At 72.5% G+C, this 115,343-nt stretch carries 87 protein-coding genes, 2 tRNA genes and 2 pseudogenes (1 of these 91 only partly in view); 49 read left to right on the forward strand and 42 right to left on the reverse strand.

Annotated elements, in window-relative coordinates:
• The first annotated feature begins 89 nt into the window (after positions 1 to 89).
• Genes BSB02_RS07845 through BSB02_RS07890 form a run of 10 tightly spaced genes read left to right on the forward strand, consistent with a single transcriptional unit; the run spans position 90 to position 20,478 of the window.
• On the forward strand, positions 90 to 1,448 hold the full coding sequence (locus BSB02_RS07845; RefSeq protein WP_084958020.1) for an MFS transporter: 1,359 nt from the start codon (positions 90 to 92) through the stop codon (positions 1,446 to 1,448).
• Positions 1,445 to 1,675, forward strand: coding sequence for an MbtH family protein (locus BSB02_RS07850; protein WP_084958021.1), 231 nt, complete (start codon positions 1,445 to 1,447; stop codon positions 1,673 to 1,675). Before BSB02_RS07845 ends, BSB02_RS07850 begins: the two co-directional genes overlap by 4 nt.
• The gene (locus tag BSB02_RS07855) at positions 1,668 to 4,961 is read left to right on the forward strand and encodes a non-ribosomal peptide synthetase (protein ID WP_084958022.1); all 3,294 of its coding nucleotides are present in this window, start codon (positions 1,668 to 1,670) and stop codon (positions 4,959 to 4,961) included. Before BSB02_RS07850 ends, BSB02_RS07855 begins: the two co-directional genes overlap by 8 nt.
• 2 nt (positions 4,962 to 4,963) lie before the next feature.
• Complete coding sequence (locus BSB02_RS07860; protein ID WP_084958023.1) at positions 4,964 to 5,983, forward strand: MupA/Atu3671 family FMN-dependent luciferase-like monooxygenase; 1,020 nt, start codon at positions 4,964 to 4,966, stop codon at positions 5,981 to 5,983.
• Positions 5,980 to 10,476 carry a non-ribosomal peptide synthetase gene (locus tag BSB02_RS07865; RefSeq protein ID WP_084958024.1) on the forward strand — a complete coding sequence of 1,499 codons (4,497 nt, stop codon included), beginning with the start codon at positions 5,980 to 5,982 and terminating at the stop codon, positions 10,474 to 10,476. The genes BSB02_RS07860 and BSB02_RS07865 overlap by 4 nt, the downstream gene beginning before the upstream one ends.
• Positions 10,473 to 14,165, forward strand: coding sequence for a non-ribosomal peptide synthetase (locus BSB02_RS07870; RefSeq protein ID WP_240506262.1), 3,693 nt, complete (start codon positions 10,473 to 10,475; stop codon positions 14,163 to 14,165). Before BSB02_RS07865 ends, BSB02_RS07870 begins: the two co-directional genes overlap by 4 nt.
• On the forward strand, positions 14,140 to 17,322 hold the full coding sequence (locus BSB02_RS07875) for a non-ribosomal peptide synthetase (RefSeq protein ID WP_084958025.1): 3,183 nt from the start codon (positions 14,140 to 14,142) through the stop codon (positions 17,320 to 17,322). The genes BSB02_RS07870 and BSB02_RS07875 overlap by 26 nt, the downstream gene beginning before the upstream one ends.
• Before the next feature lie 51 nt (positions 17,323 to 17,373).
• The gene (locus tag BSB02_RS07880) at positions 17,374 to 19,488 is read left to right on the forward strand and encodes a beta-ketoacyl synthase N-terminal-like domain-containing protein (RefSeq protein WP_084958026.1); all 2,115 of its coding nucleotides are present in this window, start codon (positions 17,374 to 17,376) and stop codon (positions 19,486 to 19,488) included.
• Positions 19,489 to 19,507: 19 nt separating this feature from the next.
• Positions 19,508 to 20,083, forward strand: a complete 576-nt coding sequence (locus BSB02_RS07885) for a hypothetical protein (protein WP_143590366.1) — start codon at positions 19,508 to 19,510, stop codon at positions 20,081 to 20,083.
• 47 nt (positions 20,084 to 20,130) lie between these two features.
• On the forward strand, positions 20,131 to 20,478 hold the full coding sequence (locus BSB02_RS07890; RefSeq protein ID WP_206184563.1) for a DUF5655 domain-containing protein: 348 nt from the start codon (positions 20,131 to 20,133) through the stop codon (positions 20,476 to 20,478).
• On the opposite strand, the gene BSB02_RS07895 is transcribed toward BSB02_RS07890, so the two are convergent.
• Entirely contained in the window at positions 20,475 to 21,437 is a 963-nt protein-coding gene (locus BSB02_RS07895; protein ID WP_084958029.1) for a trypsin-like serine peptidase, read from the reverse strand. The two genes, BSB02_RS07890 and BSB02_RS07895, sit on opposite strands and share 4 nt — an antisense overlap.
• Positions 21,438 to 21,651: 214 nt before the next feature.
• On the opposite strand from BSB02_RS07895, the gene BSB02_RS07900 reads away from it, so the two are divergent.
• Positions 21,652 to 22,608: an SGNH/GDSL hydrolase family protein gene (locus BSB02_RS07900; protein WP_158088583.1), complete on the forward strand. Its 957-nt coding sequence runs from the start codon at positions 21,652 to 21,654 to the stop codon at positions 22,606 to 22,608.
• On the opposite strand, the gene BSB02_RS07905 is transcribed toward BSB02_RS07900, so the two are convergent.
• Both BSB02_RS07905 and BSB02_RS07910 read right to left on the reverse strand, forming a co-directional pair.
• The gene (locus BSB02_RS07905) at positions 22,605 to 23,321 is read right to left on the reverse strand and encodes a sulfite exporter TauE/SafE family protein (protein ID WP_143590368.1); all 717 of its coding nucleotides are present in this window, start codon (positions 23,319 to 23,321) and stop codon (positions 22,605 to 22,607) included. The genes BSB02_RS07900 and BSB02_RS07905 overlap by 4 nt on opposite strands.
• 81 nt (positions 23,322 to 23,402) lie before the next feature.
• A complete protein-coding gene (locus BSB02_RS07910) occupies positions 23,403 to 24,689 on the reverse strand; it encodes an FAD-dependent oxidoreductase (protein ID WP_206184564.1) in 1,287 nt (428 codons plus the stop codon).
• A gap of 102 nt (positions 24,690 to 24,791) precedes the next feature.
• On the opposite strand from BSB02_RS07910, the gene nfi reads away from it, so the two are divergent.
• The gene (gene nfi / locus BSB02_RS07915; RefSeq protein ID WP_084958032.1) at positions 24,792 to 25,439 is read left to right on the forward strand and encodes a deoxyribonuclease V; all 648 of its coding nucleotides are present in this window, start codon (positions 24,792 to 24,794) and stop codon (positions 25,437 to 25,439) included.
• Between the two features lie 16 nt (positions 25,440 to 25,455).
• On the opposite strand, the gene BSB02_RS07920 is transcribed toward nfi, so the two are convergent.
• Both BSB02_RS07920 and BSB02_RS07925 read right to left on the reverse strand, forming a co-directional pair.
• Entirely contained in the window at positions 25,456 to 25,839 is a 384-nt protein-coding gene (locus BSB02_RS07920; RefSeq protein ID WP_143590370.1) for a hypothetical protein, read from the reverse strand.
• 42 nt (positions 25,840 to 25,881) lie between these two features.
• Positions 25,882 to 26,694, reverse strand: coding sequence for an HAD-IIB family hydrolase (locus BSB02_RS07925; protein ID WP_206184565.1), 813 nt, complete (start codon positions 26,692 to 26,694; stop codon positions 25,882 to 25,884).
• 104 nt (positions 26,695 to 26,798) lie between these two features.
• On the opposite strand from BSB02_RS07925, the gene BSB02_RS07930 reads away from it, so the two are divergent.
• From BSB02_RS07930 to BSB02_RS41305, 3 genes are read left to right on the forward strand one after another with little or no spacing between them, the layout of a single operon-like run.
• The gene (locus tag BSB02_RS07930) at positions 26,799 to 27,143 is read left to right on the forward strand and encodes a hypothetical protein (protein WP_084958034.1); all 345 of its coding nucleotides are present in this window, start codon (positions 26,799 to 26,801) and stop codon (positions 27,141 to 27,143) included.
• Positions 27,144 to 27,183: 40 nt separating this feature from the next.
• Positions 27,184 to 27,987, forward strand: coding sequence for an orotidine-5'-phosphate decarboxylase (gene pyrF / locus BSB02_RS07935; RefSeq protein ID WP_084958035.1), 804 nt, complete (start codon positions 27,184 to 27,186; stop codon positions 27,985 to 27,987).
• Positions 27,988 to 28,015: 28 nt separating this feature from the next.
• Positions 28,016 to 28,189 carry a hypothetical protein gene (locus BSB02_RS41305; RefSeq protein ID WP_206184566.1) on the forward strand — a complete coding sequence of 58 codons (174 nt, stop codon included), beginning with the start codon at positions 28,016 to 28,018 and terminating at the stop codon, positions 28,187 to 28,189.
• Here BSB02_RS41305 and rbsK read toward each other — a convergent pair whose 3' ends face one another.
• From rbsK to BSB02_RS07980, 9 genes are all read right to left on the reverse strand, one after another.
• Positions 28,190 to 29,092, reverse strand: coding sequence for a ribokinase (gene rbsK / locus BSB02_RS07940; protein ID WP_084958036.1), 903 nt, complete (start codon positions 29,090 to 29,092; stop codon positions 28,190 to 28,192).
• The gene (locus BSB02_RS07945; RefSeq protein WP_084958037.1) at positions 29,089 to 30,420 is read right to left on the reverse strand and encodes an ADP-ribosylglycohydrolase family protein; all 1,332 of its coding nucleotides are present in this window, start codon (positions 30,418 to 30,420) and stop codon (positions 29,089 to 29,091) included. The genes rbsK and BSB02_RS07945 overlap by 4 nt, the downstream gene beginning before the upstream one ends.
• The gene (locus BSB02_RS07950; protein WP_084958038.1) at positions 30,417 to 31,556 is read right to left on the reverse strand and encodes an ADP-ribosylglycohydrolase family protein; all 1,140 of its coding nucleotides are present in this window, start codon (positions 31,554 to 31,556) and stop codon (positions 30,417 to 30,419) included. The genes BSB02_RS07945 and BSB02_RS07950 overlap by 4 nt, the downstream gene beginning before the upstream one ends.
• Complete coding sequence (locus BSB02_RS07955) at positions 31,553 to 32,539, reverse strand: ADP-ribosylglycohydrolase family protein (protein ID WP_084958039.1); 987 nt, start codon at positions 32,537 to 32,539, stop codon at positions 31,553 to 31,555. The genes BSB02_RS07950 and BSB02_RS07955 overlap by 4 nt, the downstream gene beginning before the upstream one ends.
• Before the next feature lie 110 nt (positions 32,540 to 32,649).
• The gene (locus BSB02_RS07960; protein ID WP_206184567.1) at positions 32,650 to 33,927 is read right to left on the reverse strand and encodes an ADP-ribosylglycohydrolase family protein; all 1,278 of its coding nucleotides are present in this window, start codon (positions 33,925 to 33,927) and stop codon (positions 32,650 to 32,652) included.
• Positions 33,928 to 33,986: 59 nt separating this feature from the next.
• Positions 33,987 to 35,285 (reverse strand): ABC transporter substrate-binding protein, encoded by a 1,299-nt coding sequence (locus BSB02_RS07965; protein ID WP_240506263.1) that lies wholly within the window; start codon positions 35,283 to 35,285, stop codon positions 33,987 to 33,989.
• A gap of 18 nt (positions 35,286 to 35,303) precedes the next feature.
• On the reverse strand, positions 35,304 to 36,122 hold the full coding sequence (locus BSB02_RS07970; protein ID WP_084958042.1) for a carbohydrate ABC transporter permease: 819 nt from the start codon (positions 36,120 to 36,122) through the stop codon (positions 35,304 to 35,306).
• On the reverse strand, positions 36,119 to 37,030 hold the full coding sequence (locus BSB02_RS07975) for a carbohydrate ABC transporter permease (RefSeq protein WP_084958043.1): 912 nt from the start codon (positions 37,028 to 37,030) through the stop codon (positions 36,119 to 36,121). The genes BSB02_RS07970 and BSB02_RS07975 overlap by 4 nt, the downstream gene beginning before the upstream one ends.
• Complete coding sequence (locus BSB02_RS07980) at positions 37,027 to 38,034, reverse strand: LacI family DNA-binding transcriptional regulator (protein WP_084958044.1); 1,008 nt, start codon at positions 38,032 to 38,034, stop codon at positions 37,027 to 37,029. Before BSB02_RS07980 ends, BSB02_RS07975 begins: the two co-directional genes overlap by 4 nt.
• Positions 38,035 to 38,342: 308 nt before the next feature.
• Here BSB02_RS07980 and BSB02_RS07985 point away from each other — a divergent pair, with 308 nt between their 5' ends.
• A complete protein-coding gene (locus tag BSB02_RS07985; RefSeq protein ID WP_084958045.1) occupies positions 38,343 to 38,747 on the forward strand; it encodes a GlcG/HbpS family heme-binding protein in 405 nt (134 codons plus the stop codon).
• A 102-nt stretch (positions 38,748 to 38,849) separates the two neighbouring features.
• Entirely contained in the window at positions 38,850 to 39,155 is a 306-nt protein-coding gene (gene mihF, locus BSB02_RS07990; RefSeq protein ID WP_084958046.1) for an integration host factor, actinobacterial type, read from the forward strand.
• A gap of 88 nt (positions 39,156 to 39,243) precedes the next feature.
• Here mihF and BSB02_RS07995 read toward each other — a convergent pair whose 3' ends face one another.
• Both BSB02_RS07995 and BSB02_RS08000 read right to left on the reverse strand, forming a co-directional pair.
• On the reverse strand, positions 39,244 to 39,891 hold the full coding sequence (locus BSB02_RS07995; protein WP_084958047.1) for a response regulator transcription factor: 648 nt from the start codon (positions 39,889 to 39,891) through the stop codon (positions 39,244 to 39,246).
• Entirely contained in the window at positions 39,882 to 41,129 is a 1,248-nt protein-coding gene (locus BSB02_RS08000; protein ID WP_084958145.1) for a sensor histidine kinase, read from the reverse strand. The genes BSB02_RS07995 and BSB02_RS08000 overlap by 10 nt, the downstream gene beginning before the upstream one ends.
• A 157-nt stretch (positions 41,130 to 41,286) precedes the next feature.
• Between BSB02_RS08000 and BSB02_RS08005 the strand changes: the two genes are divergently transcribed.
• Positions 41,287 to 42,555 (forward strand): acyltransferase family protein, encoded by a 1,269-nt coding sequence (locus tag BSB02_RS08005; protein WP_084958146.1) that lies wholly within the window; start codon positions 41,287 to 41,289, stop codon positions 42,553 to 42,555.
• A 3-nt stretch (positions 42,556 to 42,558) separates the two neighbouring features.
• On the opposite strand, the gene BSB02_RS08010 is transcribed toward BSB02_RS08005, so the two are convergent.
• Positions 42,559 to 43,482 (reverse strand): DUF4344 domain-containing metallopeptidase, encoded by a 924-nt coding sequence (locus BSB02_RS08010; protein ID WP_084958048.1) that lies wholly within the window; start codon positions 43,480 to 43,482, stop codon positions 42,559 to 42,561.
• 71 nt (positions 43,483 to 43,553) lie between these two features.
• Here BSB02_RS08010 and BSB02_RS08015 point away from each other — a divergent pair, with 71 nt between their 5' ends.
• On the forward strand, positions 43,554 to 46,058 hold the full coding sequence (locus BSB02_RS08015; RefSeq protein WP_240506264.1) for a DEAD/DEAH box helicase: 2,505 nt from the start codon (positions 43,554 to 43,556) through the stop codon (positions 46,056 to 46,058).
• 33 nt (positions 46,059 to 46,091) lie between these two features.
• Here the strand turns inward: BSB02_RS08015 and BSB02_RS08020 are convergent, their stop codons facing one another.
• Both BSB02_RS08020 and BSB02_RS08025 read right to left on the reverse strand, forming a co-directional pair.
• Complete coding sequence (locus BSB02_RS08020) at positions 46,092 to 47,921, reverse strand: elongation factor G (protein WP_084958049.1); 1,830 nt, start codon at positions 47,919 to 47,921, stop codon at positions 46,092 to 46,094.
• A 152-nt stretch (positions 47,922 to 48,073) separates the two neighbouring features.
• Positions 48,074 to 48,670, reverse strand: coding sequence for a sensor domain-containing protein (locus tag BSB02_RS08025; RefSeq protein WP_143590372.1), 597 nt, complete (start codon positions 48,668 to 48,670; stop codon positions 48,074 to 48,076).
• 26 nt (positions 48,671 to 48,696) lie between these two features.
• Between BSB02_RS08025 and BSB02_RS08030 the strand changes: the two genes are divergently transcribed.
• Entirely contained in the window at positions 48,697 to 49,188 is a 492-nt protein-coding gene (locus tag BSB02_RS08030; protein WP_084958148.1) for a DUF2087 domain-containing protein, read from the forward strand.
• An 8-nt stretch (positions 49,189 to 49,196) separates the two neighbouring features.
• Here BSB02_RS08030 and dusB read toward each other — a convergent pair whose 3' ends face one another.
• Positions 49,197 to 50,300, reverse strand: a complete 1,104-nt coding sequence (gene dusB, locus BSB02_RS08035) for a tRNA dihydrouridine synthase DusB (protein ID WP_240506265.1) — start codon at positions 50,298 to 50,300, stop codon at positions 49,197 to 49,199.
• A gap of 51 nt (positions 50,301 to 50,351) precedes the next feature.
• Here dusB and BSB02_RS08040 point away from each other — a divergent pair, with 51 nt between their 5' ends.
• The 3 genes from BSB02_RS08040 to BSB02_RS08050 all read left to right on the forward strand — a co-directional run bounded on the left by BSB02_RS08040 (position 50,352) and on the right by BSB02_RS08050 (position 50,874).
• The gene (locus BSB02_RS08040; protein ID WP_084958052.1) at positions 50,352 to 50,687 is read left to right on the forward strand and encodes a hypothetical protein; all 336 of its coding nucleotides are present in this window, start codon (positions 50,352 to 50,354) and stop codon (positions 50,685 to 50,687) included.
• Between the two features lie 36 nt (positions 50,688 to 50,723).
• Positions 50,724 to 50,798, forward strand: a tRNA-Gly gene (locus BSB02_RS08045).
• 1 nt (position 50,799) lies between these two features.
• A tRNA-Val gene (locus BSB02_RS08050) sits at positions 50,800 to 50,874 on the forward strand.
• A gap of 98 nt (positions 50,875 to 50,972) precedes the next feature.
• Here the strand turns inward: BSB02_RS08050 and BSB02_RS08055 are convergent.
• Positions 50,973 to 51,299 carry a branched-chain amino acid transporter permease gene (locus BSB02_RS08055; protein ID WP_084958053.1) on the reverse strand — a complete coding sequence of 109 codons (327 nt, stop codon included), beginning with the start codon at positions 51,297 to 51,299 and terminating at the stop codon, positions 50,973 to 50,975.
• Between the two features lie 144 nt (positions 51,300 to 51,443).
• Between BSB02_RS08055 and BSB02_RS08060 the strand changes: the two genes are divergently transcribed.
• Both BSB02_RS08060 and BSB02_RS08065 read left to right on the forward strand, forming a co-directional pair.
• Positions 51,444 to 51,617: a hypothetical protein gene (locus BSB02_RS08060; protein WP_240506266.1), complete on the forward strand. Its 174-nt coding sequence runs from the start codon at positions 51,444 to 51,446 to the stop codon at positions 51,615 to 51,617.
• 141 nt (positions 51,618 to 51,758) lie between these two features.
• On the forward strand, positions 51,759 to 52,442 hold the full coding sequence (locus BSB02_RS08065) for a Uma2 family endonuclease (protein ID WP_084958054.1): 684 nt from the start codon (positions 51,759 to 51,761) through the stop codon (positions 52,440 to 52,442).
• 1 nt (position 52,443) lies between these two features.
• Here the strand turns inward: BSB02_RS08065 and BSB02_RS08070 are convergent, their stop codons facing one another.
• Together BSB02_RS08070 and BSB02_RS08075 are read right to left on the reverse strand one after the other, a co-directional pair.
• Positions 52,444 to 53,430: a LacI family DNA-binding transcriptional regulator gene (locus tag BSB02_RS08070; protein ID WP_084958055.1), complete on the reverse strand. Its 987-nt coding sequence runs from the start codon at positions 53,428 to 53,430 to the stop codon at positions 52,444 to 52,446.
• Between the two features lie 139 nt (positions 53,431 to 53,569).
• Positions 53,570 to 54,580: a LacI family DNA-binding transcriptional regulator gene (locus tag BSB02_RS08075; protein ID WP_084958056.1), complete on the reverse strand. Its 1,011-nt coding sequence runs from the start codon at positions 54,578 to 54,580 to the stop codon at positions 53,570 to 53,572.
• Positions 54,581 to 54,788: 208 nt separating this feature from the next.
• Between BSB02_RS08075 and BSB02_RS08080 the strand changes: the two genes are divergently transcribed.
• Entirely contained in the window at positions 54,789 to 56,576 is a 1,788-nt protein-coding gene (locus BSB02_RS08080) for a glycoside hydrolase family 127 protein (RefSeq protein ID WP_084958057.1), read from the forward strand.
• A gap of 51 nt (positions 56,577 to 56,627) precedes the next feature.
• Here the strand turns inward: BSB02_RS08080 and BSB02_RS08085 are convergent, their stop codons facing one another.
• From BSB02_RS08085 to BSB02_RS08095, 3 genes are all read right to left on the reverse strand, one after another.
• Positions 56,628 to 57,632: a LacI family DNA-binding transcriptional regulator gene (locus tag BSB02_RS08085; RefSeq protein ID WP_084958058.1), complete on the reverse strand. Its 1,005-nt coding sequence runs from the start codon at positions 57,630 to 57,632 to the stop codon at positions 56,628 to 56,630.
• Positions 57,629 to 60,391, reverse strand: a complete 2,763-nt coding sequence (locus BSB02_RS08090; protein ID WP_084958059.1) for a glycoside hydrolase family 3 protein — start codon at positions 60,389 to 60,391, stop codon at positions 57,629 to 57,631. The genes BSB02_RS08085 and BSB02_RS08090 overlap by 4 nt, the downstream gene beginning before the upstream one ends.
• Positions 60,392 to 60,469: 78 nt before the next feature.
• A complete protein-coding gene (locus BSB02_RS08095) occupies positions 60,470 to 61,669 on the reverse strand; it encodes an ROK family transcriptional regulator (protein ID WP_084958060.1) in 1,200 nt (399 codons plus the stop codon).
• 158 nt (positions 61,670 to 61,827) lie between these two features.
• Between BSB02_RS08095 and BSB02_RS08100 the strand changes: the two genes are divergently transcribed.
• Genes BSB02_RS08100 through BSB02_RS08110 form a run of 3 tightly spaced genes read left to right on the forward strand, consistent with a single transcriptional unit; the run spans position 61,828 to position 65,376 of the window.
• Positions 61,828 to 63,486, forward strand: a complete 1,659-nt coding sequence (locus tag BSB02_RS08100) for an extracellular solute-binding protein (RefSeq protein WP_084958061.1) — start codon at positions 61,828 to 61,830, stop codon at positions 63,484 to 63,486.
• 31 nt (positions 63,487 to 63,517) lie between these two features.
• Positions 63,518 to 64,477 carry an ABC transporter permease gene (locus BSB02_RS08105; protein ID WP_240506277.1) on the forward strand — a complete coding sequence of 320 codons (960 nt, stop codon included), beginning with the start codon at positions 63,518 to 63,520 and terminating at the stop codon, positions 64,475 to 64,477.
• Positions 64,474 to 65,376, forward strand: a complete 903-nt coding sequence (locus BSB02_RS08110) for a carbohydrate ABC transporter permease (protein WP_084958062.1) — start codon at positions 64,474 to 64,476, stop codon at positions 65,374 to 65,376. Before BSB02_RS08105 ends, BSB02_RS08110 begins: the two co-directional genes overlap by 4 nt.
• Here the strand turns inward: BSB02_RS08110 and BSB02_RS08115 are convergent.
• From BSB02_RS08115 to BSB02_RS08125, 3 genes are all read right to left on the reverse strand, one after another.
• On the reverse strand, positions 65,366 to 66,124 hold the full coding sequence (locus BSB02_RS08115; protein ID WP_084958063.1) for an HpcH/HpaI aldolase family protein: 759 nt from the start codon (positions 66,122 to 66,124) through the stop codon (positions 65,366 to 65,368). The two genes, BSB02_RS08110 and BSB02_RS08115, sit on opposite strands and share 11 nt — an antisense overlap.
• Before the next feature lie 21 nt (positions 66,125 to 66,145).
• The gene (locus tag BSB02_RS08120; RefSeq protein ID WP_084958064.1) at positions 66,146 to 66,802 is read right to left on the reverse strand and encodes a phosphatase PAP2 family protein; all 657 of its coding nucleotides are present in this window, start codon (positions 66,800 to 66,802) and stop codon (positions 66,146 to 66,148) included.
• A 248-nt stretch (positions 66,803 to 67,050) separates the two neighbouring features.
• Positions 67,051 to 69,756, reverse strand: a complete 2,706-nt coding sequence (locus BSB02_RS08125) for a cellulose binding domain-containing protein (protein WP_084958065.1) — start codon at positions 69,754 to 69,756, stop codon at positions 67,051 to 67,053.
• A gap of 218 nt (positions 69,757 to 69,974) precedes the next feature.
• Here BSB02_RS08125 and BSB02_RS08130 point away from each other — a divergent pair, with 218 nt between their 5' ends.
• The 6 genes from BSB02_RS08130 to BSB02_RS08155 all read left to right on the forward strand — a co-directional run bounded on the left by BSB02_RS08130 (position 69,975) and on the right by BSB02_RS08155 (position 81,231).
• Positions 69,975 to 70,961, forward strand: a complete 987-nt coding sequence (locus tag BSB02_RS08130) for a LacI family DNA-binding transcriptional regulator (protein ID WP_084958066.1) — start codon at positions 69,975 to 69,977, stop codon at positions 70,959 to 70,961.
• Entirely contained in the window at positions 70,948 to 72,294 is a 1,347-nt protein-coding gene (locus BSB02_RS08135) for a serine/threonine-protein kinase (RefSeq protein ID WP_143590374.1), read from the forward strand. Before BSB02_RS08130 ends, BSB02_RS08135 begins: the two co-directional genes overlap by 14 nt.
• Positions 72,295 to 72,437: 143 nt before the next feature.
• On the forward strand, positions 72,438 to 75,350 hold the full coding sequence (locus tag BSB02_RS08140; protein ID WP_084958067.1) for a glycoside hydrolase family 48 protein: 2,913 nt from the start codon (positions 72,438 to 72,440) through the stop codon (positions 75,348 to 75,350).
• Positions 75,351 to 75,409: 59 nt separating this feature from the next.
• Positions 75,410 to 77,890: a glycoside hydrolase family 9 protein gene (locus tag BSB02_RS08145; protein ID WP_084958068.1), complete on the forward strand. Its 2,481-nt coding sequence runs from the start codon at positions 75,410 to 75,412 to the stop codon at positions 77,888 to 77,890.
• Between the two features lie 72 nt (positions 77,891 to 77,962).
• The gene (locus BSB02_RS08150; RefSeq protein WP_084958069.1) at positions 77,963 to 79,519 is read left to right on the forward strand and encodes a cellulase family glycosylhydrolase; all 1,557 of its coding nucleotides are present in this window, start codon (positions 77,963 to 77,965) and stop codon (positions 79,517 to 79,519) included.
• A 95-nt stretch (positions 79,520 to 79,614) separates the two neighbouring features.
• A complete protein-coding gene (locus BSB02_RS08155; protein WP_240506267.1) occupies positions 79,615 to 81,231 on the forward strand; it encodes an endo-1,4-beta-xylanase in 1,617 nt (538 codons plus the stop codon).
• 66 nt (positions 81,232 to 81,297) lie between these two features.
• Here BSB02_RS08155 and BSB02_RS08160 read toward each other — a convergent pair whose 3' ends face one another.
• From BSB02_RS08160 to BSB02_RS08185, 6 genes are all read right to left on the reverse strand, one after another.
• The gene (locus BSB02_RS08160) at positions 81,298 to 84,153 is read right to left on the reverse strand and encodes a glycoside hydrolase family 3 protein (protein ID WP_084958071.1); all 2,856 of its coding nucleotides are present in this window, start codon (positions 84,151 to 84,153) and stop codon (positions 81,298 to 81,300) included.
• The gene (locus BSB02_RS08165) at positions 84,150 to 84,962 is read right to left on the reverse strand and encodes a carbohydrate ABC transporter permease (RefSeq protein WP_240506268.1); all 813 of its coding nucleotides are present in this window, start codon (positions 84,960 to 84,962) and stop codon (positions 84,150 to 84,152) included. The genes BSB02_RS08160 and BSB02_RS08165 overlap by 4 nt, the downstream gene beginning before the upstream one ends.
• Positions 84,959 to 85,807 (reverse strand): carbohydrate ABC transporter permease, encoded by an 849-nt coding sequence (locus BSB02_RS08170; protein ID WP_206184568.1) that lies wholly within the window; start codon positions 85,805 to 85,807, stop codon positions 84,959 to 84,961. Before BSB02_RS08170 ends, BSB02_RS08165 begins: the two co-directional genes overlap by 4 nt.
• Positions 85,797 to 87,092, reverse strand: a complete 1,296-nt coding sequence (locus BSB02_RS08175) for an ABC transporter substrate-binding protein (RefSeq protein WP_084958073.1) — start codon at positions 87,090 to 87,092, stop codon at positions 85,797 to 85,799. The genes BSB02_RS08170 and BSB02_RS08175 overlap by 11 nt, the downstream gene beginning before the upstream one ends.
• Positions 87,093 to 87,333: 241 nt before the next feature.
• Entirely contained in the window at positions 87,334 to 89,493 is a 2,160-nt protein-coding gene (locus BSB02_RS08180; protein ID WP_084958074.1) for a TIM-barrel domain-containing protein, read from the reverse strand.
• Between the two features lie 66 nt (positions 89,494 to 89,559).
• Complete coding sequence (locus tag BSB02_RS08185; protein ID WP_084958075.1) at positions 89,560 to 91,692, reverse strand: glycosyl hydrolase family 95 catalytic domain-containing protein; 2,133 nt, start codon at positions 91,690 to 91,692, stop codon at positions 89,560 to 89,562.
• 42 nt (positions 91,693 to 91,734) lie between these two features.
• On the opposite strand from BSB02_RS08185, the gene BSB02_RS08190 reads away from it, so the two are divergent.
• Positions 91,735 to 93,579, forward strand: coding sequence for a beta-galactosidase (locus BSB02_RS08190; protein ID WP_084958076.1), 1,845 nt, complete (start codon positions 91,735 to 91,737; stop codon positions 93,577 to 93,579).
• Between the two features lie 28 nt (positions 93,580 to 93,607).
• On the opposite strand, the gene BSB02_RS08195 is transcribed toward BSB02_RS08190, so the two are convergent.
• On the reverse strand, positions 93,608 to 94,618 hold the full coding sequence (locus tag BSB02_RS08195; RefSeq protein ID WP_084958077.1) for a LacI family DNA-binding transcriptional regulator: 1,011 nt from the start codon (positions 94,616 to 94,618) through the stop codon (positions 93,608 to 93,610).
• A 52-nt stretch (positions 94,619 to 94,670) separates the two neighbouring features.
• On the reverse strand, positions 94,671 to 95,639 hold the full coding sequence (locus tag BSB02_RS08200) for an acetylxylan esterase (protein WP_084958078.1): 969 nt from the start codon (positions 95,637 to 95,639) through the stop codon (positions 94,671 to 94,673).
• A 218-nt stretch (positions 95,640 to 95,857) separates the two neighbouring features.
• On the opposite strand from BSB02_RS08200, the gene BSB02_RS08205 reads away from it, so the two are divergent.
• From BSB02_RS08205 to BSB02_RS08250, 11 genes are all read left to right on the forward strand, one after another.
• Entirely contained in the window at positions 95,858 to 97,807 is a 1,950-nt protein-coding gene (locus BSB02_RS08205; RefSeq protein ID WP_240506269.1) for a beta-galactosidase, read from the forward strand.
• Positions 97,808 to 97,923: 116 nt separating this feature from the next.
• On the forward strand, positions 97,924 to 98,943 hold the full coding sequence (locus BSB02_RS08210) for a LacI family DNA-binding transcriptional regulator (protein WP_084958080.1): 1,020 nt from the start codon (positions 97,924 to 97,926) through the stop codon (positions 98,941 to 98,943).
• A gap of 44 nt (positions 98,944 to 98,987) precedes the next feature.
• Entirely contained in the window at positions 98,988 to 99,617 is a 630-nt protein-coding gene (locus BSB02_RS08215) for a DUF1961 family protein (protein ID WP_084958081.1), read from the forward strand.
• 124 nt (positions 99,618 to 99,741) lie between these two features.
• Complete coding sequence (locus tag BSB02_RS08220) at positions 99,742 to 100,362, forward strand: YesL family protein (RefSeq protein ID WP_169729371.1); 621 nt, start codon at positions 99,742 to 99,744, stop codon at positions 100,360 to 100,362.
• Between the two features lie 32 nt (positions 100,363 to 100,394).
• Entirely contained in the window at positions 100,395 to 101,912 is a 1,518-nt protein-coding gene (locus BSB02_RS08225; RefSeq protein WP_240506270.1) for an extracellular solute-binding protein, read from the forward strand.
• Positions 101,913 to 101,983: 71 nt separating this feature from the next.
• Positions 101,984 to 102,955, forward strand: coding sequence for an ABC transporter permease (locus BSB02_RS08230; protein WP_084958083.1), 972 nt, complete (start codon positions 101,984 to 101,986; stop codon positions 102,953 to 102,955).
• Positions 102,956 to 102,965: 10 nt separating this feature from the next.
• Positions 102,966 to 103,883: a carbohydrate ABC transporter permease gene (locus BSB02_RS08235; protein WP_240506271.1), complete on the forward strand. Its 918-nt coding sequence runs from the start codon at positions 102,966 to 102,968 to the stop codon at positions 103,881 to 103,883.
• Complete coding sequence (locus BSB02_RS08240) at positions 103,880 to 106,402, forward strand: exo-rhamnogalacturonan lyase family protein (RefSeq protein WP_084958084.1); 2,523 nt, start codon at positions 103,880 to 103,882, stop codon at positions 106,400 to 106,402. The genes BSB02_RS08235 and BSB02_RS08240 overlap by 4 nt, the downstream gene beginning before the upstream one ends.
• Before the next feature lie 39 nt (positions 106,403 to 106,441).
• The gene (locus BSB02_RS08245) at positions 106,442 to 109,096 is read left to right on the forward strand and encodes an exo-rhamnogalacturonan lyase family protein (RefSeq protein ID WP_084958085.1); all 2,655 of its coding nucleotides are present in this window, start codon (positions 106,442 to 106,444) and stop codon (positions 109,094 to 109,096) included.
• 237 nt (positions 109,097 to 109,333) lie between these two features.
• The gene (locus BSB02_RS41310) at positions 109,334 to 109,474 is read left to right on the forward strand and encodes a hypothetical protein (RefSeq protein ID WP_206184569.1); all 141 of its coding nucleotides are present in this window, start codon (positions 109,334 to 109,336) and stop codon (positions 109,472 to 109,474) included.
• Between the two features lie 117 nt (positions 109,475 to 109,591).
• Complete coding sequence (locus BSB02_RS08250) at positions 109,592 to 111,832, forward strand: rhamnogalacturonan lyase family protein (protein WP_084958086.1); 2,241 nt, start codon at positions 109,592 to 109,594, stop codon at positions 111,830 to 111,832.
• Positions 111,833 to 111,929: 97 nt separating this feature from the next.
• On the opposite strand, the gene BSB02_RS08255 is transcribed toward BSB02_RS08250, so the two are convergent.
• The 5 genes and pseudogenes from BSB02_RS08255 to BSB02_RS08270 all read right to left on the reverse strand — a co-directional run bounded on the left by BSB02_RS08255 (position 111,930) and on the right by BSB02_RS08270 (position 113,709).
• Positions 111,930 to 112,226: a coiled-coil domain-containing protein gene (locus BSB02_RS08255; RefSeq protein WP_143590377.1), complete on the reverse strand. Its 297-nt coding sequence runs from the start codon at positions 112,224 to 112,226 to the stop codon at positions 111,930 to 111,932.
• Between the two features lie 157 nt (positions 112,227 to 112,383).
• On the reverse strand, positions 112,384 to 112,683 hold the full coding sequence (locus tag BSB02_RS43280) for a rhamnogalacturonan lyase family protein (RefSeq protein WP_420855836.1): 300 nt from the start codon (positions 112,681 to 112,683) through the stop codon (positions 112,384 to 112,386).
• Positions 112,620 to 112,844, reverse strand: a pseudogene (locus tag BSB02_RS43420) (rhamnogalacturonan lyase family protein); the annotation flags it as partial. The pseudogene BSB02_RS43420 and the gene BSB02_RS43280, both read right to left, overlap by 64 nt.
• A 131-nt stretch (positions 112,845 to 112,975) precedes the next feature.
• Positions 112,976 to 113,260: pseudogene (locus tag BSB02_RS43425) on the reverse strand (rhamnogalacturonan lyase family protein); the annotation flags it as partial.
• The gene (locus tag BSB02_RS08270; protein WP_084958090.1) at positions 113,257 to 113,709 is read right to left on the reverse strand and encodes a hypothetical protein; all 453 of its coding nucleotides are present in this window, start codon (positions 113,707 to 113,709) and stop codon (positions 113,257 to 113,259) included. The gene BSB02_RS08270 and the pseudogene BSB02_RS43425, both read right to left, overlap by 4 nt.
• A 186-nt stretch (positions 113,710 to 113,895) precedes the next feature.
• Here BSB02_RS08270 and BSB02_RS08275 point away from each other — a divergent pair, with 186 nt between their 5' ends.
• Positions 113,896 to 114,213, forward strand: coding sequence for an L-rhamnose mutarotase (locus BSB02_RS08275; protein WP_084958091.1), 318 nt, complete (start codon positions 113,896 to 113,898; stop codon positions 114,211 to 114,213).
• A 17-nt stretch (positions 114,214 to 114,230) separates the two neighbouring features.
• Positions 114,231 to 115,343, forward strand: the 5' portion of a protein-coding gene (gene rhaI, locus BSB02_RS08280; protein ID WP_084958092.1) for an L-rhamnose isomerase. It continues 33 nt past the right edge of the window; only the first 1,113 of its 1,146 coding nucleotides appear in the window; the start codon lies at positions 114,231 to 114,233; its stop codon lies beyond the right edge, outside the window.

Raw genomic sequence — 115,343 nt, forward strand, 5'->3', positions numbered from 1 at the left:
AAGCGATCTTGAGCGTTCCATATCTCCCGTGTGACTGTGGTCCCGCACCCGCCCGAACTCGACACCCCTGGAGTGAGGGACCGTCACCGTTGGCCGAACCCCAGCCTCCCGCCAGCCGTAAACGCTTCCTCCCCGACCTGCTGGGGATGGGCAGCTTCGCGGTCATCTGGACAGGTCAGGTCGTCACCCTGATCGGCAACTCCGTCCTGCGCTTCGCCCTGGTCGTCCAGGCCTGGACGGAGGACCACCAGGCCACCCACGTGGTGGCGCTCTCGCTGTGCACCGTCCTGCCGCAGCTGCTGCTCAGCCCCACGGCGGGCGCGCTGGTGGACCGGGTGGCCAAGCGGACCGCGCTCCAGCTGGCCGACCTCGGCGGGCTGGTCGCCGTGGGCGCCATGACCGCCCTGTACTTCACCGGCGGCCTGCAGCTGTGGCAGATCTACCTCGTGGTGGTCGTGCTGGGGGCCTCGGCCGCCTTCCAGTTCCCCGCGCTGTCCTCGGCCGTCCCGCTGCTGGTGCGCAAGGAGCAGCTGCAGCGCGCCAACGGCCTGCTGGCCACCGCGAAGAGCACCGCGGACGTCGGCGGCCCCGCCCTGGCCGGGCTGCTGATCGTCACCGCGGGGCTGGGCGCCATCTTGTGGATCGACCTGGTCAGCTTCGTGGTCGCCCTGGTCACCGTACGGCTGGCGCGGCTGGAGGAGGGCCCGGCCACCGCGCCCAGGGGGCGCAAGAGGCTGGCCGCCGACTCCGTCGAGGGCCTGCGGTACCTGTTCGCCCAGCCCAGCCTGCGCGGCCTGGTGCTGGTGTTCTTCACCGTCAACCTGGTGATGGTCTTCGGCTTCGCCGTGGTCCAGCCCATGATCCTGGCCAGGACCGGCGGCGACGTCTCGGCCCTGGCGAGCGTGAACACCTGCATCGGCCTGGGCGGGATCGCGGGCGGGCTGCTGCTGGCGGCCTGGGGCGGCCCGAAGGACCGGGTGCGCGGCATGATGCTCGGCATCGTCGGCATGTGCCTGTCCGCCGAGATCGTCATGGCCATGGTCCACGGGGTGGTGGCCTGGTCGGCGGCCATGCTCGCGGGCGCGCTGCTCATGCCGGTCGTCAACGGGTCCTCGCAGTCGATCATCCAGACCAAGGTGCCGAAGGACCGCCAGGGCAGGGTCTTCGGCGCGCTCATGTTCGTCGCCCAGATCTCCCAGCCGCTGGCCATGGCGGTCGCCGGCCCGCTCGCCGACCACGTCTTCGAGCCGCAGGCGGCCTCCGGCACCGGCCTGGCCGGCCTGCTGCGCCCCCTGGCCGGCATGGGCCCCGGCAGCGGGATGGCGGCGATGCTGCTGATCGCGGGAGTGTGCGGCGTCGGGGTCGCGGTGTGGGGCCTGGCCCGCCGCCGCGTGCGCGACATCGACCTCCTCGTGCCCGACATCGACACCCAGGAGGAGAAGGTATGACGGCCACCGACCACGGTCCCGACCGGACCACCAACCCGTTCGAGGACGACGAGGCGGCCTACCTGGTGCTGGTCAACGACGAGAACCAGCACTCGCTGTGGCCGGCGGACCTGGAGGTCCCGGCCGGGTGGCGGGTGGCGCTGGAGCGCGGCAGCCGCGCCGACTGCCTGGCCTACGTCGAGGCCAACTGGACCGACATGCGCCCGTCGAGCATCGCCCGTGACTGACCCGGGCACGGTCCACGGCCTGGTGGAGCTCCAGGCCGCCCGCCATCCCGGCCGGCTCGCGCTGGTCGCCGGCGACGAGCGGGTCACCTACGCCGAGCTGGACGCACGCGCCGGCCGCCTGGCGCGGACACTGGTGGAGCGGGGAGTACGGCGGGGCGACATCGTCGGGATCCGCATGGAGCGCGGGACCGGCCTGGTCGCCGCGGCGCTGGCCACGCTCAAGGCCGGGGCGGCGTACCTGATGCTGGACCCCGGGCACCCCCGCGAGCGGACCGACGCCCTGGCCGCCGACGCCGGAGTCCGGCTGGTGCTCTCCGGCGGGGAGCCGGGCGCCGCGCGGCCGCTCCCCCACGGCGCCGCCGCCGCCAGGCCCGGCGACCTGGCCTGCGTCATGTACACCTCGGGCTCCACCGGCGTCCCCAAGGGCGTGGCCGCCTCCCACCACGCGATCGCCGGCACGCTGACCGGCCAGGACTACGCCCCCTTCGGCCCCGGGACGGTGTGGCTGCAGTGCTCGCCGGTCTCCTGGGACGCCTTCGCCCTGGAGCTGTGGGGGCCGCTGCTGTCGGGCGGCACGTGCGTGCTGCACCCCGGCCAGCGGCCCGACCCGCTGGTGATCGAGCGGCTGGCCGCCGAGCACGGCGTGACCACGATGTACCTGTCGAGCAGCCTGTTCAACGTGCTGGTCGACGAGTGCCCGCAGGCGCTGCGCGGCCTCACCCGGGTGCTGGTCGGCGGCGAGGCGCTCTCGCCCGTCCACGTCGGGCGCGCCCTGGCCCGCCATCCCGGGCTGCGCATCGTCAACGGGTACGGCCCGGTCGAGAGCATGATCTTCGTGACGACCCATCCCGTCACGGCCGGCGACGTGGCCATCGGCCGCCCGCTGCGGGGCAAGCGCGTCCACGTCCTGGACGAGCGGCTGCGGCCGGTGGGCGACGGCGAGGTCGGCGAGCTGTACGCCGGGGGCGTCGGCCTGGCGCACGGCTACCTCGGCCGCCCCGGACTGACGGCCGAGCGGTTCGTGGCCGACCCGTTCGTGCCCGGCGAGCGGATGTACCGCACCGGCGACCTGGTGCGCCGGCGCGCCGACGGCGCGCTGGAGTTCGTCGGGCGGGCCGACGACCAGGTGAAGATCCGCGGTTTCCGCGTCGAGCCCGGCGAGGTCGCGGCCGTGCTGTCGCGCCACCCCGCGGTCGAGCGGGCCGCGGTGGCGGTCCGCGGGGACCGGCTGGTGGCCTACGTCGTCGGCGGCGAGGTGCCGCCCGAGGAACTGCGCGCCCACGTGGCGGCCGTCCTGCCCGACTTCATGGTGCCCTCCGCCGTCGTGGCGCTGGAGGCGCTGCCGCTGACCGCGACGGGGAAGCTGGACCGCGCCGCCCTCCCCGCGCCCGAGGAGGTCCGCCCGAGCGCCGCCCGGCCGCGCACCGAGCGTGAGCGTCGGCTGTGCGCCATCGTCTGCGACCTGCTGGGCCGCGACGAGGTCGGCGTGGACGACGAGCTGTTCGCGCTGGGCGGCAACTCGCTGACCGTGATGCGGCTGCTGAGCCGGATCCGCTCGGCGTTCGGCGTGGAGGTGAGCCTGCGGGAGGCCTTCGCCGCCCCGACGGTGGCCGGGCTGGCCCGGCTCGTCGACCGCGCGCCGCGCGGCCGTACCCTGCCGGCCCCGGCCGCCGAGGGCGACACGCTGCCGCTGTCGTCCGCCCAGCTGCGCCTGTGGCTCATGGACCAGGCCGACGCGGGCGTCGCCTACAGCATCCCCCTGCTGGTACGGCTGCGCGGCCCGCTCGACGTGCCCGCCCTGGGCGCGGCGCTCCGCGCCCTGGTCGCCAGGCACGAGCCGCTGCGGACGCTGTTCGCCGTGCGCGACGGCGAGCCGGTGCAGCGCGTCCTGCCGCCCGAGCAGGCCAAGGTCGAACTGGCCGAGGTCCGGCTGGCCCCGCACGAGCTGGAGGACGCCGTCGCGCGGGCCGCCCGGCGCCGCTTCGACCTGGCCGCCGAGCCGCCGATCCACGCGACGCTCTTCACGACCGGCCCACGCGAGCACGCGCTGCTGCTGGCCGTGCACCACATCGCCGCCGACGGCTGGTCGCTGCGCCCGCTCATGCGCGACCTGTCGCACGCCTACGCCGGGCTGGACCTGCCCCCGCTGCCCATGCGGTACGCCGACCACGCGCGCCACGAGGACGCGGCGGACCTGCCGTACTGGCGCGACCGGCTCGCGGGCCTGCCCGCCCGCACCCGCCTGCCGCGCCGCCCGGGACGGCCCGCCGTCCCGGGGCAGCAGGCCCGCGAGGCCGTCCGCCGCGTGGACGCCGGCCTGCACCGCAGGCTGCTGGAGCGGGCCACGCGGCAGGGGGCGACGCTGTTCATGGCGCTGCACGCGGCGCTGGCGGCGGTGCTGGCCAGGGCCGGCGCGGGCGAGGACGTGGCGGTCGGGACGCCGGTGGCCGGGCGGAGCCAGGAGGCGGCCGAGGACCTGGTGGGGTTCTTCGTCAACATGCTGGTGCTGCGCACCGACGTGTCCGGCGATCCCCGCCTCGGGGAGCTGCTGGCCCGGGTGCGGGAGAGCACGCTGGAGGACCTCTCCCGCCAGCGGGCCCCGTTCGACCGGGTGGTCGGGGAGCTCAACCCGCCGCGCTCCCCCGGCGGCCCGCCGTGGCTGGACGTGGTGCTCGTCCTGCAGAACAACCTGCGCGCGCAGGTCCGGCTGCCCGGCGTGGCCGCGTCGGTGGAGGTGCCGCGGACCGGCGCCGCACGCTTCGAGCTGCTGGTGGAGGCGACCGACGACCACGCCGGCGACGGCTCGCCCGCGGGGATCGACCTGGTGCTGGAGTGCCGGGCCGACTCCCTCGACCAGCGGGTGCTGGACTGGCTGGCCGACGCGCTGGTGGAGGCGCTGCGGACGCTCGCCGACGCCCCGGACATCCGCGCGGGCGCGCTCGCGCGCCTGCCGTACGCCGATGTGGACACCTCGCGGCCGGACACGGCGCCGGACGCCGGAAACTACGAGCCGCCTGCGAGCGACCTGGAACGCCGGGTGGCCGAGGTGTTCGCGGAGGTGCTGGAGACCGAGCGGGTGGGCCGCCACGACGACTTCTTCGCCCTGGGCGGCAACTCCCTGCGCGCAGTGCGGGCCGCCGCCCGCCTGGCCGCCCGGGACGGGCTGCCCGCCACCGCCGCCCAGCTGTTCGCCGCGCCCACCCCGGCCGAGCTGGCCGAGGCCCTGTCCCGCACGCGGGCGCGCCCCGCCGGACCGATCTCCCGCCTGCCCCGAGTGCCGAGGTGACCATGGATTTGAGCATCATGTTCTTCGGCGCCGACGACGCCGACGGCGTGGGCCACGCGGCCAAGTACGACGACATCCTCGCCATCGCCCGCGAGGCCGACCGGCTGGGCTTCACCGCCGTGTGGACGCCCGAGCGCCACTTCCAGCAGGTCGGCCAGGTCTTCCCCAACCCGGCCGTGCTCGGCGCCGCCCTGGCCGTGGCCACCGAGCGCATCGCCATCCGCGCCGGCAGCCTGGTGCTGCCGCTCCACCACCCGCTGCGGGTGGTGGAGGACTGGGCGGTGGTCGACAACCTCTCCGGCGGCCGGATCGGCCTGTCGATCGCCACCGGCTGGCACTCGCGGGACTTCGTGCTGGCCCCCGACGCCTTCGCCGACCGGCGCGAGCGCGCCCTGGCCGGCATCGCGCTGCTGCGCCGCCTGTGGGCGGGCGAGGCCGTGGAGTTCGCCGACGGCACCGGCACGCCGGTGGCGGTACGGCCCCAGCCGCGCCCGCTGTCCCCCGAGCTGCCGCTGTGGACGACCACCTCCGGCAACCCCGAGACCTGGAAGGCGGCCGGGAACCTGCGCACCAACATCCTGGGCGCGACCATCGGCCAGACCCGCGAGGAGCTGGCCGGCAAGATCCGCCTCTACCGCGACGTCCACGAGAAAGGCACCGTCACGCTGATGGCCCACACCTACGTGGGAACCTCCGACGAGCAGGCCCGCGACCTGGTGGCCGGGCCGCTCAAGGCCTACCTGAAGTCCTACGTCGCCCAGACGGCGGCCAACCGCGCAGCCGGCGACGGGGCGCGCCCGCTGTCGCAGGCCGAGCTCGACACGCTGACCGAGTTCGCCTTCCGCCGCTACCTGACCTGGGGCAGCCTGCTCGGCTCGGCGGACACCTGCCGGGCCAGCCTGGCCGACCTGGCCGAGCTGGGCTGCGACGAGGTGGCCTGCTTCGTCGACTTCGGCCTGGGCCGCGAGGAGGTGCTGGCCGGGCTGCACCGCCTGGCGGAGCTGCGCGAGGAGGTCTCATGAGCACCGCCGACCGGTTCGCGGCGCTGCCCCGCGACCAGCGCGTCACGCTGCTGCGCCGCCTCGTGGAGGCGGGGCGGATCGGCGCGATCCCCGACGTGGTGCCGCCCCGTGACGGCGACGGCCCGGTACGGCTCAGCCCCGCCCAGGAGGACCTGTGGATCTACGAGTCGCTGTATCCGGACACCGCCGCGCTCAACCTGTGCTGCGCCTACCACTTCGACCGCCCGGTGGACCCGGCCGACCTGGAGACGGCGCTGACGATCGTGCAGGAACAGCACGACATCCTGCGCATGCGGATCACCGGCCCGGTCGGCGACCTGCGCGTGGACTTCCCCGGCCGCGGCCGGTTCGAGCTGGAGCGGGCCGAGCTGGGCGGGCGCCCGCTCGCCGAGGAGCTGGCCGCCTTCAGCCGCCGCACCTTCGACCTGGCGCGCGACCGGCTCATCCGCGGCCGGTTCATCAGGGTCGACGACACGCGCTCGACGCTGGTGCTCGCCCTGCACCACATCGTGACCGACTGGTTCTCCTTCGACATCCTGCACAAGGAGTTCGTCTGGGCCTACCAGGCCGTCCGCGAGGGCCGCCCGCCCCGACTGGGCCGCCCCCGCATCCAGTACGCCGACTTCGCCTCCTGGCAGCGCGAGCTGGAGGCCGCCGGGGTCTTCGACGCCCAGCTGGAGTTCTGGCGCGGCTACCTGGCCGGCCCGCCCCCGCCGCTGACCGTCGGCCCCGCCCTCCCGAGCGGCGGCTTCGGCATCGCCCAGATCCCCTTCCATGTCGACGCCGGGACCGAGGCCGCGGTGCGCGGGCTCGCCAGGGAGCGCGGCGCGACCGTCTACGGCGTGCTGATGACGGCGTTCGCCGTCCTGGCCCACCGGCTGTCGGGCCGCGACGACGTGGTCATCGGCACGCCGGTCGCCAACCGGTCGGCCAAGGGCCTGGAGCGTGTCATCGGCTACGTCATGAACGCGGTGCCGACCCGCTGGCGCATGGCTCCGGGCACGACGTTCGCCGATCTGCTGGGCCGCTTCACCGCCGACTTCCCGGCCATCCTCGACAACGCCGACGTCCCGGTGGGCAGGATCGTCGGCGCGGTCCACCCGGAGCGGACGGCCGGGCGCTCGCCGCTGTTCCAGTGGGTGTTCATGCACCTGCCCCGCCAGGAGAGCGTGCGGGTGCTGCAGGAGATCGCCGAACCCGAGCGCGTGCACACCGGCGGCGAGCACGACCTGACCGGCATCATGCGCGACACCGGCGACGGCATCGCGGGCACGCTGGAGATCCGCACCGACGTCTACGACCCGCAGGTGGTGCGGGCCTGGGCCGAGTCGTTCACCGTGCTGCTGGCCGAGCTGGTGGCCTGTCCCGACGCGCCGCTCGCCGACGCGGCCCTGCTGCCGCCCGCCGGGCGCGAGCGGCTGCTGGCGTGGGGCCGCGGCCCGGCCGTCGACCTGCCGCCCGCCTCCCTGGCCGATCTGGTGGTACGGCAGGCGGCCGCCCGGCCCGGCGCGGTGGCGGTGGAGTCCGGCGAGCCGGGAGGGGTCAGCCTCACCTACGCCGAGCTGCTGGAGCGCGTGGACCGCCTGGCGGGCGTGCTGCGCGGGCGCGGCGCGGGGCCGGAGCGGACCGTCGCCCTGGCCCTGGACCGCTCGGTGGCCATGGTCGTCGCGATGCTGGCCGTCCAGCGGGCGGGCGCGGCGTTCCTCCCGATCGACCCCGGCCATCCGCCCGAGCGGATCGCCGGCGTCCTCGCCGACGCCGGCCCCGTGCTCGTCCTCGCCGACCGGCCCCTGGACGTGCCGGCGCCCGTGCTGAGGCTCGACGCGGCAGGCACGGCGCACACAGCAGACGTAGCAGACACAGCGGGCGCGGCGGATACGGCGGGCGCGGCAGCTCCGGTCACGGGCGGCGGCCCGCTCCCGGAGGCGGCAGACCCGCGGCGGGCCGCGCACGTCTACACCACCTCCGGCTCCACCGGCCGCCCCAAGGGCGTCGTGGTCTCCCACCTGGGCATCGCGAGCCTCGCCCACACCTTCGTGACGCGCTTCGGCCTGGATGAGGCCGCCCGCGTCCTCCAGATCGGCGCGCCGGCGTTCGACATCACGGTCGGCGAGCTGGCCATGGCCTTCGGCGCGGGCGCCACCCTCCTCGTGGCCCCGCCCGGCCCGGTGATCGGCGAGGACCTGGCCCGGCTCCTGCGGGAGCGGCGCGTCACCTTCGCGCTCATCCCGCCGACCGTGCTGGCCACCGTGCCGCCCGGCGACTACCCCGACCTGCGCGCGATCGCCGCCGGCGCCGAGGTCTGCCCGCCGGAGCTGGTGCGGGCCTGGGCGCGGCCAGGCCGGAGGTTCTTCAACGCCTACGGCCCGACCGAGACCACGGTCGCGGCCACGGTCAGCGACCCGCTCACCGGCGGGCGGCCGCCCATCGGCCGTCCCCTCGCCAACGCCCGCGCCTACGTGCTGGACGCCCGCCTGCGGCCGGTGCCGGTCGGCGTGCCCGGCGAGCTGTACGTGGCGGGCGACCTGCTGGCGCGCGGCTACCTGGGCCGGCCGGGCCTGACCGCCGAGCGGTTCGTCGCCTGCCCGTTCGAGCCCGGCGCGCGCATGTACCGCACCGGCGACCTGGTCCGCTGGTGCCCCGACGGGCAGCTGGACTTCCTGGGCCGGGCCGACGCGCAGGTCAAGCTCAACGGGCTGCGCGTCGAGCCCGCCGAGATCGAGGCCGTGCTGGAGGCCCACGAGTCGGTGGCCAGGTCCGTCGTCGTCCTGCGCGAGCGGCGGCTGGTCGCCTACGTCGTGCCCGCGTCCGGGACGGTCGACCACGACGCGCTGCTGGCCCACGCCTCGGCGCGGCTGCCCGCCCCGATGCTGCCCGCCGCGTTCGTCACCCTCGACCGGCTCCCCGTGTCGGCCAACGGCAAGCTCGACAGGGCCGCCCTCCCCGAGCCGGTCGCGGCACCCTCGCGCGCCGCCACGACCGAGCGCGAGGCCCGGCTGTGCCGCCTGATCGCCGACCTGCTGGAGCTGCCGGAGGTCGGGGCCGGCGACAGCCTGTTCGCCCTCGGCGGCGACAGCATCACCGCCATCCAGCTGGCCGCCCGGGCGCGCGAGGAGGGCATCGTCTTCACCCCGCGCGAGGTCTTCCTGGCCCGCACCCCGGCGGGCCTGGCCGCGCTGGCCAGGAGCGCCACGCCGGTGGCGGCCGACTCGCCGGTGGGACGGCTGCCGCTGACGCCCGTCATGCGCTGGTGGCGGGAGCTGGGCGGCCCGGTGGAGACCTTCACCCAGTCGGTGCTGGTGCCCGTGCCGGCCGGCGCGACGCGGGAGCGGATCGCCGCCGCGCTGCGGGCCCTGGTGGACCGGCACGGCGCGCTGCGGATGCGGCTCGACGGCGAGGAGCTGGAGGTGCCGCCGCCCGGACAGGCCCAGGTGGAGCTGGAGCGCGGGACGGGAGACCCCCGGCAGGTCGCCCACGGCACGCGGCTGTTCCCGCACGAGGGGCGCATGCTGCGCGCCGTGTGGTTCGAGGACTCCGCCAGGCTGCTGCTGACCGCGCACCACCTGGCCGTCGACACGGTCTCCTGGCGCGTGCTGGTGCCCGAGCTGGCGGCGCTGCTCAGGGGCGAGGAGCCGGCCGCGCCGTACGGGACGTCGCTGGTGCGGTGGGCGCGGACGCTGGCGCGGGAGGCGGTCAGGCCCGAGCGGGTGGCGGCGGAGCTGCCGTTCTGGGAGGGCGTGGCCGCCGGAGAGGAGGCCCGCCTGGCGCCCGGCCGGGCACGCGGCTCCCGGCGCAGCACGGTCAGCCAGCCGGTCGAGATCGGGCCGCTGCTGACGGCCGTGCCCGAGGCGTTCCGGTGCGGCCCCGACGACGTGCTGCTCACCGCGCTGACCGCGGCCGCCGCCCGGTGGCGCGGCCACGGCTCGGCGCTGCTGGTGGAGCTGGAGGGCCACGGCCGCGACTGGCCCGGCGACGACCTGGACGTCTCGACCACGGTGGGCTGGTTCACCCTCCAGTACCCGGTGCGGCTGGACGCCGGGTCCTTCTGGCGGGACCCCGGCGGCGCGCTCAAGCAGGTCAAGGAGCAGCTGCGGGCCGTGCCGGGCGGCGGGCTGGGGTACGGCCTGCTGCGCCACCTCAACCCCGCCACCGCGCCCCGGCTGGCCGCCCTGCCCCGGCCCGACCTGCGCTTCAACTACCTGGGCCGGCTGGCCGCGAGCGAGATCGAGCTCATCGGCATGGCCGAGGAGGCCGCGCCCATGGCCTACGCGGTCGAGCTCGACGTCCTGGCCGACGGGCCGCGCCTGCGCGCCACCTGGTCCTACTCGGCCGAGGCGCTGCGGGAACGGGAGGTGCGGGAGCTGGCGGGCCTGTGGGCCGAGGCGCTGGCCGCCCTGGCGCGGCTGGAGGACGCGGGCGGCTCGACCGCCTCCGACTTCCCGCTGGTGGATCTCAGCCAGGAGCAGATCGACGCGCTGGAGGCGGAGTGGTGAGGCGCGGGCTGGCCGACATCCTGCCGCTGTCGCCCGCCCAGGAGGGCCTGCTCTACCACGCCCTGCGCGACGAGCGGGACGTGTACGTGGTCCAGGCCCGCTTCGCCGTCGACGAGCCCGTGGACCGCGACCGGCTGCGGGCCGCGCTCGACGCCCTGCCGGCCCGCCACCCCAACCTGCGCGCCTGCTTCCGCCACAAGGGCCTGGACCGGCCGGTCCAGCTCATCCCGCACCAGGTGAGCGTGCCGTGGACGGAGCAGCCCGCGCGCCGCTTCGACGTGACGCGCCCGCCGCTGCTGAGCGCCTCGCTCCAGGGAGCGGACCTGGTGCTGTCGGTGCACCACATCCTGGTGGACGGCTGGTCCATGCCGATCCTCGCCCGGGAGCTCGGCGCGCTGTACGCGGGCGAGCCGCTGCCGCCCGCGCCCGCCTTCCGCGACTATCTGGCCTGGCTGCGCGACCAGGACGGCGCGGAGGCGGCCGCGGCCTGGCGAGCGGCCCTGGCCGGGCTGGACGGCCCCACCCGCGTGGCCGTCGCGCCGCGGGGGCTCACCGAACCGGACACGGTGGAGCTGGAGCTGCCCGCCGGCCTCGGCGAGGCGTTGCGCGAGCGCGCCCGCGAGGCCGGGGTGACGCTCAACGTGCTGGTCCAGGCGGCGTGGGGGCTGGTGCTGTCGCGGATGACCGGCCGGGACGAGGTGGTCTTCGGCGCGGTGGTCTCCGGCCGGCCGCACGAGGTGCCCGGCGTGGAGGCGATGGTGGGGCTGTTCCTCAACACCCTGCCCGTGCGGGTCTCCACGAAGGGGGGCGGCCTGCTGGCTCGGCTGCACGAGCAGCAGGGGCGGCTGGCGGCCTACCAGCACGTGCGGCTGGCGGACGTGCAGCGCGCGGCGGGCGTGCGGGAGCTGTTCGACACGGTCGTGGCGTTCGAGAACTACCCGCGCGCCGGGCTGGAGGCGGGGCCGGTGCGGCTGGTGGAGGTGCGGGACGCGACCCACTATCCGCTGACCGTGACCGTGGTGGCCGAGGAGCGGCTGTGGGCGCGGCTGGGGTACCGGCCGGACTGCTTCACCGGGCCGCAGGCGCGGGCCGTGGCCGCGCGGCTGACGCGGGCGCTGGAGCAGCTGGCCGAGGGCGTGCCCGAGGAGCGCGTCGACGTGCTGCCCGCCGAGGAGCGCCGCCGGGTGCTGGTGGAGTGGAACCCGCCCGTGCGCGAGCGTGCGGCCGGGACCGTGCCAGCGCGGTTCGCGGCCCAGGTGGCGCGGTCGCCCGGCGCGGTGGCCGTGGAGGACGGCGGGCGCAGGCTCACCTACGCCGAGCTGGACGCCCTGTCCGACGCGGTGGCGGCCCGCCTGGCGGCCGAGGGGGTGGGGCCGGAGACGCCGGTGGCGCTGGTGCTGCCGCGCTCGGCCGACCTGGTGGTGGCGCAGCTGGGGGTGCTCAAGGCGGGCGGCTGCTACGTGCCCGTGGATCCGGCGCAGCCGGTCGCGCGGACGAGGTGGCTGCTGGAGAACTGCGGGGCCCGGGCGGTGCTCGCCGACGCCGGCGGCGCCCCCGGCGAGAGGCCGCAGGTCCAGATCTATCCGGATTCGGCGGCGTATGTGATGTACACGTCGGGGTCCACCGGGACGCCCAAGGGCGTGACGGTGACCCATGCCAACATCGCCGACCTGGCCGCCGACCGGCGCCTGCGCGGGCACGCCAGGGTGCTGCTGCACAGCCCGCACACCTTCGACGCGGCGACCTACGAGATCTGGGTCCCGCTGCTCAACGGCGGCACCGTGGTCGTCGCGCCGCCGGGACCGCTGGAGCCGGGCAGCCTGGCGCGCGTGCTGAAGGAGGGCGGGGTCACCGCGCTGTGGCTGACCGCCGAGCTGTTCCGCGCCGTGGCCGAGCTCGCGCCCGACGCGCTCGCCGGGCTGGAGGAGGTGTGGGCCGGGGGTGACGTGCTCTCGCCCGAGGCGGTACGGCGGGTGCGCGCGCTGGGGGTCACCGTGGTCAACGGGTACGGCCCGACCGAGACCACGACGTTCGCCACGTGCCACCGGATGGCCGGCGGCGACGCCGTACCGGACGGGCCGATTCCCATCGGGCGGCCGCTGGACGGCATGCGCGCCTACGTGCTGGACGCGCGGCTGCGGCCCGTCCCCGTGGACGCGGTCGGCGAGCTGTACCTGGCCGGCGGCGGGGTGGCCCGCGGCTATCTCGGCCGGCCCGCGATGACCGCCGAGCGGTTCGTGGCCTGTCCCTTCGAGCCGGGGGCGCGCATGTACCGCACCGGCGACCTGGTCCGGTGGCGGGACGGCGGCGTCCTGGACTTCGCCGGCCGGGCCGACGACCAGGTGAAGATCCGCGGCTACCGGGTCGAGCCGGGCGAGGTGGAGGCCGTCCTGGAGGCCTGCGCGGACGTCGGGCGGGCCGCGGTCGCCGTGCGGGGCGGGCGGCTCGTCGCCTACGTGGTGCCCGCGCCGGGCGGGCGGCTGGAGCGCGTGCGCCGCCACGCGGCCGACCGCCTGCCCGCGCACCTGCTGCCGTCTCACTACGTCGAGCTCGGCGAGCTGCCGCTCTCCCCGCACGGCAAGCTGGACAGGGCCGCGCTCCCCGAGCCCGCCCCCGCGGACGAGCCCGCCGGGGCGATCCCGCGCACCCCGCAGGAGCAGGCGATCTGCGAGCTGTTCGCCGAGGTGCTGGGCCGCCCCGCGGGTCCCGGCACCGACTTCTTCGCGGCGGGCGGCGACTCACTGCTGGCCATGCGGCTGGCCGCGGCGGTGGAGGCCCGGCTGGGCGAGCCGCTGTCCATCGCGGCGGTCTTCGAGGCGCCCACGCCGGAGGGCCTGGCGGCCCGGCTCGGGCGGGCGGGCCAGGACTTCGGCCTGGCGCCCGTGCTCACCCTGCGCGCCGGGGCCGGGCGGACGCCGCTGTTCTGCGTCCACCCCGGCCGGGGCATCGGCTGGTCCTACGTCGCGCTGCTGCCGCGGCTGCATCCCGGCCGCCCGGTCCACGCCCTGCAGTCCCCCGCGCTCAGCCGGGACTACACGCCGCCCGCCACGATGGGCGAGCTGGCCGAGGAGTACCTGGCCCGCGTGCGCGCCATCCAGCCGGAGGGCCCCTACCTGCTGCTGGGCTGGTCCTTCGGCGGGCTGCTGGCCTACGAGATGGCCGCCCGGCTGCGGCGGTCCGGCCAGCAGGTGGGCCTGGTCGCCTCGGTGGACGCCGTGCCGTGGCCGCCCGAGGTGGCCGCGGGCCCGCCGCCGGACCCCCATGAGGTCGAGCAGGAGGCGCTGACGATCCTGGCCCGCACCCGCACCCACCATCCCCTCGCCCCGCCCGGACCGCTGGACCGCGCCACGGTCTTCCGGTCGGTCCGCGAGGAGGAGGGCCCGCTGCGGGGGCAGGACGACGAGCGCCTGGCCACCGTGCTCGGCATGATCGCCAACAACATCCGGCTGGCCGTGACCTACCGGCCGCCGCCCTTCGACGGGACCGTGCTGCTGGTGTCGGCCACCGCCCAGCCGGGCGGGCCGCCCACGGCCGTCAAGCGCGACAGGTGGCTGCGCACCGCCGCCCACGTGGCGGTCCGCGAGGTGGCGTGCGGCCACAGCGACCTGATGAAGCCCGGGCCCGCCGCCCGGATCGCCGCCGAGATCGAGGAGCACCTGAGCCATGCCGCCGACCGAGCCGCCCGCTGAATACCTCTTCCCGGTCTCGCCCGCGCAGGCCAGGCTGCTGGTGCTGGACCGCATGCACCCGGGGTCGGCGCAGTACAACGTGCCGGTCGGCTTCGCCGTCCACGGGCCGCTCGACCTCGCCGCCTTCCGCCGCGCGCTGGACGAGGTGGTCGCCAGGCACGAGTCGCTGCGCACGGTCTTCCGCCCGCACGAGGGCGAGTACCTGCAGGTGGTCGCGGCCTCCTCGGCCGCCTGCGTGGAGGTCGCCGCTCCCGTCCCGGCCGCCGAGGCGGCCGCGCTCATGGCCGAGGAGGCGGCCCGGCCGTTCGACGTGGAGAAGGGGCCGCTGCTGCGCTGCACCGTCTACCCCGTCGACGAGGGCGGCCACAGGATCCTGCTGGTGGCGCACCACCTGGTGTGCGACGGCTGGTCGCTGCAGGTGCTGCTGCGGGAGCTGGGGGCGGCCTACCGGGGCGAGCCCCTGGCGCCCCTGCCGATCCAGTACGCCGACTACGCGGCCTGGCAGCGGGAGCGGCCGACCGGCGAGGCGGTGCGGTACTGGGTGGAGACCCTGCGCGGCGCGCCCTCCACGCTGGCGCTGCCGACCAGCGGGCCCCGGCCGGCCGTGCAGTCCACGGCGGGAGCCGCGGAGCGGTTCCCGATCCCCGCCGCCACCCGGGAACGGCTGGCCCGCGTCGCCCGGCAGTCGCGGGCGACGCCGTTCATGGCGATGCTGGCGGCCTTCGCCGTGTTCCTCGGCCGCGTGTGCGGGCAGCGCGACCTCGTGCTCGGCGTGCCGGTGTCGGGCCGCGACCACCCGGACGCGCAGGGCCTGATCGGGCTGCTGACGAACACGCTCGCCGTCCGCGTGGACCTGTCGGGGGAGCCGACCTTCCGCACGCTCCTGGAGCGGGTGCGCGACCGCCTGCTGGAGTCCCACCCCTACCACGACGCGCCCTTCGAGGCGGTCGTGGAGGCCGTGGCCCCGGGCCGCGAGCTCAGCCACGACCCGCTGGTGCAGGTGATGGTCGGCTACGACGACGACACCGTGCTCGATCTGGACCTGGCCGGGGCGCGCGTGGAGCGGGTGGAGGTGCCGCTGGCCGCCGCGAAGTTCGACCTGCTGCTCTACGTGGAGCGCTGGGGCGAGGAGCTGGTCGCCCAGCTCATCCACCGCACCGACCTGCTGGCCCCCGCCACCGTGCGGCACTGGGCGCGGGCGTTCCGCACGCTGCTGGACGGCCTGCTGGACGCGCCGGACGTCCCGGCCGAGCACGTGGACCTGCTCCCGGCGCGGGACCGGGAGCTCATCGTGCGCACCTGGAACAGCGGCGGGTTCGGGACAGGCGGCGGGTACGGCGAGCTGGTGCCCGACCTGGTCGCCCGGCGGGCGGCCGAGCGGCCGGACGCCGTGGCGGTCGTCTTCGGCGAGACGGTCCTGACCTACCGGGAGTTGATGGAGCGGGCCGACGGGCTGGCCGAGCGGCTGCGCCGAGCCGGCGTGGGCCCGGAGACGCCCGTGGGGCTGCTGCTGCCCCGCTCGGCCGACATGGCGGTCTGCGCGCTGGCGGTGCTGCGGGCGGGCGGCGCCTACGTGCCGCTCGACCCCGGCCATCCCGTCGCGCGGCTCGCCTCCATGGTGAGGGACGCCGAGGTCCCGCTCCTGCTCGCCAACGCCGGCAGCCGGGAGGTGGCCGCCCGGCTCGGCGTCCCCGTCGCGCTCGCCGACGCCGCTTCGGCCGGAACGCGGGAGGTGCCGCGCATCGGCGATCCCGTCGAGTCCCGCCCCGGCCCGGCCAACCTCGCCTACATCCTCTACACCTCCGGCTCCACCGGCGCCCCCAAGGGCGTGGCGGTCGAGCACCGGGCCCTGCTCAACCTCGCCACCGCCGTACGCCGCCAGTTCCCCGTCACCGCCAAGGATCGGGTGCTGCAGTTCGTGTCCTTCGGCTTCGACGTGGCCGTCTCCGACCTGTTCTTCTCCTGGGTGGCCGGGGCCGAGCTGCACATCGCCGCCGAGTGCGAACGGCTGGGCGAGGAGCTGCTGGCCAAGTTCCGCGACTCGCGCATCACGTATGCGTTCCTGCCGCCCTCGGCCGCGATGTCGATGCCGGTCGGGGAGCTGCCGGAGCTGCGGACGCTCGCGATCGGCGGCGAGCCGTGCCCGGCGGAGCTGGTGGAGCGGTGGTGGCGGCCCGGCCGCAGGATCGTGGACGCCTACGGGCCCAGCGAGGCGACGGTGTACTCCACGATCGCCCTGCTGGAGCCGGGCAGGCCCGTGGTGATCGGCAGGCCGGTGGCGGGCGCCCGCGCGTACGTGCTCGACGAACGGCTGCGGCCGGTGCCGGTGGGCGTGGCCGGCGAGATCTACATGGCCGGGGCCGGGCTGGCGCGCGGCTACGCCGGCCAGCCGGGGCTGACCGCCGAGCGGTTCGTCGCCGACCCGTACGGCCCGCCCGGGTCGCGCATGTACCGGACCGGCGACCTGGGCAGCTACGACGCCGACGGCGTCATCTCCTACCTCGGGCGGATCGACACCCAGGTCAAGATCAGGGGCTTCCGCGTGGAGCTCGGCGAGATCGAGACCGTGCTGGCGGCGCACCCGGCGGTGGCGGTCGCGGCGGCCAAAGTGGCGGGCGCCGGGGACGACCGGCGGCTGCTCGCCTACGCGGTGCCCGCCCGGGGGGAGCGTGCCGAACCGCGCGAGCTGCGGGCGTGGCTGGCGGACAGGCTGCCCGGGTACATGGTGCCCGACGTCGTCGTCCCGCTGGAGGAGCTGCCCGTCAACCGGTCGGGCAAGGTCGACCGGGCCAGGCTGCCGGAGCCGGGCGTGGGGCGGCCCGACCTGGCCGAGCCGTACCGCGCCCCGGACAGCCCGGCCCAGCGGCGGCTGGCCGAGGTGTGGGGCGAGGTGCTGGGCCTGGAGCGGGTCGGCGTGGACGACAACTTCTTCGACCTGGGCGGCACGTCGATCCGGCTGCTCGCGGTGCTGGCCCGGCTGCGGGAGCTGGGGTACGCGGACGTCGGCCTGGTGGACCTGTTCCGCCACCCCACCGTCGCGGCGCTGGCCGACCGGCTGGAGGGGAAGGCGGCGGAGCCGGACCACGGCGAGTCGCGGCGGCGGGGCGAGCTGCGGCGCGACCGGCTGGCGGCCCGCCGTCACCGGTCCTCACACTGACCCGCCGAACGGACGGATCGGGCCGGGTGGACAGATCGAAAGGACAAGCACATGACCGATGACTCCGCCGTGGCCGTCGTGGGGATGAGCGGCCGCTTCCCCGGCGCCCGCGACCTCGCCGAGTTCTGGCGCAACCTGCGCGACGGGGTCTGCTCGATCGCCGACTTCACCGAGGAGGAGCTGCTGGAGGCGGGGGTGCCCGCCGAGCAGCTGCGCGATCCGCGGTACGTCAGGTCCAAGGGGCACCTGGACGACGCCGACCGCTTCGAGGTGGAGCTGTTCGGCTTCACCCGGGCGGAGGCCACGGCCCTGGACCCGCAGCACCGGCTGCTGCTGGAGACGGCGTGGAGCGCGCTGGAGGACGCCGGCCACGACCCGCGGCGGGTCCCGGACCGGACGGGCGTGTACGTCGGCGGCGGCTTCTCCGAGCACATGATCGCCGCCCACGCCGATCCGGGGCTGTCGGCGCAGTTCGGCGGGCTGCACCTGCGCACGCTCACCGACCGGGAGTTCCTGGCCGGGTGGCTGGCCTACCGGCTGGGGCTCAACGGGCCCGCCCTCACCGTCCAGACCAGCTGCTCAACCTCGCTGTCCGCGGTGCACCTGGCCGTGCAGGGGCTGCTGGTCGGCGAGTGCGACACCGCGCTGGCCGGAGGGGTGTGCGTGGACTCGGTGCGCAAGAGGGGGTACCTGTACCAGCCCGGCGGCATCCTGTCCCCCGACGGCCGCTGCCGTCCCTTCGACGAGCGGTCCTCCGGGACGGCGCCCGGCAACGGGGTGGGGCTGGTGGTCCTGCGGCGGCTGGAGGACGCCCTCGCCGACGGGGACCCGGTCTGGGCGGTGATCAGGGGCACGGCGCTGACCAACGACGGGTCGGCCAAGGTCGGGTTCACCGCGCCCAGCGTCGACCGGCAGGCCGCGGCCATCGTGGAGGCGTGGGCGGCGGCCGGGCTCGACCCCGCGCGTGCCCAGTTCCTGGAGGCGCACGGCACGGCCACGGAGCTGGGCGACCGCATCGAGCTGGCCGCGGCGGCGAGCGCGTTCCGCGGTGCGTCGCGGTGCGTCATCGGGTCGGTCAAGTCCAACGTCGGGCACCTGGACGCCGCCGCGGGGGTGGCGGGGCTCATCAAGGTGGTGCTGATGCTGGCGCACCGGACCATGGCCCCCACGGCGAACGTGACCCGGCCGCATCCGGACCTGGGCCTGGACACCACGCCGTTCCGCCTGCTGACGAGCGCGGCGCCGTGGGAGGCCGACGGGCCGCGCCTGGCGGGGGTGACGTCGGTGGGCATCGGCGGCACGAACGTCCACGTCGTGGTGGAGGAGGCGCCGCCGGTGGAGGCGGTCCCGCGCGGGCCCGCGCCGGCCGTCGTGCTGCCGATCTCGGCCCGCACGCGGGAGCAGGTGGCCACGGCGGCCCGCCGGCTCGCCGCCGTGCTCCGCTCGCCGGACGCGCCCGACGTGCGGGACGTCGCGCACACGCTGGCCACCGGGCGGGCCCGGCTGGAGGAGCGGGCCTACGTGGTGGCCGACGACCCGCTGGAGGCGGCGGCCGCTCTGGAGGCGCTGGCCCGGTCAGCCGGTACGGCGGGCGGTACGGCAGGCGAGGCGGCAACCGGGACAGCGGGCCGGACGGCGGCCGGGATGGCGGGCGCCGGATCCGGGGACGCCCCGCGAGCGGGCGACGTGGCCCGTGCGGCGCTGCGGGAGCTCGGTGAGGCGTGGGTGCACGGCGAGGACGTGGACTGGCCGGACCTCGGCGGGCGGCGCGTGCGCCTGCCGACCTACCCGTTCGCGGGCGAGCCGTTCGGCGCCTTCTCGCTCGCCGCCCCCGCCCAGGCCGTCCCGCCCCAGGCGCCGGCCGGCCACCTCCTGGAGGCCGTCACCTCCCTGCTGTCGGCCACGCTCGGGCTCACCACGGCGGAGGAGCTGGACAAGTCCTACCTCGCCGTGGGCGGCGACTCGCTGACCGCGGTGTTCCTGGTCGGGCGGCTGCGCGAGGAGTTCGACCTGGACGTGCCGGTCACGCTGTTCCTGGAGGAGCTGCCGCTGCGGGAGCTGGCGCGGCGCGTCGCCGTACCGGAGGAGGACGCCGACAGCGACGCGGCCCTGCTGGAATCCCTGCTGGAGGAGATCGAGGAGCGGCCTTCTCCCCCCGCCTCGTGAGCGGGTAGCGTGAGGACGCATGGGGAACGGTGCGCGGCATGGGCTGGGAGTGGTCGCCGGGCTCGTGCTGGCCCCCGTGACGTACGCCGGGCTGTGTTTCGGCGTCGCCCGCGTGGCTCGAGGCCTGGCCGAGGGGTACCTGCCGTGGATCGGCCTGAGCGCCCTCGTCGCGACGGGCGTGGCGCTGGGGCTCATGGCCGGATCCAGGCTGTCGCCCCTGGCCTCGCTCCTGCCGGGCCTGGCGTTCCTCGGGGCCGGCGCGTTGCCCCACGTCTCGGTCGTCACCGGCACGCCGTACCCCGGAGTGGAGAGGTTCCTGGCGGGGGACCTGCGGGCCGGGCACGACACGCTGGCCGGGTCCGGCGCCCTGCTCGTCATCGGGATCCTGCTCCTGGCGGCCTCCCTGCCGCCCTCACGCTGGCGGGGCAGGGCCAAGGCGGCCTACGGCGGGCCGCCGCCGCACTCCGGGCAGGGCGGCGGAGACTGGCAGCGCGGTGACTGGCAGGCCGGCGAGTGGCAGGGCGGCGGGCAGCAGCCGCACCAGCCCTACCAGCCCGAGCCCGAGGACACGACGCGGCCCATGCGGCGGGAATGACCAGGTGGCGCTGCCCCCGGTGCGACCGCGAGTTCACCAGGGCTCGCGTGGCTCACACGTGCGTGCCCGGCTGCACGCTCGACGAGCTGTTCGCCAGGCACCCGCCGGCCTACCGCGAGATCTACGACAGGCTGGTCGAGGGGCTCGGGCCGGTGCACGAGGACGCGGTGACCGTGGGGGTTTTCCTGAAGTCCGCGCGGAAGTTCGCCGAGATCCGCCCCAAGGCGCGCAGCCTGGAGGTCGCGATCAGCCTGGCCCGGCCGGTCACGCACCCGCTGCTCGCCAGGAGCCTGGCGGGCAGCGGGGGCATGGTCTGGCACGTCTTCAAGCTCACCGACCCCGGGCAGGTCGACGAGCGCCTGCGCGAGTGGCTGGCGGAGTCGTGCGACGCCTAGCCGCCCTGGGCGGCGGTGTAGACGTTCTGCGCGTCGTTGCCGAAGTAGGGGCCGAACATGTAGGTCGGCAGGAAGTTGTACTTGAAGCTGTTGACCGAGTTCTGGATGCCCGTGCCGGTGGACTCGTTGAAGCTCAGGAACCACGGCCCGCCGCTGGAGCCGCCGGTCATGTTGCAGCGCAGGCCGATGCCGGTGCTGAGCAGGAAGTCGTTGATCGTCCGGCCGCTGCAGTAGATGAGCCGGGTCCCGTCGTACGGCGCGGCGGCCGGGTGGCCGAAGGCGTACATGAGCTGGCCGCGCGCCTGGTTGAAGGCGATGCCCTGGCCGCCCACGACGTCGGTGAGTAACCGGCCGCCCAGCGGGGCGACGACGGCGGCTGCCACGTCGTAGCTGATGTCCTCGCTGGCGTGCCACTGCGGGGTGGTGAGCAGGCGGGTGGCCGCCCAGGTGCCGTAGGGCGCGTTGCCGTTGTCGTAGCCGGGGACGAAGACCCAGTTGGTGTGGTAGGCGCCGCCCAGCTTGACGCAGTGCCCGGCCGTCATGACCACGCTCTTGTTGGCGCTGGTGACCGCGTTGCCGGAGCAGGAGGCGGTGCGGCCCTGGTAGGTGAAGAACACCCGGCCCTCGGTCCTGGCCACCGCGCCGCCACCGGTCCACGGCTCGCCGGGGCTGTCGGCCCGGGTGGGTTCGACGACCGTGGGCGTGCCGGTCTCGGGGACGACACGCCGGGGCTTGGCCGTCTTGACGATCTCGAGCGGCTGCGCCTGCCGCATGCGTTCCGGCGTCCAGAAGGCGCGGACGTTCTCCTGGGCCGAGGGGCTGGTGGCCGCGTCCCGGATCGGCACCGAGGTCTGGCTGGGGACGGGGTCCTGGCTCGGGACGGGGTCCGCCCAGGCGGGCGCGGTGGTGCCGGCGACCAGGAGCGGGACGGCCAGGACAGACAGCAGGGAAGCGCGCATGTCCACCTCCGGGAGGGTTCGGTGAACGCGGACGATAAACCTTCCGGCCCCTGCCGCCTATATCCGAAACAACAAATATTCCGGACATCTCACTCATAAAAGTGAAATTTCATGACAGAGCGGTAAATGTAACTCGGCGGTGTCTATTCACGGCGGCCGGAAAGGCGTACGGAAACAGTCGACATCACTGTGTGTAATCGGAAAGAATTCCTCCGTGATCGTCTCTGTGATCGTCGCCGCCGGCCTCCTCGCCGCCCCGCTCACTCCGGCCGTCCCGGACGCCCGGGCTTCGGCGGCTCCCGCCCCGCGGTACCGCGAGTACGTCGCCCTGGGCGACTCCTGGAGCGCCGCCGTCACCCTCACCCACATCTCCACCGGCCACGCGCCCGCCGGATGCCTGCAGGCCACCTACAACTATCCCCGCCAGGTCGCCAAGGCCCTGGGCGTGAGTGTGTTCCGCGACGCCACCTGCGGCGGCGCCACGACCGCCCACCTGACCGCGCCGCAGCGCGTCACCCGGTTGCCCAAGATCCTCGACGGCGTCAACCCGCCGCAGTTCTCCCGCCTGACGCCGACGACCGACCTGGTGACGCTGGGCATGGGCGGCAACGACGCCGGGCTGGCCGCGGCGGCCATGAGCTGCGTGAACCTGCTGCCCACCATCACCGTCGCGCCGGGCGTGGTGCCGCCCCGGCCGCTGGGCGCGCCGTGCAAGGCCAAGTGGGTGACCGCCGCGGGCGACCGCATGTCGCGCAACATCCTGGAGACCGCCCCGAAGGTGGCCGCCGCGATCGACGGCATCAGGCGGCGCTCGCCCCACGCCACGATCCTGCTGGTGGACTACCTCGCCGCGCTGCCTCCGGTGGGCGGCTGCTACCCCTACGTCCAGGTCACCGACCTCGACATGGACTGGCTGGGCGACAAGCTGGAGGAGCTCAACGCCATGCTCGCCGGCGTGGCCAAGGCCAAGGGCGTCAGGCTCGTCGACACCTACCGCACCAGCTTCGGCCACGACGTGTGCCGCCCGCGCGGGGTCCGGTGGGTGGAGGGGCTGGTGCCGGTGACCACCGACCCGATCGGCCTGATCGTCCCCTTCCACCCCAACCGGCTTGGCGCCGACCACCAGGCCAGGAGCGTGCTGCGGGTCCTGAACGAGCAGAGTCAGCTCTAAGACAGGGCCAGCTTGAGCGCCACCGCCATGCCGCATCCGGCGATGGCGTAGCGCAGCACGTCGCCGCGCAGGCGCCGGGCGATCGCCGGGCCGAGCCAGCCGCCCGCGAGAAAGCCCAGCGCCAGCGGCGGCACCGCCGTCCAGTCGACCGGGCCGAAAACCGCGAACAGGGCGGCCGCCACCAGGTTGGCGCAGACCGACAGCGCGTTCTTCAGCGCGTTGATCCTCGCGGGCGCCGCCTCGACCATCGCGGCCAGGACCGCGAAGACCAGCACGCCCCCGGCCGCGCCGAAGTAGCCGACGTACACGGCCACGGCGAACAGGCCCGCCTTCATGATCGGGCCGTGCTCGTACCGGGGGCGCGGCGGCCGGAGGATCACCAGCGACGCGCCGAAGATCAGCCAGGGGGCGATCCGCTCGAAGGCGGCAGCCGGGGTGAGCAGCAGCAGGACGGCGCCGGCCGCGCCGCCGAGGGCGGTCAGCCAGCTCAGCCGCAGCAGCCGCCGCCCCTGGCCGGCCAGCTCGGGGCGGGAGCCGATGACCGCGCCCACGCCGCTGAAGACGAGCGAGACCGTGTTGGTGACGTTCGCGGTGACCGGCGGGAGCCCGAAGGCCAGCAGCGCCGGGTAGGACACGATCGAGGCCAGGCTCACCACCGATCCGACCAGCCCGGCGAGGATTCCGGCTGCCAGCAGCCCCAGCGCTTCCACCACACGGGCAGACTACTGAGCGGGCCGCGGCGCGCCCGAACCCGGGACCCTCCGGCGGCCGATCCCCCGCCGGGGGAGGGGGTCCTAGCGCCGCCGCCTCGCCGCCAGCAGCGCGGCGACGGCCGCGGCCGCCCCTCCCCCGGCCAGCAGGGCGGCACGGCGCTGCCGGGCGACGCGCCGCTCCACCTCGGCGTAGGGCGTGGTGCTGAAGGACACCAGCTCGTACTGCGAGACGTACCAGCCCGGCAGCAGCCGTTCGAGGGCGTGCTCGATCCGCTTGCGCGCCAGGAACGCCCGGGAGCCGACCTTGTCCCGCATCTCGACGAAGTTCTCCAGCGCCAGCCGGGCGATGACGTCGGTGTCGGCCTTGCGCCGCTCGAAGAGCCGGAAGGCGGCGGCGAAGTCGTCGCCCGTGGCCTCCAGGCACCTGTCGAGCTCCACGCAGTCCTCGAAACCGCAGTTGGCGCCCTGGCCGTAGAAGGGGACGATCGCGTGGGCCGCGTCGCCGATCACCGCCAGCGTCATCCGCTCCCCCGCCCTGTGCCAGGGCGAGCACCGCATGGTGACCAGGTGGCCGACCGGGTTGCGGGCGTAGTCGTCCTCCAGGTACGGCATGAGCGCCACGGCGTCGGGATAGTCGCGGCGGACGTGGTCGACGGCGTCGGGGGCGGCCAGCGCCGCGTGCGGCCAGAAAAGCGTGCACGTGAACGAGCGGTCCGGGTTCGGCAGGGCGATCATCATTTCGGCGCCGCGCGGCCAGATGTGCAGCGCCGCCGGATTCATTGCGAAATTTCCATCTTTAGCCGGAATCGTCAGCTCTTTGTAGCCGTAATTCAGGTATTCCTGACTGAAGTCGACGCCGGGCAGGGACTGCAACCGCGCCCGGACCGCGCTGTAGGCCCCGTCCGCCCCGATGACGATCTGCGCCTTCTCCACCGCCCCGGTGGAGAAGGTGAGCAGCCCGGCGTTCTCGTCGACGGCCGTGAGCCGGTGCTCGAAGTGCACGCTCACGCCCGGCAGCCTGGTCGCGGCGTCCAGCAGCACGGCGTTGAGCGCCCCGCGGCTGATGGAGTTGATCGCGTGCCGGCCGTCGGCGCTGTAGGGCTGGAAGGTCAGCGTCCCGTCCAGGGCGTGCATCATCCGACCCGGCATCGGCAGCGCGGCCTCCAGCACCTCCTGGTCCAGCCCCACGCGCCGCAGGGCGTCGATGCCGCGCTCGGAGAGGGCCAGGTTGATCGACCTGCCGCGCTCGGGGCCCCGCTCGCGCGGATCGGGCCTGCGCTCGTACAGCGTGACCCGGTGACCCCTGCGGGCCAGGAAGCAGGCGAGCAGGCAGCCCACCAGGCCCGCTCCGACGATGGTGACCTCCATCCTTCCTTGGTACGGCCCGCCGCCCCAGAAGTCCATCACCCCAGGGCATCGGCGGCCGCGCCGCCGGTCGTGGCGCGGTCCGCGGCGGTCTACGATCGCCTGGTGCACCCTTGGCCCACGACCGTCGAAGAGGCGGAGGAGCTCCAGCGCCGCCTGCGCCCGCTGGTGCGGCTGGACGGGCCCGACTCCTTCGCCACGGTGGCCGGGCTGGACGTCCACTACCGCGGCGACGACGAGCTGTCCGCCGCGGTGGTGGTGCTCGACTCCCGGTCGCTGAAGGTCGTCGACCAGGCGCTGGTCCACGGCGAGGCGGCTTTCCCGTACGTGCCGGGCCTGTTCGCCTTCCGCGAGGTCCCGGCGCTGCTGGAGGCGCTGGAGCGGCTGTCGCGCCCGCCGGAGCTGCTGGTCTGCGACGGGCACGGGCTGGCCCACCCGCGGCGGTTCGGCCTGGCCTGCCACCTGGGGGTCGTCACGGGTCTGCCGGCCATCGGGGTCGGCAAGACGGCGTTCGTGGGCGAGTACGAGGACCCCGCCCCCGCTCGGGGGTCGTGGACGCCCATCCGCCTGGAGGGCGAGGTGGTCGGCCGGGTGCTGCGCACCCAGTGGTCGGTGCGCCCGGTGTTCGTCTCGCCGGGGCACCGCGTCAGCCTGGACGTGGCCTGCGACCAGGTGCTGCGGCTGGCGCCGAACTACCGGCTGCCCGAGCCGATCCGGCTGGCCGACCACCTGGCCCGGTACGGCCCGGCCTGACCGGGCGTGACCGGGCTCAGCGTGGGCCGGTCCAGCTCCACAGGGCGAGCCACAGGTTGAGCCCGAAGATCGCCATGCCGAGCGGGACGTGCAGCGCGACGGCGCCCGACCCGCCCGTCATGGACTGCGCGAAGCCCAGCAGCAGGATCGCCGCGCTGACCAGCGCCGGCCAGGCGGGCCCGCGCCCGGGCCGCCACAGCAGCAGCGCGGCGACCAGCTGCGCGAGCCCGACGAGGTGCACCGCGCCGGCCCCGATCCCGTGCATGCCGGCCGACCCGTCGCCGAGCAGCTGCCCGGCGGTGACGGCCTGCACGAGGACGGCGACGGCGCCGAGCGTGGCCACGTAGGAGAAGGCGCTGTGCAGGCCGCGTCCCTTGGCGGCCTGTGTCTGGATGCTCATGCCCGCCATGGTCGTCATCGCGCCGGAGTGGGACATCGGCCCCTAGTCGTCGATCGGGCTACACCCGAGGATGTACTCCAGCGCCGCGGCGACGCCGTCCTCGTCGTTGGAGGCGGTGCGGCACCGGGCGGCGGCCAGCACGAGCGGGTGGGCGTTGGCCATCGCGTAGCCGCGCCCGGCGAAGGCGAGGACCGCCAGGTCGTTGGGCATGTCGCCGAAGGCCACGACCTCCTGCGGGTCCACGCCGCGCTCGCGGCACAGGGCGGCCAGCGTGGCGGCCTTGGTGACGCCGGGGGCGCTGATCTCCAGCAGGCCGCCCGCTCCGGAGTGGGTGATCTCGGCCAGGCCGCCGGCCACCGCGGTCGCCGCCTCGATCATCTCGTCCGCGTGGTGCCGGGCCGACCAGACCAGCAGCTTGGCGATGGGGCCGTCGTGGGCCCACAGGTCCGCCACCTGGCGCCGGTAGGGCTCGTCGCCGGGCACCTGCCGGCCGTACCCGGGCTCCGCGAGCACGCCGCGGCCGGTCTCGATGGCGAACGCCAGCCCCGGCAGCGCCTCCCGCAGGACCTCGGCCACCTGGCGGGCGACGGCCAGGGCCAGGCCCGCGCACTCGACGATCTCGCGGGTGGCCAGGTCGTAGACGATGGCGCCGTTGCTGCACACGGCCGTGCCCGTGACGCCCGCCCGCTCGGCGACGGCGTCGACGCCGCGGGGCGCGCGGGCGGTGACGAAGACGATCTCGGCGCCCGCGTCGCGGGCCAGCCGCAGCGCCCGCCGGGTCCTGGCCGTGACGGTACCGGAGGAGGTCAGGAGCGTGCCGTCCAGGTCGGTGGCGACGATGCGCGGAAGAGTCACCCGATGATCATAAGATTCCGGGTATGTCCATCAATGTGCCATCGCAGCCGACATCGTCGGAATCGTCGTCGGAATCGTCGCCGGAATCGTCGTCGGAACCGGAGGTGACGGCCGGGTCCACGCTGCGCTTCCTGACCGAGATCTGCGCGTGGGTGGCGACGCTGTGGGCGCTGTGGCCGCATTCGGTCGCGCTGGCGCTGCTGTCGGTGGTCGTCCTGATCGGCCTGCCGGCGGTCTTCGCCACGCCGGGCGACAAGCGGCACGTCATCGTGGCCGTGCCGGGCGGGGTGACCGTCGGGCTGACGATCCTGCAGATCGCCGCCGCCGTCGTCGCGGCGTGGATCGCGTGGATCCCGCTGGCCGCCGCGGCCGTCACGCTGGTCGCGGCCGTGACCGTGTCCTACGAGCTGCCGCGCTGGCGGCGGCTGCTGTCACAGCCGCATCCGTGAGAGCAGGGCGTGGCCGGGCCAGGCGGGATAGCCTGGCGTGATGCACGAGTCATTCGGGACGAGGCTGCGTGCCGCCCTCGACAAGCGCGGCCCGCTGTGCGTGGGCATCGACCCCCATCCGGCTCTGCTCGACGCCTGGGGACTGGAGGACTCCCCGGCCGGGCTGGAACGCTTCAGCCGTACCGTGGCCGAGGCCGCGGGCGACGTCGCGGCGGCGGTCAAGCCGCAGTCGGCCTTCTTCGAGCGGTGGGGCAGCCGCGGCGTCGCGGTCCTGGAGCGCGTGCTCGGCGACCTGCGCGAGGCCGGGACGCTGGTCGTGCTCGACGTCAAGCGCGGCGACATCGGCAGCACCATGGCCGCCTACGCCGAGGCGTACCTCGACCACGGCAGCCCGCTGGCCGCCGACGCCATCACCGTCAGCCCCTACCTCGGCTTCGGCTCGCTGGCGGGCGCGATCGCCTCCGCGCGGGCCAACGACGCCGGGCTGTTCGTGCTGGCCCGCACCTCCAACCCGGAGGCCGCCGAGCTGCAGGAGGCGGTCGCGGGCCGGATCCTGGAGGCGGTCGCCGAGGCCAACGCGGGCGAGGTCCCGTTCGGCCCGGTGGGAGTGGTGATCGGCGCGACGCTGCCGTCCGTGGAGCACGACCTGACCCGGCTGGGCGGCCCCATCCTCGCGCCCGGGCTGGGCGCGCAGGAGGCCACTCCCGCCGACCTCGCCCGCCTGTTCGGTCCGGTACGGCACGCGGTCCTGCCCTCGGTGTCGCGGGCGGTCTGCGGCGACCCGGGCAGGATCCGCGAGCTCGTCACGCGCTACCGCGACGAGTGCGCCGACGCGCTGCGGTGAGGCCGTTTGCGGGCTGAGCTGCAAGCGCTTGCAGTATGCCCGGAAAATCGTCGCGCGCGGCAACGTCAACGTCAACACCGAGGACCCGATCGTCACACGCGGCGCCGTGGAGGAGGCGCGCAACCACTACGCCTACACCCTCGGCCCGGCCGCCGACGTGCCCGCGAAGGTCAGGGCCGGAGCGGGCGTCGGCAAGATCTGATCAGCCCGTCTCGTCGGCGTCCCTGAGCGCGGCGTCGATCTCCTGCCGGGTGGGCATCGAGGTGCTGGCGCCCTCCCGCCGCACGGAGATCGACGCCGCCACGGTCGCGAACCGCAGCGCCTCGGCGGGCGGGCGGCCCTCGGCGCGGGCCACGGCCAGCGCGCCGGCGAAGGTGTCGCCCGCCGCCGTGGTGTCCACGGCCCGCACGGGGACGGCGGGCACCTCCAGCCGCTCGCCCTCGCGCGAGCCGTACAGCGCCCCGCGGGAGCCGAGCGTGATCACCGCCTCCGGCACCAGGTCCAGCAGCCGGTCCAGGGCCGCGGCGGGATCGGCCACGCCGGTCAGGTCGGCGGCCTCGTGCTCGTTGGGCACCAGCAGCGTGACGGCCTTGACCAGCTCCTCGGGCAGCGGGCGGCTGGGCGCGGGGGTCAGCACGACCGGCACCCCGGCCTCCCTGGCCGCTGCCGCCGCCGCGGTGACCGCCTCCAGCGGCAGCTCCAGCTGCAGCAGCAACGCCCGGGAGGCGGCGATGAGCGCGCTCTCCCCCGGGGTGGGCCCGTCCACGGCGCCGTTGGCGCCCGGCACGACGATGATGGAGTTCGCGCCCGAGCCGTCGACGACGATGTGCGCGATGCCGCTGGAGCCCGGCACCTGCCGCAGCGCCGAGACGTCCACGCCCGCGTCGACCAGGGTGGTGCGGAGCATCACCCCGAAGCCGTCGTCGCCGACCGCCCCCAGGAAGGACACCTCGGCCCCGGCCCGGGCCGCGGCGATGGCCTGGTTGGCGCCCTTGCCGCCGGGGACGGTGCGGAAGGCGCGGCCGGTGACGGTCTCCCCGAGCCTGGGGGCCCGGTCGACGTAGGCCACGAGGTCCATGTTGGCGCTGCCGAAGACGGTGATCATAGGCTCATTGTCCTTGCCGCGAGCTCTTCCAGGGACACGCCGTCGAACCCGGTCAGGCTGCTGGCCAGCCCGCCGTCGATGCGCCAGGACTCGGGGACGCCGTAGAGGGCGCCCGCGACCGAGCCGGCCGTGGCCCCGGCCGAGTCGGTGTCCCATCCGGCGGCGACCGCGCCGGCGATCGAGGCGGTGAAGTCGCCCTCGCCGTGGACCAGCGTGGCGGCCACGACGGCGGCGTTGTGGATCGTGTGCACCCAGTGCAGCTCGCCGTGCCGCTCGTGCAGCCGGTCGACGACGCGCTCGAAGTCGTCCTCGGCCCTGGCGTCGTCGATGGCCTGCCGTACCGCGGCCCACAGCCGCGACGACGGCGGCACGACGCTCAGGCCCGCCTCCAGCACCTCGTCGACGCGGTGCGCGACCACGGCCTGGGCGCACATCGCCGCGGCGAACATGGCGCCGTACAGGCCGTTGGCGGTGTGCGTGAGCCGCGCGTCGCGCCAGGCCAGCTCAGCCGCCGCGCCGGGGTCGCCCGGGTTGGCCCAGCCGTACACGTCGGCCCTGATCAGCGCGCCGATCCACTCGCGGAACGGGTTGCGGTAGACGGCCGTGTGCGGCGGCTCCAGGCCGCTGAGCAGGTTGCGGTAGGCGACCCGCTCGGCGGTGAACGTCCGCCCGGCGGGCAGCTCCTCCAGCCACAGCACGGCCACGTCGTCGGTGGTGAACGCCCTGCCGTGCCGCTCCAGGACGCTCAGCGCCAGCAGCGGGTAGTTGAGGTCGTCGTCCTCCGGGATGCCTCGCAGGTTCTCCGCCAGCGAGGTGCCCGCGCTGCGCCGGTTCCACGGCCACAGCGCGGCCAGCTCCTCGGGCAGGCCGCGGGCGGTGAACCAGGTGCGGATCGGCCAGTTGCCGGTGGCCTCGGCGATGGCCCTGATGCCCTCGCGCGGGATCTTCTCCACCGGCTTGCCGAGCACGCACCCGGCCGCCCGGCCGCGCCAGGCGGCCAGGATCCGCTCCGGGTCCGGCTTCGCGCGGCCGCCGCGCGGCCAGCCGGGGCAGGCGGCGACGATGTCGGCCAGCTCCGAGGGCTCCTCCAGCGGCGAGGGCAGCGTGGCCAGCTCGTCCAGCAGTTCCTCCGCCAGCCCGCGCAGCCCGGCCGTCCCGGGGCCGGAGGCCCCCGCGCGGGGCGGCGCGTCGTGGCCTCCCGCGGCGTGCCAGCGGGCGGCGATGCTCCTGATCCGTTCGGGGTGAGCGGTGGCGCGGCCGTCCTCGCGCGCCTGGCGCAGCTCGTGGCCGACCAGGTCCTCCGGCTGCACCCACGTCAGCCTGATCATTCCGCCACCAGCCGGGCGAAGGCCTGCTCGTGCGCGCGCCGCCGTCGCAGGTCCCGCTCGTGCACCTCCCGCGCCACGGCGGCGACGGCCAGCCCGGGGCTCACGATGTCGGTACGGCTGGCCGCGGCGACCTGCTCGACCCACTCGGCCGGCACGCACGACAGGCCGCCCAGCGCCCCGGCGATCGCCCCGCCCATGGAGGCGATCGAGTCGGCGTCGCGGCCGTAGTTCACCCCGCCCAGCACGGTGTCGCGGTAGCCGCCCTTGGCGATCACCAGGAACGCCAGCGCGAGGGGCAGCTCCTCGATGCTGTGCAGGCGGCTCGGCCGCCGCGCGCCCAGCCCCTGGTCGCGGTAAGTGTCGGCCACGGTGTCGTAGGGCCGCACCGCCTCGCGCAGCGCCGCGAACGACCCCTCCCAGTGGCCCAGCTCCCTGGCCCGCTCGCAGACCGCCTCGATGGCGGCCCTCGTGCCGTCCTTGGCCAGGCGCAGGCAGACGCCGACGACGGAGTCGGCGGTCGCGCCCGGGCGCATCGCCTCGGCCACGGCGGCGGCCATCACCCCGGCCGCCTCCCGGCCGTAGCTGGACTGGTGCGCCCCGGCGAAGTCGACGGCCTCGGCGTAGGCGCCGTCGGGGTCGCCCGCGTTCACGATGCCGACGGGCGCCATGTACATCGCGGCCCCGCAGTTGACGATGTTGCCCACGCCTGCCTCGCGCGGGTCGGCGTGGCCGTAATGCAGGCGCGCCACGAGCCACTTCTCCGCCAGGAAAATGCGCTGCAGCGGCAGCGCCTCGGCCTCCAGCTCGGGGATCCACACCCGCTCGCCCATCAGCTCGGGGACCAGGTGGTCGGCAGCGGCGTAGGCGTCGAGGTGGTCGCGCACCTTCCGGTACACCCTGATCAGGGCGTGCGTCATGAGCGTGTCGTCGGTGATGTGGCCGTCGCCCTTGTGGTAGGGCGCGATCGGCCGCGCGTTGCGCCAGTCGGCGTGGTACGGCGGGACGATCCCCTCCACCGGCCCGCCGTATCGCGCCACGATCTGCTCCGGCGTCCACCCCTCGGTCGCGCCGCCCAGCGCGTCTCCCACCGCCGCTCCCGCCACGCAGCCGGCGGCCTTGTCCTCAAGCGGCGTCATGCGATCCCTTCCACTGTCGTCACGATGTCCACGATGTCCACGAGATCCCTGCCGCCCAGCTCGGGCAGGCAGCAGCCGGCCAGCCGGCGGGCGGCCAGCGTCCATGAGGCGGGTATCCCCGCCAGGCCGGTGCACGCCCCTGTGATCGCACCGGTGAGCGCGGGCGCCGAGTCGGCCAGGGCCGCCAGGCACGCGGCGGCCGGGATCGCGCTCATCGCGCCGCCCGACGCCTCGGCCAGCGCCAGGGCCACCGGCACCGTGACCGCGGCGGCCACGCCGTAGCTGTAGACGTGGTCCAGCAGGGCGGCGTCGAGGTCGGGGAGCGCGGCGAACGGATCGCCCGCCTTGCGCGCGATCTCCACGGCATGGCGGGCGTTGTGGCCGATGGGGGTGTCGGCCGGGAGCAGGTCGATGGCCGCGGCCACCGCCCTGGTCGCCTCGCCGCCGCCGACCGCCTCCGCGACGGCCGCGGCCATCGCCCGGGCCGCCAGCACGCCGTCGCCCGCGTTGGTCACCTCGGCGTCTGCGGTCGGGTCCAGGCCCAGCACGCCGAACGCCACCGCGCGCACGGCCGCGGCGTCGTCGAAGTGGTGCGGGGTGTCGTGGCCGCTCGCGGGCGGCTCCAGGCCGCGGGCGAGGTTGTCCAGCGCGTCGCGCACCGAGATGCGGGCCCGGATGTCCTCGCGCCCGGCGAGGGCGCGGAACGCCTCGGCCCTGCTGCCGGCCTGGATCGACAGCAGCGTCCAGGCCACCCACTCGGCGTCGTCCGAGGGCCCCAGGGCGAGGGGGGCGGTGGGCTGGTTGAGCGCGAACGGCACCGGCAGGGTGGTGACCTCGTGCTCCTCGGCGAAGGCGTCGAGCTCCCGGTACAGCCTCCTGCTCCACGGCGCGTGCAGCAGGGAGCGGTGCCGCGCCGCGGGCCAGCCGGCCGCGTCGCCCACCGCGAGCCCGATCACGGCTCCGGCGATCCTGTCCCCCGACATGTGGCTCCTACAGTCCTCTCCCGATCAGGTCTCTCCCGACCGGGTCTGTCCCGACCGGACCTCTCCTGCCCAGGCCTCTCGCGACCGGGCGTCCTCCGACCGGGCCCGTCTCAGCTCGCACCGGCGGCCTCCGCCGCGCTCGCCAGCTCGTCGGCCACCCCCAGCACGTGCCTGCCCGCCACGACGCGCAGGCTCTTGCCCGCCACGGGACCGATCCTCTCGGCCCACCTGGCGGGGACGCCGCCTTCCCCCTGCCCGGCTCCCGCCAGCGCACCGGCTATCGCGCCGATGGTGTCGGCGTCGCGACCCAGGCTCACGCCGAAGGTCACGGCCCGCTCCACGTCGCCGTCCCCGGCCAGGTAGGCGGCGAAGGCCAGCGCCACGGCCTCGGGGGCGAGGTCGGTCCAGGGGTAGTGCCTGACGACGACAGCGTCGTGCAGGGCTTCCACGAGCCGGGCGTCACCCGCCGTACCAGTGGCGCCGGGCTCCGCCGTACCCCCTCCCGCCGCACCGGCGCCTGCAGGAGCAGGGCCTCCAGCAGCGGGTGAGGCCGACGGAGACGGCGGCGGGGAGACTAAGGTCGGCGGCACGGCGGCCACAGGATTGGGCGAGGGGGCCGCGTCGGATGCCGGAAGGCACGAGGCCGACGAGGAAGAGGCCGCGGAATGCCCGGCAGGCGAAGGCGAAGAGACTGCAGAACGCCCAGCCTGCGACGGCGAAGAGACCGTGGAACGCCCGCTTTGGGCGGGCGGTTCCGAGGGGAGGTCGACGCCGAGGAGGTCGCAGACGCGCACCAGGTTGCGCGCGGTCCACGAGTCGGCCGGGATGGCGGCCAGGGCCGCGGCGGCCACGGCGGCTGGCGGGGCGCCGGTCATCGCAACCGCGACCCCGGCCGCCACCGCACGGCCGCCCAGGATGCCCTCCCCCGCGTGGCTGACCCGCCCGTCCTCCTCCGCCAGGCGCGCCGCCTCGGCCGGGTCGCCGGGGCAGAAGACCCCGTACGGCGCGGCCCGCATGGCCAGGCCGTCCGACCAGCCGTGCAGATGGACGGCCCCCGTGAGGGGCGGTTCGAGACCGCGGCGCAGCGCCTCGACCGTGCCCAGCTCCGAGAAGCCAGCGCCCTTCATCGGCCCCTCGAGGGACGGCAGGACGAGTGTGCGGTAGGCCTGCGCGACGTCCGCCGAGGTGAGCGCGTGGCCGTGCCGTACCAGCAAGGACGCCGCGAAGAGCGCGTACTCCGTGTCGTCGGTGCCGCCGCCCGTGATCTCGGTGAGGCGGCCCCAGCGCGCGGCGATCTGGGCCGGGGTGAGGTTCTCGGCGGGTGCCCCGAGGGCGTCTCCGGCGGCCAGGCCGAGGAGGCACCCCCGGGCGCGATCCCGATAAGTCACAATCCGATCCTGACTGATCCCGATAACCGGCTAATCCTGATATTTCGGCAGATGGCGGGCTAGTACCGTTCGAGGACCTTGTTCCCCTCCTCGACCAGCCGCTTGGCCACCTCGTCGAGGGAGATCTTGCCCGCGAAGTACTCCTGCAGCGCGGGCGTCGCCACCTTGCTCTTCCATTCGTCGTAACCGTTTACTTTGAGGAACGGCGCGACGACCAGGTTCTTCGCCGAGGCGGTGGCCACGTCCCAGCCGTTGTCCTCGGTCGTCAGCGACGGGTCGGAGGCGGCCTTGGTCGAGGTCGGCAGCAGCCAGTCGCCCTTGGCGAGCTTGGCCTGGTTCGCCGGGTTGAGGAAGAACGAGATGAACTTCATGGCCTCGTCCGGGTGCTTGCTGTCCTGGGCGATGGACAGCGTCTGCGACACCGCGCCCTGGTTGGAGCTCGTGCCCTTCAGCGGCGGCAGCGCCACCCACTCGAAGTCCTCCGGCGCCTGCTCGGCCACCTGCTGGCGCAGGTAGACGCCGACCGGCAGCATGGCGTACTCGCCCTTGTAGAAGCCGGGCAGCGGGTCGGCGGTGCCCATGCCGAGCGCCTTGGGGTCGGCCGACTTGTCCTTGTGGATCTGGTCGTGGATGCGCTGGAGCACCTCGCGCTCCTCGGGGCCGACCTTGACGGTGGTCTTGCCGTCGGGGCCGGTCTGGAAGAAGGTGCCGCCGAAGTTCAGCGCCAGGTTGAGCGTCTTGTTGACCGGCGACTTCATCGGCCAGGCCACGCCGTACGTGCCGTCCTTGGTGAGCTTCCTAGCGATCTCGGCGAACTCGTCCCACGTCCAGGGGTTGTCGGGCGTGGGGATGCGGACCTTCGCGGCGTCCAGCAGCTTCTTGTTGGCGATGATGACCTGCGACTCCTGCAGGAACGGCACGCCGTACACGCCGCCCTCCTGCCCGAAGGTCACGGTGTCCCAGGCGGTCTGCGGGATGTCGCTCTTCAGCTCGGCGGGCAGCTTGTCCTTCAGGTCCAGCAGGTAGCCGCGCGAGGCGAAGCCGGCCAGCGCCGGGGAGTCGTTGTGGATGACGTCCGGCGGGTCGCCGCCCTCGAACTGGGTGACCAGCTGGTCGTTGACGTTGTCCCAGCTGCCCTGGACGTAGGTGACCTGGATGCCGGGGTTGGCCTTGTTCCACTCCTCCACGATCTGCTTGTTGGCCGCGACCGACTCCTTCTGCCAGGCCAGGCTCAGGAAGTTGAGCTTGACCGGCTCGCCGCCGGACGTGGCGGAGCCCTGGGCGTCGCCGCCGCTTCCGCCTCCGCCGCACGCGGCGGTCAGCGCGATGATCGCCGCTGCCGCCAACGCCGATGTCATCCGCATATGACAGACCTCCTAGCCCTTGACGGCCCCGGCCATGAGGCCGGACTTGAGCCGTCGCTGGATGATTGCGAAGAAGATCAGGCTGGGGATCGTCGCCATCAGTGACGCGGCGGCGAGCGGGCCGAGCCTGGCCACCCCCTCCGGCCCGGTGAACCGGGCCAGCATGAGGGGCAGCGTCATCACGTCGGGGCTCTTGAGCACCACGAGCGCGAAGAGGAACTCGTTCCAGGACGAGATGAACGAGAACAGCAGGGTGGCCACCACTCCGGGGGCCAGCAGGGGCGCCACGACGCTGACGATGGCCCGCACCCGCCCGGCGCCGTCGACGGAGGCGGCCTCCTCCAGCTCTCGCGGTACGGCACGCACGTAGCCCTGGAGCATCCACAGCGCGAACGGCAGCGTGAAGGTGATGTGCACGACGACCAGACCGGCCAGCGTGTTGGTCAGCTCCAGGTTCCGCAGCACCATGAAGAGCGGGATGATGATCAGGATGAACGGGAAGACCTGGCTGACCAGCACCCAGCCCGTCGCCATGCGGCTCATCAGGCCGCGGTGGCGTGCCATGGCGTAGGCGGCGGGCAGCGCCAGGACCACGGTCAGCACCGCGCTGGCGACCGCCACGCCGAGGCTGCGCAGCCCCGCGCCGACCAGGTCCTGCTCGGCGAAGGCGTCGGCGAAGTTGGCCAGCGTGGGGTCGTGCGGGATCCACGAGGGATCGGTGGAGGCCATCTCGCGCGGGGTCTTCAGCGAGGTCGACAGCAGCCACACCAGAGGGAAGGCGAGGAAGACGACGTAGACGGCGAGTGCCGCGTACTGCAGGGGCCGTTTCACGACGACGCCTCCCTCATCTGCCGCCACAGGTAGACGCCGAGCAGCCCCAGCACCACGATCATGATGGCCACGCCGAGCGATGCCGCGTAGCCGAAGAAGCCGTACCTGAAGGCCTGCTCGTAGGCGAAGAGCATCGGGAGCCTGGTGCGCCCGCCGGGCCCGCCGTTGGTGAGCACGTAGACCAGGCTGAACTGGTTGAAGTTCCACACGAAGTCGAGCGAGGTGATCGCCACGATGACGGGCTTGAGCTGGGGCAGGGTGATGTTCCTGAAGCGCTGCCAGGTGGCCGCGCCGTCGATCTTCCCCGCCTCGTAGAGCTCGGCCGGGATGTTCTGCAGGCCCGCCAGCAGCACGACCGTGGTCTGCGGCATGCCCGCCCAGACGCCCATGACGATGATCGCCGGGAGGACGAACGTGAAGTCGGCCAGCCAGTCGATGTCGGTGCCGAGGATGCCGTTGAGGATGCCGGCGTCGGCGTGGTAGACCAGCCGCCACATCAGGCCGATCACCACCGGCGGCATCGCCCAGGGCACCACCGCCAGCACCCTGGCCAGGCCGCGCAGGCGCAGCTTCTCGTTGAGCAGCAGCGCGAGCCCGAGCCCGAGGAGGAAGGTCAGCACCGTGACGGAGACGGCCCAGATGAGCCCCACGACGATGGAGGACCAGAAGTCGGGGTCCTGGAAGAGGTTCGCGAAGTTCTCCAGGCCGACGAAGCTGTAGGTGACCTTGCGGCCGGCGCGGGCGTCGGTGAAGGCCAGCGCCATGCCGTACACCAGCGGGCCCACGCTGAACAGCAGGACCGGCACCAGCGCCGGCAGCATCAGCACGAGCGTCTCGCGGCCCTGCCGCGAACGCGGCCGGGAGCGGGCATGGGCCGCCTTCGGCGGGCGGGTGGCCGTGACGGTCACGCGGCACCCCCGGTGGACTCGCGCACGACGAGCCTCGGCGGGACGGTGACGACGCTGTGCTCGCGCTCGGGGTCGGCCAGCCGGGCGAGCATCAGCTCGGCGGCGACCCGGCCGCGCTCGGCGGAGCCGAGGTCGACGCTGGTGAGCGAGGGCCAGGCGGCGGCGGCCAGCTCGGTGTCGTCCATGCCGACCACGGCCACGTCCTCGGGCACCCGGCGGCCGGCGGAGCGCAGCACGTCCAGCGCGCCCAGGGCGATCAGGTCGTTGGCGCACATGAGGGAGTCGACGTCGGGCCGCCTGGCCAGCAGCTCGCGCGCCGCCTTGGCGCCGGCCTCGCGGTAGAAGTCGCCGACCTCCACCAGCTGCGGGTCGTACGGCAGGCCGCACGCCTCCAGCGCCTCCCGGTAGCCGGCGTGGCGGGCGGCGCCGGGGACGGTGTCGAGGGGGCCGTTGAGGAAGCCGATGCGGCGGCGGCCCCGGCCGTGGAGGTGGTCGACGGCGAGCCGGACGCCCGCGTGGGAGTCGGCGCGGACGTTGTCGACCGGCGTGCCGTCGGGCACCAGGCCGATGACGACGACCGGCGCGCGGGCCGTGGCGATCATCCGCAGGTGGTCCTCGGTGACGCGGATCGGGCTCATGATGAGGCCGTCGACGTACCGCTCTCCCAGGCTGTGCAGCACGTCGATCTCGTCGGCCACGACCGCGTCGGTGGAGTGCAGGACCAGGCGGTATCCGGCGGCCTTGAGCACGGGCTGGATCTGCCGGACCATCGCCAGGTAGACCGGGTTGCCGACGTCGGCCATCGCGAAGGCGATCTGGTGGGTGCGGCGGGACTTGAGCGACCTGGCCACGGCGTTGCGGACGTAGCCGAGCTCCTGGGCGGCCTTCATGACCTTGGCCACGGTGTCCTGCCGCGTGGGCAGGCCGTTCAGCACCCGGGAGACGGACGCGATCGAGACGCCCGCGCGCTCGGCGATCGTGTTGATCGTGGGTCCGTCGGCCACGTGTGCCCCTTTCGGCTGATCACGGCGCTGTAAACGTTTACGGCGCACGTCACATGAAACTCCCACGCAACGTGGCGGTCAAGTCACAGTCACATAACACCACATATCCGCATAAGCCAGAAAAGCATGCTTGACCTGGCACGCGACACGCCCGGGATCACAGTGTGACGCACGCCACTCACGCGACGCGGGCGCCCAGCCGTACAGGACGACAAAACCGCAGGTCAGGCGCCAAAAATCCGCGATCTTGCATGCCGGTGATCAGCGGGGTACTGATGGAGGCGTCATGACGCTCTCTTGGGGGTCGCGTGGACCTGGAACTGGCACTTCGCATGTGCGAGGCGGCGCTCAAACAGGCGGCTCGGGAGGGGACCCTGATCTCGGTCGCGGTGGTGGACGGAGGGGGTCATCTCGTGGCGTTCCAGCGCATGGACGGCGCCGAGCTGGCGGGGGGTGTCCTGGCCCCCGGCAAGGCCTACACGTCGGTGGCCAAGCGCAGGTCAACGGCCGAATTGGCGGAGCTGGCGCGGCCGGGAGGCGAGCTCTACGGCTTGGCGGGAGACCGGTTCGTGTGCTTCGGTGGAGGTGTCCCGCTGTGGTCCGACCATGGTGAGGGCCGACATGTGGTGGGCGGCGTCGGCGTCAGCGGCGGCACCCCCGCGCAGGACGCCGCGTGCGCCGAAGCCGCCGCTCTGGTATGGCGCACACGCTGAGCGGCGCATTCGCCCACACGAGCCGCTGGTATCCGCCATGATTAGCCGTTGCAATACGGGTAACTACAGTCCCGGACGAGAACTCCCGAGGAGAGATACACGATGGCACTTCCCACGCTGACCCCGGAGCAGCGCAAGGCGGCTCTGGAGAAGGCCGCGCAGGCTCGCGCCGAGCGCACCGCCCTGCTCGCCAAGGTCAAGTCGGGCGAGCTGACCTTCGCCCAGCTCCTTGAGCGCAACGACGACATCGCCAAGAAGATCAAGGTTTCCCAGGCGCTGCGCGCCGTGAAGGGCATCGGCCCGGCCAAGGCCAACGCCCTCATGGAGGAGGCCGGCGTCGACGAGAAGCGCCGTCTGGGCGGTCTGGGCGCCCAGCAGCGCAAGAAACTGGTCGAGGCGCTCGGCTGAGACCCGGCGGCTGGACGGGGGAGCCACGCTCCCCCGTGCCCAAGCCGTGCGCTCGGGCGGCCCGACAAGTTCAACAAGCTCAGCAAGCTCAGGAGCGCAGGTAGGCCAGCACCGCGAGCACCCTGCGGTGGTGGTCGGTGTCCTCGGCGTGCAGGTCGAGCTTGGCGAAGATGCTGCGGATGTGCTTTTCGACAGCGCCGTCGCTGATGACGAGCTGCCTGCCGATGGCGGGGTTCGACTTGCCCTCGGCCATCAGCCCGAGCACCTCGCGCTCGCGCGGGGTCAGCTGGGCCAGCGGATCGTTCTTGCGCCGTCGGACCATCAACTGGGACACCACCTGCGGGTCGAAGACCGTGCCGCCGGAGGCCACGCGCCGCAGCCCCTCCAGGAACTCCTCCACGTCGACCACCCTGTCCTTCAGCAGGTAGCCGACCGCGCCGCGGGCGTCGGCGAGCAGGTCGTCGGCGTAGGAGACCTCGACGTACTGCGACAGGATCAGCACGGGCGCCCCGGGCACGCGCCTGCGCGCCTCCACGGCCGCGCGCAGCCCCTCGTCGGTGAACGACGGCGGCATCCGCACGTCCACCACCGAGACGTCCGGCCGGTGCCGGTCGACGGCCTCGATGAGGCCGTCGCCGTCGCCCACCGTCGCCACCACCTCGTTGCCGAACTCCTCCAGGAGCCTGACCAGGCCCTCCCTGATGAGCACGGCGTCATCGGCCACGACTACCCGCACGGCACCTCCGCGACGATCATCGTCGGCCCGCCGTCGGGCGAGGTGACCGTCAGCTCGCCGTCGACGGCGCGCAGCCGGTCGGCCAGTCCGGCCAGGCCGTGTCCCTTGGCGACGTGCGCGCCGCCGACCCCATCATCCCCGATGGTGAGCAGCAGCGAGTCTCCGGTACGGCTGAGCGTGACCGAGCACATGGTGGCGCGGCTGTGCTTGGCCACGTTGGTGAGCGCCTCGGCGACCACGAAGTAGATCGTGTTCTCGACGGCCGCCTGGTAGCGCTCGGCGGTCTGGACGTCCAGCTCGACGGGCACCGTGCAGCGCCCGGCCAGCGCCGCCAGGGCCGGGGCCAGGCCCCGGTCGGTGAGGATGGGCGGGGCGATGCCGCGCGAGAGGGCGCGCAGCTCGTCCAGCGTCTCCCGGGTGGCCGCGATGGCCTCCTTGAGCGTGGCCTGCGCCGCCTCGGGGTCCTTGGCCAGCTGCCGCTGGACCCGGGACAGGTCCATCGCCAGCGAGACCAGCCGCTGCTGCGGGCCGTCGTGGATGTCGCGCTCCAGCTTGCGCAGCGCGGCGGCCTCGGCCGACACGGCGGCGGCCCGCCCCTGGGCCAGGTCGTCGATGCGCTCCTGCATCTCGGCGACGCGGGTCAGCAGCACCCGGCCGAACCCGGCGCGCAGCACGGCCGCCCCGCGCACGAGGTGCGGCATGACCATCAGCGAGATCAGGCCGAGCACGACGTAGAAGACCGAGTTCACCAGGTAGCCCTCGCCGATGCCCAGCAGCTCGGGCAGCTCGACGTAGTGCGGGATGCGTGAGAGGACGATGCCGTAGATCGGGTACGTCAGCGTCCCCAGGGTGATCGCCCACGCCACCAGGGTGAGCACGAAGGAGATCAGCGCCAGCGGGAACACCACGATGCCGTGCAGCAGGTCCAGCCAGGACTGGCCGCTGGTCAGGGGGTTGGCCAGGCGCCGCAGCCAGCCCGCGCCCGCCGGCAGGGCTCGGTAGCGGGGACGCACGGCCGGGCGGCCGAGAACCTCCGACAGCCATCCCCGCTCGGCGTCGGCGAACCCGCGCGCCATGAGCAGGGTGCCGCCCAGCAGCGGCACGCCGATCCAGACCACGACCGTGCCCACGCCTGCGCTGAAGCCGGCCAGCAGCAGGACGAAGCTCAGCAGGGCCGTCGGGAAGCCGACGATCAGGTAGCGCGTGTCAAGCAGGAGTTGTCTCATCCGGGGGTGCATGGCCTCCACGCTAAGCGCCGCTCCGCGTCCTGATCGACCCGGTGCGCAGGTGTACGGGGGTAGGGCTGCCCCTACCCCCGCGGGTGGGGGACCCGCGAGGTGAAGACGGGTGTCCGCGTCACTGTGGCGCGGCGGCCCGGTCGGCAGCCTGGAACCCATGACTCACGCCCCCGCCCTCCACCGCGTCTCCGGCAGCGCGCCCGGTCGCGCCCCCGCCGCCGGGACGCGCCGCGACCCCTTCGTCGACCTGCTGAGGGTCTTCGGCATGGCCCTGGTGGTGCTGCAGCACTGGTCGATCCCGGTGCTGAGCTACGACGGGGCCCGCCTGGCGACCGGCAACGCCCTGGCCATGCCCGGCGTGTGGGTGGTGACCTGGGTGAGCCAGGTCATGCCGCTGGTCTTCTTCGCCGGCGGCGCCGCCAACCTCATCAGCCTGCGGCGGGCGCCCGGCACGGCCCCGATGTGGCTGGCCTCGCGCCTGCGCCGGCTGACCTGGCCGCTGCTGCCGCTGGCGGCGGTGTGGATCCCGCTCCCCCAGCTGCTGGCCGAGCTCGGCGTGCCCGCGCAGCCGCTGGAGACCGGCTCGCGGCTGACCGGCCAGCTGCTGTGGTTCCTGGCCGTCTACCTCGTCGCCGTCACGGCCACGCCGTACCTGGCCGGGCTGCACGAGCGGTACGGCTGGCGGGTCCCGGCCGTCCTGGGCGCGGGCGCGGTGGCCGTGGATGTGGCGCGCTTCGCCACGGGCGCGGAGGCGCTGGGTTACGCCAACATCGTCTTCGTCTGGCTGGCGGTGCACCAGCTGGGCTTCCTGTACGCCGACGGGCGCCTGCGCCGCCCGGGGCTGACGGCCCTGCTGGGGTACGGCTCCGCCGCGCTGCTGGTGGCGTTCGGCCCCTACCCGGGCAGCATGATCGGCCTGCCGGGGGCGGAGATCTCCAACATGGCGCCGCCCACGCTGGCGATGCTGGCCGTCGCCTTCGGCCAGGTCGGGCTGGCCACGCTGCTGCGGCCGTGGCTGCTGCGCCTGCCCACGGGGCGCGTGGTGGCCTGGGCGGGGCCCCGGATGATGACGGTCTACCTGTGGCACATGCCCGCGCTGTTCGCCGTCACCGGGGTGGTCGTGGTGGTGCTGGGGGTGGACACCCCGGCGCCGGGCGGCCCGCTGTGGCTGCTGGGCTGGCCGCTGTGGCTGGGCCTGCTGGGCCTGGTCATGTGGCCGCTGCTGCGTGCCTTCTCGCGCTTTGAGGAGCCGCCGGCGCTGCCGTACGGGCGGATGGGCCGGCGCGGCGCGCTCGCGGCGGCGGGGCTGGCGGGCGGCGGGCTGCTCACGCTGACCGTGGCCGGCTTCGCTCCGGGGGCGGCGCCCATCCTCGGGACGCTGGCCGTGCTGGGCGGGCTGCTGCTGACCGTCCCCCGGGCGGCCTGAGCGTCAGCGCGTCGGCGCCCCTGAGTGACCGGGCACAGACGGGCCGGGCACAGAGGCGCCGGAAACCGACGGGCCGGGCGTGGGCGGCCCGTCCTTCATGACCGGCTGCAGCAGCCTGGCCCAGGCCCCGGCCATCCGCTCGTACTCCGCCTCGCACCCCTGCGCCCGGTCCACCGGCAGCAGCCGGTCGGAGACGAGCGGCAGAAAGGCGTTGTGGTCGGAGCCGTACAGGTAGCACATGACGTTGTAGTAGCGCTGGGAGCTCAGCGAGTGGCTGTCGGCGAAGGCGGAGCGGTCCAGCCGGCCCTTCTCCTCCATGCGCGCCAGCCGCCCCCAGACGTCCATCATGGCGATGACGCCGGTGTAGTTCCCGCTCTCCTCGGCCTGGGCGATGAGCACCAGGGCCGACAGCTGGTCGACGGCGTCCTCCTCCCGACCGGTGACCGGCAGGTCGTACAGGTCGATCAGGGCGTGGCCGAACTCGTGGTAGAAGATGCCGTTGAGGGTGCCGACCACGGCCTCCTCGGCGTCCCGCGCGCCGGACCGCCCGCCCAGCAGCTCCTCCAGGAACGGCACCATTTCGTAGCACATGGTGATCGACTTGTCGTCGGAGTTGTAGAAGGCGTTGACCGTGCCGCACTGCTCGGCGACGATCCGCACGTCCCGCGGCGGGACGAAGGCGTCGTTGGCGACCCTCGCCCAGCCCTGGAGCAGCTCGTGGTCCTTCATGAGCCACTCCGCGGGGCGCAGCCTCCTGTCCTTGGCCTTGACGTAGGCGGCGGTGAAGCGGAAGGCCCCCGTGGACAGGCTCGGGGCGGACGGGCCCGGGGCGGGGCTCGCGCCCGGCGCCGTCACCAGGCGCAGCCCCGCCGTACCGCACGCGGACGCGAGGGCGAGCACGACAACCACCGAGAGTATCGACTTCATGACTCTATGGAACCAAAGGCCGGTCGCGGCGCACTGACCGGGGGCTGTGGAGTCGGTGAGATTATGGAAAGGTGAGTCAGCTCCTCATCGACCGACTGCCGGATGACGTCGACGCCTCCCCCGACGAGATCTTCGAAGCCTTCTCCCAGTGGAACTCCGAGCGGGGGCTGACGCTGTATCCGGCCCAGGAGGAGGCGCTCATCGAGGTGGTGTCGGGCAGCAACCTGATCCTGGCCACCCCCACCGGGTCGGGCAAGTCGCTGGTCGCCGCCGGGGCGCACTTCACGGCGCTGACCCGCGACCAGCGCACCTTCTACACCGCGCCGATCAAGGCGCTGGTGTCGGAGAAGTTCTTCGACCTGTGCGCGATGTTCGGCACCGAGAACGTCGGCATGATGACCGGCGACGCGAGCGTCAACGCCGGGGCGCCCGTGATCTGCTGCACCGCCGAGATCCTGGCCAACCTGGCGCTGCGCGACGGCGAGCGGGCCGACGTGCACCAGGTCGTGATGGACGAGTTCCACTTCTACGCCGAGCCCGACCGGGGCTGGGCCTGGCAGGTGCCGCTGCTGGAGCTGCCGCAGGCGCAGTTCGTCCTCATGTCGGCCACGCTCGGCGACGTCGGCATGTTCGAGCGGGACCTCACCCGGCGCACCGGGCGGCCGACCGCCGTCGTCAAGCACGCCGAGCGGCCGGTGCCGCTGGTGTACTCCTACCGCATGACGCCCCTGCACGAGACGCTGGAGGAGATGCTCAGCACCGGGCAGGCGCCGGTCTACGTCGTGCACTTCACGCAGGCGGCCGCGATGGAGCGCGCGCAGGCGCTGATGAGCCTCAACATGTGCACCAAGGCCGAGAAGGAGGCCATCGCCGCCCTCATCGGCAACTTCCGGTTCACCACGCGGTTCGGCCAGGCCCTGTCGCGTCTGGTACGGCACGGCATCGGCGTCCACCACGCCGGGATGCTGCCCAAGTACCGCCGGCTGGTGGAACGGCTGGCGCAGGCCGGGCTGCTCAAGGTCATCTGCGGCACCGACACCCTCGGCGTGGGCGTCAACGTGCCCATCAGGACGGTGCTGTTCACGGCGCTGTCGAAGTTCGACGGCAGCAAGGTGCGCCGCCTGCGGGCCCGCGAGTTCCACCAGATCGCCGGCCGCGCGGGACGGGCCGGCTTCGACACGATCGGCTACGTGGCCTGCCAGGCGCCCGAGCACGAGATCGAGAACGCCCGCGCGCTGGCCAAGATCGGCGACGACCCGAAGCGGCGGCGCGGCTACGCGCGCAAGAAGCCGCCGGAGGGCTTCGTCGGCTGGAACGAGGAGACCTTCCGCAAGCTCCAGGAGGCCGAGCCCGAGCCGCTGAACTCGCGGTTCAAGGTCAGCAACGCGATGCTGCTGGCCGTCATCAACCGGCCGGGCGACTGCTTCCAGGCGATGAAGAAGCTGCTGACCGACAACCACGAGGACCGCAGGTGGCAGCGGCGGCACATCAGCCAGGCCATCGCCATCTACCGCTCGCTGCTCGCGGGCGGCATCGTCGAGCAGCTGAAGGAGCCCGACGAGCACGGCCGCCGCGCCCGGCTGACGATCCAGCTGCAGGAGGACTTCGCGCTCAACCAGGCGCTGTCGACCTTCGCGCTGGCCGCCATGGAGCTGCTCGACCGCGACTCGCCGACCTACGCGCTGGACATGGTCTCGATCGTGGAGTCCATCCTGGAGGACCCGCGCCCGATCCTGTCGGCCCAGCTGAAGAAGGCCCGCGCCGAGGCCGTGGCGCAGATGAAGGCCGACGGCATCGAGTACGAGGAGCGCATGGAGCTGCTGACCGAGGTCATGTATCCCATGCCGCTGGAGGACCTGCTGCTGGGGGCCTACGAGACCTACCGGCGCGGCCACCCGTGGGTGGCCGACTACACCGTCAGCCCCAAGTCGGTCATCCGCGACATGTACGAGCGGTCGATGACCTTCACCGAGTACATCGCCTTCTACGAGCTGCAGCGCTCGGAGGGCACGGTGCTGCGCTACCTGGCCGACGGCTACCGGACGCTCAGCCGTACCATCCCCGAGCACCTGAAGACCGAGGACCTCGTCGACCTCATCGAGTGGCTCGGCGAGCTGGTCCGCCAGGTCGACTCCTCGCTCATCGACGAGTGGGAGAAGCTGGCCAACCCGGCCGCGGCGCTGGAGCGGGCCGAGGAGGAGCTGGAGACCAAGGTCCGGCCCGTCACCGGCAACCCGCGGGCGTTCCGGGTGCTGGTGCGCAACGCCATGTTCCGCCTGGTGGAGCTGTGCGCGCTGGAGAAGGAGGAGGAGCTGGCCGAGCTCGCCCCCGACGTCGACTGGCCGGCCGCGCTCGACGCCTACTACGAGGAGCACGAGGAGATCGGCACCGGGCCGGACGCCCGCGGGCCCGCCCTGCTGCGGATCACGGAGGAGGACGGGATCTGGCGGGTGCGCCAGGTGATCCTCGACCCGGCGGGCGACGGCGACTGGGGCATCGACGCGGAGGTCGACCTGGCCGCCTCGGACGAGGAGGGCCGGGCCGTGCTGCGGGTGCTCGGCCTCAACCGGCTCTGACCCGCCGACCCGGCCCCGACGCACCGGCACGGCTCAGCCGTTCCTGAGGCGGTCGCCGGACGGCTCGGACCACCACACGCCCCGGCCGTGCGTCAGGCCGGGGAGCGCCCGCTGGACCTCGTGGACGCGGCGGGCCGGGATCTCCCCGCGCACCAGCCAGCCGTCCGGCCGCGCCTCGGTCTCGGCGAGGTCGGCCCGCAGGGCGGCCAGGCGCGTGGCGACCTGGCTGAGCACATCGCGCGGGATCTCCAGCTCGAAGCGGTGGAACGGCTCGTACACCCGCGTACCGGCCGCCTGCAGCGCCCACCGCAGCACCCGCCGCGTGCGGGTGCGGAAGTGGCCGGCCGTGCTCACCGGCGCGGCGAACCCGCACCGGGTGAGCGTCACCACGACGTCCGTCACCGGCCAGCCGCGCAGCCCCGAGCGCAGCTCCGGCTCCACGGACTCCTCGATCGCCCGGTGAAAGGCGAGCGGCAGCGCGCCGAGCTCGACCTCCAGCCGGTAGGTCAGCCCGCTTCCCCGCTCGCCGGGCTCGACCCGCAGCCCGACGGTGGCCCACTCGTCGTTGCGGCCGTGCCTGACGATCTCCTGGACCGCCTCGCCCACCCCCGCGGGGCGCTCCAGGAAGACCGGGCTGCTGGGCCGGAAGTCGGCTTCGACGCCGAAGTCCCTGGCCAGGGTCTCGGCGATGACCTCCTTTTGCACCTCGCCGTACAGCAGGACGGAGGTGCGGCCGTCGGCCAGCGTCCGGGTGCCGATGAACGGGTCCTGCTCGGCCAGCGCGGCCAGCGCGGCGTGCAGGGCGCCCTCCTGCCCCGGCCGGCGCGGGGTGACGACCGTCTCCAGGACGGGCGGCGGGAAGTGCGCGCGCTCCCCCGGCTCCGGCGGGCTGCCGACCCGGTCGCCGACGCGGACCCGGGGCACGCCCCACACCTTGGCGATGTCGCCGGCCGTGGCCGTCGTCGCCCGCGAGCCGACGACCTGGACGGCCGTGGGGCGCGCGCCGTACTCCTCGCCGCCGCGGAAGAACGCCGCCGGGCGGCGCGGGCGCAGCGTGCCGGAGTGCAGGCGCACGTAGGCGACCTTCTCCCCGGAGGGCGTCCGCTCGATCGCGAAGACCGTGCCGCCCTTGCGCGAGCCGCCGCCGGCCGGCAGAAGCGGGATGGCCTCCAGCAGGTGCTCCACGCCCGCCCCGGTGAGCGCGGAGCCGAACAGCACGGGATGGAGGACGGCGTCGCGGCACTGGGCGGCCAGCGCCCGCCGTACCCGCTCCGGATCGGGGGCGCGGCCCTCCACGAGGGCCTGGAGCAGGTCGTCGTCGTGCTCGGCGAGCAGCTCGGGGTCCGGCGGGACGGGCCTGGCGCGCGCCCGCGGCGTGCCGAGCCCGTCCACCGTCGTCAGGGGCATGGCGTACGGCGTCAGCCACCGGCGGATGTCCGCCAGCAGGCCGGCCTCGCGGGCCCCGGTGCGGTCGGCCTTGTTGACGAAGATCAGCGTGGGCAGCCGCAGCCGCTTGAGGATCCGCATCAGGACGCGGGTGTGCGGCTGGACGCCCTCGACGGCCGACAGCACGAGGATCGCGCCGTCGAGCACGCCGAGGGCGCGCTCCACCTCGGCCACGAAGTCGGTGTGGCCGGGCGTGTCGATCAGGTTGACCTGGAGGCCGCCCAGCGTGAAGGCGGCCACCGCGGTGCGGATGGTGATGCCCCGGCGGCGTTCGATCGCGCCGGAGTCGGTCTGGGTGCTGCCGTCGTCGACGCTGCCCAGGCGGGTAATCGCGCCGGTGTCGAACAGCAGCCGCTCAGTGAGGCTGGTCTTGCCCGCGTCGACGTGCGCGAGGATGCCGATGTTCAGGGTCTGCATGCGTGGGGAAGCCCTCGAGAACTCTCGTGCCGGTGAGGTGCTGGGAGTTGCCGAGAACCCGCCGCATCGCGTGCTCCCCTCTCGTCGACGGTCGGTGCGCGCGCCATCCTGCCACCGGGGATCGGGCGCGGGCCAGCGAATTTACCGGATGCTCAACCGCAGGCGGCGATGTCGCAGATCTTGGCGAGCATCGTGCGCGCGTCCCTGGTCTGCCGGGCGAAGTCCCGCTGGGAGGGTTTGCCCCACTCGCCGCCCTGGGTGTAGAGGACGAGCGCGTTGCCCTTGCGGGCGACGACGGCGCGCTCGCCGCCGACGCCGGGCTTCTTGCCCCAGTACGCCTGGCCGGTGACGGCCAGCGCCTCGTCGCCGAGGGGCAGGCGCCTGCCGGAGTACCGGTAGGTGTGGCTGCCGGAGTCCTTCTGGACGGCGCACCTGCGCAGGTCCGCGCGCAGGGCGGCGAGGGCATCGCGGGCGGCGGCGGCCGAGCCGTACAGGACGACCTGCTCGGCCTTGGAGAAGTCGGGCACGGCGGTGTAGACGACGGTCTTGGCGGCCGTCCTGCCCCGCTGGGCCAGGCGCCCGGTGTCGCAGGGGTTGACCACGAGCCGGGCGCCGGTCTTGGCGCTGACGCTCCAGCTGGTCTCGGGGTTGTCGTCCTTGGTGGCCGCGGCCTTCTCGTACAGGAGGAAGCCCTGGGGGATGCCGCCCGTCAGCGACGCGGCGAGGGTGACGAAAAGGAATATCTTCACCTTGATCATGTTGCCAAAATGGAGTGGTGAACGACGAAGACATCCGCAGAGTGCTCGGCTTGCTCTACCAGCAGGACACCTTGACCGCGTTTGCCGCCCTCGTGCTGGGGGGCGAGGTGGCCGACGGCGAGGCGCTGGAACGGCTGCGCAGGGGCGGCCTGGCCGTACGGGAGGAGGACGGCACCTGGCGGGCGCGGCCGGAGCGCTTCCGCGAGCTGTTGCAGGCCACGGCGGTGCCCGAGCCCAAGCTGGACCCGGAGGAGAAGGTGCTGCGGACCTTCCTCGTCGACGGGCGGCTGCGGGAGATCCCGATGAAGCACGACAAGCGGATGGTGGTCCTCCGCTACATCGCGCAGGTCTTCGAGCCGGGCGTGCGCTACCCCGAGAAGGACGTCGACGTCGCGCTGCGCGCCTTCCACGACGACTATCCCGCGCTGCGCCGCTACCTCGTCGACGCGGGCCTGCTGGCGCGCGAGGACAACGTCTACTGGCGCAGCGGCGGCCCGGTCGCCGTCTGAAGCGGGGTCTAGCCGCCGGAGACCAGCGGCTCGTCGGCCACCACGCCGTCCTCGGGGTCGTCCAGCCAGCCCTCCGGCAGCAGCACCCTGTCCCGCTCCCCCGACTTGCCGCGCGGGGTGTCGGTGTCCGGCGGCCACGGCTGGCCGCGGTCCAGCCCGGCCAGCGCCTCGCGGAAGGCGTCGAGCGACTCGGCCGCCGTCAGCGCGCGGCGCGTCTCGGCGCCCACGGTGAAGCCCTTGAGGTACCAGCCCACGTGCTTGCGGAAGTCCACCACCGCCGAGCGCTCGCCGCCCAGGCATTCCACCAGGGCCTCCACGTGCCGCACCATGACGTCGGCCACCTCGCCGAGCATGGGCCTGGCCCGCTCGGCGCCGCCGTCGAAGGCCACGGCCAGGTCGCGGAACAGCCACGGACGGCCCAGGCAGCCCCTGCCGATGACGACGCCGTCGCATCCGGTCTGGGCGACCATGCGCATCGCGTCGTCGGCGCTCCAGATGTCGCCGTTGCCCAGCACCGGGATGTCCCGCACGGCCTCCTTCAGGCGGGCGACGGCGCTCCAGTCGGCCGTCCCGCCGTAGAACTGCCGGGCCGTGCGCGCGTGCAGGGCCACCGCGGCCACGCCCTCCTCCTGCGCGATGCGGCCCGCGTCGAGGTAGGTCAGGTGGTCCTCGTCGATGCCCGTGCGCATCTTCACGGTCACCGGCAGAGCCCCCGCGTTGCCGACCGCCTCCCGCAGGATGCGGCGCAGCAGGCCCCTCTTGTACGGCAGGGCCGCCCCGCCGCCACGCCTGGTCACCTTGGGCACCGGGCAGCCGAAGTTGAGGTCGATGTGGTCGGCGAGGTCCTCCTCCACGATCATCCGGACCGCGCGGCCGACGGTCTGCGGGTCGACGCCGTAGAGCTGGATGCTCCTGGGCGACTCCTCCGGCGCGAACCTGATCATCCGCATGGTCTTGTCGTGCCGCTCGACCAGCGCCCGCGTGGTGATCATCTCGCAGACGTACAGCCCGGCGCCCTGCTCACGGCAGATCGTCCGGAACGCGGCGTTGGTGATGCCCGCCATCGGCGCCAGCACCACCGGCGGCCACACCTCAATCGGCCCAATCTTCACCCCGACAGTTGTAGCGCAGGCCGGACCGTGAGCGTTATTCGTGACTGCGCTGTGATCCGATGCTTCTCCGGATCCGCCTCACCCTTCCCGGCCGGCCGGGCTCGCTCGGCCGGGCCGCCCGCGCGCCGGGCGAGTCCGGCGCGGACATCACCCGGGTCACGGTCCTGGAGCGGGGCGACGGCACCGGCCGGCAGCCTGCGGAGCGTCCCGGGCGTCACGGTCAAGGGGATCTGTGCCACGCGGGAGGCGCCCGGCACCTATCCGGAACTGGAGATCCTCAAGTACGTCGCCGTCGCGGGCGGCCGGGCCCTGACGAGGCTCGTCGACTCCCTGCCGGTGCTGTTCGGCGCCGACCGAGCCGCCGTCGCCGCCGCGCGGACGCGGTAGTGCCCGCCATCGGGTAAAGTACTCTTGCGGCAACGCGCGGGAGTGGCTCAGGGGTAGAGCATCACCTTGCCAAGGTGAGGGTCGCGGGTTCGAATCCCGTCTCCCGCTCCACGGACGATTAGCTCAGCGGGAGAGCGCTTCCCTGACACGGAAGAGGTCACTGGTTCAAATCCAGTATCGTCCACCACGGGCCGGTCCCGGGACCGGCCTCCGCACACGTGAGGAATCCCGCCGATCGTCTGGATCGGGCGGGATTTCGCCGTTTTCGGGGCCCGGACGGGGTCTTCAGGCGGGCCAGAGGGTCGACAGCGCCACGTGCAGGACGGTGGCGCCCAGGATGCTGACCACGGCGTTGCGGGTCTTCAGGTGCAGCCCGATCGCCGCGGCCAGGGCCACGGCGGTGGGCACGACGGCCGGCCAGGCGAGGCGGACCTCGCGCAGGGTGTAGAGGGCGAGGATCAGCATGATGCCGGTGGGCATCTGGCGGGCGAGGTAGCCCACGACGGCGGAGCGGCGCAGCGGAGCCAGGACGGCGAAGGGCAGGGCGCGCAGGCCCCAGGTGACGGCGGCGCTGACGGCCACGGTGGCGGCCACGTGGAGCGGGTGGGGCATGGGTCTTACCCTTTCCTGGCCGGCGCCTCGGCGGGCGCGGGACGGCCGTGATCGTCGGGCGCGGGCGGGGCGGTACGGCGGCGCAGGGCGTAGCGTGATCGGACTGTACCGGCCATTGCTGGAAAGGACGAGCGCGCTCTGTGCGTGACCCTCACCCCCGCCGGCCGGGCGCTGAGAGCCGAAGCGGAGAAGATCCCCCCGGCCATCGTGGCCCGCCTGGGCATGGAGCTCGACGAGCTGCAGGATCTGCACCAGGCGCTGACGCGGGTGATCGCAGCGGCGCGCGGCGCCGACGGCTCCAAGCCGCAGGACGGCTGACGGCGGCCGGAAGGAGCCGCCGGACGACCTCCACCGGCCGCGACGTCCGGCATACGGCCTGAGCTGCGCGAAGTGCCCAGGACAAATCGGCATTCCGAGTACGCTGGGCACACCGGATCCCTACGATGTCGGGAGCTGATCGTGAGGGAGGAGAAACGCAAGGTGACGATCGCCGAGGGTCCTCTGCTGCGCGTCCTGCTGCCCGAGTCGCCCTACCAGATGTGGGTGGACGGGGAGTTGCACGACTATCTCCACGTCCCGCACGACGGCACCCGAGTCGAAATCATCGATGGGGAGATCGTCGTGTCGCCAGCCCCCCGGCCCATGCACAACCTCATTGCACAGCAGATCGCCGATGCAATAGCGTTCCGGCGGTTCAATGAACCGTCTTACCGGTGGCGATGCGTCCAGAACAGCGCACTCAACTTCATCGCCGAGGAGAACGGCTACATCCCCGATCTCCTCATCGTGGACGTGGACGTCGCGGACACCGTCTGGCAGTTCAATCCCGCGAACCTGGTCACCGACCAGGCTGAGCTGGTCTTGGAAGTCACCTCCCCCGCCACCGCGCGGCGTGACCGTCCTCCGGCCAAAGCGGCGACTGCGGGCAAGGGCAAGTGGTGCGGCTACGCCCGCGCCGAGATCCCCTACTACCTGCTGGTCGACCTGGACCCCAAGGTCGCCCAGGCCACCCTGTACTCCATCCCCGACCCGGCGACGGGCTCCTACCTGCACGCCGACAGCTGGGCCTTCGGCGAGACGATCGTGCTCCCCGACCCGATCGCCCTGGAGATCCCCACCGACAGGTGGAAGCCCTGGGAGTGACCTAGCGCGGCGCCATCGCGCTGGCGCGGCGCACGAACCGCGGCGGCACGACCACGTGCTCGTGCTCGGCCCGCTCCTCCGAGTCGATCTGCCGCAGCAGCACCGCGATGCTGCTGCGGCCCACCGCGTCGAAGTCCTGCCGCACCGTGGTGAGCGGGGGCGAGAAGAACTCCGACTCCGGGATGTCGTCGAACCCCACCAGGCTGACCTGCTCCGGCACCCGGACGCCCGCCTCCGTGAAGGCCCGCAGCACGCCGAGCGCCATCTGGTCGTTGGCCACGAACACCGCGGTGACGTCCTTCATCCCCGCCAGGCTCTTGCCCGCCTCGTAGCCCGAGCGCGGGCTCCAGTCCCCGGTCAGCGGTTCCGGTACGGCACGGCCCGCATCCAGCAGCGCCTGCCGCCAGCCCTGGACGCGGCCCTCGGCCTCCAGCCAGTCCAGCGGGCCGGACACGTGCCACACCGTCTCGTGCCCGAGCTCCAGCAGGTGCTCGGTGGCCATCCTGGCGCCCGCCACCTGGTCGACGGCGACCACCGACAGCCCTCTGGCCTGGCCGCCCTCGACGGCCACGACGGGCCGGTCCAGCCGTACGTCGTCCAGGGCGCGGACGGCGGTGCGCTGCGGGGCGACCACGACGATGCCGTCCACGCCCTGCTCGGTCAGGTAGTTGATCGCGTCGCGGACGCCCGGCTTGTCGATGGACTTGAGGCTGACGATGCTGACGAAGTATCCGGCGGCGCGGGCCGCCTGCTCGATGCCGTAGACCGTGCTGGCCGGGCCGTACAGGGTGGTGTCGAAGCTGACCACGCCCAGCGTGCGGGAGTGGCGGGTGACCAGGGCCCGGGCCACCATGTTGCGGCGGTAGCCGAGGCGGTCGATCGCCTCCAGCACCCGGGTGCGGGTCTCACTGCGCACGTTGGGGTGGTCGTTGAGCACGCGCGAGACCGTCTGGTGCGACACCCCGGCCAGCTTGGCGACGTCCGCCATCACAGGCGGGCGGCGCTCGGAGATCGATGCCACTGTTGCGGCCCCCCTCTTCAGGCTTCGGCAAGGCTGTGAGCGCTAACATACAGTCTCGTCAAGCATACGAAGATTACGGTCGAGCCATGCGGCCGGTCCACCGTTGTCACCGGCTCACCGGCCCGGTCGAGTCGCGGATCACCAGGCGGCACGGCATGCGGTGCACGCCGGGCGTGGCCTTGCCGCCGATCGCGGCGAACAGGTGCTGCGCGGCGGTGCGGCCCAGGCTCTCCAGGTTCATGTCGACCGTGGTCAGCGCCGGGCGGGTCTCGGTGGACAGCACCTCCCAGTTGTCGTAGCCGACCACCGCGATGTCGTCGGGGACGCGCCGGCCCCGCTCGCGTGCGGTCTCGACGAACCCCGCCGCGATCTGGTCGCTGCCGCAGAAGACCGCGTCCACCTCGGGCTCGGCCATGAGCAGCATCTCGGCCGCGTGCCGCCCCCACCGCTGGGACCACTCCCCCGACAGCGTCGTGCCCGCCTGCGCCAGCCCGGCCTCCTCCAGCGCCAGCCGCAGCCCCTCGGCCCTGTCCCGCGTGGCGGTGTAGTGGGCGGGCCCGGTGACGTGCGCGATCCTGCGCCGTCCCAGCGCCACCAGATGCTCGACCGCCATCCTGGCGCCGCCCACGTCGTCGGGCACGAAGGACACGTCGCCGGGGTCCTCGGAGGGGGCGTAGGCGTACACGACGGGAACCGGCAGGTCGCGGCTGACCGAGGGGCGCGGGTTGGTGCTCTCCCCCACGACGATGAGCCCGTCGATCTGCCGCGACAGCAGGGCGCGCAGGTGGTGCTGCTCGCGGATGGCGTCGCCGCGCGCGTCGCACAGCAGCACGGCCATCTCGCCCGCGCCGAAGGCGTCCTCGGCGCCCAGCAGCACCGGCATGCCGAAGCGGCCGACGCTGTCGGAGGTCAGCAGCCCGACGGCGCGGGACCGGCCGGACAGCAGGCCCCTGGCCAGGGCGCTGGGCCGGAAGGCGAGCTCCTCGGCGGCGGCCAGCACGCGCGCCCGGGTGGAGGCCCGCACGTCCTGGCGGCCGTTGAGCGCCTTGGACGCCGTGGCGACGGAGACGCCCGCCAGCGCCGCCACGTCGTTGATGGTCGCGCGCCTGCTCACCATGCCCCGAAAACCCTTTCGCTCACCGGGAGGACCAGAGAAACCCTAACACCCGTTGACACTCACTCCGTGTGTCATCTACGTTTCCGAAAACCTTTAAGTCCATCGGGGGACGGGTCGAAGGAGCCGACGATGAGGAAGCTGGCCGGCATCGCCGTCGCAGGCGTGTTGCAGCGCCACTACGTGCGCGGATTCATGTCAGGAGCTCTGCGTGGCTAACCCTGTGGTGCCCTCCTCGGGCGTGCTGTCCCCTCTCGGCCTGGACGCCGTACGGCTCTCGCCCGGCTTCTGGGGCGACCGCGTGCGGCTCAACCACGAGGTCACGATCGCCCACTGCCAGGACTGGATGGAGCGGGAGGGCTGGATCGGCAACTTCCGCGACCCGGCGCGGCGCCGGGGCAGGGAGTTCAGCGACTCGGAGATCTACAAGCTGCTGGAGGCCATGGCCTGGGCGGACCACCCGGCGCTGCCCGAGCTGGCCGAGACGGTCGCCCGGGCGCAGGAGGGCGACGGCTACCTCAACACCCGCTGGAGCGGCAACCGCTACGCCGACCTGGAGTGGGGCCACGAGCTGTACTGTTACGGCCACCTCATCCAGGCCGGGGTGGCCAGGCTGCGCATGCACGGCGAGGACACCCTGACCGAGGTGGCGCGCAAGGCCGCCGACCACGTGTGCCGCCGGTTCATGGACACGGCAGAGACGTGCGGCCATCCCGAGGTCGAGATGGCGCTGGTCGAGCTCTACCGGGCCACGGGGGCCGAGCGCTACCTGGAGATGGCCCGCCGCTTCGTCGAGCGGCGCGGCCTGCCCTCGCTCGGCGAGATCCCCTTCGGGCGCGGCTACTTCCAGGACGACGTCCCGGTACGGCAGGCGCAGGTCTTCCGCGGCCACGCCGTACGGGCCCTGTATCTGGCGTGCGGCGCGGTGGACGTGGCCGTGGAGACCGGCGACGAGCCGCTGCTGAAGGCGATCGAGCAGCAGTGGGAGCGCACGGTGGCACGCCGCACCCACCTGACCGGCGGGATGGGCTCGCGGCACCACGGCGAGTCCTTCGGCGAGGACTTCGAGCTGCCGCCGGACCGGGCCTACTCCGAGACGTGCGCCGGGATCGCCTCCATCATGCTGGCGCACCGCCTGCTGCTGGCCACCGGCGAGGCCCGCTACGCCGACCTGGCCGAGCGGACCATGTTCAACGTCCTGGCCACGGGCGTGGCGCTGGACGGGCGGTCGTTCTTCTACGCCAACCCCCTGCAGGTGCGGGTGCCCGCCGAGCCGCGCGAGGGGGTCAACCAGGCGGCCGAGGGCGGGCTGCGCTCCCCGTGGTTCGCGGTGTCGTGCTGCCCGAGCAACATCGCCAGGACCTTCGCCTCGCTGCCGGCCTACTTCGCCGCCGCCGACGCCGGCGGGCTGCGCCTGCACCACTACTCCCCCGGCCAGGTGCGGGGCGGCGGGATGGCGGTCGAGGTGGAGACCGGCTACCCGTGGTCGGGCGGGGTGCGCGTGCGGGTGCTGGAGGGCGGCGGGCGGCTGTCGCTGCGGGTGCCCGCCTGGGCCGAGGGCGCCACGCTGGCGGACGCCGAGGTCAGCGGCGGGTACGCGAGCCTCGCGGTGCGGGCGGGCCAGGAGGTGCGGCTGGAGCTGCCGGTCCGCTCCCGGTGGACCTTCCCCGACCGGCGGGCCGACGCGCTGCGCGGCACCGTGGCCGTCGAGCGGGGGCCGCTGGTGTACTGCGCCGAGTCGGTGGCCGACGAGCCTCCCCTGGCCGACGTGGCGGTACGGCTGTCGCCGCCCGCCGAGGTGGTGAGCGCTCACCACGACGGCGTCGTCGAGCTGGAGGCCGACGCGGTGCTCGCCCAGCCCGGCCCGGACGGCTGGCCGTACACCCGCGAGCCGGTCACGCCCGCAGCGGCGCGGGCCCGGGTGCGGCTGGTGCCGTACCACCGGTGGGGCAACCGCGGCCCCGCCACCATGCGCGTCTGGCTTCCCCTCGCCGACTGACACGCGCGAAGGAGCAGCCGGCCGGGGCGCCCGCTCCCAAAGGCGCCCCGGTCAGCTGCTGGCCCTGACGGTCAGCCGCGGCTCCAGCAGCGTGGCCTCCGGTACGGCGCGGCCGTCGAGCTTGTCCATGAGCAGCCGCACGGCCTCCCGGCCCACCTCCTCGGCGGGGACCAGCACGGAGGTCAGCGGCGGCCCGGCGCGCTCGGCGACGTCGTCGGGGCAGATGGCCACCACCGCGACGTCCTCGGGCACCCGCCGGCCGAGCTGGCGCAGCGTCTCCAGCACGTGGTTGACGGCCGCCTCGTTGTGCACCACCAGCCCGGTCAGGCCGGGCCTGGCCGCCAGCAGCTCCCGCACGGTGGCCTGGACCTGGGCGAACGCCTCCTCGCACGGCAGCGCCACGCCGCGCAGGCCGTGCTCGGCGATGGCGGCCTCGAAGCCCTCGCGGGTGCGCCGGGCGAAGCCGGTGCCGCGCTCGTAGACCACCGCGGGGGCGCCCAGCAGCGCGACCTCGCGGTGGCCGCGCTCGGCCAGGTGCGCCACGCAGCGCCGCCCGGCGGCGGCGAAGTCGAGGTCGACGCAGGTCAGCCCGGCCGAGTCGGCCGGGAAGCCGATCAGCACGCTGGGCTCGGCCAGCTCGCGCAGCAGCGGCACGCGGGGGTCGTTCAGCTCGACGTCCATCAGGACCAGCCCGTCGACCAGCGCGCTGCCCACTGCCCGGCGCAGCCCGCCGGGCCCCTCGTCGGCGGTCAGCAGCAGCACGTCGTGGTCGAAGCCGCGGGCCGCGGTCACCACCGAGCTGGCGAACTGCATCAGCACCGGCACGTGCATGCCGGCGCGCAGCGGCAGCACCAGCGCGATCACGTTGGCCCGGCGGCTGGCCAGCGCCCGCGCCCCGGCGTTGGGGTGGTAGCCGAGCGCCCGCACGCTGTCGAGGACCCGCCGCCGGGTGTCGGCCGAGATGACGCGCTTGCCGCTCAGCACGTAGGAGACGGTGCTGACGGCCACGCCGGCGTGCTTGGCGACCTCGGCGATGGTCACGGTCCGCTTGGTCATGCGAAGCTCAACCCGCTCAGCGCGATGCCCTCGTTCTCGAACACCAGGTATACATCGTGGACGCCGTCGACGGGGGCGAAGCGGGCGCCGACGGGGGCGTAGGCGTAGCGGCCGGCGCGCGGCACGGCGAAGGCGGCGAGGATGCGGCCGTCCAGCGGGTCGCCCAGCCGCAGCGTGACCACGCCGCCCTCGTCGCTGGTGGCCTCGACCGTGCAGGAGGCGGCCCCGGCCAGGTCGACGTCGCGGAAGAGGATCCAGGCGCCCTCGGCCTGCGACCGGACCGCCTCACCCGCCACCCGGTCGGCGTCGACCAGGGCGACGGCGTCGTACCCGTCGTGGTCGACGGCCCGCATGGCGCCCCGGCGCGGCGGGATGTCCTCCCCCTCGACGTGGATGGTGGCGCTGAGCCTGAGGTCGGTGGCGCTGCGGCCGACCATGATCCGGTGGGGCGCGTTCTCCAGCGCGAACCGGCCGCGCGTGACGTCCCAGAACGCCAGCTCGGCCACCGGGAAGCGCAACGTGACGGTACGGCTCTCGCCGGGCGCGAGCCGTACCTTCGCGAAGGCCCGCAGGCGGCGCAGCGGCTGCTTGACCCGGGACCTGGTCTGGTGGGTGTAGAGCTGGACCACCTCCACGCCCGCCCGGTCGCCGGCGTTGCGCACGGTCACCTCGGCGGTGACCTCCTGGCCGTCCAGGCCGACCGTCAGGCCGGTGTAGTCGAAGGCGGTGTAGCTCAGGCCGTGGCCGAAGGGGAACAGGGGCGTGCCGCGGAAGTACTGGTAGGTGGCGTCGTTGGCGATGATGTCGTAGTCGAGCGGGTCGGGCAGCTCGCTGGCGTGGCGGTACCAGGTCTGGGTGAGCCGCCCTTCCGGGTCGGCCTCGCCGAAGAGCACCTCGGCCAGCGCGTGGCCGTACTCCTGGCCGCCGTGCGCCGACCACAGCACGGCCGGGACCTCGGCGTTCCAGGTGACCGGGTAGCCGCTGGCGACGACCAGCACGGTGCGGGGGTTGGCCGCCAGGACGGCGCGCAGCACCTCCTGCTGGGCGGCGGGCAGGTCCAGCTCGGCGCGGTCCTCGGTCTCGCGGCCGTTGACGAGCGGGTGGTTGCCGGCCACGACCACCGCCACGTCGGCCGTGCGCGCCAGCTCGGCCGCCTGCCGCGCGCCGGCGGCGACGACCTCCATGGTGAACCAGGCGGCCTCGTCGTCGGTGAGGCACAGCCGGCCGCCGGCGTCGAGGCCGACGTAGCAGCCGGTCGAGATGTGCCGCAGGGCGAGCGTGCCGCGGGGCCGCTCCTCCAGGCGGAAGGTCTGGCGCACCTCCCAGCCGTTGGGGCCGGGCTGGTCGTTGACCACGACGCCGTCCTCGCCCACCGACACGTAGCGGCCGGTGACCACCGCGCGCAGGGCGTAGGCGCCGCCGCCCCAGTCGAACAGGTCGAACTGCCCCGCCTCGGGTCCCGCGCCGGCGGGCCCGACGCCGAGCGGCCCGCCGTGGGGGTCGGCGACCACCGGGCCGGTCTCGGTGGCCAGGGCGACGCGGTCGACGCCCTCGCAGTACACGGTCTCGCAGCGTTCGGCCAGGCCCTCGCGGGCGGTGACCGCGTAGGGCAGGGTGCCGCTGTACCAGTCCTCCATCAGCGTGTCGGCCAGCTGGCCGATCACGGCGATCCTCGTGACGGGGCCGAGGGGCAGCAGGCCGCCGTCGTTGGCCAGCAGCACGAAGGACCGGCGGGCCGCCTCCAGGGCCAGCGCCTGGTGCTCGGGGCAGTTGACGACCGCCTCGCTGACCTCGTCGTACGGCGTGGCCGGGTCGAACTCCCCCAGCCGGAAGCGGATCGACAGCACGTGCCGGGCGGCGGCGTCGACGTCGGCCTCCTCCAGCAGGCCGCGCTCCAGGGCGGTCCTGATGTGCCCGATCGTCGCCTCGGCACGGTCGTCGTCCTGGGTGAAGCTGTCGAGCCCCGCCTTGATCGCGTGGGCGTACGCCTCGGGCAGCTCCTCGTAGTAGGCCTGCAGCCCGGCGAGGTTGCCGGGCGCGTAGGCGTCGCTCACCACCAGCAGGTCGTCGGGCGCCCAGCGGCGCAGCATCTGGCCGATCAGCGGGCTCAGGTGCGCGGGGCGGCCGTTGACCAGGTTGTAGGACGGCATGACGGCGACCGCCAGGCCCTCCTCCAGGGGCTTGCGGTAGGCGGGCAGCTCGTACTCGTGCAGGACGCGCGGCGGCAGGTTGCTGGAGGTGACGCAGCGGTCGGTCTCGTTGTTGTAGCCCAGGAAGTGCTTGAGCGTGGGGGCGGTCTTGAGCACTGCGGGATCGCTCCCACGCAGGCCGGAGGCGTAGGCGGCGGCCATGACGCCGGTCAGCCACGGATCCTCGGAGTACCCCTCCTCGTTGCGTCCCCACCGCGGGTCGCGCAGCGGGTTGACCACCGGGGCCCAGACGTTCCGCCCCGCGCCCGCCGGATCCTTGTGGTGGAAGGCCAGCACCTCCTCGCCCGTCGCCTCGCCCACCCGCCGGACCAGCTCCGGATCCCACGTGCTGGCCAGCCCGACCGCCTGTGGGAAGACCGTGGCCGGGCCGAGCCAGGCCAGCCCGTGCAGCGCCTCGGTGCCGGTGCGGAAGGGGCCGACGCCGAGCCGCTCGACCGGCGCCTGGTACTGGTGCAGCAGGCCGAGCTTCTCCTCCAGGGTGAGCCTGGCCAGCAGGTCGGCGATCCGGGCCGGGACAGGGAGCTCCGGGTCGCGGAACGGTTCGTTCATGGCCATCCCTTGGCTGGATTGTCGAAGCGCTTCGATTAAGGGCGTGTTACAGAAAAGTGCACCCTCACGGGGCGAGGGTCAAGACACTCGGGGCAATCTTCCGGAATCAACCGAGTCGAGGACGCGGGCCGCGCCACCCAGCGCGGCGGCGTCGTGACCGAGCGTGGAGGCCACGACCTGGCAGCCTCCCGCGTCGGGGGCGATGGTCAGCGAACGCATGGCGGCCTGGACCGCGGGCAGCAGCCAGCGGGCGAGCGGCACGTAGTAGCCGCCCAGGACGACGACCTCGGGGTTGAGCAGGTTGGCCAGCATCGCCACGCCGCGGCCGAGGTGGGTGCCCACGCGCTCCAGGGTGGCCAGCGCGGCCTCCTCCCCCGCCCGGGCGGCGCCGACGATCGCCTCCACCACCATCTCCAGCTCGGTGGAGGAGCCGACCGGGTCGGGCAGGGCCCCGATGCCGGCCATCGCCTCCAGGCACCCGCGGCGGCCGCAGCGGCACGGCGGCCCGGCCGGGTCGAGCTGGACGTGGCCGATCTCGCCGCCGAAACCCAGATGACCCCGGCGCACCTGGCCGTCGAGGATGATCCCGGCGCCCACGCCGATCTCACCGGTGAGGTAGACGAGGTTGGCGGCCCCGGCGTGGCGGCCGAAGCGCTGCTCGGCCAGCGCGGCGAGGTTGGCGTCGTTGTCGACGTGGATGGGGAAGCCGGGGTCGCGCAGCGCCTTGGCCAGGTCGCCGCTGAGGTCGGCGTCGCGCCAGCCGAGGTTGGGCGCCAGGCGGACGATGCCGTCGACGCCGACGAGCCCGGGCACGGCCACGGTCAGGCCGAGGACCTGGCGGCCCTCCTTGGTCATGCGCCCGACGACCCGGCGGGCGATGGCCGCCACGGCGGCCACGCCCTGGCTGAGCGAGGCGCCCGGGGAGAAGGCGCGGCGCCAGGCCAGCAGCCGGGTGCCCGCCAGGTCGACCGCCACGGCGGTGACGTAGTCGACGTTGATCTCCATGCCCACGGCGGCGTACGGCGAGCCGTCGAGGACCAGCATGGTGGCGGGCCGCCCGATGCGGTTCTCCGTCAGCCCGGTCTCCTTGATCAGGTGGCGCTCGATGAGGTCGGCGACCAGGCTGGAGACGGTCGCCTTGTTCAGCCCCGTCGAGGCCGCGATGTCGGCGCGGGAGCAGGGCGCGTTGTCCCTGACGAACCTCAGGACCACGGCCAGGTTCGTGGCCCGGACATCGGCGAAGTCGGCGGGCTGCGGACCCGTGGTGGAAGTGATCAAGATCGCCCCGTTCCGATCGGCCAGGCAGGCCTATCATGCCGCAACTACGGCCGTTCACCAATCCGTGATCGAGCCGCCTTGTCGTTACGCCCGCACTCTACTACTTTGTTTGGTCATAAGACCAACTAACTAGAGCCGCTCTTCGAAGGGAGCGAGCCGTGCACCCCCAGACGTCTCGCCGTGGATTCCTCGGCCTGGCCGGACTCGCCGCCCTGGCCACCGCCTGCTCCACCCCGTCCGGCCCCCGGCCGGGCACGGGCGGCGCCACCGCCGCCGCCAAGGAGAAGCTCACCAGCCTGGCGCCCAGCTACATCCCGTTCCAGGGCGTCCAGCCGGACCTGCCCGGCACCAAGTCCACGATTCCCGGCGTCCCCGACGTCAGCGGCGGCTTCACCTCCTACCCCGCCAACCCGGCCCAGGCGCTCACCCAGAAGGCCGGCAAAGGCGGCGGCTACAAGGCGATGACCCCGCTGTGGGGCCCGCCGCCGCCCGGCCTGGCCGCCAACTCCTACTTCCAGGCGGTCAACGCCGACATCGGCGCGACCGTGGAGTTCCAGATCGCCGACGGCAACACCTACGTCGACAAGGCCATCGCCCGGCTCGCCGCCGGCGACGTCCCGGACATCATGGTCATCCCGAGCTGGGAGATCGACAAGATGGCCGACTTCAACCGCGCCGTCGACCAGGCCTTCGAGGACCTCACCCCCTACCTGCAGGGCGACAAGGTCAAGCCGTACCCGCTGCTGGCCAACCTACCCACCGCCTCCTGGGAGTGGTCGGTGTGGAACGGCAAGCTCATGGCCGTGCCGTTCCCCACCGAGCCCTACCCCTACGCGCTGCTGTACCGCAAGGACCTGTTCGACAAGAACGGCTGGAACGACAGCCCCAAGACCGCCGAGGAGCTCTACCAGCTCGGCAAGGAGATCACCGACCCCAAGGCCAAGCGGTGGGCGTTCGGCGCCATCCACGAGATGGCCTGGCCGATCTTCAAGGTGCCGCAGGAGTGGCGCTACGAGGGCGGCAAGCTCGTGCACAAGTACGAGACGCCCGAGTTCGAGCAGATGCTGGCCTGGATGCGCAAGCTCTACGAGGAGGAGCTCATCCACCCGAACGTGGTCTCCAGCAAGAGCGCCAACGAGAAGGAACTGATCGGATCAGGGCAGATCCTGATATATCGCGATGGACTGGGCGGGTGGAAGGAGCTCCTCATCCAGCACCGGCCGCGCAACCCCGACTTCGCGCTCAACGCCTTCCCCGTCTTCGCCCACGACGGCAGCCGCCCGATCATGTACCACAACAACGCCGCCGGGATCTTCACCTTCGTCAAGAAGGGCCTGCCCAAGGAGAAGGTCGAGGAGATCCTGTCCATCCTGAACTGGTGCGCCGCGCCGTTCGGCACCAAGGAGTACGAGCTGTCCAACTACGGCGTGAAGGACAAGCACTTCACCCTCGGCTCCGACGGCTTCCCCAAGCCCACCGAGCTCGGCACCAAGGAGGTCGCCTACACCTACGGCTTCCTGGGCGGCCGCCCGCTGTACGTCGACTGGCCCTTCCCCGATGCCGCCAAGCTCAACCTGGAATGGCAGAACAACACCTTCCAGTACATCGAGCGCAACCCCTTCGCGGGCATCCGCATCCAGCGGCCGTCGAAGTACTCCGGCCTGCAGGTGCCCACCGAGGACAAGTTCACCGACATCATGCGCGGACGGCGGCCCCTCGGCGACGCCAAGCAGATCGTCAGCGAGTGGCGGCGCGACGGCGGCGACGAGGCGCGCGAGTTCTACATGAAGGTTCTGCGGGACAACGGTCGTGCTTGAGCAGACCTCCAGGCCCGGCCCGGCGGGTGGCCTGACCTCATCCGCCGGGCCGACGGATCGCGGCGCCCACCGGCAGGCCGGCACCCGGTGGGCCAGGCTCCGCCGCGACTGGCCGCTGTTGCTGATGTGCCTGCCCGCCGTCGGGCTGCTGCTGCTGTTCCACTACGTGCCGCTGCTCGGCAGCGTCATCGCCTTCCAGGACTACTCGCCCTACGTCGGGATCAAGGACAGCCCCTGGGTCGGCCTGTCCAACTTCCAGTGGCTGCTCCTCGACGAGAGCTTCTGGCACGCCACCCTCAACACCCTCACCATCACGGCGTTCCAGCTCGTCTTCTACTTCCCGGTCCCGATCGTCCTGGCGATCCTGCTCGACAGCGTGATCAGGCCCCGGCTGCGGCTGTTCATCCAGAGCATCGTCTACATGCCGCACTTCTTCTCCTGGGTGCTGGTCGTCACGATCTTCCAGCAGATGTTCGGCGGCGCGGGACTGCTGTCGCAGCTGCTGCGCGAGAACGGCTACGAGGGCGTCGACCTGATGACCAACCCCGACACCTTCATCCTCCTCGTGACCGCCGAGTCGGTGTGGAAGGACGCGGGCTGGGGGGCGATCATCTTCCTGGCCGCGCTGGCCGCCATCGACCAGAACCTGTACGAGGCGGCCGCGGTCGACGGGGCCGGCCGCTGGCGGCGGCTGTGGCACATCACGCTGCCCGGCCTGCGGCCCGTCGTGATCCTGCTGCTCATCCTGCGGCTGGGCGACGCGCTCAACGTCGGCTTCGAGCAGTTCTTCCTCCAGCGGGACGCGGTGGGGCGCGAGGCGGCGGAGGTGCTGGACACCTTCATCTACTGGCGCACCCTCCTGACCGGCGAGTGGAGCTACGGTGCGGCGGCCGGCCTGGTCAAGGGCGTCGTCGGGCTCATCCTCATCCTGGTGGCCAACAAGGTCGCCCACAGGTTCGGCGAGCAGGGAATCTACAAGCGGGCATCATGAAGACAGCCAATCCCTCCTGGGCGGAACGCCCCACGCTGATCGGCCGCTTCGGCAAGGGCACGGTGCTGACCGGCATCGTGGTCTGCGTCCTGTTCCCCCTCTACATGGTCGTGCTGACGAGCCTGTCCACCCAGGAGGCCGTCACCCGCGCGGGCGGCCTGGTGCTCATCCCCGGCGAGTTGTCGCTGGCCGCCTACGAGCAGCTGTTCGCCGGCGGCGTGGTGACCAGGGCCGTGCTGGTGAGCCTCGGCGTCACCACGGTGGGCACGCTCATCAGCCTCACCGTGACCGTCCTGGCCGCCTACGGGCTGTCGCGGCCCGGCTCGCTGCTGCACCGGCCGCTGCTGTTCCTCGTGTTGCTGACCTTCCTGTTCGGCCCGGGGATGATCCCCAAGTACCTGGTGGTCAGCGGGCTCGGCCTGGTCGACTCGTACTGGTCGCTGATCCTGCCCGTGGCCGTCACGGCGTTCAACCTCGTGGTGATGCGGGCGTTCTTCATGAACATCCCCAAGGAGGTCACCGACAGCGCCCGCATCGACGGGGCCGGCGAGTTCACCATCCTGGCGCGGATCGTGCTGCCCATGTCCAAGGGCGTCACCGCCGTCATCGGCCTGCTGTACGCCGTGGGGTACTGGAACTCCTTCTTCGACGCCGTCCTCTACCTCAACGACAGCAGCAAGTGGCCGCTCCAGCTGGTGCTGCGGCAGTACGTCTACCAGGGGCAGTCGCTGTTCGCCGGGCAGAGCGCCGACACCGCGCTGGCCGGGCACGCCATGCCGCCCAACCTCGCGATCCAGATGTCGATCGTGGTCATCGCCCTGCTGCCGGTGCTGTTCGTCTACCCGTTCGTGCAGCGCCACTTCACCAAGGGCGTGATCATCGGCGCGGTCAAGGGCTGATCCCCCTGGCCGCCTTGAGGTGGGCGGCGGCCGCCTGCTCCAGGTGCGACAGGTCGCCCGACACGGTGGCGAAGGTGAACCCCTCCGCCAGCCGCCGGGCGGCCACCTCGCCGCGCGGCGTGTGGATGCCCGCCGCGATCCCGGCCTTGGCCGCCGCCTGCCGTACCCGCTCCAGCGCCTCCTCGAAGTCGCGCTCGATGGCCGGGTCGCCCGGGTAGGCCCCGCCCAGCGCCATCGACAGGTCCGACGGGCCGATGTAGACGCCGTCCAGGCCGGGCGTCGCGCAGATCTCGGCGACGTTGGCCAGGCCCTCGGGCGTCTCGATCATCGCGATGACCAGCGTGCGCTCGTTCACCTCGGCCGGGCGGGCCGCGCCCCGCATGGGGCCGTAGGACCGGCGGCCCTGCGGCGGGAAGCGGCCGGCCGCCACGGCGACGGCCGCGTCGCCGGCCGTGTCCACGAGGGGGACGATGACGCCGCCCGCTCCGGCGTCCAGCGCCCGCCCGATGGGCGTGGGGTGACACGCCTCGACCCTCACCAGGCCCACGGCGCCCCTCGCGCCCTCGATCGCGGTCAGCCCGGCGAGGATGCCCTCGTAGCCGATGAAGCCGTGCTGGCCGTCGAGCACCACGTAGTCGTACCCGAGTGCCGCGATGCGCTCGGCGGCCACCGGGGCGTCGAGCATCACCCAGTAGCCCACGCACTTGTCCCCGCCCCTGATCTTCCCGGCGAGCTCGGCGGCGTCCATCAAATCTCCCCTCCTGTACGGCTATCGCTGGATTCGTGCCCGGTGGGCGGCGGCCGTACGCACGATCAGCAGAAGGGCCGCGACGACGACGGCGCCGAGGATCGCCCCGGCGAGCACGTCGTGCGGGTAGTGGGCGCCGCCCGCCACGCGCAGCGCGGCGACGGCGACCAGCAGCGGCACGGCGAGCCACGCCAGCACGGGCCGGAGGAGGACCAGGCCGGCGGCCAGCCCGGCGGCCAGGGTGGCGTGGTTGCTGGGGAAGGACCAGTCGCCCACGGGCGGGCAGCCGGCGATCACGCGCACCACCCGGCACGGCCGCTCCTCGTCCACGACGAGCTTGAGCCCCTCGCTGACGGCGTAGGCGGCCGCGGTGCCCAGGGCGACGACCACGGCCTGGAGGAGCCGGGTCCGGTCGCCGGCGCGCCAGGCCTTCCAGGCGAGGTGCGCTAGGAGCAGACCGAGGGCGGCGAGCGCGGCCTGGGCGCCTCGTTCGGTCAGGACCTCGGGGAGGGTGTGGCCGGTGGCCTGGCGGTACAGGTCGGCGGAGGCGCCTGCGGCCACCTTGACCGGATCGGGGTCGCCGAGCCCTCCCGGGGCGAGCCAGGCCAGGGCGCCCGCTCCGGCGGCGACCAGGAGGAGGGACGTGGCGAGTGAGCGTCCGATGTCGCGTTTGTGCATGACGGCTGACCGTAGGATCGGATTGGTGGCGGCCGCCTCGGCCGAATGACGGGTTTCCGTCTTGATCGCTTCGGCTGAACGGCCGGTTCGCGCCCTGATCTCGCCAGCGTACGCCTCCCCGACGGCCTCAGCTTGGGGCGGCGGAAAAGGGGGTCGGCGAGAGCCCACGGCAGAGGGCGCCCCACCGCGGAGGGCGCCCTCTTCCCGTCCCCGCTCATCCGGACGTCAGCGGGATGGGCGGCGGGACGTCACGCCGGGGTGCAGGTCACCGAGGCAGGCGGAGTGTTGGCGCCGCTCCAGCTGCCGTTGAAGCCGAACGAGGTGTTCCTGCCCGCTTGAAGGGTCCCGTTGTACCCCGCGTTCGTCACCGTCACGTTCGCCCCCGACTGGGTGTGGGAGCCGCTCCAGAGCTGGGTGATGGTCTGGTCGCCGGGGAAGGTCCACCGCACCGTCCAGCCCGAGATCGTGACCGAACCGGTGTTGGTCACCGTGACCGACGCCTGGAAGCCGCCGGGCCACTGGTTGCCGGGCGTGTAGACGGCCGAGCACGCCTTGCCGGTCGTGGGCGTCACCGTCGGCGAGGCCGTGGGAGAGGACGTGGGCGAGGAGGTCGGAGAAGAGGTCGGGGAGGACGTCGGGGAGGAGGTGGGAGACGCCGACGGGGAGGGCTCGGGGCCCGTACGGTCGCCGTAGATGATGCCGCGGCCGTTCGTCCCCAGGTAGACCCGCCCGTACACCCGCGGGTCGCCGGTGAGCGCCTCGCCCATGTTGCCCCACTGGTGCTTGTCGTCGTTGATGCGCACCCAGGAGGCGCCCGCGTCGTCGGACCGGAACAGCCCGGTCACCCCGTCGATGGTGGCCACCGCGAACAGGGCCATGTAGGCGCGCCCGGGGGCGGCCTTGCCGAAGCCGATGTTCACGGCGCTGGTCGCGGCGGGCAGCTTGGTGAAGCTGTCGCCGGAGTCGGTGGAGTGGAAGATGCCCGTCTCCCCCGCCAGCCAGATGTCGCCCTCCTTGCCGGGCATGGCCTTGAAGTGCAGGTTGCCCTCGGCGGGCAGGCCGGTGGCGGCGGTGGCGGTGAAGGACGCGCCGCCGTTGACGGAGCGGTAGAACCGCCCGCCGCTGTAGGCGTAGAACTTCATCGGGTTGACGCGGTCGGACTCGACGATCGCCCCGGTGGGCACGCCGCTGGACTGGGTCCAGGAGTTCCCGTAGCCGACCGAGTAGTGGACCGCGACGCCCTTGGGCGCCCACACGAAGCGGGAGCCGTCGGCCGCGGCGGCCACGGTGCCGCCCTCGTTGACGCCGCCGGGCTCGCCGCCCTGGAACCAGTTCGCGCCGCCGTCGGTGGAGAAGGCGACATGGCTGTCGCCCGGCCGGTCGGCGTCGGTGAAGTTCCCGGCCCGCACCATGACCGAGGGGTTCTTCTCGGCGTAGTCGAGGCTGGTGGTGGAGGTGAAGGTGGGCTGGGTGAACATCATCGGCGGCACGGCGTCGAGGTTGGCGTGGCGGAAGCCGCCGATGTCGCCCAGGCCGCTGACGAGGGGCGCGCCGGCGGGCGGGCTGATCAGGTCGAGCACCGCGGTCTCCTCCAGGCCCTTGACCATCGGCTTGATGGTGAACTGGGCGCCGGAGTCCCACTTGGTGAGGTCCTCGGTGCCGTAGATCGTGGCGCCGGTGCCGTACATCATCCGGTTGGAGTCGTGCGGGTCGATCTCCATCGACTCGGTCATCCAGCCGAGCTTGGGCGTCACCTCGGGCGGCTGCGGGTTGCCGCCGAAGGTCAGCCAGGGCACCTCGGAGATGTCCATCTTGTAGCGGAAGCTGCGGTTGGGGTAACTCGTCCAGTCCCAGACGCGGGTCCAGGTGGCGCCCGAGTCGGTGGAGCGGAAGAAGATCACGTCGGGCCACCAGGAGATCTGGGTGGCGACCATGAGCGTGCCGGGCCTCTGCCGGTCCAGGGTGAGGCCGCTGTAGCCGAAGTAGGCGTCGGAGCTGCTGGAGGGGATCGGGCTGACCTGGGTCCAGGCGTCGGTGGCGGTGTCGTGGCGCCACACGTCGCCCTTGCCGCCGCTGTACGGCCCGGCCGTGTCGCTGGTCGCGACGAACAGGTGGCCGTTGACCGTGTCGAGGACGCCCTTGTGCGGGATGTAGCCGGTGGGCTGCCCGGCGACGCGCTCCCAGGTGACGCCCGCGTCGGTCGACCGGTAGAGGATGTTCTGCTTGTCGGCCACCCCGACGTAGATGGTCTTGGTGGCGGTGCCCTTGGCCGAGGAGCGCGGGTCGAAGGTCACCCACACGACGCCGGGCCGGTGGCTGTTGTAGCCGCCCGGGTCGTTCGGGTCGTCGGCGTAGTCGCCCGGGTTGGGGAAGGAGGCGACCTTCGACCAGGTGGCGCCGTAGTCGGTGCTGCGCCACAGGCCGTTGCCGTTGGGCGCGCCGAGGTACAGGACGCTGCTTCTGTTGGGGTCGACGGCCAGCGCCTCGCCCATGCCGCGGCCGGGCATGTTGCCGCCGAGCTTGAAGGGCAGCGGGCTGGCCTGCCAGCTGTCGCCCTTGTTCGTGGAGCGCAGGACCGCCCCGTTGCCGGGGTCCCAGCTGTTGGTGTACATGCCGACGGCGGCGTAGACGCGGTTGGTCTCGACCGGGTCGGTGGCCAGGCTGACCACGCCGTTCCAGCCCCACTTGTCCCAGCCGACGTGGTCCAGCAGCGGGGTCCAGGAGCGGGTGGCCTGGTTCCACCGGTAGGCGCCGCCGATGTCGGTGCGGGCGTAGACGAGGTTCCTCTCGGTGGGGTTGAAGACGATGCCGGGGACGAAGCCGCCCCCGTCGATCCGGACGTTCTTGAACGAGTAGGGGTCGGAGGCGACCGCCGAGACGGGCGCCAGCCGCGCCATCGACACCGTGAGTAAGACGGCGGCGACGGCGAGCACGCTGAGCAGTCTGCTGCGCATGCGCGGCTCCTTCTTGACATGCCAAGGGTGGACCGCCATGCACGTTCGGGACCCTGACCGTCGCCGCGCGCATGAGCCTGGCCATGAGGCTCACACATCCGGATATGTCCGTCAATAGTTTACTGACTAAACAAAGTCACTTCTTTCAAGTTAAATCGGGGTAAAGTCTGTTAGTCTGGACGCCGCCGGGAGCGCTCCCACAAGCTGGTGGAGACCAAGTGACCGACTTGCCACCCCCCACACTCGCCCACGTCGCCGCCGCCGCAGGAGTCTCACCCGCCACCGTGTCCCGTGTGCTGACGGGATCCGCACGGGTGACCACCTCCACGCGCAGGCAGGTGCACGAAGCCCTCACCCGCCTGGGCTACACCAGGCAGCGCGCCCCCCACGGGCAGCGCCGGGACGGGACCCTCGTCGCCGCGGTGGTGTGCGAGCAGCCCCAGAGACTGTTCACCGAGCCCTTCTACGCCAGGCTCCTGCCCGCCGCCGAGGCCGCCCTGGCCGCCGAGGGCGTACCGCTGGCGATCATGTCCGCCGCCACCCGCCAGTCCCTCCTGACCGGACCCGCCCTGATCACCGGGCGCATGACCGGGGTCCTGCTCGTCGGGGCCCCCGACGGCCATCCCGTGGCCGCCATGCTCAGCGCGTCCGGGCTGCCGGTCCGCTGCGTGGGCAGGCCGCCGGACGGGCTGGCCCTGCCGTACGTGGACATGGACAACCGCGACGGCGGGCGGCAGGCCGCCGAGCGGCTGCTGCTGACCGACCGCCGGTCCATCGCGGCGATCGCCGGGCCCGCCGCCCTGCCCGGCTCGCGCGACCGGATCGAGGGGTTCCTGCAGACGCTGGCCCAGGCCGGGATCACGGACGTGCCGGTGGCCTACGGGGACTTCAGCCACCGCTCCGGCGCGCAGGCCATGCACGGGCTGCTGCGGCGGCGCCCGATGCTGGACGCCGTCTTCGCCGTGTCCGACGCGATGGCCGTCGCCGCGCAGCACGTCCTGCACCGGGCGGGGCGGCGGGTGCCCGACGACGTCGCCGTGATCGGCTTCGACGACTCGCCCCTGGCCCTGCACGCCTCCCCCCGCCTGACCAGCGTCAGGCAGCCGGTGGAGGAGCTGGGCGCCAGGGCGGCGCGGCTGCTGCTCCACCAGACGCCGGACAACCCGGTGCTGCCGACGGAGCTGGTGGTCCGTGAATCAGGGTGACCTGCTCGCGCGCAGATACCAGATCCTCACGCCCATCGCCTCGGGCGGGATGAGCCAGGTGTGGCGGGCCTTCGACCTGTCGTTACACCGGTTCGTGGCCGTCAAGGTGCTGGCCGGAGCCTGCCGGTCCGACCGCGACCCGATCAGGCGGGAGGCCCAGACGGTCGCCCGCCTGGTCCATCCGGACGTGATCGAGGTCTACGACTACGGCGAGACGGTGGCGCCCGACGGCCGCCTGGCCGCCTACGTGGTGATGCGGCTGCTGGAGGGCGAGTCGCTGGCCGACCGCATCGACCGCGGGCCGCTGCCGTGGCGGGAGGCGGCCGTCGTCGGCGTACGGCTGGCGCGCGTCCTGGCCGCCGCGCACGCCGGGGGGATCGTGCACCGGGATCTGACGCCGGGCAACGTGATGCTGACCTCCGAGGGCGCCAAGGTGCTGGACTTCGGCATCGCCGCGCAGATCGGCGAGCCCCAGGAGGAGGTGGCGGGCACCCCGCCCTACGTGGCGCCCGAGTGCCTGACCGGGGTCCCGGCCGATCCCGCGGCCGACGTCTACGCGCTGGGCGTGGTGCTGTACGAGATGCTCACCGGGCGCCTGCCGTACCCGGAGCGGACCTGGGACGAGCTCGAACGGGTCCGTGAGCGGCCGGTGCCCCGGCTGCCGTGGACCCTGCCGCGGCGGCTGGCCCGGATCTGCCGCGCCTGCCTGGCCGGGGACCCCGCCGCGCGGCCCGCGGCCCGGCAGGTGGCCGACGTGCTGGCGGCCTGCCTGGAGCGGCGGCACCGGCCACTGCCCCTGACGGCCGTGGCCGCCGCCGCTGCCATGGCCGCGACCGTCTCGGCGCTGCTCCCGCCGGCCGAGGGGCCGCCGCCCGCCTCCCACGAGGCGGGCCGGCGCACCGCGGCGGCGACGCCTCCGGCCTCTCCCACGACCCCGGCCTCCACGACCCCGGACGCCCCGGCCCGGGGCACCGCCACGACCTCGCCCGAGCCGATCATGGCTCCGCTCGGCACCCCGGTCACCCGGCGGGGCGTCGCGTCGGAGCCCGCGTACGCGGCGGCGTCGCTGGAGGAGGCGGCCGGCGCGTTCGAGGCCGTGCTCGCCGAGGCCGAGGCGCAGGGGCGGGTCCGCCAGGACGTCGCGCTCGACCTGCGCCAGGTGCTGCGCAACCTGATCGCCTCCGGCGAGCGGGACCTGTCGCCGCTGCGCGCCAAGCTGCGCGACCGGCGGCGGGAGGGCGCGATCGGCCCGGAGGCGGCGGCGGCCCTGGACCGGCTCGTCGCCGCCATGCAGGTGCTCGCAGCTGATGAAAGTTTCAACACCGGCCCCTAGCCCGCCCAAGCACTGACCTGGGAGCGGCCGAAACCTCGGCGTAACGCGATCGCCCCCGCGTTGACATCACCCCCGGCGGCTCCAGAATGACGCATGGGAGCGCTCCCACTCTGCCCATCCCCTGGCATTGGAGCACTTTGGCCATGTCCCCACCGAGGCGCTTGTCCCTCCTGGCCGCGCTCGTCTTAGCGACGGGCTCGGCCACCCTCCTGCCCGCCGCCCCCGCCCACGCCGCCCTCGCCTGCCAGGTCGACTACTCGACCAACGACTGGGGCACCGGCTTCACCGCCAACGTGAAGATCACCAACCTGGGCGACCGGATCGACGGCTGGCGGCTCGGCTTCGCCTTCCCCGGCAACCAGAAGATCAGCCACGGCTGGAGCGCCACCTGGAACCAGGTGGGGCAGCAGGTCACCGCCGACAGCCTCGACTGGAACAAGGTGCTGGCCACCGGCCAGTCCACCACGATCGGCTTCAACGCGACCTACTCCGGCACCAACGCCAAGCCGAGCAGCTTCACGATCACCACCGCGGGCACCACGGTGACCTGCGGCGGCGCCAACCAGGCCCCGACGGTCCAGCTGACCAAGCCGGCCCCGGGCGCCACGTTCACCGCGCCCGCCACCGTCGAGCTGGCCGCGGACGCCGCCGACGCCGACGGCACGATCGCCAAGGTCGAGTTCTTCAACGGGACCACCAAGCTGGGCGAGGACACCACCTCGCCCTACACCTACACCTGGAGCAACGTCCCGGCGGGCGACTACTCGCTGACCGCCAAGGCCACCGACGACAAGGGCGCGAGCGCCACCTCCAGCCCGGCCGGCATCAGCGTCAAGGCCGACACCGGCCCCGCCGTCCTGGTCAGCCCGACGACGATCACCGTGCCCGAGGGCGGCGAGGCCACGTTCGAGGTGAAGCTGTCCAAGCAGCCCTCCTCGGCCGTCACCGTCACCACCGCCCGCGCCGCCGGCGACACGGACCTGACCGTCAAGTCCGGCGCGACGCTCACCTTCTCCACCAGCGACTGGAACACCGGCAAGGCCGTCACGATCGCCGCCGCCGAGGACGCCGACACCACCAGCAGCAGCGCCGAGTTCACCTCCTCGGCCACCGGCCACACCGCCTCGAAGGTCACCGCGAGCGAGGCCGACAACGACCTGGGCGGCGACAACGAGTACATCAAGCGGTTCGTCGAGCTCTACAACGACCTGAAGGACCCGGCCAACGGCTACTTCTCGCCGCAGGGCGTGCCGTACCACTCGGTGGAGACCCTGATGGTGGAGGCGCCCGACCACGGGCACGAGACCACCAGCGAGGCCTACAGCTACTACCTGTGGCTGGAGGCGGTCTACGGCCAGGTCACCGGCAACTGGGCGCCGTTCAACGCGGCCTGGGCGTCGATGGAGAAGTACATCATCCCCGCCACGGCCGACCAGCCCACCAACTCCTTCTACAACCCCAGCAAGCCCGCCACCTACGCCGCCGAGTGGAACGAGATCGACCGCTACCCGACGCAGATCGACTCCTCGGTCTCCGTCGGCGTCGACCCGATCGCCAACGAACTGAAGTCCGCCTACGGCACCAGCGACATCTACGGCATGCACTGGCTGCTCGACGTGGACAACACCTACGGCTTCGGCCGCTGCGGCGACGGCACCACCAAGCCCGCCTACATCAACACCTACCAGCGCGGCCCCGAGGAGTCGGTGTTCGAGACCATCCCGCACCCCTCCTGCGAGACCTTCACGTTCGGCGGGCCGAACGGCTACCTGGACCTGTTCATCAAGGACTCCTCCTACGCCAAGCAGTGGCGCTACACCAACGCCCCCGACGCCGACGCCCGCGCCGTCCAGGTCGCCTACTGGGCGCTGACCTGGGCCAAGGCGCAGGGCAAGGAGTCGCAGATCGCCGCCACCGTGGGCAAGGCCGCCAAGATGGGCGACTACCTGCGCTACGCGATGTACGACAAGTACTTCAAGAAGCCCGGCTGCACCAGCACGAGCTGCCCGGCGGGCACCGGCAAGGACAGCGCGCACTACCTGATGTCGTGGTACTACGCCTGGGGCGGCGCCACCGACACCAGCGCGGGCTGGGCCTGGCGGATCGGCTCCAGCCACAACCACATGGGCTACCAGAACCCGCTGGCCGCCTGGGCGCTGTCCACCGTGCCCGAGCTGAAGCCCAAGAGCGCCACCGGCAGCCAGGACTGGGCGACCAGCCTCACCCGCCAGCTGCAGTTCTACAAGTGGCTGCAGTCGGCCGACGGCGCCATCGCCGGCGGCGCGACCAACAGCTGGGAGGGCCACTACGCCGCCCCGCCGGCCGGGTTGCCGAAGTTCTTCGGCATGGCCTACGACTGGCAGCCGGTCTACCACGACCCGCCGTCCAACCAGTGGTTCGGCTTCCAGGCCTGGTCGATGGAGCGGGTGGCGGCGCTGTACTACGCGACCGGCAACGCCGACGCCAAGGCCCTGCTGGACAAGTGGGTCTCCTGGGCGATGGCCAACACCACGATCAACGCCGACGGCACCTACAAGATCCCCTCGACGCTGCGGTGGACCGGCCAGCCCGCCGGTGACTGGAACTCCACCACCGGCATGCCGCCCGCCAACCCGAACCTGCGGGTCACCGTCGTGGACCACACCTCCGACGTCGGCGTGACGGGCTCCTACGCCAAGGTGCTGATGTACTACGCGGCCAAGGCCGGCCACACCGGCGCCCGCGACATGGCCAAGGCGCTGCTGGACGGCATGTGGAACAACCACCGCGACGCCAAGGGCGTGTCGGTGCCGGAGACCAAGGCGGACTACAACCGCCTGGACGACCCGGTCTACGTGCCGGCCGGCTACAGCGGCAAGATGCCCAACGGCGACGCGATCAACTCCAGCTCGACGTTCCTGTCGATCCGGTCCTTCTACAAGAGCGACCCCGACTGGCCCAAGGTCGACGCCTACCTCAAGGGCACCGGCCCGGCCCCGACCTTCACCTACCACCGCTTCTGGGCGCAGGTCGACGTGGCCACCGCCCTGGCGGAGTACGGCCGCCTGTTCGGCTGACGCAAGCAGGCGCGGCGGTGCCTGACCCACCGCCGCGCCTTTCGTCAAGGAGACCCTTCATGCGGAGAGCTCTGGTGGCGGCGTCCTCGCTGCTGCTTCCCTTCCTCGTGTTATCCGCGCCCGCGCGGGCGGCCGACTTCGCCTACGGCGAGGCGCTGCAGAAGTCGATCTGGTTCTACGAGGCCCAGCAGTCGGGCAGGCTGCCCAGCTGGAACCGCGTCTCCTGGCGCGGCGACTCGGCCCTCGACGACGGCAAGGACGTGGGCCTGGACCTCACCGGCGGCTGGTACGACGCGGGCGACCACGTCAAGTTCGGCCTGCCGATGGCCTTCACCACGACGATGCTGGCCTGGGGCGCGGTGGAGTACCGCGACGCCTACGCCGGCTCCGGCCAGCTGACCCACCTGCTCAACAACCTCAAGTGGGTCAACGACTACTTCATCAAGGCCCATCCCTCGCCCAACGTGCTGTACGGGCAGGTCGGCAACGGCGGCCGGGACCACGCCTGGTGGGGCCCGGCCGAGGTGATGCCGATGGAGCGGCCCGCCTACAAGATCGACGCCTCCTGCGGCGGGTCGGAGCTGGCCGGTGAGACGGCCGCGGCGATGGCCGCCTCGTCGATCGTCTTCCGTCCGACGAACCCGGCCTATGCCGACACGCTGGTGACGCACGCCAGGCAGCTGTACACCTTCGCCGACACCGTGCGGAAGAAGTACAGCGAGTGCATCACCGACGCCCAGGGCTACTACAACTCCTGGAGCGGCTACAACGACGAGCTGGTGTGGGGCGCGATCTGGCTCTACCGGGCCACGAACGAGGCCGCCTACCTGGCCAAGGCCGAGCAGTACTACGACGCCCTCGGCACCGAGCCGCAGTCCACGACCAAGTCGTACAAGTGGACCATCGCCTGGGACGACAAGTCCTACGGCGCCTACGTGCTGCTGCACAAGCTCACCGGCAAGCAGCGCTACCTGGACGACGCCAACCGATGGCTGGACTACTGGACCGTCGGCGTCAACGGGCAGCGCGTGCCGTACTCGCCGGGCGGCCAGGCCGTGCTGGACCGGTGGGGCTCGCTGCGGTACGCGGCCAACACCGCCTTCGCGGCGCTGGTGCACAGCGACTCCATCGGCGACGCCACGCGCAAGGCCCGCTACCACGACTTCGCCAAGCGGCAGATCGACTACGCGCTCGGCGACAACCCGCGGGGCAGCTCCTACGTGATCGGCTTCGGCACCAATCCGCCCAAGAACCCGCACCACCGCACGGCGCACGGCTCGTGGAGCGACCAGATCACCAACCCCGAGCACACCCGGCACACGCTGTACGGCGCGCTGGTCGGCGGCCCGCCCGCCCCGGACGACCAGTACACCGACAAGCGCGACGACTACGTGATGAACGAGGTCGCCACCGACTACAACGCGGGCTTCACCAGCGCGCTGGCCCGGCTCTACGCCGAGTACGGCGGCGCCCCGGCGGCGAACTTCCCGCCCAAGGAGACGCCCGACGGCCCGGAGATCTTCGTCGAGGCCGCGGTCAACGCCTCCGGCCAGAACTTCACCGAGATCAAGGCGATCGTGCGCAACCGCTCGGCCTGGCCGGCGCGGGCGCTGACGAACGGCTCCTTCCGCTACTACTTCACGCTCGACGGGGACACCACGCCCTCGCAGATCACCGTGTCGTCGGCCTACACCCAGTGCAAGGCGCCCACCGGCCCGACCCCGGCCTCGGGCAGGACGTACTACGTCACGATCGACTGCTCGGGCACGACGATCGCGCCCGCGGGGCAGTCGCAGCACCGCGCGGAGGTGCAGTTCCGCATCGCCTCCTCCGGCACGTGGGACCCGGCCAACGACTGGTCCTACACCGGCGTCGCGACGACCCCTGGCGCCACCCCCGTGCTGGTGCAGAACATCCCGCTCTACAGCGGCACGACGAAGATCTGGGGCAACACGCCGGGCGACGAGGGCCCGCCGGACACCGAGAAGCCCACCAAGCCCGGCAAGCCCGCCGTCAGCGACATCACCGGCTCGACCGCCCGCGTGACCTGGACCGCCTCGACCGACAACGTCGGTGTCTCCGGCTACGACGTCTACAGCGGCGCCACCAAGCTGGCCGGCGCGACCACCAACGCCGTCACGCTCACCGGCCTGACGCCGAAGACCGCCTACACCGTCCACGTGGTCGCCCGCGACCTGGCGGGCAACGCCTCCGACCCCTCCGACAGCACGTCGTTCACCACGGCCGACACCCCCACCGGCGACTGCACCGCCACCTACAAGGTGATCAACTCCTGGCAGGGCGGCTTCCAGGCCGAGGTGTCCGTGACCTCCACCAGGGCGATCACCGGCTGGACGGTCGGCTGGACCTTCCCCGGCGACCAGAAGATCACCCAGCTGTGGAACGGCAGCCACACCCAGACCGGCGCCACGGTGTCGGTGAAGAACGCCTCCTGGAACGGCAGGCCGCCGGCCACCTTCGGCTTCACCGCCTCCGGCCAGGCGGCCACCCCCTCCCCCATCACCTGCACCGCTTCCTGACCGTTCCCGGCCTCCGCGGGCCGGGGGCTCGCCCGCCGTCCCCCGGCCCGCGGATCCCATCCGAGGAGTCTCATGAACCTCCGCAGGACCCTCGCGGCGGCCACCGGGGCCGCCGCGCTCGCGGTCTCGCTCGCCGCCGTCTCTCCCGCGGCTCCGGCACTGGCCGCCACGGGGCTGCGCGTCAGCGGCACGAAGATCCTGGAGTCCAACGGCAACGAGTTCGTCATGCGCGGCACCAGCCACGCCCACACCTGGTACCCGTCGCAGACCTCCTCCTTCGCCAACATCAAGGCGCTGGGCGCCAACACCGTCCGCGTGGTGCTCAGCGGCGGCCGGTGGACCAGGAACGACGCCGCCGACGTGGCCAATGTGGTCTCGCTGTGCAAGACCAACCGGCTCATCTGCGTGCTGGAGAACCACGACACCACCGGGTACGGCGAGCAGTCCGGCGCCTACACCCTGGACCAGGCCGTCGACTACTGGGTGAGCGTCAAGAGCGCCCTGGCCGGCCAGGAGGACTACATCGTCGTCAACATCGGCAACGAGCCGATCGGCAACAACCCGACCACGCCGGACTGGGCCACCGCCACGAAGAACGCCATCCAGCGCATGCGCGCCGAGGGCTTCGACCACCTGCTCATGGTCGACGCGCCCAACTGGGGCCAGGACTGGCGCGGCGTGATGCGTGACAACGCCGCCTCGGTGGCCGCCGCCGACCCGGACAAGAACACCGTGTTCTCGGTGCACATGTACGGGGTCTACGACACGGCCGCCGAGATCGTCGCCTACCTCGACGCCTTCAAGGCCGCGAACCTGCCGCTGGTGATCGGCGAGTTCGGCTTCAACCACTCCGACGGCGACCCCGACGAGGACACCATCATGGCCGAGGCCGTCAAGCGCGGCGTCGGCTACCTCGGCTGGTCCTGGAGCGGCAACGGCGGCGGCGTGGAGTACCTGGACCAGGTCACCAACTTCGACCCGGCCCGGCTGACCAGCTGGGGCCAGCGGCTGTTCAACGGGGCCAACGGCATCGCGCAGACCGCCAAGGAAGCCACGATCTACGGCGGCTCCACGCCCGACACCGAGAAGCCGACGCGGCCCGGCACGCCCGCCGCCTCCGACGTCACCGCCACCACCGCCCGGCTGACGTGGGCCGCCTCCACCGACAACCGGGGCGTCGTGGGCTACGACGTCTACCGGGGCGCCGCCAGGCTGGCCAGCTCGACCACCAACGCCGTCACGCTGACCGGTCTGAGCCCGGAGACCGCCTACACCGTCCACGTCGTCGCCCGCGACGCGGCCGGCAACGTCTCCGACCCCTCCCCCACCGCGACCTTCGCCACGCCCAAGGGCTCGACCTGCACGGCCGTCTACCGGACGGTGGGCCACTGGCCGGGCGGCTTCCAGGGCGAGGTCACCGTCACCTGCCCGCCGGGCACCAGCGGCTGGCGGGTCAGCCTGGCCTGGTCCGACGCGAGCGTCAAGGTCACCCAGGCGTGGAACGCCACCGTGACCGGCACCGGTCCCTACACCTTCGCCAACGCCTCGTGGAACGCCGGCGGCGGCACCTTCGGCTTCCTGGCCTCCTGGCCGGGCAGCGGGGCCCCGCCGAGCCCGAGCGTCGGCTGATCTGACGAGGGGTGCGGCTCCCCAGGCCGCACCCCTTCGCCAGGCCCGTCCCCGAAAGTTTCTGACCATATAGGAAAGTATCGAAGGGAGACATCGTGAAACCCGCACGAGTGGCGATCGCGACCGCGATCGGCCTGCTGTCCGTGGCACTGTCGACGGCGCTGCCGGCGGCGCCCGCCGGCGCCTCGGCCCCGCTGCGCGAGCACGCGGCCGCCAAGGGCAAGTTCATCGGCACCGCGCTGGCCACCGGACCGCTGGCGAGCGAGAGCGCCTACCGCACGATCGCCGCGACCGAGTTCGACCAGGTCACGGCCGAGAACGCGATGAAGTGGGACGCGACCCAGCCCAGCCAGGGCCAGTTCACCTTCTCCGGCGCCGACCAGATCGTCGCCTTCGCCGCCCAGAACAACCAGCAGGTCCACGGCCACACGCTGGTCTGGCACAGCCAGACGCCGGGCTGGGTGCAGAACCTGTCCGCCGCCCAGCTGCGCACGGCCATGCAGAACCACATCAGCACCGTGGTCGGCCGCTACGCCGACAACCCCGTCGTGCGCTCCTGGGACGTCGTCAACGAGGCGTTCGAGGAGAACGGCAGCTACCGCAACTCCTTCTGGTACCAGAAGCTCGGCGAGGGCTACATCGCCGACGCCTTCCGCTTCGCCAGGGCCGCCGACCCCGACGCCAAGCTGTGCATCAACGACTACAACGTCGAGGGGATCAACGCCAAGAGCACGGCCATGTACAACCTGGTCCGCACGCTGCGCCAGCAGGGCGTGCCCATCGACTGCGTCGGCTTCCAGGCGCACCTGGCGATCCAGTACGGCTTCCCCGGCGACGTCCAGCAGAACATGCAGCGCTTCGCCGACCTCGGCGTCGACGTCCGGCTCACCGAGATCGACGTGCGCATGCAGATGCCTCGCGACGCCACCAAGGACGCCACCCAGGCGACCTACTACCGCAACCTCGTCAACGCCTGCCTCGCCGTGACCCGGTGCGTGGGCATGACGATCTGGGGCTTCACCGACAAGCACTCGTGGGTGCCCGACACCTTCCAGGGCCAGGGCGCGGCGCTGATCTACGACGAGAACTACGGCAAGAAGCCGTCCTACAACGCCGTGCACGACGCGCTCGCGGGCGGCACGAGCAACGACACGCAGAAGCCCACCAGGCCCGGCAAGCCCGCGGTCTCCGACGTCACCGGCTCCAGCGCCCGCGTGACCTGGACCGCCTCGACCGACAACGTCGGCGTGACGGGCTACGACGTCTACAGCGGCACCACCAAGCTGGCCGGCGCGACGACCAACGCCGTCACGCTGACCGGCCTGTCCCCCAACACCTCCTACACCGTCCACGTCGTGGCGCGTGACGCGGCGGGCAACACCTCCGACCCCTCCGACACCACGTCGTTCACCACGACGGGCACGCCGGCCGGCGACTGCACCGCGACCTACCGCCTGGTCAACTCCTGGCCCGGCGGCTTCCAGGCCGAGGTGTCCGTCACCTCCACCAGGGCGATCACCGGCTGGACGGTCGGCTGGACCTTCCCCGGCGACCAGAAGATCACCCAGCTGTGGAACGGCACGCACACCCAGACCGGCGCCACGGTGTCGGTGAAGAACGCCTCCTGGAACGGCAGGCCGCCGGCCACCTTCGGCTTCACCGCCTCGGGTGCCGGCGCGACGCCGTCCGGCGTGACCTGCACCGCCCAGTAGCGTCGCGGGGCCCTGCCGGCGGCTCCCAGCGCCGGCAGGGCCGGTCCGGCGACCCAAGGGTGCGGGTCAGGAGAACGCCAGGTCCCTGACCCGCACCTCGCCCTTCAGCACCAGGTAGACGTCGCCGTGCCCGGGGGTCATGGACGCGGAGGCGGTGGCCCACCGGTAGACGTCGCCGGTGGCGGGCACCCGGGCCGTGCCGAGCAGCGTGCCGGTGGGCGAGCCGAGGCGCACCTCGATCGAGCCGCCGCCCGCCGACGCCACGCCCGCGGTGAAGGCTCCGCCGTACCGGGCGTCCTTGAAGAGGATCCATCCGGGCCCGGCGACGGCGTCGCCGGCGGCCTTGGTCTCGTCGGCGAACCGCACGCCGGAGTAGTCGTCGAAGTCCATCGCCCGCGTCGCCCGCGTCAGGTCGCGCGGCGGGATCGTCTCGCCCGCCACCTGGAGGGTGGTGCGCTGCCTGATCCGGTCGGAGGAGGAGCCGGCCATCACCTCGTGGACGGCCTGCTCGACGACCCACTTGTTCCTGGTCACGTCCCACACCGCCAGGTCCTCGCGCTTGAGCGGGAAGGTGACGGTGCGGCTCTGGCCGGGGTTCAGGGTGATCCGCTGGAAGCCGCGCAGCCGCTTGACCGGCTGCTGGAAGCGGGAGTCGCGCTGGCGGGTGTAGAGCTGGACGACCTCGTCGCCGGCGACCCTGCCGGTGTTGGTGACCTTGACGCTGACCTGGCCGCCGCGCACTTTCAGGCCCTCGTAGGCGAAGGTGGTGTAGGACAGGCCGTGGCCGAAGGCGAACAGCGGCCTGCCGCGGTGGTAGAGGTAGGTCAGCCCGGCCTTGGCGATGTCGTAGTCGAGCAGGCCGGGCACCTCCTCGGTGGCGTACCAGGTCTGGGTGAGCCGCCCGGCCGGGTTGACGTCGCCGAACAGCACGTCGGCGATGGCGTGGCCGGTCTCGGCGCCCGCGTGGGTGGTCCACAGCAGGGTGGGGGCGTCGACCACGACCGGGTAGCTCGTCTCCAGCACCACGACCGTGTTGGGGTTGGCCTTGCGCACGGCCTCGACGAGCCGCCGCTGGCCCTCGCCGAGCCGCAGGTCGTCGCGGTCGTGGAACTCGCGGCCGTGCACGAACGGGTGGCTGCCGACCACGACCACCGCGACCTCGGCCTCGGCCGCCTGCTCGGCCGCCTGGGCGATGCCGTCGGCGACGACCTCCTTGGCGAAGCGGGCGGCCTGGTCCTTGGTGCCCATGCCGAGCACGCCGTCGGCGCCCACGGTGACGTAGGGCTCGTCGATCCAGAACCAGCCCTCGTCGATCTCGTAGCCCTCGTACTTGATCAGGTAGCTGCCGTCGTCCTGCCTGTCCAGGGCGAACTGCTGCTGGACGTACCAGCCGTCCGGTTCGGCCGCGGTGGTGGTGAACGGCCCCCAGTTGCCGCCCAGCAGCCTGCCGTTGCCGACGTTGCGCAGGGTGGAGACCGGGCCGGTCCAGTCGGTGAGGTCCCACTGGGAGGCGGGCGTGGGCGCGGCGTCCACGACGGCGGCGTCGCCGCCGGTGGCGGTGACGTACTTGCCGGTGTCGAGGTGCTTGAGCGCGATGCGCTCGACGCCCGTGGCCGTGGTCACCCGGGAGACCCGTTCCTTGATCCCGTCGGCCGGGGTGACCTGGTAGGGCAGCTCGCCGCCGTACCAGTCGCGGTAGAGCACGTCCGACAGCGGGCCGACGACGGCGGCCGACTTGGGGCTCTTCAGCGGCAGCAGGCCCGAGTTGCGCAGCAGCACGGCGGCCTTGCCCGCGGCCTGGCGGTTGAGCCTGCGGTGCGCGGGGCTGTCGACCACGTCCTTGGTGATCTTCCCGTACGGCCCGCCGCCGGGGTCGAAGTGGCCCAGCCGGAAGCGGATCGTCAGCGCGTTGCGCACGGCCCGGTCCACGTCGGCCTCGGTGATCAGGTTCTTGGCCAGTGCCTCCTTGAGGATGCCGATCATGGGCTGGGCGTCGGCGCCGTCGACGGTGTAGCTGTCCAGGCCCGCCTTGAGCACGGCGGCGAACGCCTCGGGTTTGGTGGCGAAGTACTTCTCCAGCTCGGTGAGCGCGTGGGGGCCCCAGGCGTCGCTGACGTTGTAGAGCGTCTGGTCGGTCCACGACCGCACGAGCGTGCCGAGGTCGGGGTTGACGTGGTTGGGGCGGCCGTTGACCAGGTTGTAGGAGGCCATCACGCCGGTGGCCGCGCCCTGCTGGACGGGCGTCTTGAAGGCGGGCTCGTAGTACTCCTTCCTCAGCCTGGGGGTGAGGCCGGAGGAGGTGAGGCTGCGGTCGGTCTCGTTGTTGTAGGCGAGGTAGTGCTTGAGCACCGGCGCGGTCTTGAGGTGCCGGGGGTCCTCGCCCTGCAGGCCCTTGCCGTACGCGGTGGCCATGGCGCCGGTGAGCAGCGGATCCTCCGAGTAGCCCTCCTCGTTGCGCCCGGCCCGCGGGTGGCGCAGCAGGTCGACCACGGGCGCCCAGACCTGCAGGCCCCACAGCACCGGGTCCTCGCTGTGGTAGCCGCGCACTTCGTCGCCGACGGCCGAGCCGACGCGCCTGACCAGCTCGGGGTCCCACGTGCTGGCCAGGCCGACGGCCTGCGGGAAGACCGTGCCCTTGGCGAACTTCTGGTTCCAGTTGTCGCCGAGGTGGTTGGACCAGCCGACGCCGTGCAGGGCCTCGGTGCCGTTCTTGTGGTACGGCACGCCCAGGCGCGGGATGGCGGCCTGCGACTGGTGGAGCAGGGACAGCTTCTCCTCCAGGGTGAGGCGGCCGAGCAGGTCGTCGACCCGCTGGGCGAGCGGCAGGGAGGGGTCGCGGAAGGGGAGGTCCCCGGCGGCCTGGGCGGGCGCGGCGGCCAAGCCCGCGACCAGGACCGCGGCGAGGACGGCACGTTTGATCACTTGATGGCTCCTACGGTGATGCCCCGGGTGAGCGTGCGCTGGAAGAGCAGGAAGAACACGACCGCCGGGAGCAGGCCGAGCAGCGCCGAGGCGCTGGAGGCGGTGGCGTCCATGAACTTCTCGCCCTGCAGCACGCCCAGGGCGACCGGCGCGGTCTGGGTGTCGTTGGAGATGAGGAAGATCAGCGGGAGGAAGAACTCGTTCCAGGTCCAGATGAAGAAGAAGATCAGCAGCACGCTGAGCGTCGGCCTGCTGACCGGGACCACGATCGTGGCCAGCGTGCGCAGCCGCCCGGCCCCGTCCATGGAGGCGGCCTCGAGGATCTCCCGGGGGAACTGGCCGAGGACGGCGCTGAGCAGGTAGGTGCCGAAGGCGGCCTGGATCGCCGTGAACACGATGATCATGGCGAGCCGGGTGTCGTAGAGGCCCGCCGCCTTGGCCAGGTAGTACAGCGGGTAGGCCAGCGCCTCCTGCGGCAGGGTGTTGGCCAGCAGGAACAGCGCCAGGATCCACACCCGGCCGCGCACCCGCCCGATGCCGAGCGCGTAGGCGTTCAGCACCGACAGCACCACCGCCAGCACCGCCACCGAGCCGCTGATGACGAAGCTGTTCCAGAGCTTCTCGCCGAAGTCGACGCGGTTCCAGAAGTCGACGATGCCCTGCAGGTACAGGCCCTCGGGCAGGCTGAGGGGGCCGTGGGCGCCGTAGTCCTGCGGCGACTTGACGGCGTTGAGCGCGACGATCACGAACGGGAACACCATGACGATCGCCAGGACCGCCAGCGCGATCCGCACCGCGTGCCTGGTCACGTCGCACGCTCCTGGACGCGCAGGAACAGGAACGTCACCGCGACGATGACGAGCGCGAGGACGGTGGCGATGGCCGAGCCGTACCCCACGTTGCTCTTCTGGAAGAAGTTCAGGTAGGAGAAGTAGGAGGGGACCATGGTGGCGTCGCCGGGGCCGCCGCGGGTGAGCACGAAGATCGGGCCGAACACCTTCAGCGCCGCGATCGTGCAGGTGAGCAGTACCACGAAGATCTCCGGCCTGATCTGCGGGACGGTGATGTGCCAGAAGCGCCGCCACCAGGAGGCGCCGTCGATCTGCGCGGCCTCATGCAGCGCCGGGTCCACCCGCTGGAGGCCCGCCATGAAGACCACGACCGGGTAGCCGAGCTGGAACCACACCATCACCGCCATGACGGTGGCCAGGGCCAGGTCGGGGTCGCCGAGCCAGTCCACATCCAGGCCGAGGATCTGGTTGACCGCGCCGTAGGAGGGGTGGAGCATCCACCCCCACACCACGCCCGCGACGGCGACCGGCAGCACCTGCGGCAGGTAGTACAGGGCGCGCAGCACCACGGCCGTGCGTCCCTTGAGGTGGAACAGCGTGGCGGCCAGCACCAGGCCGATCGCGGCAGGCACGACGGCCATGGCCACGATGAGCCCGGCGTTGTGCTGGAAGGACGCCCAGAACCGCTCGTCGCGCAGCAGCCGGGCGTAGTTCTCCAGCCCGATCCACCTCGGCGTGCCGACGCCCGACCACCTGGTGAAGCTCGCACCGAGGTTCATCAGGAACGGCACGGCGATCACGCCGAGGAACAGGATCGAGCTCGGCACCAGGTAGAGCCAGTAGCCCCGGGCGTTAGAAGCCAAGGTCCGCGAGGTTGTCTTGGTACGGCTTGGCGATCTCATCGAGGACCTGCGACGGGGACTTCGAGCCGTTGATCAGGTTCTGCACCCCGGCGACGAGCACGTCGTAGTAGCCGGGCGCGGGCCAGTCGGGGTAGAAGGCCAGGCCGTCCTGCGCGGTGAGCTTGTTGAAGGTCTCGATGAGCTCCTTGCTCTTGGCGTCGGTGATGGCGGCCGGGTCGGCGGCCACCGGCACGCCGCCGGAGTTGCCGAGCAGGTTCTGGATCTCCCTGCTCATCGTGATGTCGATGAAGTCGTAGGCCAGGTCCTTGTTCTTGGACTTCTCCGGCACCACCCACAGGTTGCCGCCGGAGCCTGGGGCGAGCCGGTTGCCGGGGAACAGGAAGGTGCCCCACTCGAAGTCCTTGACGGTGCTCTGCACGCGGCCGTACCACCAGCTGCCGGAGATCATCATGGGGAACTTGCCGTTCATGAACGCCACGCCCATGTCCTCGGCCTTGAGGGCGGCGGAGTTCTTGGGGATGTAGCCCTTGCCGACCCAGTCGGCCATGGTCTGGGCGGCGTAGGTGAGCTGCGGGCCGTGGAAGTCGACCTTGCCCTGGTAGGACTGGTAGGCGTTGACCCAGGCGCGGTCGGCCTTGCTCAGGGCCAGCTCGTAGAAGATCTGCTGAGCCGGGTACTCGGCGCCCGCGACGCTCAGCGGGGTGAGGCCCGCCTGGACGAACTTGTCCATGGCGGCGGTGAACTCCTCGAACGTGGCGGGCACGGAGACGCCGTGCTCGTCGAAGAGATCCTTGTTGTAGTAGACCATCACGAACTCGCCGTAGTTCGTGACGCCGTACCACTTGCCCGAGCCCATGACGCCGCGGTCGTCGTACTTGGAGGTGGTCTGCAGGCCGCCGGGCAACAGCCTGTCCCAGCCGCGCTTGGCGGCCTCCTCGGTGAGGTCGGTGAGCAGCCCCTGCTTGGACAGCAGCCCGGCGGTGGCGTTGCCCTTGTTGTACTCCATGACGTCCGGGGCCTCGTCGGAGTTGAGGACCATGCCGGCGGTCTTCTGGATCTGCTCGAAGCCCTTCTCCTCGAACTGGACCTTCACGTTCGGGTGGGTGGCCTCGAACTTCTTGACGGCCTCGGCCCAGGCCTTGCCCATCGCGCTGTCGGGGGTCTCGTAGTGCCAGAGCTTGAGCGTGCGCGGTCCGCTGGGCTGGGCGGACGGCGCGTCCTGGCCGGAGCCGCAGGCCGCCAGCGCGAGGACCGCCGCGGCCAGCAGGCAGGTGAGCTTGTTCATCGGACTTTTGGGGCGGAGACCCCCGCCTTCAGGCGGGGAGGAAGCCCCTTTCCTTCCTCGGTTGTCGGTGGACTGGTGTATTGTCGGCGTGTTCCGCGATAGCCAAGCGGGACTGCTGGACGGCCGCTGGACGGGCGGTCGCTGCGCGGGAAGGGCCCGGGTTGCCGAGCCGGTGCACCGCGAACCACCAGACCCGGCATAGCCGGGAGCTGGAATCCCTCTCGTTCGCGAGGGGAGGACGTCAACGCATCTCCAGGTAGGTGATCTCCGCACCGTCGGCCACGGTGTCGCCCGGCTCGGTGACCGGGATGCGCGCGCCGTGCCGTACGAAGAGGGGGATCTGGTCCAGCGGCTTGGCCACCTCCACGTAGCGGCCGCCGGCCAGGGTCTCGCCGGTCCAGTAGTCGACCCAGTCGCCGTGCGGCAGGTAGACCTTCCGCACGCCGTCCGGCGAGATCATGGGGGCCACGAGCAGGTCGCGGCCGAGCAGGTACTGCAGGTCCGCCTGCCAGGCCACCGGGTCGCCGGGGTAGTCGGCGCACAGCGCCCGCATCATCGGCGCGCCCGTGCGCGCCGACTCCTCGGCGGCGGCCAGGATGTACGGCATGAGCCGGTAGCGCAGCCGCAGGGCCGCCACCGCCTCGGCCTCCACGGCCGGGAACTCCCACGGCTCCCTGCTGGTGGTGCCGTGCAGGCGCACCAGCGGGGACAGCGCGCCGAACTGCACCCAGCGCACGTACAGGTCGTCGGTGGGGGTGCCGGTGAAGCCGCCCGCGTCGTGGCTCCAGAACGGGACGCCGGACAGGCCGTGCGCCAGGCCGCCGCGGATGGTGCTGCCCATCGCGGCGTAGCTGGTGTAGATGTCGCCGCTCCACTGGGCGCTGTGCCGCTGGCCGCCCAGGAAGCTGGAGCGCGCCCACACCAGCGTGTGGCCGTGCACCTCGTGGGTGACCTCGGCGACCACGTCGTTGAACAGCAGCGTGTAGACGTTGTGCAGCTCGGTGCCCGTCATGCCGTTGAAGGCGACGGCGTCGTGGGGGACGGCCTCGGCGAAGTCGGTCTTGAAGCACTGCACGCCCTGCTCCAGCAGCGGGCGCAGCAGGCCCTTGAACCAGGCGGTGGCCTCGGGGTTGGTGAAGTCGACGATGGCGCAGGGCGGGTAGGAGCCGTGCCAGCAGTCGGCGACGTACGGCTCGCCGTCCGGCTTCTTCAGGAAATATCCGGCTGCGGCGGCTTCCGGGAAGACGGGGCTCAGGTGGGAGACGTAGGGGTTCATCCACAGGCAGACCTTGAAGCCCATGCGGTCCAGCTCGGCCAGCATGGCGCCGGGGTCGGGGAAGCGCTCGGCGTCCCAGCGCAGGTCCGACCAGTGGCCCTCGGTCTGCCAGTAGGTGTCCAGGTGGAGCACGTCGCAGGGGATGCCGCGCCGCCTGATCTTCCTGGCCCGTTCCAGGACGCGCTGCTGGGTGTCGACGAAGAAGCCCGAGGAGATCCACGTGCCGAACGCCCAGGCCGGCGGCAGGGAGGGGCGGCAGGTGAGCCGGTCGAAGCGCTCCAGGATCTGCGGCGGCGTCGGCCCGGCGATCACGTAGTAGTCGATGAGGTCGTCCGGCACGACGATCTGCACCACGCTGTGGGTGGACTGGCACACGTCGAACTCGGCCGGCAGGCCGCTGTCGACCATGACGCCGTAGCCCCGGCTGGACAGGTAGAAGGGGACGTTCTTGTAGGCGCGCTGGGACTCGGCGCCGAAGGCGTCGAAGTTCCACATCAGCGGGCGCTGGCCGCGCTTGTCCAGCGGGGTGAAGGACTCGCCGAAGCCGGTGAAGCACTCGTCGGGCGCGGCGGCGAAGGTCTCGTGGTAGGCGGCCACCCCGCCGTCGGCCCGGGACCGGCCGAAGGGCAGCGTGCGCAGCCGCCCGCTGATGTCGCGGTGGCCGGGGTCCTCCTCCACAAGCGTGTGGCCCTCGGCGTCGGCGAAGCGCAGGTGCCACGGGGCGAGGGTGATCTCGGCGCGCAGCGCGCCCGCGTCGACGACGATCGTCTCGCCGCCCGCCTCGGGATCGCCGGTCCCGTCAGGCTCGGCGGGGCGGCGGTCCACCCGGGCCCCCGCGTAGGTGCCGGGTGTCACCATCGAGATCGCCCGGGCCGAGCGGGTCCTGGCGTCCACGTCCTCGCTGAGCCGTACCCGGATCACGCCCTCGCCCGCGACGCTCACCCGCACCACCAGCGTCTCCTCCGCCGAGGTGGAGCCCTTGAGCGTCACCCCGGCGGTGTCGGCGTCCACCAGCTCGGCGGACGTCACCGCCGACAGCCCGGCCTCGCCGGGTTGCCTGACGGGCAGCTCGGGCGGATCGGCGACGAAGTACTCGTGCGCGACCAGAGGGGGGCGGTAGGGCATGGAGGCTCCTTCGGCGTGCTGAGGTTCTGGATTAGTTTGCTGTCCATACCAACAAACGTCAACGGGTTACCAGGTGATCGTCACGCCGCCGGCCAGATCCACCGGGCGGCCGTTGACGTGCAGGGTGCGCGGCGCCAGGCTGGTCAGCCGGGCCTCGCCGCCGCCCGGCCACCACGCCAGGCACTCGACCGTCACCCCGCCCCTGGCGCGCAGGCCGCGGGCCTCCCCCCGCGGCCACGGGCAGGCCGGGAGCAGGTCCAGGCTCTCCTCGGACGAGCGCACGAGCATGGCCGCGACCAGCGCGGGGACGCCGCCGCAGACGTCCACGTTGAAGATCGCGTCGCGGTTGTGGGTGGAGACCATGTTGGCGCGCCAGTAGCGCGTCACCAGCAGCGTCAGCGCCTCGTGCGCCTCGGCCGCCATGCCCAGGCGGGCGGCGGCCAGGCCGAGCTGGACCAGGCCGAAGGCCATCTCGTCGGACTCGCTGCCGCGCCACCACGCCAGGCGCCTGCGCACCGCCTCCTCGCCGCCCCGCGCCGCCTCGTCGCCCTCGTACCAGAACGGGTACAGGTGGGAGGCGTGCCGGTGGGCGTGGTTGTCCTCCAGGTCCCAGGCCCACTCGGCCAGCTCGCCGCCCGGGGCCACGCGGTAGCCGGGCAGGCGCGCGGCCAGGCGGTCCCAGCGGGGCCGCGGGTCCACCCGGCGCAGGTTGCGCACCAGATCGCGCACGGCGGCGATGTCCATCGTGGCGTTGACGCACGCCTGCGCGCGGCTGCCGGGCGGGGCGTTCTCCGGCGAGTAGGACGGGACGAAGTTGCCGTGCTCGTCCAGGAAGTCCTCGTAGAACTCGGCCGCCTCGACCATGAACGGCAGCGCCCGATCCCGCAGGAAGGCGGCGTCCTGGGTGTAGCTGTAGTGGTCGTAGTAGAGCCGGGCGAGCCAGGCGGCTCCGGCCGTCCAGAACGTCTGGCACCAGATCGGGCCGAAGTGGTTGTGGCGGCCGTGCGTCGAGACGTGGGCGGGGGTGAGGATGCCGCGGCAGCCGTACAGGGCGCGGGCGTTGTCCCTGAAGTCCGGCACCAGCCGGTCGAACAGGTCGAAGACCGGCAGCATGAGCTCCGGCGCGCCGGTGGGGTGCAGTCCGGCGACGGCGGTCTGGAGGTTGCCGTCGATGGTGTAGCCCGACTGCCAGGCGGGGGTGAAGGTGCCGCTCCACACGCCCTGGAGCGTGGGCGGCAGCTCCCCGCAGCTGGAGACGATCGCGTACCGCGCGGCGTCGAAGACGGCCTCGACCAGCTCTGGACCGCCTCCGGCCAGCAGGTCCTCGCTGCAGGCCTCGCGACGCTTGCCGCCGTGGCCGAGCCGTACGGCCGAGCGGTCCATCAGTTCCGCGTGCTGGCGCGCGTGCCCGGCCAGGAGGGCGTCGAAGTCGGCGGGGAGGTCCTCCAGCGGCGGGTACGGCTCCCGCCCCGGGATGACCACCCTGGCCAGCACGAGCGCGTCGCCAGGCAGCCGCAGCCCGCCGGGCACGGGCGTGGCCGGGCCGGTGACGCGGCACTCAACCTGGTACCCGGTGAGGGCGCCCGGCCAGTGCTCGGGAAAGCTCGCGTGGAGGACAAGCCCGGCGTCCCGGGCCGGCTCGCCGTGGGGAGCGGGCGGCGCGGGCCAGGCCGACAGCCGGTAGCCGATCGGGATCGGCGGCTCGCCCTCGACGGGCGCCAGCCGGAGCACGCCCGCCAGCCCGGTGCAGCGGATCACGACCGCGTCGGCCGCCCGCGAGACGAACACCTCCTGCCGCCCGCCGTCGCACTCCTGGGTCACCACGCCGGTCCGCAGGTCGCAGGAGCGCCGGTAGGCGGTCACGGGGGCGGGCGGCTCCAGCGCGAGGGTCGCCGCGCCGATCAGGGGGTCGATCCAGCGGGTTTCCGCGTAGCCGGGGTCCTGCCGGACGGCGAGCTCCACCACCCGGTCGGCCGCCTCCTGGCGCCGCCCGGCGTACAGCAGCCCGCGCAGCTCCGGCAGGATCCGCGCCGTGGCGGGCGGGTCGAGCGGGCGCGTGACGGGCAGGAACAGCCGCTCGTGCGAGAGCGTCACCCGCAGGTCGCGGTGCCCGCCGTACACCAGGGCGCCCTGGCGGCCGTTGCCGGTCACCAGCGCGCGCTCCCAGTCGCCGGTCCGCGTCCGTGAGAAGAACCGCATGTGCTATTAGTTTAGACAATAGCCAAACGAAGGAGAATCCCTTTGTACTACGGCGGCGACTACAACCCCGAGCAGTGGCCCGAGGAGGTCTGGCACGAGGACGTGGCGCTCATGCGGCGGGCCGGGGTCACCCTGGTCACGGTCGGCGTGTTCTCCTGGTCCCGGCTGGAGCCCGCCCCGGGCCACTACGACTTCGGCTGGCTGGACAGGGTGCTCGACCTGCTCCACGAGGGCGGGGTGGCGGTCGACCTGGCCACCCCGACCGCCTCGCCGCCGCCGTGGTTCCCGGCCGAGGCGCGCAACGTCACCGCCGACGGGGTACGGCTCACGCACGGCAGCCGCGACACCTACTGCGTCAGCTCGCCCTTCTACCGGGACAAGTCCCGCGAGATCACCGCCAGGCTGGCCGAGCGCTACGGCGGCCATCCGGCGCTGGCGATGTGGCACGTCCACAACGAGTACGGCAGCTGGTGCCACTGCGACCACACCGCCGCCGCCTTCCGCGCCTGGCTCCGCGACCGCCACGGCTCCCTCGACGCGCTGAACGACGCCTGGACGACGTCGTTCTGGAGCCAGCACTACGCCGACTGGGAGCACATCCAGCCGCCGCGGGCCACGCAGTACCTGCCCAACCCCGGCCAGGTCCTCGACTTCCGCCGCTTCCTGTCCGACGAGCTGCTGGCGCACTTCCGTGAGGCCAAGGCCATCCTGCGGCCCACCGGCAAGCCGGTCACCACCAACTTCGTCTTCGGCGACTGGGTGCCCGTCGACCAGCGGCGCTGGGCCGAAGAGGTCGACCTCGTCGCCATCGACCACTACCCGGCCGAGGACCCGCCCGCCGAGACCGCCTTCGCCGCCGACCTGGCCCGCTGCTGGGCGGGCGGCAAGCCGTGGCTGCTGATGGAGCAGGCCACCGTGACCTACACCGAGCCGCGCATCATGGCCAAGGAGCCCGGCGAGATCGCCCGGCTCAGCCTCTCGCACGTGGCGCGGGGCTCCATGGGGGCGATGTTCTTCCAGTGGCGCGCCTCGCGCGGCGGCGCGGAGCTGTGGCACGGCGGGATGGTCCCGCACGCCGGGCCCGACTCGCGCATCTTCCGCGAGGTGTGCGAGCTGGGGTCGGTGCTGCGGCGCCTGCCCGCGCCGTCGGCGCCCGTGGCGGCCGAGGCGGCGATCCTGTGGGACACCGAGTCGTGGTGGGCCACCCAGGCACCCAAGTTCCCGTCTTCGGAGGTGCGCTACCTGGACGCGGTACGGCAGGCGCACCGGGTGCTGTACCGGCACGGGGTCACGGCGGACTTCGCCCATCCCGCGGGCGACCTGTCGCGTTACCGCCTCGTGCTGGTGCCGTGCCTGTACCTGCTGCCGGACGTCTCGGCCTTGCGAGCCTACGTCGAGGGCGGCGGGACGCTGGTGGTGTCGTTCTTCAGCGGCGTCGCCGACGCCTGCGGCCGGGTGCACCTCGGCGGCTACCCGGGGGCGTTGCGGGAGCTGCTGGGGATCAGGGTGGAGGAGTTCCAGCCGCTCGCCGCGCCCGTCACGCTCTCCACGGGCGAGACGGCCTCGCTGTGGAGCGAGCGGGTGCACCTGGAGGGCGCCGTGGCGCTGGCCTGCTACCCCGACGGCACGCCGGCGATCACCCGGCACGGGAACGCCTTCTACGTGTCGACCCGGCTGACCGACGAGGGCCTGGCCCGGCTGCTGGGCCTGGCCCCGCATCCGGCCGGGCTGGAGCTCGTCCGGCGTGGCGACCTGCTCTTCGCCGTCAACCACGGGACCGAGGAGCATGCCGTCCCGGCCGGGATCGACGTGCTCACGGGCGATCGCGTCGAGCGTCTGGCCCCGGGAGCCTTCGCCGTCCTCCGCTACACCCCCTCACCACCCTGACAGGACTCCCAACCCTGCTCGCCCGCCCTCAAGCGCCCGGCGCCGCTCCCCCGGTCGACTCCCGCACCACCAGCTCGGGCTGGAACATGATCTGCTGGTGCGCGTGCGTGCCCGGGTGGTCGCACTCGTCCAGCAGCAGCTCCGCCGCCACGCGCCCCAGCTGCTGCGTCGGCTGCCGGATCGAGGTGAGCGACACCGTGGACGCCGACGCGAAGTCGATGTCGTCGTACCCGATCAGCGCCACGTCCTCCGGCACCCGCACACCCGCCTGCAGCAGCCCCCGCAGCACCCCCAGCGCCAGCAGGTCGTTGGCGCAGAACACCGCGTCGGGCAGCCGGTGCAGCAGCTTGTCCGCCGCCTGCTGCCCCGACCTGGCGGTCATCGTCGCCATCGGCACCTCCTCCAGCGCCTCGGCCGGGTCGAGCCCCGCCGCGGCCAGGGCCCGCTCGGCGCCGAGGCGGCGCTCGCGGCACTGCCGGATGCTCGGCGGCCCCGTGACGTAGGCGATCCTCTCCGCCCCGCACCGCAGCAGGTGGGTGACCGCCAGCGACCCGCCGGCCACGTCGTTGACCGCCACCGCGCACTGGTCCGGCCGCTCGGCGGGATGGTCGACGAGCACCACGTTGATGCCCCGCTCCTTGAGCGCCTCCAGCCGCGCCGGATCGTCGTCCGACGGCGTGATGAGCACCCCGCGCACCCGCTGCTCGGCGAAGACCAGCAGGTTGCGCTCCTCCTTGGCGCGGGCGCCGGAGGAGTTGCCGAGGATGACCGCGTAGCCGCGCTCGCTCGCCACCTCCTCCACGCCCGCCGCGACGTCGGTGAAGAACGGGTTGCCGATGTCGATGACCGACAGGCCGATGGTGCGGCTGTGCCCGGCGCGCAGGGTGGAGGCCGAGCCGTGCCGTACGAAACCCAGCTCCCTGATGGCCTGCTCGACGCGGGCCCGGGTGGCCGCGGAGACCTTCTCCGGCCGGTTGAGGACGTTGGACACCGTGCCGGGCGAGACGCCCGCACGTGCCGCGACCTCCTTGATGCTCACCGGCCCTCCCTGCCGTCCCTGCCGTCCTTCCTGGCCACAGGCTAGTCCGCCGTCAGCCCGCGAGCAGCTTGCGCGCCGCCTTCAGCTGCTCGGCCACCTGCGCGGACTCGCCGCCCTCGTGGGCGTTGAACGGCCAGACCCGGATGTCCTTGGGCCCGGCGTAGTGGTTGTAGGCGGCGAAGACCGTGGAGGGCGGGGTGATCCCGTCGCGCAGGGCGACCGAGAACAGCGCGGGCGTGGTGTTGCGGGCGGCGAAGTTCAGCCCGTCGAAGTAGTCGAGGGTGGAGAAGACCTCCTCGATCCGGTGCCGGTGCGACTTCAGGAAGCGGCCCAGCTCGCCGTACGGGTCCTCGTCGGTGATCTCGGCGGCGCGCCGGATGTGGGTCATGAACGGCACGTCGATGAAGGCGAACAGCAGGCCGGGCACCAGCGCGCCGACGGCCATGGCCAGGCCGCCGCCCTGGCTGCCGCCGGAGACGACGACGCGGGAGGCGTCGACGAGCGGGTGGGAGCGGGCCGCCTCGACGGCCCGGACGCCGTCGGTGTAGAGGCGGCGGTAGTAGTAGTCGTCGGGGTGCAGCACGCCCTGGGTGAGCTTGCCGCTGACCTGCGCCCCCGTGCCGCCCACGGGGTCGGCGGTGTCGCCGGGCCGCCAGCCGCCGCCCTGGCCCCGCGAGTCCATGACGAACACGGCCCACCCGGCGGCCGGCCAGGTCAGCCAGTCGTGGGGGTAGCCGCGGCCGCCGTTGTAGCCGATGTACTGCACCACGCACGGCAGCGGCGCCTCGGCCGCGGCGGGGACGAGCAGCCACCCGCGGATCTCGTGGCCGCCGAAGCCGGCGAAGCTCACGTCGAAGCAGCGCACCAGGGCCAGGTCGGTCTCCACCTCGGCGAAGGAGGCGCCCAGATCGTGGGCACGGGCCTCGGCCAGGGTGCGCTCCCAGAAGGCGTCGAAGTCCTGGGGCTCGCTGCGGGCGGGCCGGTAGTCTCGCAACTGGTCCAGCGGCATGTCGACGAACATGGGACTCCCGTCGGATTGAAACGTTCTTCACCGTCGCGGTCGGGCGGACGCCGTCGTCAAGAGCCCGCTCACCAAGGCAGAGTCCCATTGTGGCGATCAACGCGCCGCCGCACAAGGAGAGGGGTCTTGCGCGGCCTTCGCTAAGAACGTTTTAATCCCCGTAACGCGCGCCCGACACCGGGGCGCCCGCGGATGTGCGTCGACCCCGGGGAGGGGCATTGATCGTCTACGGCGGCGACTGGAATCCCGAGCAGTGGCCCGAGGAGGTCTGGGCCGAGGACGTCGCGCTGATGCGCGAGGCCGGCGTGAACCGGGTCAGCGTCGGGATCTTCTCCTGGTCCCGGCTGGAGCCCGTGGAGGGCGTCTTCGAGTTCGGCTGGCTGGACCGGTGCCTGGACCTGCTGGCCGCGGGCGGCGTCCAGGCGTGCCTGGCCACGCCCACCGCCGCGCCGCCGCCGTGGTTCGGCCACACCTACCCGGAGGCGCTGCCCGTCGACGCCGACGGCCGGACCCTCCACCACGGCAGCCGGCAGGCGTTCTGCCCCAGCTCGCCGATCTACCGGGAGAAGGCGCTGCGCGTCGCCGAGCAGGTCGCCCGCCGCTACGCGGGCCATCCGGCGCTGGCGATCTGGCACGTGCACAACGAGTACGGCTGCCACAACGCCCGCTGCTACTGCGACACCTCGGCGGCGGCCTTCCGGGCGTGGCTGCGGGAGCGCTACGGGACGCTGGAGGCCCTCAACGACGCATGGGGCACCGACTTCTGGTCCCAGCGCTACGGCGACTGGGAGCAGATCCTGCCGCCGCGCGCCACGCCCACCTTCGTCAACCCCGGCCAGCAGCTGGATTTCCGCCGCTTCAGCTCCGACGCCCTGCTCGACCTCTACCGCGCCGAGCGCGACCTGCTGGCCGAGATCACCCCGGACGTGCCCGCGACCACGAACCTGATGGCCGGCATGCACTGGGACATGGACTACTTCTCCTTCGGCCCCGAGCTGGACGTGATCGCCTCCGACCACTACCTGATCGGCGATGACCCGCACGTCCACCTGGCCTTCTCCGCCGACCTGGCCCGCTCGCTGGGCGGGGGCCGGCCGTGGGTGCTGATGGAGCACTCCACCAGCGCGGTCAACTGGCAGGGCCACAACCGCGCCAAGCGACCCGGCGAGATGCGCCGCAACTCCATCCAGCACCTCGCCAGGGGCGCCGACGCGATCATGTTCTTCCAGTGGCGCGCCTCCCGCGCCGGGGCCGAGAAGTGGCACTCGGGCATGGTGCCGCACGCCGGGAAGGACACCAAGATCTGGCGCGAGGTCGTCGAGCTGGGCGCGCTGCTGAAGGGCCTGGCCGAGGTCGCTGGCAGCACGGTCGCCGCCGAGGCCGCCGTCCTGCTGGACTACGCCAGTATCTGGGCCCAGGACCACCCCGCCCAGCCGACCTCGAACCTGCGGCCGCTGGAGGTCGTCACCGAGTGGTACGGCAAGCTCTGGGAGCTCGGCGTCACCTGCGACGTCGTCCACCCCGAGAGCGACCTGTCCGGCTACCGCCTGGTGGTCGTCCCCTCCCTCTACCTGGTCAGCGACGCGGGCGCGGCCAACCTCGAGCGCTTCACGGCGGCCGGGGGCGTCGCGCTGGTCGGGCCGTACAGCGGGATCGTCGACGAGCACGACCGCGTACGGCTGGGCGGCTACCCGGGCGCCTGGCGCGACCTGCTCGGCGTGACGGTCGAGGAGTTCTTCCCCCTCGCCGCCGGCGAGCGCGTCGAACTGTCGGGCGGCGGCGCCGGGACGGTCTGGAGCGAGGTCGCGCACGCCACCACCGCCAAGGTCCTGGACACCTACCTCACCGGCGAGCCGGCCTGGACCCGCAACACGTGGGGCGAGGGCGCCGCGCACTACCTGACCACCCTGCTCCACGGCGACGACCTGCGCCGCGTGGTGGCCGAGGTCTGCGCGGAGGCGGGCGTCGGCACCTCCGCCACCCCGGGCCTGGAGGTGGTACGGCGGGCGCACCCCGACGGCCGCCGCTACCTGTTCGCGATCAACCACACCGGCGCCGAGGCCACCGTGGCGGCCACCGGCGTCGCCCTGCCCGACGGCACCCCGGTGGAGGGCCGCCTCACGGTCCCCGCCGGAGCCGTCGCGATCGTCCGCGAGACCGCGCCGTGAGCAGCGGGGAGGACCCATGCCCGCGCCAGCCCGTGCTACTGAGACGTTTCAATTCGATGGCCGGAACGTTAAGATGAGGCACCCTTTCGGCGGCAGCGACACCTTCACGAGGGACGATGGCCAATCCCAGCATCAAGGAGGTCGCGCAGCGTGCCGGCGTCTCCGTCGGCACGGTGAGCAACGTCCTCAACCGGCCCTGGATCGTGGCACCGCGCACCCGGCAGCGGGTCCAGGACACCATTCGCGAGCTGGGTTTCGTCCGCAACGAGGCGGCCCGGCACCTGCGCGCGGGCCGGAGCAGGACGGTGGGGCTGGTCGTGCTGGACGTGGCCAACCCGTTCTTCATCGACGTCGCCCGGGGCGCCGAGGCGCTGGCGGACGAGCACGACACGATGGTGGTGCTGTGCAACAGCGACGGCGACCCGCACCGGGAGGGCCGCCACCTGGACCAGCTGGAGCAGCAGCGCGTGATGGGGATCCTCATCACGCCGGTGCGCACCGACAGCCCGCGGCTGCGCTCGCTGGTGGCCAGGGGCACGCCGGTGGTGCTGGTGGACCGCGCCGCCGCGCACGGCGGCCGCTGCTCGGTGTCGGTGGACGACCGGCTCGGTGGCCGCCTGGCCGGGACGCACCTGGTCGAGCGGGGGCACCGCCGCATCGCCTTCGTCGGCGGCCCGCTGTCCATCCAGCAGGTGGCCGACCGGCTGGCGGGCGTCACCGCCGCCGTCGAGGAGGCGGGCGGGGTGTCGCTGGAGACCCTGGAGATGCCCACGCTGAGCGTCGCCGCGGGCCGCGCGGCGGGCGAGCGGATCGCCGCCCTGCCCGACGCCTCGCGCCCCACGGCCGTCTTCTGCGGCAACGACCTGCTCGCGCTGGGCTTCCTGCAGGCGATGGCCGCGCAGGGGCTGCGCGTCCCGCACGACATGGCCATCGTCGGCTACGACGACATCGACTTCGCGGCGGCCGCCGCAGTCCCCCTGTCGTCGGTGCGCCAGCCGCGCGAGCTGCTCGGGCGCACAGCGATGGAGCTGCTGCAGGAGGAGGTCGAGGACCCGGGCGCGCACCGGCACCGGCAGGTCATCTTCCAGCCGGACCTGGTCGTGCGCGAGTCCAGCGACCTGACCCGGGCCGACTGACCGCACCCCGACCGCATCGAGACGGCGCCGAGAAAGACGGCCGCATGACCTATCACAACCCCCTGAGCTCCCCCTCCGACGTGGAGGGCTTCCGCATGGAGGGCGCCGGCGCGCTCTCCTTCCCCATGGGCAGGATGCGCCTGGAGAGCCTGCGCCCGCCCGAGGACGGGCAGGAGGCCAACATCGTGCTGTGGTGCCCGGAGGACTTCCCGGCCGACGTGACGGTGGAGTGGGACTTCTGGCCCATTCGCGAGCCCGGCCTGTGCATCCTGTTCTTCCACGCCCGCGGCAGGAACGGCGAGGACCTGTTCGACCTGAAACCCCGGACGGGCCCCTACGAGCAATACCACCACGGCGACCTGGACGCCTATCACGTGTCCTATTTCCGCCGCATGTGGCCCTCGGAACGCCGCCTGCACACCTGCAACCTGCGCAAGAGCTACGGCTTCCACCTGGTCGCGCAGGGCCCAGACCCGCTGCCCGCGGCGCTGGACGCGCAGGGTCCCTACGCCATGCGCCTGACCGTCCGCGGGGGCGAGATCACCTTCGCCGTCAACGATTTGGTCTCGTTTCAATGGCGGGACGATAATCCGCTGACCGGCGGCAAGATCGGATTTCGCCAGATGGCGCCCATGATTGGCGAATACGCGAATCTCCGCGTCACGCGCCATTGACTTTGAGACGATTCAACACTACGGTCACAGCAACCGTTCGCCGTTCACCCGCTTGTAACAAGGCAGGAACTCCGGTGCAACTCCCCGTCCCCGCACTCGCGCTCCGCCTGAACGGCGGCCCGCGATGACGTCGGCCGCCTGGTCGATCAGGCTCTACAACGCCTGCGACCAGCTGCTCTGGGCGATCAGGCTGAACCTGCTGTGGATCGCGTTCACCCTGCTGGGCGGCGTGGTCCTCGGCCTCGGCCCCGCCACCGTCGCGGCCTACACGCTGGCCCGTCGGCACGCCAGGGGTGAATCGTTTCAGGTCTGGACCGAATTCGCCCGCGCCTACCGGCGGGAGTTCGTCCGCGGCTCACTGCTGGTGCTGCCGCTGACGGCGACCGGCGTCCTCCTGGTCGGCAACCTGCTGTACTTCACCGCCCAGGGGATGACCGCGCTGCGACTGACGACCTACGTCGCGCTCGCGGCGCTGGTCGTCGTGGCGGCCTACCTGCTGCCCATGTACGTTCACTACGACCTCCGGGTAAGCGCTTACCTGCCCAAGGCGTCGCTGTTCGCGCTCACCCGCCCCGCGTCCTCGATCCTGCTGCTGTTCGCGTTCGTGGCGATCGCTCACACGGTCGAGGCCTTCCCGATCCTGGCCCCGACGGTGGCCGCCGGCGCCTGGATCCAGCTGAACACCTGGCTCTGCCTGCGCTTCTTCGAGGAGAACGAGGCTCGCCTGCACGCGAAAGGCAACTGATGAAGACAACCCCCCGTCGGCTCCTGGCCGGTGTGTTGACGCTGACAACCGCATTGCTCGCGACCGCCTGCGGCAGCGACGGCGGCGGTGGCGGCCAGGCGGCGAGCAACGAACTGACCCTGATGGTCAAGCTCTTCGGCGCCGCGCCCTCCCCCAGCGGCGAGATGCACAAGGCCGTGGAGAAGCTGACCGGCAAGAAGCTCAACATCACCTGGGTGCCGGACGCGGACTACAACGAGAAGACCAACGTCACCCTCGCCTCCGACAAGCTGCCCGACCTCATGGTCGTCAACCCCAAGAACGCCTCGTTCGCGAAGGCTGCCGAGGCCGGGGCCTTCTGGGACCTCACCGACAAGATCAAGAATTACCCGAACCTGCCCAAGGACCCCCGGATCCTGGCCAACTCCTCCACCAACGGGAAGAACTACGGCATCTACCGGGTCCGCCCGCTGCTGCGCTCCGCCATCGTGCTGCGCAAGGACTGGCTGGAGAAGCTGGGCCTGAAGGAGCCGGAGACCACCGAGGACCTCTACGAGATCGCCAAGGCCTTCACCGAGAAGGACCCCGACGGCAACGGCAAGAAGGACACCTACGGCCTGATCCTGCCGAAGTGGCCCTCCCCGCAGTTCAACGCCTCCAGCCCGTACAACGCGATCGACGTGTGGTTCGGCGCCCCGAACGGCTTCCAGATGCGCGACGGCAAGCTCGTGCCCGAGTTCGACGCCCCGGAGTTCTGGGAGGCGCAGAAGTACATCAAGAAGTTCATCGACGAGGGCCTGGTCAACCCCGACTGGGCGACGCTCGACACCGCCAAGTGGAACGACCCGTTCGTCCAGGGCAAGGGCGGCATCATCATCGACGTCAACGTGCGGGCGCAGCAGCTGTTCGACCTGTTCAAGCAGCAGGACCCGAAGGGCTACATGCACAAGGTGACGATCGCCGGCAACCTCAAGCGGCCCGACGGCCAGAAGTTCTCCCTGCCGTTCACCGGCTACAACGACGTCATCGCCGTCTCCAAGCAGAACATCCGCACCGAGCAGCAGCTCGACGACGTGCTGAAGATGATGGACAAGCTCGCCTCCAAGGAGGGCGCGGTCCTGCTGACCAACGGCATCGAGGGCAAGAACTTCAAGGTCGAGGACGGCAAGGCCGTCAAGATCAACGACCAGGACCCGGCCGTCCAGACCATCAACAACGACGTCGAGAAGGGCTTCATCCAGCTCGGCACCACCGCCAGCGTCGGCGTCTCGGGCGGCACGGGCTACGACTGGAAGCGCCAGACGCCCCAGGAGCAGGCGATCGAGGACAAGAAGAACCAGCTGGCCGAGCTCGACCTGCAGACCGCGGTGCACGACCCGACCCTGCCGTACATCTCCAAGACCGCGGTGGAGAAGGGAGCCACGCTGAACCCGATCCCCACCGACGCGCGGATCAAGCACCTGGCCGGTGAGATCACCGAGGAGCAGTTCAAGGCCGAGATCAAGCGCTGGTACGACAGCGGCGGCACCCAGATGCTGGCCGAGTTCCAGGAACTGATCAACAAGGGCTGACGGCCCCGGCAAGCCGTGGTCCTCAAGGGACGAGCAGTCCCTTGAGGACCACCGTGAGAAAGGAGGCCGCCATGGCCACGGACCTCGCATCGGCGCCCGCCAAGGCGGCCACCAAGCCTCCACGCAGACGGGCCGGGTCCTCGCCGCTGGCCAAGCTCGTGCGCCACCGCTGGCTGCTGCTGATGCTCCTGCCCGGCCTGGCCTACTTCGCGATCTTCAGGTACTGGCCGATGTACGGCCTGACCATCGCGTTCAAGGACTTCGTGCCGTTCCTCGGCATCGAGGGCAGCGAATGGGTGGGCCTGAAGCACTTCGAGGCGCTGTTCACCGGGCCGGACTTCGGCCGCCTGATGACCAACACCCTCGTCATCGCGCTGCTGATGATCCTGTTCGCCTTCCCGGCGCCGATCATCGTCGCGCTCATGCTCAACGAGCTGAGGGTGCGCTTCGTCAAGCGCACGGTCCAGTCGCTCATCTACATCCCCCACTTCCTGTCCTGGACCATCGTCGCGTCGCTGACGTATCTGCTGTTCTCCGTCGACTACGGGGTGATCGCCGGCTGGATCCACGCGATCACCGGCGGGCAGAAGATCGACTACGTCGCCCAGGAGGAGTGGTTCCGGCCGATCATCATGCTGCAGACGCTCTGGAAGAGCACCGGCTGGGGCACGATCATCTACCTGGCCGCGCTGGCCGGGGTGAACCCCGACCTGTACGAGGCGGCCCGCATGGACGGCGCCGGGCGCTGGCGGCAGTTCTGGCACGTCACGCTGCCCGCCATCCGGCCCACCATCGTCGTCATGGCCATCCTCACCTCCGGCAACCTGCTCGACCAGAGCTTCGAGCAGTTCTGGCTGATGCGGAACTCGCTCAACGCCGACGTCGCCGACGTGTTCGACACCTTCGTCTACTACGTCGGCATCACGCAGGGCGGCTACAGCTACGCCACCGCCGTCGGCCTGTTCAAGGGCGTCGCCGGGCTGGTGCTCATCTTCGGCTGCAACTGGCTGGCCAAGCGCCTCGGCCAGCGGGGCCTGTTCTAAGGAGGGGCGCGTGTCGATCGACCTGACCTCGAAGAAGCTGGCGGAGGCACCCGCCACGGTACGCAACTACGGCTCCTGGGGAAGCCGGCTGTTCGACGCGTTCAACGTCGCGTTCCTCGTCGGTCTGGCGCTCATCACCGTCCTGCCGCTGATGTACGTGCTGGCCGGGTCCTTCGCCACCGAGGCGGAGATCTCCTCCAGGCCGTTCTTCCTGTGGCCGGAGCAGTTCGTCACCAGCACCTACGACTACATCTTCGGCACCCCCACCTTCGTCCGGGCGCTGGTCACCACGGTCTGCGTGACGGCGGTCGGCACGGTGGTGCAGGTGCTGCTGACGCTCACCATGGCCTACCCGCTGTCCAAGCGGCAACTCCCCGGCAGGACGCTGGTGCTGAACCTGGTGATCTTCACGATCGTGTTCAGCGGCGGCATGATCCCGACCTACCTCGTGGTGCGCGACCTGGGCCTGCTCGACAGCTACTGGGCGCTGATCCTGCCGCTCGCGATCAACCCCTTCTACCTGATCATCGTCAAGAGCTTCTTCCAGGAGCTGCCGCAGGCCCTGGAGGAGGCCGCCCGCATCGACGGCTGCACCGAGCTGGGCGTCTTCCGGCGGATCGTGCTGCCCCTGTCCAAGCCGATCATCGCCACGTTCTCGCTCTTCTACGCGGTGGGCATCTGGAACGACTACATGTCGCCGCTGCTGTACATCAACGACAACTCCAAGTGGACCCTCCAGGTGCTGGTCCGCATGCTCACCAGCCCCGCCGCCGAGCGGTCGGTGACCGCCTTCGACTCGGTCCTGTTCCCCGAGCAGGGCATCAAGTTCGCCGTCGTGGTCGTCGCGACGCTGCCGATCCTGCTGGTCTACCCGTTCCTGCAGAAGCACTTCGCCAAGGGCGTCCTGATCGGGTCGGTGAAGGAATGACGCACCTGCGCTGGCTGGAAGGTCCGCGCAGGCAGGGCGTCACGTGGGGGGTCCCCTGGCCCCGGGGAGCGGTGGCCGCGGGCTCCTCCTTCGCCCTGCGCGACGGCACCCCCGTGCAGAGCTGGATCACCGCCACCTGGCCGGACGGCTCGGTCAAGTGGTCGGCCCACGCCATCGGGCCGCAGGCCGTGCCCGCCGAGTCCTACGAACTCGTGCCGGGCGGGACGCCTGCCGTACCCGGCGAGCCCGTCACCGTGGACGGGCTCACCATCCGCACGGGTGCCGTCACGTGGCGGCTCTCCCGGGAGGCCCTGATCGAGAGCGTCTCGTACGGCGAGCGCGAGATCGTGCGGAACGTCCGGCTCGTCAGCATCCGGCAGGACACGCCCGACGAGGACGCCGGCCGTACCCGCACGAGGACCGTCGCCCGGATCGAGCGGGTCACGGTCGAGCAGGACGGCCCGGTGCGCGCGGTCGTCCGGGTGGAGGGGCGGCACGGCGACTGGCTGCCGTTCACGGTCCGGCTGTACTTCTACGCGGGCGCGGCCGACGTGCGGATCGTGCACAGCTTCGTCTGGGACGGCGACCCCGGGCGCGACTTCCTCGCGGGCCTGGGCCTGCGGGCCGACGTGGTCATGCGGGACGAGCCGCACGACCGGCACGTACGGCTGGCCGGAGCCGAGGGCTTCCTCACCGAGGCCGTGCGCGGCCTGACCGGGCTGCGCCAGGACCCCGGCGAGGAGGCACGGCGGGCGCAGGTCGAGGGCCGCCCGGTCGGCGAGATCGGCAACCCCGAGGTGGCGCGCAGGCTCCACCTGATCCCGGTGTGGAACGACTACACGCTCGACCAGTCCAGCGCCGACGGCTTCACGCTGCGCAAGCGCACCGCGCCCGGCCACGCCTGGGTGACCGTCCCCTCGGGCACCAGATCGCGCGGCTACGGCTATGTGGGCGGGGTCAGCGGCGGCCTCGGCTTCGGCCTGCGCGACTTCTGGAAGCTGCACCCCACCCGGCTCGACGTCCGCGGCGCGGCCACCGGCGTGGCCACCGCGACCGTCTGGCTCTACTCCCCCGGCGCCCCGCCGATGGACCTGCGCTTCTGGCACGACGGCCTGGGCCAGGACACCCACGCCGAGCAACTGGAGGGCCTGGAGATCACCTACGAGGACCACGAGCCCGGCTTCGGCACGCCGTACGGCATCGCCCGCACCCACGAGCTCAGCCTGCGCGTCCACGACAGCACCCCGGCGCACGAGGAGCTCGCCGAGCACGCGGCCCTGCTCGACGCCCCCGGCCTGCTCACCGCCTCCCCCGAGCGGATCAGGCAAGCCGGCGTCTTCGGCGTGTGGGGCCTGCCCGACCCGGCCCATCAGGACATCGAGGACCGGCTGGACTTCCTGGTCTCCTACTACCGGGGCCAGGTCGAGCAGCGCCGCTGGTACGGGTTCTGGGACTACGGCGACGTCATGCACACCTACGACGCCGACCGGCACACCTGGCGCTACGACGTGGGCGGCTACGCCTGGGACAACTCCGAACTGTCGCCCGACCTGTGGCTGTGGTACCAGTACCTGCGCACCGGCCGGGCCGACGTCTTCCGCCTCGCCGAGGCGATGACCCGCCACACCGGCGAGGTGGACGTCTACCACCTCGGCCCGTGGAAGGGGCTGGGCTCCCGGCACAACGTGCAGCACTGGGGGTGCAGCTGCAAGCAGCTGCGCATCTCCAACGCGGCCTACCGGCGCTTCTTCTACTACCTGACGGCCGACGAGCGCACCGGCGACCTGATGGACGAGCTGGCCAGGCCCGAGGAGACGTTCCAGGCGATCGACCCGCTGCGCAAGTACCGGACACGCGAGGGCATCGAGGTCGGGCTCGGCGCGGACTGGGGATCCATGGCGGCCGACTGGCTGACCCGCTGGGAGCGGCACGGCGACGAGCGGGCCCGCGACCGGCTGCTCGGCACGATGGCCGACATCGCGGCGCTGCCGTACGGCTTCCTCACCGGCGAGGCGCGGCTGGACCCGGAGAGCGGCCGGTTCGACACCTCGCGGGAGCGGATCGGCGTCTCCCACCTGTCGGCCCTGTTCGGCCTGCCGGAGATCTGCGCCGAGCTGATCGACCTCGACCTCGGCGTGCCGGGCTTCGAGGAGGCGTGGCTCGGCTACTGCCGCCTGTATCTCGCCTCGCCCGAGCGGCAGCGCATGGAGCTCGGGAAAGCGCTTACCGGCATCTCGTGCATCCCCGCCCACAGCAGGCTGGCCGCCTACGCCGCCGCCCGGCTCGGCGACCCCGAGCTGGCCGCCCTCGCCTGGCACGCCTTCCGCAGCGACGAAGGCGACCAGCTCGGCAACGCCAGCCCCCTGGCCCGCACTTCCGGCTGGCACGTCACCGAGGTCCGCGGACCCCGCGTGCTCATGCCGGTCCAGGAGGCGCCCTTCGTCTCCACCAACGACGCCGCCCAGTACGGCCTGGCGGCGATCCAGCTTCTCGCCCTCATCCCCCAGCACCGGAGGTAATCCCGCGTGGAACTCACCCGACGTGAAGTGTTAGCCGGAATGGCCGCCATCCCCCTCGTGTCGATGCTCGAAGGCCAGGCCGGAGCCGCGGCGGCAGCCGTACCGGAGGTCAAGCTCACCTGGCTCGAAGGCAGGCCGGGCACCTCCGCCGTCTCCACCTGGGGCACCCCCTGGCCCAAGGGCGCGGTGCCCGAGGACCAGTCCTTCGCGCTCGCCGACGGCACCCCGGTGCAGAGCTGGCCGCTGGCCTACTGGCCCGACGGGTCGCTGAAGTGGACCGCGCACGCCATCGCCGCCGACACGCCCGCCGAGTCCTACACGCTCACCGCCGGAACGCCGGCCGCGCCCGCCCGGCCGGTGACGGTCAAGGACGAGAAGAACTACGTGGACGTCGACACCGGCGTCATCCGGGCGCGCATCCGCAAGGACGGCAAGGAGCTCATCAGCCAGATCTGGCGCGGCGACGTCGAGATCGCCCGCAAGGGCCACCTCGTCAACCTCAAGCAAGACAAGATCGACGAGGACGAGGAGAGCACGACCGTCCTGGACCGCTACGAGAGCGACATCGGCAAGGTCACGGTCGAGCAGTCCGGGCCGGTGCGCGCGGTGGTCAGGATCGAGGGCCGCCACACCGGCAAGAAGGGCAGGTCCTGGCTGCCGTTCACCGTGCGGCTGTACTTCTACGCGGGCGCCGAGTCGATCCGCATGACGCACACCTTCGTCTACGACCGCGACGGGCGGCACGACTTCATCGCCGGGCTCGGCGTGCGGTTCCGGGTGCCGATGCGGGACGCGACGTATGACCGGCACGTCCGCTTCGTCGGCGAGGGCCACGGCATGCTGGCCGAGGCCGTCAAGGGCATCACCGGGCTGCGCCGCGACCCGGGCGCCGCCGTGCGCGCCGCGCAGATCGCGAGCGCCAAGCTGCCCGACCCCGCCACCTGGGACCAGCGGGTCACCACGCGCCTGCAGTACATCCCCGAGTGGGGCGACTACTCGCTCAGCCAGCTGTCGTCGGAGGGCTTCACGCTGCGCAAGAGGACCAAGAAGGGCCACGGCTGGATCCCGGTCGACCAGGGCAGGCGGGCCTCCGGCCTGGGCTACGTGGGCGGCGTCGGCGGCGGGCTGGCCTTCGGGCTGCGCGACTTCTGGCAGCGCCACCCCACGCAGCTGGACGTGCGGGGCGCGCACACCGAGGAGGCCGAGGTCACCGTCTGGCTCTGGTCGCCCGAGGCCGGGCCGATGGACCTGCGCTTCTACCACGACGGCATGGGCCAGGACACCTACCCCGAGCAGCTCCAGGGCCTGGAGATCACCTACGAGGACTACGAGCCCGGCTTCGGCACGCCGTACGGCATCGCCAGGACCAGCGAGCTGATGTTCTGGGCGCTGGCGGGGACCCCCTCGGCCGAACGGCTGGGCGCGATGGCCGACCAGGTGCGCACGCCCCCGCAGCTGATCAACCCGGTCGGGCACCTGGTGGCGGCCAAGGTGTTCGGCGGCCTGTTCGCGCCCGTGGACCGCTCGCACCCGGTCAAGAAGCAGATCGAGGACCACCTCGACTTCCAGTTCGCCTTCTACCAGGCCCAGGTGGAGGAACGGCACTGGTACGGCTTCTGGGACTACGGCGACATCATGCACAGCTACGACGAGGACCGGAAGGTCTGGCGCTACGACGTCGGCGGCTACGCCTGGGACAACTCCGAGCTGTCGCCCGACCTGTGGCTGTGGTATCAGTACCTGCGCACCGGCCGGGCCGACGTCTACCGCCTCGCCGAGGCGATGACCCGCCACACCGGCGAGGTGGACGTCTACCACATCGGGCCGTGGAAGGGCCTGGGCACCCGGCACGGCGTGCAGCACTGGGCCGACAGCGCCAAGCAGCAGCGCATCTCCACCGCGATCTACCGGCGCTTCCACTACTACCTGACCGCCGACGAGCGCACCGGCGACCTGCTGCACGAGGTGGCCGACTCGGAGAAGACCTTCCTGGTGCTGGACCCGATCAGGAAGATCCGCACCGAGCCGTACACCCCCGATCCCAAGGCGCTGGCCATCGGCCTGGGCACCTCCTGGAGCGGCCTGGCGGCCGGGTGGTTCACCGAGTGGGAGCGGAACGGGCCGCTGGCCGAGCAGTGCAAGCGCAACCTGCTGGGGACCATGGAGTCCATCGCCGCGCTGCCCAACGGCTTCATCCAGGGCGAGGCGCTGTACAACATGGAGACCGGCCGCTACGCGCCGGACACCGCCAAGGTCAGCGTCAGCCACCTGTCGGCCATGTTCGGGCTGGTGGAGATCTGCGCCGAGCTCATCGACGCGATCGACATGCCCGCCTTCGAGCAGAAGTGGCTGCAGTACTGCCGGCTCTACAACGCCACCCGGGCCGAGCAGACCGCCGAGGTCGGTAAGCACTTCGGCAACCTCATCCTCAAGCAGGGGCACACGCGGCTGGACGCCTACGCGGCCGTGCGGCTCAAGGACGACAAGTACGCCGCGCGGGCCTGGCAGATCTTCCTCAAGCCGCCGGAGGCCTGGGAGTACGCCCACACCCGGGACTGGTCGGCGCAGAAGGTGGACAGCACGCTGAACCCGTCCTCGCACGCGCCGTGGATCTCCACCAACTCCACCGCGCTGTTCGGGCTGGCGGCCATCCAGAACCTCGCCCTGATCGGCGACAAGCTGCCCGCCGCCTGAGCCGCGGGCGCCGGGCGGTCCCGCCCACGTCCGCCCGGCGCCCGCCCGCCCCGCCTGGAGACCCCGTGTCGCGTCTGGCCGCCTCCGCGCTCGCGCTCGCCGTACCCGCCGCCTCATGATGCCGCTCACCGCCACCGGCGCGGGCGATCTGGCCCGCCGTGCCTTCACCGGCTGGGGCAGCGGCTGCCGCGGCACTTCCGGCGCGGCATCCAGGCCCGCGGCGCCACGCCGGTGCTGGTGACGCCGATCGTCCGGCGGTGGTTCACGGGGACCGCGCTGAACTCCACCGGGCTGATCGTCAACGGGCTGGGCGTGGACCTGGTGGCGGACGGGCTGCGGGACCTGGGGCTGGTGCCGGACTGCCTCTGGGCCGGGTGAAAGTTTCACGTTCTAAAGGACATCGTCCCTGATGAAACAGCCTTAAGTCAGCGGGATATGGCGCCATGGAGGCCTCTCTGATTAAAACGTATTAACCAACCTGCGAAGGGATTTGTGATGCGCTTACGAATCCTCAGCGCGACGGCCGTCCTGGCGATGGCCGGGACGCTGACCTGCGCGCCACCGGGCGTCGCCCAGGCCGCGCCGACGCGCTACGAGGCCGAACAGGCACCCGCCACCTGCGACGGCGTGGTGGAGTCCAACCACGCCGGATACTCGGGGACGGGATTCTGCAACGGGACCAACGCCGTCGGCGCGGCCGTGCAGTTCACGGTGAACGCCGCCGCCGCGGGCACCGCCACGCTCGCCGTCCGCTACGCCAACGGCACCACCACGACCCGGCCCGCCGACATCGTGGTCAACGGGACGGTCGTGCAGGCGGCCACCCCGTTCGACGCCACGGGCGCCTGGACCACGTGGGCCACCAAGACGCTGACCGCGCCGCTGAACGCGGGCGGCAACACCGTCAGGATCGTCCCCACGAGCGCCGCCGGGCTGCCCAACATCGACTACCTCGACGTCGAGGCGGGCGGGGCGGCCGAGTCCGGCCGCCAGGTCGAGGACCTCGACCGGGGCCTGATCAGCGTGCGCTCCGGCACCGGCAACCTGGTCTCCTGGCGGCTGCTGGCCACCGACCCCGACAACGTCTCCTTCAACGTCTACCGTGGCTCGACCAGGATCGCGACGGTCACGAACTCCACGAACCACCTCGACTCCGGCGCGGCGGCCGACGCCTCCTACACGGTCAGGGCCGTGGTGAACGGCGTCGAGCAGGCCGCCTCCGAGCCGTCGCTCCGCTTCACCGGCGGCGACCACCTCGACGTGCCCATCCAGCGGCCCTCCGGCGGCACCACGCCCGACGGGGCCTCCTACACCTACAGCGCGGGCGACGCCAGCGCAGGCGACCTGGACGGCGACGGCCGGCTGGAGATCGTGCTGAAGTGGGATCCGTCCAACGCCAAGGACAACTCCCAGTCCGGCTACACCGGCAACGTCTTCGTCGACGCCTACCGCCTCGACGGCACCCGCCTGTGGCGCATCGACCTCGGCCGCAACATCCGCGCGGGCGCCCACTACACGCAGTTCCAGGTCTACGACTACGACGGCGACGGCCGCGCCGAGGTGGCCATGAAGACCGCCGACGGCACCCGATCCGGCACCGGCCAGGTCATCGGCAGCGCCTCCGCCGACCACCGCAACTCCAGCGGCTACATCCTCACCGGGCCCGAGTACCTGACCATGTTCCGCGGCACCGACGGCGCCGTCCTGTCCACGGTGAACTACCTTCCGGCGCGCGGCAACGTGTCGTCGTGGGGCGACAGCTACGGCAACCGCGTCGACCGCTTCCTCGCGGCCACCGCCTACCTCGACGGCCGGCGGCCCTCGCTGATCATGGCTCGCGGCTACTACACCCGGGCCGTCGTCGTGGCCTGGGACTTCCGCAACGGCACGCTCACGCACCGCTGGACCTACGACTCCGGCAACAGCGGCGGCGCCTACGGCCAGGGCAACCACAACCTGTCCGTCGCCGACGTCGACGCCGACGGCCGCGACGAGATCGTGTACGGCTCGGCCACGATCGACGACAACGGGGCGCTCATGTACGCCACGGGCTTCGGCCACGGCGACGCGATGCACGTGGGCGACCTGATCCCGGCGCGGTCCGGCCTGGAGGTGTTCACCATCCACGAGAGCGGCAGCTCGCCCGCCGCCGACGTGCACGACGCGCGCACCGGCCAGATCATCTGGCAGCGGCCCGGCAACGGCGGCTCCGAGGGCCCCGGCCGCGGCGTCGCGGGCGACATCCACGCCGGCAGCCCCGGCGCGGAGTTCTGGGGCGCGGGCACCCAGATGACCAGCCTGTTCAACACCTCAGGCGCGGCCATCGGCCGCACCCCGTCCTCGGCCAACTTCCTGGCCTGGTGGGACGCCGACCCGGTCCGCGAGCTGCTCGACGGCAACCACGTCGACAAGTACGGCACCGGCGGCGACACGCGGCTGCTGACCGGCTCCGGCGCGCACTCGATCAACGGCACCAAGGCCACGCCTTCCCTGTCCGGCGACCTGTTCGGCGACTGGCGGGAGGAGATCATCCTGCCGCGCGACGGCGAGGGCGCGCTGCGCATCTACGCCACCACCGTGCCGACCGACCGGCGCATCTGGACGCTGCTGCACGACACGCAGTACCGGGTCGCGATCGCCTGGCAGAACACCGCCTACAACCAGCCGCCGCATCCCAGCTTCTTCCTGGGGAACGGCATGTCCGCACCGCCTCGGCCCAACGTCTACGTCCGCTGACCTGAGGCCTTTCTCGCGCTTGGTGCTGGGCCTTCGGCGCATGAGAACGGCGCGGCTCCCGCCGCAGTGGCGGGAGCCGCGCCGCATGGGCTTGCCGTCAGGCGGGGAGCCGCCGCTGGATGTCGATCAGGACGCCCATGACATCCGTCTTGAACTCCCGGATGTCGGCCTTGACGTCATACATCTCGGTCTTGACCTCGTGCACCTCGGCCTTGACCTCGTCGACCTTGGTGTCAAGGCTGGTGACCTTGGCGTCAAGGCTGGTGACCTTGGCGTCAAGCGCCTTGACCTCGTTGGCGACGCCGTTGACCCGCTCGGTGAGCCGCTGGCCCAGTTCCATCTGATCGGCGCGGATCTGGATCAGCTCGTTCTCGACCGCCGTCGCGAAACGCATGGCCGCCTCTTTGATCCCCACGGAACCTCCCGTACGGTTGTCGTACGGGACCTGGGTGGTAAGCGCACTCAGGTCCCTCCGCTGTACCTAGAGTAACCGACGTGCCACGACCGATGGGGAAGGATCAAGAGATCCTCCCCCATCGGCCAAGAAGCGGTCAGCGCACGTCATGCCCGCGCGCGTAACGAATGCGTGGCTTCTCGGGCGCCGTCATCCCCGTCCCCAGGTAGAACCCGGGATGCGGCAGCTGGTTGTAGCCGACGTTCTGCCAGGCGACGCCCAGCCGGTACACCGGGTCGTGCATGAGTGTGCGAAGCCGCGCGCCGCGTCGTAGTCGTGGTCGACGATCTCCCGCAGCAGGTCGCCGTCCCACCAGGCGAGGAAGTTCGCGGGCGGGATCGCGGTGCCGATAGGCGAACCGGACGCCGAGCGCAGCTCGCCCTGGCCGGAGTTCCACTCGCCGGTCGCGGTCACGGCCCAGCCCTCGGCGCCCGGGTGGCGCGGGTCGACGTCGCCGGAGGCGGCCCGCCCGGTGTCCTTGGCAGCGGGCAGCGACCACAGCACCGCGCCCGTGGCCGCGTCGCGGAAGGTCGCGCCCCGGTTGCCGCTGCTGCCCATGTCCTCGTGCGCGGCGAACACCTCATAGCCCGGCCGGGCCGGGTCCAGGTCGCCGACGGTGTCGAGCGCCTTGCCGGTGACCCCTCGAAGACCGTGAGGTACTCGGGGCCGCTCAGCACGTACCCGCCGGAGTTGCGGTGGTCGCGGCTCGGGTTGCCGATGACCGCGCCCGTGCCGTCCACGGTGCCGTCGGCGGTCTTCATCATCACCTCCTTGTAGTCGGCCGGGGAGGCGTACCGGTCGGGCACGCTGACGGTGGCGTCGTTGTGGCCGAACTGGATGAGGAAGGAGTCGCCGGGCCTGATGAGGCGCAGGATCTCGTCCAGGCGGCCCTGGGTGAGGAAGTTCTTCGAGCTGCGCCCGCCGATGGCGTGGTTGTCGAAGGCCACGCCGGTGGTGAGGAACCGCTCGATCATCTGGCCCCATCCGGCCTCGGGCGCCCAGGAGGGTCGTAGGTCTGCACGGTGGAGTCGCCCGCGAGGTAGGCCGTGGGGACGGTGCCGGGGGCGCGTTGCGCCTGCCGTACCACGACCAGGGAGTTGATCTTCGGGGCGGCGCCGGAGAAGGCGAGGTCCAGCCGGCCGTCCACGAGCGCGATGGCGAAGGACATCTCCAGGTGCTCGCCTGGGGGCTTGGCCGTGGGCTGGACCTTCTGGATCGACTCGGCGGCGATCGCGATGTCGGTGGCCTCGGCGGCGTCGCCCGCGACGAGGGAGACGGTGTAGTCGCCGGTGGGCAGGTCGAGGCTGAAGGTGGCGCAGGCGGCGGTGACGAAGTCGAAGGCCCACCGGGTCTGGTCGGCGAGCGCGCGACTGGGCGTTATCGCTGACAGCACGAGGACGAGGGCGGCGAGGATGCGTGGCATGGGGGGTTCCCGTTCCGGTCCGTTCTGGTACGGCAGGGCACCTTAAAACGTGTGAATCACTTCACCGCCAGACCCTTCGCGCGTCGGGCGGAACTCGCCCGTCCAGGCATTGACGCGGTGCCGTGCCCCCTCTACTCTCGCTGCTAGCCTATTAAAACGTTTTGCTCGACGTCCTGTGGAGCCCCCGTGCAGCGAATCTGCTTCCTGTTGCAGGTCCGGCCAGAGCGCCTGGAGGAGTACAAGGAACGCCACCGGGCCGTCTGGCCCGAGATGCTCGAGGCGCTGCGCAGGACCGGCTGGCACAACTACTCGCTCTTCCTGCGCGAGGACGGCCTGCTGGTCGGCTACCTGGAGACCGAGGACTTCGAGGCCGCGCGCAAGGCGATGGCCGAGACCGAGGTCAACGCCCGCTGGCAGGCGGAGATGGCGCCGTTCTTCGCCGAGCTCGACGGCCGCCCCGACGAGGGCATGCGGCCGCTGACCGAGGTCTTCCACCTGGACTGAATCGGGGACCCCTCACCATGATCAAGGACCTGCTGCGGCAGCAGCGCATCGAGACGCCCTCCTGGGCCTACGGCAACTCCGGCACCCGCTTCAAGGTGTTCGGCCAGCCCGGCGTGCCGCGCGACCCGTACGAGAAGCTGGCCGACGCCGCCCAGGTGCACCGCCACACCGGGATCGCCCCCACCGTGGCGCTGCACATCCCCTGGGACGCCGTGGAGGACTACGCCGACCTGGCCCGCCACGCCGAGTCGCTGGGGATCGGCATCGGCGCCATCAACGCCAACCTGTTCCAGGAGGAGGACTACAAGCTCGGCAGCGTCACCCACCCCGACCCGGCGGTGCGCCGCAAGGCGCTCGACCACCTGCTGCAGTGCGTGGACATCATGGACGCCACCGGCTCGGCCACGCTCAAGCTGTGGTTCGCCGACGGCACCAACTACCCCGGCCAAGACGACCTGCGCGCCCGCCAGGACCGGCTGGCCGAGGCGCTGGCCGTCGTGTACGACCGGCTGGGTGCGCACCAGCGCTTCCTGCTGGAATACAAGCTGTTCGAGCCGGCCTTCTACGCCACCGACGTGCCGGACTGGGGCACCGCCTATGCGCACTGCGTCAAGCTCGGCCCCCGGGCGCAGGTGGTGGTGGACACCGGGCACCACGCGCCGGGGGTCAACATCGAGTTCATCGTCGCCTTCCTGCTGCGCGAGGGCAAGCTGGGCGGCTTCGACTTCAACTCCCGCTTCTACGCCGACGATGACCTGATGGTGGGCGCGGCCGACCCCTTCCAGCTGTTTCGGATCATGTTCGAGGTGATCCGCGGCGGCGGCTACACCCCGCAGGTGGCCTTCATGCTGGACCAGTGCCACAACATCGAGCCCAAGATCCCCGGGCAGATCCGCTCGGTGATGAACGTGCAGGAGGCCACCGCCAAGGCGCTGCTGGTGGACCGGCAGGCGCTGGCGGCCGCCCAGCAGGCCGGGGATGTGCTGGGCGCCAACGCGGTGCTGATGGACGCCTTCAACACCGACGTCCGCCCGCTGCTGGCCGAGCTGCGCGCCGAGATGGGCCTGGATCCGGACCCGATGGCCGCCTACGCCCGCTCGGGCTACTTCGAGAAGATCTGCGCCGAACGG

This window comes from Thermoactinospora rubra (assembly GCF_002093975.1).
Lineage (GTDB): Bacteria > Actinomycetota > Actinomycetes > Streptosporangiales > Streptosporangiaceae > Nonomuraea > Nonomuraea rubra_A.

What these genes read in the sequence shown, in the direction of transcription:
- BSB02_RS08090 (WP_084958059.1), bottom strand. Translation starts at nt 60,391, where the DNA reads ATGAACGAACCGTTCCGCGACCCGGAGCTCCCTGTCCCGGCCCGGATC.
- BSB02_RS08240 (WP_084958084.1), top strand. Translation starts at nt 103,880, where the DNA reads ATGACGCACCTGCGCTGGCTGGAAGGTCCGCGCAGGCAGGGCGTCACG.
- rbsK (WP_084958036.1), bottom strand. Translation starts at nt 29,092, where the DNA reads ATGATCACCGTCTTCGGCAGCGCCAACATGGACCTCGTGGCCTACGTC.
- BSB02_RS08255 (WP_143590377.1), bottom strand. Translation starts at nt 112,226, where the DNA reads ATGCGTTTCGCGACGGCGGTCGAGAACGAGCTGATCCAGATCCGCGCC.
- BSB02_RS07850 (WP_084958021.1), top strand. Translation starts at nt 1,445, where the DNA reads ATGACGGCCACCGACCACGGTCCCGACCGGACCACCAACCCGTTCGAG.
- BSB02_RS08070 (WP_084958055.1), bottom strand. Translation starts at nt 53,430, where the DNA reads ATGGCGGACGTCGCCAAGCTGGCCGGGGTGTCGCACCAGACGGTCTCG.
- BSB02_RS08020 (WP_084958049.1), bottom strand. Translation starts at nt 47,921, where the DNA reads ATGCAGACCCTGAACATCGGCATCCTCGCGCACGTCGACGCGGGCAAG.
- BSB02_RS08145 (WP_084958068.1), top strand. Translation starts at nt 75,410, where the DNA reads ATGCGGAGAGCTCTGGTGGCGGCGTCCTCGCTGCTGCTTCCCTTCCTC.
- BSB02_RS08120 (WP_084958064.1), bottom strand. Translation starts at nt 66,802, where the DNA reads ATGCACAAACGCGACATCGGACGCTCACTCGCCACGTCCCTCCTCCTG.
- BSB02_RS08175 (WP_084958073.1), bottom strand. Translation starts at nt 87,092, where the DNA reads ATGAACAAGCTCACCTGCCTGCTGGCCGCGGCGGTCCTCGCGCTGGCG.
- BSB02_RS08085 (WP_084958058.1), bottom strand. Translation starts at nt 57,632, where the DNA reads ATGACCAAGCGGACCGTGACCATCGCCGAGGTCGCCAAGCACGCCGGC.
- BSB02_RS08115 (WP_084958063.1), bottom strand. Translation starts at nt 66,124, where the DNA reads ATGGACGCCGCCGAGCTCGCCGGGAAGATCAGGGGCGGGGACAAGTGC.
- mihF (WP_084958046.1), top strand. Translation starts at nt 38,850, where the DNA reads ATGGCACTTCCCACGCTGACCCCGGAGCAGCGCAAGGCGGCTCTGGAG.
- BSB02_RS08140 (WP_084958067.1), top strand. Translation starts at nt 72,438, where the DNA reads ATGTCCCCACCGAGGCGCTTGTCCCTCCTGGCCGCGCTCGTCTTAGCG.
- BSB02_RS07860 (WP_084958023.1), top strand. Translation starts at nt 4,964, where the DNA reads ATGGATTTGAGCATCATGTTCTTCGGCGCCGACGACGCCGACGGCGTG.
- BSB02_RS07895 (WP_084958029.1), bottom strand. Translation starts at nt 21,437, where the DNA reads ATGCGCGCTTCCCTGCTGTCTGTCCTGGCCGTCCCGCTCCTGGTCGCC.
- BSB02_RS08185 (WP_084958075.1), bottom strand. Translation starts at nt 91,692, where the DNA reads ATGCGGTTCTTCTCACGGACGCGGACCGGCGACTGGGAGCGCGCGCTG.
- BSB02_RS07955 (WP_084958039.1), bottom strand. Translation starts at nt 32,539, where the DNA reads ATGTCGGGGGACAGGATCGCCGGAGCCGTGATCGGGCTCGCGGTGGGC.
- BSB02_RS08180 (WP_084958074.1), bottom strand. Translation starts at nt 89,493, where the DNA reads ATGCCCTACCGCCCCCCTCTGGTCGCGCACGAGTACTTCGTCGCCGAT.
- BSB02_RS07875 (WP_084958025.1), top strand. Translation starts at nt 14,140, where the DNA reads ATGCCGCCGACCGAGCCGCCCGCTGAATACCTCTTCCCGGTCTCGCCC.
- BSB02_RS08230 (WP_084958083.1), top strand. Translation starts at nt 101,984, where the DNA reads ATGGCCACGGACCTCGCATCGGCGCCCGCCAAGGCGGCCACCAAGCCT.
- BSB02_RS08220 (WP_169729371.1), top strand. Translation starts at nt 99,742, where the DNA reads ATGACGTCGGCCGCCTGGTCGATCAGGCTCTACAACGCCTGCGACCAG.
- BSB02_RS07920 (WP_143590370.1), bottom strand. Translation starts at nt 25,839, where the DNA reads ATGAGCATCCAGACACAGGCCGCCAAGGGACGCGGCCTGCACAGCGCC.
- BSB02_RS08210 (WP_084958080.1), top strand. Translation starts at nt 97,924, where the DNA reads ATGGCCAATCCCAGCATCAAGGAGGTCGCGCAGCGTGCCGGCGTCTCC.
- BSB02_RS07880 (WP_084958026.1), top strand. Translation starts at nt 17,374, where the DNA reads ATGACCGATGACTCCGCCGTGGCCGTCGTGGGGATGAGCGGCCGCTTC.
- BSB02_RS08110 (WP_084958062.1), top strand. Translation starts at nt 64,474, where the DNA reads ATGAAGACAGCCAATCCCTCCTGGGCGGAACGCCCCACGCTGATCGGC.
- BSB02_RS08125 (WP_084958065.1), bottom strand. Translation starts at nt 69,756, where the DNA reads ATGCGCAGCAGACTGCTCAGCGTGCTCGCCGTCGCCGCCGTCTTACTC.
- BSB02_RS07945 (WP_084958037.1), bottom strand. Translation starts at nt 30,420, where the DNA reads ATGATCAGGCTGACGTGGGTGCAGCCGGAGGACCTGGTCGGCCACGAG.
- BSB02_RS07965 (WP_240506263.1), bottom strand. Translation starts at nt 35,285, where the DNA reads ATGACATCGGCGTTGGCGGCAGCGGCGATCATCGCGCTGACCGCCGCG.
- pyrF (WP_084958035.1), top strand. Translation starts at nt 27,184, where the DNA reads ATGCACGAGTCATTCGGGACGAGGCTGCGTGCCGCCCTCGACAAGCGC.
- BSB02_RS08150 (WP_084958069.1), top strand. Translation starts at nt 77,963, where the DNA reads ATGAACCTCCGCAGGACCCTCGCGGCGGCCACCGGGGCCGCCGCGCTC.
- BSB02_RS07865 (WP_084958024.1), top strand. Translation starts at nt 5,980, where the DNA reads ATGAGCACCGCCGACCGGTTCGCGGCGCTGCCCCGCGACCAGCGCGTC.
- BSB02_RS07910 (WP_206184564.1), bottom strand. Translation starts at nt 24,689, where the DNA reads ATGGAGGTCACCATCGTCGGAGCGGGCCTGGTGGGCTGCCTGCTCGCC.
- BSB02_RS08200 (WP_084958078.1), bottom strand. Translation starts at nt 95,639, where the DNA reads ATGTTCGTCGACATGCCGCTGGACCAGTTGCGAGACTACCGGCCCGCC.
- BSB02_RS08010 (WP_084958048.1), bottom strand. Translation starts at nt 43,482, where the DNA reads ATGAAGTCGATACTCTCGGTGGTTGTCGTGCTCGCCCTCGCGTCCGCG.
- BSB02_RS08055 (WP_084958053.1), bottom strand. Translation starts at nt 51,299, where the DNA reads ATGCCCCACCCGCTCCACGTGGCCGCCACCGTGGCCGTCAGCGCCGCC.
- BSB02_RS07885 (WP_143590366.1), top strand. Translation starts at nt 19,508, where the DNA reads ATGGGGAACGGTGCGCGGCATGGGCTGGGAGTGGTCGCCGGGCTCGTG.
- BSB02_RS08000 (WP_084958145.1), bottom strand. Translation starts at nt 41,129, where the DNA reads ATGCACCCCCGGATGAGACAACTCCTGCTTGACACGCGCTACCTGATC.
- BSB02_RS08005 (WP_084958146.1), top strand. Translation starts at nt 41,287, where the DNA reads ATGACTCACGCCCCCGCCCTCCACCGCGTCTCCGGCAGCGCGCCCGGT.
- BSB02_RS08270 (WP_084958090.1), bottom strand. Translation starts at nt 113,709, where the DNA reads ATGCCACGCATCCTCGCCGCCCTCGTCCTCGTGCTGTCAGCGATAACG.
- BSB02_RS08075 (WP_084958056.1), bottom strand. Translation starts at nt 54,580, where the DNA reads ATGGTGAGCAGGCGCGCGACCATCAACGACGTGGCGGCGCTGGCGGGC.
- BSB02_RS08250 (WP_084958086.1), top strand. Translation starts at nt 109,592, where the DNA reads ATGCGCTTACGAATCCTCAGCGCGACGGCCGTCCTGGCGATGGCCGGG.
- BSB02_RS08215 (WP_084958081.1), top strand. Translation starts at nt 98,988, where the DNA reads ATGACCTATCACAACCCCCTGAGCTCCCCCTCCGACGTGGAGGGCTTC.
- BSB02_RS08245 (WP_084958085.1), top strand. Translation starts at nt 106,442, where the DNA reads ATGGCCGCCATCCCCCTCGTGTCGATGCTCGAAGGCCAGGCCGGAGCC.
- BSB02_RS07950 (WP_084958038.1), bottom strand. Translation starts at nt 31,556, where the DNA reads ATGACGCCGCTTGAGGACAAGGCCGCCGGCTGCGTGGCGGGAGCGGCG.